The sequence below is a fragment of the Pseudomonas sp. 10(2024) genome (genome assembly GCF_045164175.1).
Lineage (GTDB): Bacteria > Pseudomonadota > Gammaproteobacteria > Pseudomonadales > Pseudomonadaceae > Aquipseudomonas > Aquipseudomonas alloputida.
The window spans coordinates 224,085-337,062 of sequence record NZ_CP174006.1; the positions used below are offsets into that span (position 1 = coordinate 224,085).

Annotated in this window: 102 protein-coding genes, 2 tRNA genes and 2 pseudogenes (2 of these 106 only partly in view); 50 read left to right on the plus strand and 56 right to left on the minus strand. The window is 60.4% G+C overall.

Annotated features, from left to right (window positions below):
* From ACI7M0_RS00930 to tcyJ, 4 genes are all read right to left on the minus strand, one after another.
* Positions 1-203 carry the 5' end (the start) of an SfnB family sulfur acquisition oxidoreductase gene (locus ACI7M0_RS00930; RefSeq protein ID WP_129932968.1) on the minus strand. Its footprint begins 1,039 nt before the window's first position, so the window shows 203 of its 1,242 coding nt (coding positions 1-203); it begins with the start codon at positions 201-203; its stop codon lies off the left edge, out of view.
* A 315-nt stretch (positions 204-518) separates the two neighbouring features.
* Positions 519-1,277, minus strand: a complete 759-nt coding sequence (tcyN, locus tag ACI7M0_RS00935) for an L-cystine ABC transporter ATP-binding protein TcyN (RefSeq protein WP_010951607.1) — start codon at positions 1,275-1,277, stop codon at positions 519-521.
* Between the two features lie 2 nt (positions 1,278-1,279).
* The gene (gene tcyL, locus ACI7M0_RS00940) at positions 1,280-1,948 is read right to left on the minus strand and encodes a cystine ABC transporter permease (RefSeq protein ID WP_003255849.1); all 669 of its coding nucleotides are present in this window, start codon (positions 1,946-1,948) and stop codon (positions 1,280-1,282) included.
* The gene (tcyJ, locus tag ACI7M0_RS00945; protein ID WP_003255847.1) at positions 1,945-2,739 is read right to left on the minus strand and encodes a cystine ABC transporter substrate-binding protein; all 795 of its coding nucleotides are present in this window, start codon (positions 2,737-2,739) and stop codon (positions 1,945-1,947) included. Before tcyJ ends, tcyL begins: the two co-directional genes overlap by 4 nt.
* 309 nt (positions 2,740-3,048) lie before the next feature.
* Here tcyJ and epsC point away from each other — a divergent pair, with 309 nt between their 5' ends.
* Entirely contained in the window at positions 3,049-3,981 is a 933-nt protein-coding gene (gene epsC / locus ACI7M0_RS00950) for a serine O-acetyltransferase EpsC (protein WP_003255846.1), read from the plus strand.
* Between the two features lie 312 nt (positions 3,982-4,293).
* On the plus strand, positions 4,294-6,255 hold the full coding sequence (gene betT / locus ACI7M0_RS00955) for a choline transporter BetT (RefSeq protein ID WP_010951610.1): 1,962 nt from the start codon (positions 4,294-4,296) through the stop codon (positions 6,253-6,255).
* Positions 6,256-6,375: 120 nt separating this feature from the next.
* Here betT and tauD read toward each other — a convergent pair whose 3' ends face one another.
* From tauD to tauA, 4 genes are read right to left on the minus strand one after another with little or no spacing between them, the layout of a single operon-like run.
* Complete coding sequence (gene tauD, locus ACI7M0_RS00960) at positions 6,376-7,209, minus strand: taurine dioxygenase (protein ID WP_020191044.1); 834 nt, start codon at positions 7,207-7,209, stop codon at positions 6,376-6,378.
* Positions 7,210-7,257: 48 nt separating this feature from the next.
* Positions 7,258-8,097 (minus strand): taurine ABC transporter permease TauC, encoded by an 840-nt coding sequence (gene tauC, locus ACI7M0_RS00965; RefSeq protein ID WP_129932969.1) that lies wholly within the window; start codon positions 8,095-8,097, stop codon positions 7,258-7,260.
* A complete protein-coding gene (tauB, locus tag ACI7M0_RS00970) occupies positions 8,094-8,882 on the minus strand; it encodes a taurine ABC transporter ATP-binding subunit (RefSeq protein WP_010951613.1) in 789 nt (262 codons plus the stop codon). The genes tauC and tauB overlap by 4 nt, the downstream gene beginning before the upstream one ends.
* A 13-nt stretch (positions 8,883-8,895) precedes the next feature.
* The gene (tauA, locus tag ACI7M0_RS00975) at positions 8,896-9,867 is read right to left on the minus strand and encodes a taurine ABC transporter substrate-binding protein (RefSeq protein WP_003255840.1); all 972 of its coding nucleotides are present in this window, start codon (positions 9,865-9,867) and stop codon (positions 8,896-8,898) included.
* 475 nt (positions 9,868-10,342) lie between these two features.
* Between tauA and ACI7M0_RS00980 the strand changes: the two genes are divergently transcribed.
* The 8 genes from ACI7M0_RS00980 (at position 10,343) to ACI7M0_RS01015 (ending at position 17,416) form a co-directional block, all read left to right on the plus strand.
* Positions 10,343-11,680, plus strand: coding sequence for an OprD family porin (locus ACI7M0_RS00980; RefSeq protein ID WP_129932970.1), 1,338 nt, complete (start codon positions 10,343-10,345; stop codon positions 11,678-11,680).
* A gap of 165 nt (positions 11,681-11,845) precedes the next feature.
* The gene (locus ACI7M0_RS00985; protein WP_003255836.1) at positions 11,846-12,484 is read left to right on the plus strand and encodes a peroxiredoxin; all 639 of its coding nucleotides are present in this window, start codon (positions 11,846-11,848) and stop codon (positions 12,482-12,484) included.
* A 219-nt stretch (positions 12,485-12,703) separates the two neighbouring features.
* The gene (gene ssuE / locus ACI7M0_RS00990) at positions 12,704-13,297 is read left to right on the plus strand and encodes an NADPH-dependent FMN reductase (protein ID WP_003255835.1); all 594 of its coding nucleotides are present in this window, start codon (positions 12,704-12,706) and stop codon (positions 13,295-13,297) included.
* An 85-nt stretch (positions 13,298-13,382) separates the two neighbouring features.
* A complete protein-coding gene (locus tag ACI7M0_RS00995; RefSeq protein WP_014589331.1) occupies positions 13,383-14,348 on the plus strand; it encodes a sulfonate ABC transporter substrate-binding protein in 966 nt (321 codons plus the stop codon).
* A 59-nt stretch (positions 14,349-14,407) separates the two neighbouring features.
* A complete protein-coding gene (gene ssuD, locus ACI7M0_RS01000; protein ID WP_129932971.1) occupies positions 14,408-15,556 on the plus strand; it encodes an FMNH2-dependent alkanesulfonate monooxygenase in 1,149 nt (382 codons plus the stop codon).
* Positions 15,557-15,566: 10 nt separating this feature from the next.
* Positions 15,567-16,364, plus strand: a complete 798-nt coding sequence (gene ssuC, locus ACI7M0_RS01005) for an aliphatic sulfonate ABC transporter permease SsuC (RefSeq protein WP_020191050.1) — start codon at positions 15,567-15,569, stop codon at positions 16,362-16,364.
* The gene (gene ssuB, locus ACI7M0_RS01010; protein WP_129932972.1) at positions 16,361-17,173 is read left to right on the plus strand and encodes an aliphatic sulfonates ABC transporter ATP-binding protein; all 813 of its coding nucleotides are present in this window, start codon (positions 16,361-16,363) and stop codon (positions 17,171-17,173) included. The genes ssuC and ssuB overlap by 4 nt, the downstream gene beginning before the upstream one ends.
* A 27-nt stretch (positions 17,174-17,200) precedes the next feature.
* Positions 17,201-17,416 (plus strand): molybdopterin-binding protein, encoded by a 216-nt coding sequence (locus tag ACI7M0_RS01015; protein WP_003255829.1) that lies wholly within the window; start codon positions 17,201-17,203, stop codon positions 17,414-17,416.
* A gap of 142 nt (positions 17,417-17,558) precedes the next feature.
* On the opposite strand, the gene ACI7M0_RS01020 is transcribed toward ACI7M0_RS01015, so the two are convergent.
* The 4 genes from ACI7M0_RS01020 to ACI7M0_RS01035 all read right to left on the minus strand — a co-directional run bounded on the left by ACI7M0_RS01020 (position 17,559) and on the right by ACI7M0_RS01035 (position 22,629).
* On the minus strand, positions 17,559-18,191 hold the full coding sequence (locus ACI7M0_RS01020; RefSeq protein WP_129932973.1) for a TetR/AcrR family transcriptional regulator: 633 nt from the start codon (positions 18,189-18,191) through the stop codon (positions 17,559-17,561).
* Positions 18,191-19,768, minus strand: a complete 1,578-nt coding sequence (gene gshA, locus ACI7M0_RS01025) for a glutamate--cysteine ligase (protein WP_371920362.1) — start codon at positions 19,766-19,768, stop codon at positions 18,191-18,193. Before gshA ends, ACI7M0_RS01020 begins: the two co-directional genes overlap by 1 nt.
* Positions 19,769-19,921: 153 nt before the next feature.
* Positions 19,922-20,305, minus strand: a complete 384-nt coding sequence (locus tag ACI7M0_RS01030) for a PaaI family thioesterase (RefSeq protein ID WP_003255824.1) — start codon at positions 20,303-20,305, stop codon at positions 19,922-19,924.
* The gene (locus tag ACI7M0_RS01035) at positions 20,305-22,629 is read right to left on the minus strand and encodes a Tex family protein (protein ID WP_020191053.1); all 2,325 of its coding nucleotides are present in this window, start codon (positions 22,627-22,629) and stop codon (positions 20,305-20,307) included. Before ACI7M0_RS01035 ends, ACI7M0_RS01030 begins: the two co-directional genes overlap by 1 nt.
* Positions 22,630-22,846: 217 nt before the next feature.
* On the opposite strand from ACI7M0_RS01035, the gene ompR reads away from it, so the two are divergent.
* Together ompR and ACI7M0_RS01045 are read left to right on the plus strand one after the other, a co-directional pair.
* Entirely contained in the window at positions 22,847-23,587 is a 741-nt protein-coding gene (gene ompR / locus ACI7M0_RS01040; protein ID WP_003255821.1) for a two-component system response regulator OmpR, read from the plus strand.
* 13 nt (positions 23,588-23,600) lie between these two features.
* Entirely contained in the window at positions 23,601-24,914 is a 1,314-nt protein-coding gene (locus tag ACI7M0_RS01045) for an ATP-binding protein (protein ID WP_104960597.1), read from the plus strand.
* A gap of 97 nt (positions 24,915-25,011) precedes the next feature.
* On the opposite strand, the gene rimK is transcribed toward ACI7M0_RS01045, so the two are convergent.
* Positions 25,012-25,917 carry a 30S ribosomal protein S6--L-glutamate ligase gene (rimK, locus tag ACI7M0_RS01050; RefSeq protein ID WP_003255817.1) on the minus strand — a complete coding sequence of 302 codons (906 nt, stop codon included), beginning with the start codon at positions 25,915-25,917 and terminating at the stop codon, positions 25,012-25,014.
* Positions 25,914-26,330 (minus strand): ATP-dependent zinc protease, encoded by a 417-nt coding sequence (locus ACI7M0_RS01055; RefSeq protein ID WP_371321092.1) that lies wholly within the window; start codon positions 26,328-26,330, stop codon positions 25,914-25,916. The genes rimK and ACI7M0_RS01055 overlap by 4 nt, the downstream gene beginning before the upstream one ends.
* Before the next feature lie 175 nt (positions 26,331-26,505).
* Here ACI7M0_RS01055 and ACI7M0_RS01060 point away from each other — a divergent pair, with 175 nt between their 5' ends.
* Positions 26,506-26,907 (plus strand): RNA-binding S4 domain-containing protein, encoded by a 402-nt coding sequence (locus ACI7M0_RS01060; protein ID WP_003255812.1) that lies wholly within the window; start codon positions 26,506-26,508, stop codon positions 26,905-26,907.
* 27 nt (positions 26,908-26,934) lie between these two features.
* Here ACI7M0_RS01060 and ACI7M0_RS01065 read toward each other — a convergent pair whose 3' ends face one another.
* A complete protein-coding gene (locus ACI7M0_RS01065) occupies positions 26,935-27,729 on the minus strand; it encodes a phosphatase PAP2 family protein (protein ID WP_104886822.1) in 795 nt (264 codons plus the stop codon).
* Between the two features lie 120 nt (positions 27,730-27,849).
* On the opposite strand from ACI7M0_RS01065, the gene hslO reads away from it, so the two are divergent.
* Together hslO and ACI7M0_RS01075 are read left to right on the plus strand one after the other, a co-directional pair.
* Positions 27,850-28,749, plus strand: coding sequence for an Hsp33 family molecular chaperone HslO (gene hslO, locus ACI7M0_RS01070; RefSeq protein WP_020191055.1), 900 nt, complete (start codon positions 27,850-27,852; stop codon positions 28,747-28,749).
* Positions 28,750-28,928: 179 nt separating this feature from the next.
* Positions 28,929-30,470, plus strand: a complete 1,542-nt coding sequence (locus ACI7M0_RS01075; protein WP_003255806.1) for a phosphoenolpyruvate carboxykinase — start codon at positions 28,929-28,931, stop codon at positions 30,468-30,470.
* Between the two features lie 70 nt (positions 30,471-30,540).
* Here the strand turns inward: ACI7M0_RS01075 and ACI7M0_RS01080 are convergent, their stop codons facing one another.
* Positions 30,541-31,851, minus strand: a complete 1,311-nt coding sequence (locus tag ACI7M0_RS01080) for an IS4 family transposase (RefSeq protein WP_104960600.1) — start codon at positions 31,849-31,851, stop codon at positions 30,541-30,543.
* 736 nt (positions 31,852-32,587) lie between these two features.
* Between ACI7M0_RS01080 and ACI7M0_RS01085 the strand changes: the two genes are divergently transcribed.
* Positions 32,588-33,028: a thioesterase family protein gene (locus tag ACI7M0_RS01085; protein ID WP_129933577.1), complete on the plus strand. Its 441-nt coding sequence runs from the start codon at positions 32,588-32,590 to the stop codon at positions 33,026-33,028.
* A 52-nt stretch (positions 33,029-33,080) separates the two neighbouring features.
* Here ACI7M0_RS01085 and ACI7M0_RS01090 read toward each other — a convergent pair whose 3' ends face one another.
* From ACI7M0_RS01090 to fdhD, 3 genes are all read right to left on the minus strand, one after another.
* Positions 33,081-33,563 (minus strand): glycine zipper domain-containing protein, encoded by a 483-nt coding sequence (locus tag ACI7M0_RS01090; RefSeq protein WP_104960602.1) that lies wholly within the window; start codon positions 33,561-33,563, stop codon positions 33,081-33,083.
* 196 nt (positions 33,564-33,759) lie between these two features.
* Positions 33,760-36,105 carry an FdhF/YdeP family oxidoreductase gene (locus ACI7M0_RS01095; protein ID WP_020190000.1) on the minus strand — a complete coding sequence of 782 codons (2,346 nt, stop codon included), beginning with the start codon at positions 36,103-36,105 and terminating at the stop codon, positions 33,760-33,762.
* 5 nt (positions 36,106-36,110) lie between these two features.
* Positions 36,111-36,941, minus strand: coding sequence for a formate dehydrogenase accessory sulfurtransferase FdhD (gene fdhD, locus ACI7M0_RS01100; RefSeq protein WP_010951628.1), 831 nt, complete (start codon positions 36,939-36,941; stop codon positions 36,111-36,113).
* A 175-nt stretch (positions 36,942-37,116) separates the two neighbouring features.
* Here fdhD and lysM point away from each other — a divergent pair, with 175 nt between their 5' ends.
* Positions 37,117-37,557, plus strand: coding sequence for a peptidoglycan-binding protein LysM (lysM, locus tag ACI7M0_RS01105; RefSeq protein ID WP_129933575.1), 441 nt, complete (start codon positions 37,117-37,119; stop codon positions 37,555-37,557).
* Positions 37,558-37,653: 96 nt separating this feature from the next.
* On the opposite strand, the gene yrfG is transcribed toward lysM, so the two are convergent.
* Entirely contained in the window at positions 37,654-38,316 is a 663-nt protein-coding gene (gene yrfG / locus ACI7M0_RS01110; RefSeq protein WP_021782608.1) for a GMP/IMP nucleotidase, read from the minus strand.
* A 64-nt stretch (positions 38,317-38,380) separates the two neighbouring features.
* On the opposite strand from yrfG, the gene nudE reads away from it, so the two are divergent.
* Both nudE and cysQ read left to right on the plus strand, forming a co-directional pair.
* Positions 38,381-38,947 (plus strand): ADP compounds hydrolase NudE, encoded by a 567-nt coding sequence (nudE, locus tag ACI7M0_RS01115; protein WP_104960604.1) that lies wholly within the window; start codon positions 38,381-38,383, stop codon positions 38,945-38,947.
* Positions 38,944-39,762 carry a 3'(2'),5'-bisphosphate nucleotidase CysQ gene (cysQ, locus tag ACI7M0_RS01120; RefSeq protein ID WP_129933573.1) on the plus strand — a complete coding sequence of 273 codons (819 nt, stop codon included), beginning with the start codon at positions 38,944-38,946 and terminating at the stop codon, positions 39,760-39,762. Before nudE ends, cysQ begins: the two co-directional genes overlap by 4 nt.
* Before the next feature lie 160 nt (positions 39,763-39,922).
* Here cysQ and ACI7M0_RS01125 read toward each other — a convergent pair whose 3' ends face one another.
* The 4 genes from ACI7M0_RS01125 to rfbC are packed head-to-tail and all read right to left on the minus strand — an operon-like array spanning position 39,923 to position 44,183.
* On the minus strand, positions 39,923-40,378 hold the full coding sequence (locus tag ACI7M0_RS01125) for a YiiD C-terminal domain-containing protein (protein WP_129933571.1): 456 nt from the start codon (positions 40,376-40,378) through the stop codon (positions 39,923-39,925).
* Positions 40,378-41,784: a sigma-54 dependent transcriptional regulator gene (locus ACI7M0_RS01130; RefSeq protein WP_010951633.1), complete on the minus strand. Its 1,407-nt coding sequence runs from the start codon at positions 41,782-41,784 to the stop codon at positions 40,378-40,380. Before ACI7M0_RS01130 ends, ACI7M0_RS01125 begins: the two co-directional genes overlap by 1 nt.
* Positions 41,781-43,595, minus strand: coding sequence for an ATP-binding protein (locus ACI7M0_RS01135; protein WP_010951634.1), 1,815 nt, complete (start codon positions 43,593-43,595; stop codon positions 41,781-41,783). Before ACI7M0_RS01135 ends, ACI7M0_RS01130 begins: the two co-directional genes overlap by 4 nt.
* A gap of 42 nt (positions 43,596-43,637) precedes the next feature.
* The gene (rfbC, locus tag ACI7M0_RS01140) at positions 43,638-44,183 is read right to left on the minus strand and encodes a dTDP-4-dehydrorhamnose 3,5-epimerase (RefSeq protein ID WP_064491780.1); all 546 of its coding nucleotides are present in this window, start codon (positions 44,181-44,183) and stop codon (positions 43,638-43,640) included.
* 277 nt (positions 44,184-44,460) lie between these two features.
* Between rfbC and aguA the strand changes: the two genes are divergently transcribed.
* Both aguA and ACI7M0_RS01150 read left to right on the plus strand, forming a co-directional pair.
* Positions 44,461-45,567: an agmatine deiminase gene (aguA, locus tag ACI7M0_RS01145; RefSeq protein WP_010951636.1), complete on the plus strand. Its 1,107-nt coding sequence runs from the start codon at positions 44,461-44,463 to the stop codon at positions 45,565-45,567.
* A gap of 192 nt (positions 45,568-45,759) precedes the next feature.
* The gene (locus ACI7M0_RS01150; RefSeq protein WP_011953221.1) at positions 45,760-45,957 is read left to right on the plus strand and encodes a hypothetical protein; all 198 of its coding nucleotides are present in this window, start codon (positions 45,760-45,762) and stop codon (positions 45,955-45,957) included.
* 67 nt (positions 45,958-46,024) lie between these two features.
* Here ACI7M0_RS01150 and ACI7M0_RS01155 read toward each other — a convergent pair whose 3' ends face one another.
* Complete coding sequence (locus tag ACI7M0_RS01155; RefSeq protein ID WP_104886814.1) at positions 46,025-48,094, minus strand: TonB-dependent siderophore receptor; 2,070 nt, start codon at positions 48,092-48,094, stop codon at positions 46,025-46,027.
* 474 nt (positions 48,095-48,568) lie between these two features.
* Here ACI7M0_RS01155 and ACI7M0_RS01160 point away from each other — a divergent pair, with 474 nt between their 5' ends.
* Positions 48,569-49,888, plus strand: coding sequence for an OprD family porin (locus ACI7M0_RS01160; RefSeq protein ID WP_003255784.1), 1,320 nt, complete (start codon positions 48,569-48,571; stop codon positions 49,886-49,888).
* A 151-nt stretch (positions 49,889-50,039) separates the two neighbouring features.
* Here the strand turns inward: ACI7M0_RS01160 and ACI7M0_RS01165 are convergent, their stop codons facing one another.
* The 3 genes from ACI7M0_RS01165 to ACI7M0_RS01175 form a co-directional block, all read right to left on the minus strand.
* Entirely contained in the window at positions 50,040-51,710 is a 1,671-nt protein-coding gene (locus tag ACI7M0_RS01165) for an FMN-binding glutamate synthase family protein (protein WP_129933569.1), read from the minus strand.
* Positions 51,711-51,859: 149 nt separating this feature from the next.
* Complete coding sequence (locus ACI7M0_RS01170; protein ID WP_129933567.1) at positions 51,860-53,227, minus strand: ATP-binding protein; 1,368 nt, start codon at positions 53,225-53,227, stop codon at positions 51,860-51,862.
* Between the two features lies 1 nt (position 53,228).
* Positions 53,229-53,948 (minus strand): response regulator, encoded by a 720-nt coding sequence (locus tag ACI7M0_RS01175; protein ID WP_060545248.1) that lies wholly within the window; start codon positions 53,946-53,948, stop codon positions 53,229-53,231.
* A 140-nt stretch (positions 53,949-54,088) separates the two neighbouring features.
* Here ACI7M0_RS01175 and ACI7M0_RS01180 point away from each other — a divergent pair, with 140 nt between their 5' ends.
* Positions 54,089-56,386: a TonB-dependent siderophore receptor gene (locus ACI7M0_RS01180; RefSeq protein ID WP_129933565.1), complete on the plus strand. Its 2,298-nt coding sequence runs from the start codon at positions 54,089-54,091 to the stop codon at positions 56,384-56,386.
* 164 nt (positions 56,387-56,550) lie between these two features.
* On the opposite strand, the gene ACI7M0_RS01185 is transcribed toward ACI7M0_RS01180, so the two are convergent.
* Positions 56,551-56,757 carry a DUF3079 domain-containing protein gene (locus tag ACI7M0_RS01185; protein WP_014860378.1) on the minus strand — a complete coding sequence of 69 codons (207 nt, stop codon included), beginning with the start codon at positions 56,755-56,757 and terminating at the stop codon, positions 56,551-56,553.
* A gap of 180 nt (positions 56,758-56,937) precedes the next feature.
* On the opposite strand from ACI7M0_RS01185, the gene ACI7M0_RS01190 reads away from it, so the two are divergent.
* The 7 genes and pseudogenes from ACI7M0_RS01190 to ACI7M0_RS01220 all read left to right on the plus strand — a co-directional run bounded on the left by ACI7M0_RS01190 (position 56,938) and on the right by ACI7M0_RS01220 (position 65,162).
* Positions 56,938-58,548: a diguanylate cyclase gene (locus ACI7M0_RS01190; protein ID WP_129933581.1), complete on the plus strand. Its 1,611-nt coding sequence runs from the start codon at positions 56,938-56,940 to the stop codon at positions 58,546-58,548.
* Positions 58,549-58,684: 136 nt separating this feature from the next.
* Complete coding sequence (locus ACI7M0_RS01195; RefSeq protein ID WP_129934057.1) at positions 58,685-58,978, plus strand: transposase; 294 nt, start codon at positions 58,685-58,687, stop codon at positions 58,976-58,978.
* The gene (locus tag ACI7M0_RS01200) at positions 58,975-59,838 is read left to right on the plus strand and encodes an IS3 family transposase (RefSeq protein WP_129934056.1); all 864 of its coding nucleotides are present in this window, start codon (positions 58,975-58,977) and stop codon (positions 59,836-59,838) included. Before ACI7M0_RS01195 ends, ACI7M0_RS01200 begins: the two co-directional genes overlap by 4 nt.
* A 73-nt stretch (positions 59,839-59,911) precedes the next feature.
* Positions 59,912-60,142: pseudogene (locus ACI7M0_RS01205) on the plus strand (DUF4160 domain-containing protein).
* Positions 60,130-60,581, plus strand: a pseudogene (locus ACI7M0_RS01210) (DUF2442 domain-containing protein). Before ACI7M0_RS01205 ends, ACI7M0_RS01210 begins: the two co-directional pseudogenes overlap by 13 nt.
* Before the next feature lie 1,264 nt (positions 60,582-61,845).
* A complete protein-coding gene (locus ACI7M0_RS01215; protein ID WP_085691978.1) occupies positions 61,846-63,639 on the plus strand; it encodes an ATP-dependent endonuclease in 1,794 nt (597 codons plus the stop codon).
* A gap of 182 nt (positions 63,640-63,821) precedes the next feature.
* Positions 63,822-65,162: an SH3 domain-containing protein gene (locus tag ACI7M0_RS01220; RefSeq protein WP_129933800.1), complete on the plus strand. Its 1,341-nt coding sequence runs from the start codon at positions 63,822-63,824 to the stop codon at positions 65,160-65,162.
* A 204-nt stretch (positions 65,163-65,366) separates the two neighbouring features.
* Here the strand turns inward: ACI7M0_RS01220 and ACI7M0_RS01225 are convergent, their stop codons facing one another.
* Positions 65,367-67,118: a hypothetical protein gene (locus tag ACI7M0_RS01225; RefSeq protein ID WP_129933801.1), complete on the minus strand. Its 1,752-nt coding sequence runs from the start codon at positions 67,116-67,118 to the stop codon at positions 65,367-65,369.
* Positions 67,119-67,255: 137 nt separating this feature from the next.
* On the opposite strand from ACI7M0_RS01225, the gene ACI7M0_RS01230 reads away from it, so the two are divergent.
* The 3 genes from ACI7M0_RS01230 to ACI7M0_RS01240 all read left to right on the plus strand — a co-directional run bounded on the left by ACI7M0_RS01230 (position 67,256) and on the right by ACI7M0_RS01240 (position 69,838).
* Entirely contained in the window at positions 67,256-67,585 is a 330-nt protein-coding gene (locus ACI7M0_RS01230; protein WP_129933803.1) for a hypothetical protein, read from the plus strand.
* A gap of 162 nt (positions 67,586-67,747) precedes the next feature.
* Positions 67,748-68,071 carry a hypothetical protein gene (locus tag ACI7M0_RS01235; RefSeq protein WP_129933805.1) on the plus strand — a complete coding sequence of 108 codons (324 nt, stop codon included), beginning with the start codon at positions 67,748-67,750 and terminating at the stop codon, positions 68,069-68,071.
* Positions 68,072-68,515: 444 nt separating this feature from the next.
* Positions 68,516-69,838 carry a hypothetical protein gene (locus ACI7M0_RS01240; RefSeq protein WP_129933807.1) on the plus strand — a complete coding sequence of 441 codons (1,323 nt, stop codon included), beginning with the start codon at positions 68,516-68,518 and terminating at the stop codon, positions 69,836-69,838.
* A gap of 159 nt (positions 69,839-69,997) precedes the next feature.
* Here ACI7M0_RS01240 and ACI7M0_RS01245 read toward each other — a convergent pair whose 3' ends face one another.
* From ACI7M0_RS01245 to ACI7M0_RS01265, 5 genes are all read right to left on the minus strand, one after another.
* The gene (locus ACI7M0_RS01245) at positions 69,998-70,273 is read right to left on the minus strand and encodes a hypothetical protein (RefSeq protein ID WP_129933808.1); all 276 of its coding nucleotides are present in this window, start codon (positions 70,271-70,273) and stop codon (positions 69,998-70,000) included.
* On the minus strand, positions 70,270-71,250 hold the full coding sequence (locus ACI7M0_RS01250; protein WP_129933809.1) for an integrase domain-containing protein: 981 nt from the start codon (positions 71,248-71,250) through the stop codon (positions 70,270-70,272). Before ACI7M0_RS01250 ends, ACI7M0_RS01245 begins: the two co-directional genes overlap by 4 nt.
* Before the next feature lie 893 nt (positions 71,251-72,143).
* Positions 72,144-73,472 carry a phage integrase central domain-containing protein gene (locus ACI7M0_RS01255; RefSeq protein WP_129933811.1) on the minus strand — a complete coding sequence of 443 codons (1,329 nt, stop codon included), beginning with the start codon at positions 73,470-73,472 and terminating at the stop codon, positions 72,144-72,146.
* Between the two features lie 163 nt (positions 73,473-73,635).
* Positions 73,636-73,711: transfer RNA gene (locus ACI7M0_RS01260), tRNA-Thr, on the minus strand.
* Between the two features lie 98 nt (positions 73,712-73,809).
* A complete protein-coding gene (locus tag ACI7M0_RS01265) occupies positions 73,810-74,058 on the minus strand; it encodes a hypothetical protein (RefSeq protein WP_011953231.1) in 249 nt (82 codons plus the stop codon).
* A 525-nt stretch (positions 74,059-74,583) separates the two neighbouring features.
* Here ACI7M0_RS01265 and ACI7M0_RS01270 point away from each other — a divergent pair.
* The gene (locus ACI7M0_RS01270) at positions 74,584-74,874 is read left to right on the plus strand and encodes a DUF3077 domain-containing protein (RefSeq protein WP_003255753.1); all 291 of its coding nucleotides are present in this window, start codon (positions 74,584-74,586) and stop codon (positions 74,872-74,874) included.
* 354 nt (positions 74,875-75,228) lie between these two features.
* Here ACI7M0_RS01270 and ACI7M0_RS01275 read toward each other — a convergent pair whose 3' ends face one another.
* On the minus strand, positions 75,229-76,434 hold the full coding sequence (locus tag ACI7M0_RS01275) for a methyltransferase (RefSeq protein WP_104960614.1): 1,206 nt from the start codon (positions 76,432-76,434) through the stop codon (positions 75,229-75,231).
* A 200-nt stretch (positions 76,435-76,634) separates the two neighbouring features.
* Between ACI7M0_RS01275 and ACI7M0_RS01280 the strand changes: the two genes are divergently transcribed.
* Complete coding sequence (locus ACI7M0_RS01280) at positions 76,635-77,693, plus strand: IS110-like element ISPpu11 family transposase (RefSeq protein WP_405314606.1); 1,059 nt, start codon at positions 76,635-76,637, stop codon at positions 77,691-77,693.
* Between the two features lie 290 nt (positions 77,694-77,983).
* On the opposite strand, the gene ACI7M0_RS01285 is transcribed toward ACI7M0_RS01280, so the two are convergent.
* The 4 genes from ACI7M0_RS01285 to ACI7M0_RS01300 are packed head-to-tail and all read right to left on the minus strand — an operon-like array spanning position 77,984 to position 80,957.
* Positions 77,984-78,673 carry an ABC transporter permease gene (locus ACI7M0_RS01285; RefSeq protein WP_014589362.1) on the minus strand — a complete coding sequence of 230 codons (690 nt, stop codon included), beginning with the start codon at positions 78,671-78,673 and terminating at the stop codon, positions 77,984-77,986.
* A complete protein-coding gene (locus tag ACI7M0_RS01290) occupies positions 78,673-79,365 on the minus strand; it encodes an ABC transporter permease (protein WP_003255749.1) in 693 nt (230 codons plus the stop codon). Before ACI7M0_RS01290 ends, ACI7M0_RS01285 begins: the two co-directional genes overlap by 1 nt.
* A gap of 54 nt (positions 79,366-79,419) precedes the next feature.
* Positions 79,420-80,172 carry an ABC transporter substrate-binding protein gene (locus ACI7M0_RS01295; RefSeq protein WP_021782626.1) on the minus strand — a complete coding sequence of 251 codons (753 nt, stop codon included), beginning with the start codon at positions 80,170-80,172 and terminating at the stop codon, positions 79,420-79,422.
* An 11-nt stretch (positions 80,173-80,183) separates the two neighbouring features.
* On the minus strand, positions 80,184-80,957 hold the full coding sequence (locus ACI7M0_RS01300; protein WP_003255746.1) for an ABC transporter ATP-binding protein: 774 nt from the start codon (positions 80,955-80,957) through the stop codon (positions 80,184-80,186).
* 630 nt (positions 80,958-81,587) lie between these two features.
* Between ACI7M0_RS01300 and gabP the strand changes: the two genes are divergently transcribed.
* Positions 81,588-82,973 carry a GABA permease gene (gene gabP / locus ACI7M0_RS01305; RefSeq protein ID WP_020190016.1) on the plus strand — a complete coding sequence of 462 codons (1,386 nt, stop codon included), beginning with the start codon at positions 81,588-81,590 and terminating at the stop codon, positions 82,971-82,973.
* A 238-nt stretch (positions 82,974-83,211) separates the two neighbouring features.
* Here gabP and ACI7M0_RS01310 read toward each other — a convergent pair whose 3' ends face one another.
* Positions 83,212-83,655 (minus strand): hypothetical protein, encoded by a 444-nt coding sequence (locus tag ACI7M0_RS01310; RefSeq protein WP_014589364.1) that lies wholly within the window; start codon positions 83,653-83,655, stop codon positions 83,212-83,214.
* Between the two features lie 239 nt (positions 83,656-83,894).
* Between ACI7M0_RS01310 and ACI7M0_RS01315 the strand changes: the two genes are divergently transcribed.
* Positions 83,895-84,122: a hypothetical protein gene (locus ACI7M0_RS01315; protein WP_019439077.1), complete on the plus strand. Its 228-nt coding sequence runs from the start codon at positions 83,895-83,897 to the stop codon at positions 84,120-84,122.
* Positions 84,123-84,309: 187 nt separating this feature from the next.
* Here the strand turns inward: ACI7M0_RS01315 and ACI7M0_RS01320 are convergent.
* From ACI7M0_RS01320 to ACI7M0_RS01335, 4 genes are all read right to left on the minus strand, one after another.
* A tRNA-Phe gene (locus tag ACI7M0_RS01320) sits at positions 84,310-84,385 on the minus strand.
* 90 nt (positions 84,386-84,475) lie between these two features.
* Positions 84,476-84,748, minus strand: coding sequence for an oxidative damage protection protein (locus tag ACI7M0_RS01325; RefSeq protein WP_003255742.1), 273 nt, complete (start codon positions 84,746-84,748; stop codon positions 84,476-84,478).
* Positions 84,745-85,812, minus strand: a complete 1,068-nt coding sequence (gene mutY / locus ACI7M0_RS01330) for an A/G-specific adenine glycosylase (RefSeq protein ID WP_010951654.1) — start codon at positions 85,810-85,812, stop codon at positions 84,745-84,747. The genes ACI7M0_RS01325 and mutY overlap by 4 nt, the downstream gene beginning before the upstream one ends.
* A complete protein-coding gene (locus tag ACI7M0_RS01335) occupies positions 85,809-88,055 on the minus strand; it encodes an AsmA family protein (RefSeq protein WP_129932071.1) in 2,247 nt (748 codons plus the stop codon). Before ACI7M0_RS01335 ends, mutY begins: the two co-directional genes overlap by 4 nt.
* Positions 88,056-88,323: 268 nt before the next feature.
* Here ACI7M0_RS01335 and ACI7M0_RS01340 point away from each other — a divergent pair, with 268 nt between their 5' ends.
* The 6 genes from ACI7M0_RS01340 to hisF all read left to right on the plus strand — a co-directional run bounded on the left by ACI7M0_RS01340 (position 88,324) and on the right by hisF (position 93,211).
* Positions 88,324-89,985, plus strand: a complete 1,662-nt coding sequence (locus ACI7M0_RS01340) for an OFA family MFS transporter (protein WP_064490891.1) — start codon at positions 88,324-88,326, stop codon at positions 89,983-89,985.
* Positions 89,986-90,171: 186 nt separating this feature from the next.
* The gene (gene hisB / locus ACI7M0_RS01345; RefSeq protein ID WP_003255736.1) at positions 90,172-90,765 is read left to right on the plus strand and encodes an imidazoleglycerol-phosphate dehydratase HisB; all 594 of its coding nucleotides are present in this window, start codon (positions 90,172-90,174) and stop codon (positions 90,763-90,765) included.
* Positions 90,766-91,404 carry an imidazole glycerol phosphate synthase subunit HisH gene (hisH, locus tag ACI7M0_RS01350; protein WP_014589369.1) on the plus strand — a complete coding sequence of 213 codons (639 nt, stop codon included), beginning with the start codon at positions 90,766-90,768 and terminating at the stop codon, positions 91,402-91,404.
* Positions 91,405-91,665 carry a DUF2164 domain-containing protein gene (locus ACI7M0_RS01355; RefSeq protein ID WP_003255734.1) on the plus strand — a complete coding sequence of 87 codons (261 nt, stop codon included), beginning with the start codon at positions 91,405-91,407 and terminating at the stop codon, positions 91,663-91,665. It abuts the gene before it with no gap.
* A 27-nt stretch (positions 91,666-91,692) separates the two neighbouring features.
* Positions 91,693-92,430 carry a 1-(5-phosphoribosyl)-5-[(5-phosphoribosylamino)methylideneamino]imidazole-4-carboxamide isomerase gene (gene hisA, locus ACI7M0_RS01360; protein ID WP_003255731.1) on the plus strand — a complete coding sequence of 246 codons (738 nt, stop codon included), beginning with the start codon at positions 91,693-91,695 and terminating at the stop codon, positions 92,428-92,430.
* A gap of 10 nt (positions 92,431-92,440) precedes the next feature.
* Positions 92,441-93,211 (plus strand): imidazole glycerol phosphate synthase subunit HisF, encoded by a 771-nt coding sequence (hisF, locus tag ACI7M0_RS01365; protein ID WP_003255729.1) that lies wholly within the window; start codon positions 92,441-92,443, stop codon positions 93,209-93,211.
* Positions 93,212-93,382: 171 nt separating this feature from the next.
* On the opposite strand, the gene choV is transcribed toward hisF, so the two are convergent.
* From choV to ACI7M0_RS01380, 3 genes are all read right to left on the minus strand, one after another.
* Entirely contained in the window at positions 93,383-94,561 is a 1,179-nt protein-coding gene (choV, locus tag ACI7M0_RS01370) for a choline ABC transporter ATP-binding protein (RefSeq protein ID WP_129932072.1), read from the minus strand.
* On the minus strand, positions 94,558-95,406 hold the full coding sequence (gene choW, locus ACI7M0_RS01375) for a choline ABC transporter permease subunit (protein ID WP_172830946.1): 849 nt from the start codon (positions 95,404-95,406) through the stop codon (positions 94,558-94,560). Before choW ends, choV begins: the two co-directional genes overlap by 4 nt.
* Positions 95,407-95,487: 81 nt before the next feature.
* Positions 95,488-96,435, minus strand: coding sequence for a choline ABC transporter substrate-binding protein (locus ACI7M0_RS01380; RefSeq protein WP_104960619.1), 948 nt, complete (start codon positions 96,433-96,435; stop codon positions 95,488-95,490).
* A 452-nt stretch (positions 96,436-96,887) separates the two neighbouring features.
* On the opposite strand from ACI7M0_RS01380, the gene ACI7M0_RS01385 reads away from it, so the two are divergent.
* Positions 96,888-98,264 (plus strand): L-serine ammonia-lyase, encoded by a 1,377-nt coding sequence (locus ACI7M0_RS01385; RefSeq protein WP_010951662.1) that lies wholly within the window; start codon positions 96,888-96,890, stop codon positions 98,262-98,264.
* Positions 98,265-98,766: 502 nt separating this feature from the next.
* Entirely contained in the window at positions 98,767-99,873 is a 1,107-nt protein-coding gene (locus tag ACI7M0_RS01390; RefSeq protein ID WP_010951663.1) for a GlxA family transcriptional regulator, read from the plus strand.
* Between the two features lie 118 nt (positions 99,874-99,991).
* Here ACI7M0_RS01390 and ACI7M0_RS01395 read toward each other — a convergent pair whose 3' ends face one another.
* From ACI7M0_RS01395 to choX, 5 genes are all read right to left on the minus strand, one after another.
* Positions 99,992-100,249 (minus strand): hypothetical protein, encoded by a 258-nt coding sequence (locus tag ACI7M0_RS01395; protein WP_003255717.1) that lies wholly within the window; start codon positions 100,247-100,249, stop codon positions 99,992-99,994.
* 796 nt (positions 100,250-101,045) lie between these two features.
* Positions 101,046-101,516, minus strand: a complete 471-nt coding sequence (locus ACI7M0_RS01400) for a thioesterase family protein (RefSeq protein ID WP_129932073.1) — start codon at positions 101,514-101,516, stop codon at positions 101,046-101,048.
* A 10-nt stretch (positions 101,517-101,526) separates the two neighbouring features.
* The gene (locus tag ACI7M0_RS01405; RefSeq protein ID WP_129932074.1) at positions 101,527-102,492 is read right to left on the minus strand and encodes an L-carnitine dehydrogenase; all 966 of its coding nucleotides are present in this window, start codon (positions 102,490-102,492) and stop codon (positions 101,527-101,529) included.
* A 166-nt stretch (positions 102,493-102,658) separates the two neighbouring features.
* Positions 102,659-103,543, minus strand: coding sequence for a 3-keto-5-aminohexanoate cleavage protein (locus ACI7M0_RS01410; RefSeq protein ID WP_010951668.1), 885 nt, complete (start codon positions 103,541-103,543; stop codon positions 102,659-102,661).
* Positions 103,544-103,666: 123 nt separating this feature from the next.
* A complete protein-coding gene (gene choX / locus ACI7M0_RS01415; RefSeq protein WP_129932075.1) occupies positions 103,667-104,611 on the minus strand; it encodes a choline ABC transporter substrate-binding protein in 945 nt (314 codons plus the stop codon).
* Positions 104,612-104,755: 144 nt separating this feature from the next.
* Here choX and ACI7M0_RS01420 point away from each other — a divergent pair, with 144 nt between their 5' ends.
* A complete protein-coding gene (locus ACI7M0_RS01420; RefSeq protein ID WP_129932076.1) occupies positions 104,756-105,703 on the plus strand; it encodes a GlxA family transcriptional regulator in 948 nt (315 codons plus the stop codon).
* Between the two features lie 3 nt (positions 105,704-105,706).
* On the opposite strand, the gene ACI7M0_RS01425 is transcribed toward ACI7M0_RS01420, so the two are convergent.
* The 3 genes from ACI7M0_RS01425 to ACI7M0_RS01435 all read right to left on the minus strand — a co-directional run bounded on the left by ACI7M0_RS01425 (position 105,707) and on the right by ACI7M0_RS01435 (position 107,645).
* Positions 105,707-106,324, minus strand: coding sequence for a hypothetical protein (locus ACI7M0_RS01425; RefSeq protein ID WP_129932077.1), 618 nt, complete (start codon positions 106,322-106,324; stop codon positions 105,707-105,709).
* Between the two features lie 73 nt (positions 106,325-106,397).
* Positions 106,398-107,090: a hypothetical protein gene (locus tag ACI7M0_RS01430; protein WP_129932078.1), complete on the minus strand. Its 693-nt coding sequence runs from the start codon at positions 107,088-107,090 to the stop codon at positions 106,398-106,400.
* 138 nt (positions 107,091-107,228) lie between these two features.
* Positions 107,229-107,645, minus strand: coding sequence for a lysozyme inhibitor LprI family protein (locus ACI7M0_RS01435; protein WP_129932079.1), 417 nt, complete (start codon positions 107,643-107,645; stop codon positions 107,229-107,231).
* A gap of 285 nt (positions 107,646-107,930) precedes the next feature.
* Here ACI7M0_RS01435 and ACI7M0_RS01440 point away from each other — a divergent pair, with 285 nt between their 5' ends.
* The 4 genes from ACI7M0_RS01440 to dgcB all read left to right on the plus strand — a co-directional run.
* Positions 107,931-108,908, plus strand: a complete 978-nt coding sequence (locus ACI7M0_RS01440) for a dipeptidase (RefSeq protein WP_003255700.1) — start codon at positions 107,931-107,933, stop codon at positions 108,906-108,908.
* A gap of 75 nt (positions 108,909-108,983) precedes the next feature.
* Positions 108,984-109,514 (plus strand): DUF5943 domain-containing protein, encoded by a 531-nt coding sequence (locus ACI7M0_RS01445; protein ID WP_003255698.1) that lies wholly within the window; start codon positions 108,984-108,986, stop codon positions 109,512-109,514.
* A 15-nt stretch (positions 109,515-109,529) separates the two neighbouring features.
* Positions 109,530-111,590, plus strand: a complete 2,061-nt coding sequence (gene dgcA, locus ACI7M0_RS01450; protein WP_003255697.1) for a dimethylglycine demethylation protein DgcA — start codon at positions 109,530-109,532, stop codon at positions 111,588-111,590.
* A 178-nt stretch (positions 111,591-111,768) separates the two neighbouring features.
* Positions 111,769-112,978 carry the 5' portion of a dimethylglycine demethylation protein DgcB gene (gene dgcB, locus ACI7M0_RS01455; RefSeq protein ID WP_129932080.1) on the plus strand. Its footprint extends 743 nt past the window's final position, so 1,210 of the gene's 1,953 nt are visible here — the first part of the coding sequence; it begins with the start codon at positions 111,769-111,771; its stop codon lies beyond the right edge, outside the window.

The following is a 112,978-nucleotide window of genomic DNA, read 5'->3' on the forward strand; positions in this document are numbered from 1 at the left end:
AGACCGCTGCGGGTAAACAGTTCGATTTCGGCCCAGGGCAGTTTGCGTTGCTGGTCGCGCCGGGCAGCTTGCTCACGGGCGACCTCGGCCAGCTCGCGGGCCGCTTGCAGGGCTTCGGCGTCGTTGCGCAGTACCTTGGCCGGCAGCAGCGGGGGCGAGCTGTCGAGATCGCTATGGAATTGGGTGTTGGCTTGGCTGGGCATCAGTGCCGCTCCTTGGCTGCACTCAATGCCCTGGCGTTACGCACTGGGGTGATTGTGATCCTGACCATTCCTGACCTCACAAAATAGTTATGTCGCTACAGCTGATCGCGACAGACGTGTGCTGGTCCGGTGGTCCGGTATATATACCCTAATGATTTATAAAAATTTTATGAACTAACTTTTTGGAATATTTATAGAAGGGGGGATTTGTTAGGGGCGTGCCGGCCTCTTCGCGGGTAAACCCGCTCCTACACACATGCCTCAAGATCTGTGCACTGTAGGAGCGGGTTTACCCGCGAAAGGGCCGGAACAGGTTTACTCGGAGGCCGCAGTCCCGAGGAACTTGCGCAAGAACTGCCGCGTACGCTCTTCCTTCGGCGCTGCAAACAGGGCCTTGGCCTCGCCCTGCTCCACGATCACGCCCTTGTCGAAGAAGATCACCCGGTTCGCCACGTCCCGGGCAAAGCTCATCTCGTGGGTGACGATGATCATGGTGCGCTTTTCCTCGGCCAGGCCGCGGATGGTCGCCAGTACTTCACCGACCAGCTCCGGGTCCAGCGCCGAGGTCGGTTCGTCGAACAGGATTACCTCCGGTTCCATGGCCAGGGCACGGGCGATGGCCACGCGTTGCTGCTGGCCGCCGGACAGGCGCCGTGGGTAGGCGTCTTCCTTGCCCGCCAGGCCGACTTTGGCCAGCAGGCGCCGGCCAAGCTCGATGGCCTGCTCGCGAGGCGTCTTCTTGACGATCACCGGCCCCTCGATCACGTTCTCCAGGGCGGTGCGGTGGGGGAACAGGTTGAAGTTCTGGAACACGAACCCGGCCTGCTGGCGCAGACGGCGAATCGCACTCTGCTGCCCGCCCAAAGGTCGGTTGGCATCGATGCTGATGGCGCCGATCTGGATCTGCCCGGCATCGGGGGTTTCCAGCAGGTTAAGGCAGCGCAGGAAGGTGGTTTTGCCCGAGCCACTGGGGCCGATGATGGCCACCACTTCACCGGGCTGCACGGTCAGGTCGATACCGTTGAGCACGGTCTGGCCCTTGAACCGCTTGGTCAGGCCTTTGACTTCAATCATGCTCAATGCTCCTGGTCATGCTGGTTGACCCGCGCTTCCATGCGGTTCTGGAAGTGCGCAAGGATGCTGCACAGCACCCAGTAGATGACCGCGACCGCCACGTACATGGTGAACACTTCGAACGTGCGCGCAGTAATCAGCTGGGCTTGGCGGAACAGCTCGGGCACCTGGATGGTCGCCGCCAGGGCGGTGTCCTTTACCAGCGAGATGAAGCTGTTGCCCAGCGGTGGCAACGCGGTGCGCAAGGCCTGCGGCAGGATCGCCCGGCGCATGGCTTGCACGCGGGTCATGCCGATGCTGGCGGCTGCTTCCCACTGGCCGCGGTCGATCGAGGAAATCGCTGCGCGCAGGATCTCGCAGATGTAGGCCGCCATGTTCAGCGACAGGCCGATCAGCGAAGCGGGGATTGGGTCGAGCTCGATGCCGATTTGCGGCATGCCGAAATAGATGACGAACAGCTGCACCAGCAGCGGCGTGCCGCGGAAGAACGACACGTAGACCCGCGCCAGCCAGTTCAGCGGCAGAATCTTCGACAGCCGCATCAGCGCCAGGGCAAAGCCCAGCACCAGACCGAAGAACATGCCGCCGACACTGAGCAGCACCGTATAACCCGCGCCCTTCAGCAGGAAGGGCGCGGAGTCGACAACGAGTTGCAGGCTTTCAGCGATCATTTGGTGACATCGGCACCGAAGTACTTCTCGGACAGCTTGGCCAGCGTGCCGTCAGCTTTTAGCTTGTCGATGGCCTTGTTGATAGCTGCCAACAGTTCCGGCTCACCTTTGCGCAGGGCCACGCCGCTTTCCAGGCGCGAGAAGGCATCGCCAGCAAGTTGGGTGTCCTTGGCTTTTTGCGCGTATTCCAGCGCGGCCAGGCGGTCGATCAGGATGGCGTCGATGCGGCCGTTGCGCAGGTCAGCGAACTTGCTTGGGTCATCTTCATAGGTGCGCACATCGGCTTGTGGCACGTCCTTTTTCACCCACTGCTCGTAGTTGGTGCCAAGGCCTACGCCGACCTTTTTGCCGGCCAGGTCCTGTGCGCCCTTGATGTTCAGCTGCTCGGCTTTCTTCTTCAGGATCAGTGCCTGGATGCCGGAGACAGTGTAGGGCTCGGAGAAGTCGTACTTTTTCTTGCGCTCTTCGGAAATGGTCACCTGATTGACCACTACATCCAGGCGTTTGGATTCCAGTGCGGCGAGGATGCCGTCCCACTTGGTCGGCTGGATCTTGGCCTTGACCCCCAGCTCCTTGGCCAGCAGCTCGGACAGCTCCACTTCGAAGCCGGTCAGTTTGCCGTTTTCGTCCTGGAAGCTGAATGGCGGGTAGGTGCCCTCGAGGCCGACGTTGATGACGCCCTTTTCCTGGATGGTCTTCAATTGCTCGCCAGCGAAAGCCTGACTGAGCAGGCCGGCACCCAGCAGGAGGGCCAGGCTGGCGTTGAGTAGCGGTTTGGCGAATTTCGACATGGCAGAGCCCCGCGCTTGTTGTCTAGGTAGTGAGGTGGCGACTATAGGGTTGGCTGATTAGGCCGGGAAATACTAAAAAATAACTTTAATATTCCCTTTTTTGATTTTTGCCAGGTGCCGGCTGCTTTGAGGGTAGGCGAGGATACCCACTCCGTCATCGCGGCTTATGCCTGACTTAGCGCAGGATGGAATAAAGCGTTGTTTTTTCCAAGCCTCGGATTTGCCGTAAAGTGGATTGCATGCACGCAGGTTCGGCCCTTTCGCGGGCCTGGCAACAAAATCAGATGGCCTATACGGCAGGAGAAAACCGTGAGCGAACAACCTTCATCCGCGCATTGGCAGTTGCAGAGCATTGTCACTGGCCTGCGCGGAGCCCGTGAGCAATGGCGCACCCGCAATGGCCGCAGTATTGGCGAGCAGGGCGGGCGCGAGCTGCCGTCGCGCGAAGCGATGCGGCAGATTCTGGAGCAACTGTGCGGGGCGCTGTTCCCCATGCGCCTGGGGCCAGTCGACCTGCGCGAAGAAAGTGAAGACTTCTACGTCGGCCATACCCTGGATGCCGCGCTGACCGCCTTGCTGGCCCAGGCTCGTCTTGAACTTCGCTACGCGGCACGGCAAAGCAAGGCTGAGCTGGCGGGCGTCGACGCCCGTGCGCTGAGCCTGATCCAGGGCTTTGCAGCTGCGCTGCCGGAACTGCGCGTTCTGCTCGACACCGATGTGCTGGCCGCCTACCACGGCGACCCAGCAGCGCGCAGCGTCGATGAAGTGCTGCTGTGCTACCCGGGCATCCTGGCGATCATCCACCACCGGCTGGCTCACCACCTTTACAAGGCCGGGCTGCCGCTGCTGGCGCGGATCAGTTCGGAGCTGGCGCATTCGGCCACCGGTATCGACATTCACCCCGGGGCGCAGATCGGCCCGAGCTTCTTCATCGATCATGGTACGGGTGTGGTGATTGGTGAAACCGCGATCATCGGCGAGCGCGTGCGCATCTACCAGGCGGTGACCCTGGGCGCCAAGCGTTTCCCCAGCGATGAGTCGGGTACGCTGCATAAAGGCCTGCCACGCCACCCGATCGTCGAGGACGATGTGGTGATCTATGCCGGGGCCACGGTGCTGGGGCGTATTACCATCGGCAAGGGTTCGACCATTGGCGGTAATGTGTGGCTGACTCGCAGTGTGCCGGCTGAAAGCAACATTACTCAGGCCAACCTGCAGCTGGATTGCCAGGACAAGAACTGATCCCGCATTGAAATTGCCTGTGCTGGCCTCTTCGCGGGCAAGCCCGCTCCTACAAAGAACATACCAATGTAGGGGAGGGCTAACCCGCGAAGAGGCCGGAACAGGACGACACCAATCAGCGCCCCAATTCGCATTGAAATCCGATCCATGTTTAACTTGAACGCTTGTTCAATGAAAAAACGCTGGTCCGCTGCCGGTGTTCAACAGGAGGATTCCTTTGCTGAACCCGTTCATTCCGAACCTCACGTCATTCGACGAGGTGCACGCCCTATGAGTGCACCGAACCCTTCCCTTGCCAATGGCAAGATCCGCATGAACCCCCCGGTGTTCTACTTTGCGGCGAGTTTCATCCTCATCTTTGGCCTGGTAGTCATCTCCAACCCGCAAGCCGCAGGTGACTGGTTGCTGGCGGCGCAGAACTGGGCGGCCAACACGGTCGGCTGGTACTACATGCTGGCGATGACGCTGTACCTGGTCTTCGTGGTGGTCACCGCCTTGTCTGGCTACGGCAAGATCAAACTCGGTGCCGACCACGACGAACCCGAGTTCAGCTACCTGTCGTGGGCCGGCATGCTGTTCGCCGCCGGCATCAGCATCACGCTGTTCTTCTTCTGTGTCTCCGAACCGCTGACCCACATGCTGCAACCGCCCCAAGGCGAAGCCGGCACGGTCGAGGCCGGGCGCCAGGCGATGCAGATCCTGTTCCTGCACTGGGGCCTGCATGGCTGGGGGGTGTTCGCCTTCGTCGGCATGGCATTGGCCTATTTCGCCTACCGGCACAACCTGCCGCTGGCCCTGCGTTCGGCGCTGTACCCGCTGATTGGCAAGCGCATCAACGGCCCGATCGGTTATGCGGTGGATGGCTTCGGCATCATCGCCACGGTGTTCGGCCTGGGCGCCGACATGGGCTTTGGGGTGCTGCATCTGAACGCCGGTCTGGACTACCTGTTCGGTATCAGCCACAGCCAGTGGGTGCAGGTGATCCTCATCACCCTGATGATGGGCGCGGCTGTGGCCGTAGCCGTGGCCGGGGTGGAGAAGGGGGTGCGGGTGATGAGCGATATCAACCTGTTCCTGGCCTGTGCGCTGCTGCTGTTCGTGCTGTTCGCCGGGCCTACCCAGCACCTGTTCAACACGCTGATCCAGAACCTGGGCGACTACCTGGGTGCGTTGCCGCGCAAGAGCTTCGACGTGTATGCCTATGGTGAAAACCGTGGCTGGCTGGGCGGCTGGACCGTGTTCTACTGGGCCTGGTGGATTGCCTGGGCGCCGTTCGTGGGCCTGTTCATCGCCCGCATCTCCCGTGGCCGTACCATCCGCGAGTTCGTCTTTGGCGTGCTGCTGATTCCGCTGGGCTTCACCCTGGCGTGGATGTCGATCTTCGGCAACAGCGCCCTGGACCAGGTGATCAACCACGGCATGACCGCACTGGGTCAGTCGGCGTTGGACAACCCGTCGATGAGCCTGTACCTGCTGCTGGAAACCTACCCCTGGAGCAAGGCAGTCATCGCCACCACGGTGTTCATCAGCTTCGTGTTCTTCGTCACCTCGGCCGACTCGGGCACCGTGGTGCTGTCGACCTTGTCGGCCAAGGGCGGTGACGCTGATGAAGATGGGCCGAACTGGCTGCGTATCTTTTGGGGGGCGATGACTGCACTGATCACCAGTGCGCTGTTGTTCGCTGGCAGCATCGATTCGCTGAAGTCGGCAGTGGTGCTGACGTCGCTGCCGTTCTCGCTCATTCTGCTGTGCATGATGTGGGGGCTGCACAAGGCGTTCTACCTGGAGTCGCAGCGGCAGATCGCGCAGATGCACTCGCTGGCCCCGTTCGCCCAGTCACGTCGCGGTCGTGGCGGCTGGCGCCAGCGCCTGAGCCAGGCGGTGCACTTCCCGTCGCGTGATGAGGTGTACCGCTTCATGGATGATGTGGTGCGCCCGGCGATTGCCGATGTGCGTGAAGTGTTCGAGCAGAAAGGCCTGGTACTGATTACCCAGGACGACCCTAGCCATGACAACGTCAGCCTGAAGATTGGCCATGGCGAGGAACAGCCGTTCATTTACCAGGTGCAGATGCGTGGCTATTTCACGCCATCGTTCGCCTTGGGGGGGCTGGGTACGCAGGAGTTGAAGAACCGCCGCTATTACCGGGCGGAGGTGCACCTGAGCGAAGGCAGCCAGAACTATGACCTGGTGGGCTACAGCAAGGAGCAGATCATCAACGACATCCTCGACCAGTACGAGCGGCACATGCAGTACCTGCACCTGGTCCGCTGAGCAAGCTCTCCTGTCCTGGCCTCTTCGCGGGCTTGCCCGCTCCCACATGCACGGCACCGGTTTCGAACCCTGTGTTGTACCTGCGGGAGCGGCCCGCGAAGAGGTCAGGACGGGCAACCGCTAGAAGGGTGCATCCCCAAGGATGGTTGCCCGGTGCATCACCCGCCGGTTCGGTCGGTAATCATCCACCGCAAAATGCTGGGTCACGCGGTTGTCCCAGAACGCCACGTCATTCTCCTGCCAACGCCAGCGAATGCTGAACTCCGGTCGCGTCGCATGGGCGAACAGCAGCCTCAGCAGCGCATCGCTTTCCAGTTCGCTCAGTTCATTGATGCGTGTAGTGAACCCTTCATTGACGAACAACGCCTTGCGCCCGCTCACCGGATGCGTGCGCACCACCGGGTGCGACAGCGGCGGGTTGTTGCGCCGGGTAGCCTCCCAGCGCGCCAGGTCTTGCGGCGTGGTGCCAAAGCGCTCCAGCGGGAACGACTTGGTGAAGTCGTGGGTAGCGGTCAGCCCGTCCAGCATTTCACGCAGCGGCGCCGACAAGGCCTCGAAGGCCGCAATGCCGCTGGCCCAAAGGGTATCGCCACCGTAAGCAGGCAATTGCTTGGCGCTGAGTACCGCGCCCAGTGCCGGGGTCGGCAAAAAGGTCACGTCGGTGTGCCACACGGCGTTGTCGCGCACATCGGTAACCGCCGTGTCGAGCACCAGCACCTGTGGGGTGTCTGGCACGTTGGGGTAAATCGGGTGGATGTGCAGGTCGCCGAAGCGTGCGGCAAAGCGCGCCTGCTGTTCCGGGTTGATCGGTTGGTCGCGGAGGAACAGCACCTGGTGCTGGAGCAGTGCCTGCTCGAGGGCATCGCGCTCTTCTGCACTGATATCGCGGCGGAGGTCCACGCCGCTGATCTGGGCGCCGAGTGCTGGGCTTAGGGGAGTGATGGTCAGGCTCATGTCGGTCTCTTCAATCGGGCGCCAGCGTGCTGGCGTGGACAATGGGGTTCAGTGAATCTGCCCATGCCAGGGCACCAGCTTGCGTTGCAGGGCACGCAGGCTCATTTCCAGAGCGAAGGCGATCAGGGCGATCAGCAGGATGCCCAGCACCACCACGTCGGTGACCAGAAACTGCGCCGCCGACTGCACCATGAAGCCCAGGCCGCTGGTGGCGGCGATCAGTTCGGCGGCCACCAGGGTCGACCAGCCGACCCCCAGGCCAATGCGGATGCCGGTTAGGATGTCAGGCAATGCACTGGGCAAAATGACGTGGCGGATCAGTTGGGCCTTGGATGCACCCAGCGACTGCGCCGCCCGCAGCTTGGCCGGGTCTACCGTGCGCACACCGGTGGCTGTGGCAATGGCGATGGGGGCGAAGATTGCCAGGTAGATCAGCAGCACTTTCGACAGCTCGCCGATACCGCACCAGATGACGATCAGTGGCAGGTAGGCCAGCGGCGGGATGGGCCGGTAGAACTCGATCAGCGGGTCGAGAATGCCGCGGGCCACGCGGTTGTAGCCGATGGCGATGCCGACTGGTATTGCGGTCAGGGTCGCAGCCACCAGCGCCAGGCCGATGCGGCCCAGGCTTGCGCTCAGGTGCTGCCACAGGCTGGCATCCATGTAGCCTTGGGTCAGCAAGGTCCATGCCTTGGCCAGGATGTCGCCGGGCGAGGGCAGGAACAGGGGCTCTACCCAACCGGCAGCCGTCACCAGCCACCAGACCAGTAGCAGGCTGGCCAGGGTCAGGGTGCTGATCCAGCGGGTGGACAGCGGGCGGCGTAGCGTGGCGGCTGGCCGGATTTGGGCGTTGTTTTTGCCGGCGACCGGCAGGTCCAGGCTGCTCATGCGCGCTCCTGCAGGCTTTGGCGTTGGGAAAACACCCGCGCCAGCACATGCTCGCGGGTTTCGATGAACGCTGGGTCGGACTTGATGGCCCGGGCCGATTCGCCAGCGGCATAGCGCTGGCCGAAGTTCAGCTGCAGGCGTTCCACTACGCGTCCTGGGTTGGGCGCCAGCAGTACCAGTTCGCTGGCGAGGAACACCGCTTCTTCGATGTCGTGGGTAATCAGGAACACCGGCTTGGCGGTGCGTTGCCAAACTTGCAATAGCAGCTCTTGCATCTGCTCACGTGTGAAGGCATCGAGGGCACCGAACGGTTCATCCATCAGCAGTACCCGAGGGTCGGCCGCCAGCGCCCGGGCAAGGCCCACACGCTGCTTCTGGCCACCGGACAATTGCCAGATGCGCCGTTCGCCGAAGCCATCGAGGTCGACCAGGGTGAGCATTTCGCGGGCCTTGGCCTCACGCTGGGCGCGGGGTACGCCGGCCAGTTCGAGGCCGAAGGCGACATTGCCCAGCACGTTCTGCCATGGCAGCAGGGCATCGTCCTGGAACACCACGCCGCGTTCTGCACCGGGGCCCTGCACCGGCACGCCATCGAGGGTGATGTGACCGCCACTGGGGGCGACGAAGCCGGCGATCAGGTTGAGCAGTGAGGTCTTGCCGCTGCCGGAAGGCCCCAGGGCCACCAGCAGTTGGCGTGGACCCAGGCTCAGGTTGATGTCGGCCAGCACCGGGGTGCTGGCGCCTGGGTACTGTGCGCTGATGCGCTCCAGTTCGAGCAAGGCCATGACGGGCTCCGGATCAGTTTGGAAGGAACTTGGCGCTGACGTACGGCGAGTAGTCCGGCAGCACTGCTTCGACTTTGCCTTGCTGTTTGAGGAAGTTGGCGGTGTCCGTCAGCGCCTGGGTGGTCGGCGCGCCCAGGGCGTTGGCCTGGTCAGCGGCCAGCGGGTAGACGTTGCCCTCCAGCAGCACCGGGATGTCGCTGGCCTTGGCACCTGACAGCTTCACCAGCTTGTCTACGTTGCCCTTGTCGGCCAGCCAGGCTTTCGGGTCCTTGCGGTAGTCGGCGTAGGCATCGAGGGTGACTTTGGCAAAGGCCTTGACCACATCAGGGTGTTTCTCGGCGAAGTCCTTGCGCACGATCCAGGCATCGAAGGTAGGCGCGCCTTTCTGCGCCAGTTCGCCGGAGGTGATCAGGACCTTGCCGTTTTCCTTGGCCACGCCCAGGGCCGGGTCCCACACGTAGGTCGCATCGATGTCGCCGCGCTTCCAGGCGGCAATGATGGCCGGCGGCGCCAGGTTGAGAATCTGTACCTTGGAAGGGTCGATATTCCAGCTTTTCAGTGCGGCAAGCAGGCTGTAATGGCCGGTGGATACGAACGGGACGGCGACCTTCTTGCCGATCAGGTCTTGCGGCGACTTGATGCTGTCACGGGCCACCAATGCTTCACCGGCGCCAATCTGGGTGGCGATGAGGAAGGTCTCAACCGGCAGCTTGCGGGTGGCGGCAGCGGCCAGCGGGCTGGAGCCCAGGTAGCCGATCTGCACGTCGCCGCTGGCCACCGCAGTGATCACGTCTGCGCCGTTATCGAACTTGCGCCAGTCGATGCTGGCCTTGCTGGCTTTTTCGTAGTCGCCATCGACCTGCGCCACTTTGGCCGGGTCGACAGTGGTCTGGTAGGCCACTGTCAGGTCGGCTGCCTGGGCCAACCAGCTGGTGCTGGCGAGGGTCAGGGCGGCGAACAGGCGCAGCGGAGCGTGCGGGATCATGGTTGAACCTCTCGTCAGGCAAGTCGTGTTGGATGACGAGAAGGCTAAATGATCTAAGAAAATTAAAATAAATAACTTTTTTGCATTAGCTTAGGAGCCAAACGCTTTAAAGCCATGACCCCGTGACGAAGCCAGAGGTGCCTGCAAGACCCTATAGAACGATTTGGCATTAGGTTATGAGCAAACGTTTGCAAATAACCAAAAGTTATTAGAAAATTCTCTGCTACAACGAATGGCAGTAAAGGTTCCTAACATATTCCTTAAAAGTCTTACAAATTCATAAAACAGTCATTTTGGATTTATAGGATTGTCATTATCCTGTAGCGCAGGTGGCGTCTTAGACCAAAGTCGCGAAACGTTTAGAAACGATTGACTTAACGGTCACGCTTTGGGACTAAATCGCCCATCCCGGTGAGCGGGGCATCAGACCCCTCCGCCAGAGATACACAAAAATTAGAACGTAGAGGAGCAAAACATGTACAAGTCCAGCCTGGCTCTGGCCGTGGCACTGGGGGTTTTCGCCCAACAAGCAGGCGCTGCCGGTTTCGTTGAGGACAGCAAGCTGTCGCTCAGCTCGCGCACCATGTACTACGACAACAACAACCGTGAAGCCCACGGTACTGTTCGTCCGGATCAGCGCGAAACTGGCCAAGGTTTCAAACTTGACTATATTTCGGGTTTCACCGAGGGGACTGTTGGCTTTGGTGTTGATGCCCAGGCATTGTGGGGTATCCACCTGGATGGTGGCCGTGGCTACCACAAAAGCGGCTTCATGCCAGACGACAGCAATGGTTCTTCTGTAAACCAGTGGGCTCGTTTCGGCGCTAACGCAAAAGCGCGCTTCTCCAAAACCGAAGTGCACTACGGTAGTGCGCTGGCGCCTAACCTGCCGATCCTGGTCGCCAACGACGGCCGTGTGCTGCCTCAAACCTTCGAGGGTGGCACCATCCAGTCGAAGGAAATCGACAATCTGACCATCAACGCCGGTCAGCTGACCCACGCCATGGGCCGTGCTTCGAGCAACCGTACCGGTCTGTCTGTTTCCGGCGCGTCTGCTGACAGCAACAAGTTCCGCTACGGTGGCTTGGACTACAAGCTCACGCCAGACCTGACGCTGCAGTACTACTATTCGAACCTGGAAGACTTCTACAAGCAGCATTTCCTGGGCGCGACTCACGTATTCAAAATCGCTGACGATCAGTCGTTCAAAACCGACCTGCGTTACTTCGACAGCAGCAGCGACGGCAAGAACGGTAGCGGCGGTGGTTACAACTTCGATAACAACAAGGGTTACGCCAAAACCAATGGCGAGGTCGACAACAAGACCTGGTCCGCAATGTTCACGTACACCTTGGGTGGTCACTCGCTGCTGTTGGGCCATCAGCAAATTAGTGACGACGGTGGTTTCGTCTGGCTGAACCAGGGCGGCGTGGTTGACGGCAACGGTCGTAACGAAGGCGCCGGTGGCTCCAGCTTCTACCTGTTCACCGACAGCATGATCAACCAGTTCGCCAAGGCCGGTGAAAACACCACCTTCGGTCAGTACGCCTACGACTTCGCTCGCCTGGGCGTGCCGGGCCTGAAAGCGTCGGTTTCCTACCTGAAAGGTGAAGATGGCAAGAATGCCAATGGCAACGGCCACTTCAGCGAATGGGAACGTGACGCCCGTGTCGACTACGTTATCCAGGAAGGCACCTTCAAGGGCTTGGGCGCCAGCCTGCGTCACGGCGTATACCGTGGCACCGGCACCAGCTCGCTGGCTGACCAGGACCAGACCCGCCTGATCTTCAACTACACTTACAACTTCCTGTAAGCCGTAGCTGAAAAAGAAGCCTCGCCTGATGCGAGGCTTTTTTGTGCCTGCAGATTTATATGTATATTGGTTATAAATAAATCGTTAATTATTCCTTTTGTTTTTAATCGATTGCAGGCACATTGAACCCATACGGTACAGAACCCAGCCCAGGAGCCGCAGCCCATGAGCCTCAAACTCGGCGATATCGCCCCCGATTTCGAACAGGATTCCAGCGAAGGCAAGATCCGCTTCCACGAGTGGCTGGGCAACAGCTGGGGGGTGTTGTTCTCCCACCCGGCCGACTTCACCCCGGTGTGCACCACCGAGTTGGGCCTGACCGCCAAGCTGAAGGACGAATTTGCCAAGCGCGGGGTCAAGGCCATCGCCCTGTCGGTGGACCCGGTCGATTCGCATCACAAGTGGATCGATGACATCAACGAAACACAGAATACCGTGGTCAACTTCCCGATCATTGCTGACGCTGACCGCAAGGTGTCCGACCTTTACGACCTGATCCACCCGAACGCCAGCGACACCCTGACCGTGCGCTCGCTGTTCATCATCGACCCGAATAAAAAGGTGCGCCTGACCATTACCTACCCGGCCAGTACCGGGCGCAACTTCAACGAAATTCTGCGGGTGATCGACTCGCTGCAGCTGACCGACAACCACAAGGTCGCCACACCCGGTAACTGGCAGGACGGCGACGAAGTGGTGATCGTGCCTTCGCTCAAGGATGAGGAGGAGATCAAGCAGCGCTTCCCCAAAGGTTACCGGGCGGTCAAACCCTATCTGCGCCTGACCCCTCAACCCAATCGTTAATGGATTCCTCGTTGCATTGCTCTTAGCCAAGCAGGGATTTTCGGGCCGTTTCGACGGCCCTTTTTTATACCTGCAAAAAACCTGTGGGAGCGGGCGCGCCCGCGAAGAGGCCCTCGTGAATAAAGACGATAATGGAATAAACAAATGAGAAAATATGATTTCTAGATATATGTAGCAGCTGTTAATGTCACCTCCAACAGAACACAAGGAAGCGCAGCAATGCTGGTCGTCTCAATCGGTGGTAGCCCAAGTCTCCGTTCACGCTCCGGCGTGCTGCTCGAGCGTTCGCGCCAGTGGCTGCAGGATCGCGGCGTTGAAGTGGTGACGTTCCAGGTGCGTGACTTCCCCGCCGAAGACCTGTTGCATGCCCGTTTCGACAGCCCGCATGTACAACACTTTCAACAGCTGGTGGCCCAGGCCGATGGCCTGATCGTCTCCACCCCGGTGTACAAGGCTTCGTTTTCCGGTGCCCTGAAAACCTTGCTTGACCTGCTGCCCGAGCGCGCCCTGGCCCACAAGATCGTGTTGCCCATCGCCACTGGCGGCAGCATCGCCCACATGCTGGCGGTGGATTACGCATTGAAGCCGGTGCTGTCGGCACTCAAGGCACAAGAGACCCTGCAAGGGATCTTTGCCGACGACAGCCAGGTGGCTTACGCAGAAGGTACAAAGCCCGCGCAGTTGGTACAGGCGCTGGAAGAACGCCTGCACGACTCGCTGGAAACCTTCCACGTCGCCCTGGCCCGTCGGCCGCGCCCTGTGGCCCCTGGCGTACTGAACGAACGTCTGATCAGCGCTCGCTGGAGCATCTGAAGGGCATTACCCGCTTCACCACCTTACTCGCCCGTTAACGAGGCAAGCAGGTGCAACCCGAACCCCATTCGCACAGGAGAGCGCCATGCGCACAGTCTTCTTGCGTCGTGGTCTGGTCGCCCTGTTTGCGGCGGCTGTGTCCTTCGGCGCCATTACCCAAGCCCAGGCCGAGAGCCTGCGTATCGGTTACCAGAAATACGGCACCTTGGTGCTGCTCAAGGCCAAGGGCACGCTGGAGAAGCGCCTGGCCGAGCAGGGTGTACAGGTGCAATGGACCGAATTCCCCGGCGGCCCGCAGTTGCTTGAAGGGCTGAACGTCGGTTCCATCGATTTTGGTGTCACCGGCGAGACCCCGCCTGTGTTCGCTCAGGCCGCCGGCGCCGACCTGCTCTACGTGGCCTACGAGCCGCCAGCGCCGCACAGCGAAGCGATCCTCGTGCCCAAGGGCTCGCCGATCCAGTCGGTGAAGGACCTCAAGGGTAAAAAGGTCGTCCTCAACAAAGGCTCCAACGTGCACTACCTGCTGGTCCGCGCCCTGGAAGACGCCGGCCTCAAGTACAGCGACATCCAGCCTGTCTACCTGCCGCCGGCCGACGCCCGCGCCGCCTTCGAGCGCGGCAGCGTGGATGCCTGGGTGATCTGGGACCCTTACCAGGCCGCCGCCGAGCAGCAGCTGCAAGCGCGCACCCTGCGTGACGGCAAGGGCCTGGTCGACAACCACCAGTTCTACCTCGCCACCCGCAACTATGCGACACAGCACCCAGCGGTGATCAACACCGTGATCGAGGAAGTGCGCGCTGTGGGTGAGTGGTCCCAGGCCAACCCGCAGGAAGTGACCGACCAGGTTGCCCCGCTGCTCGGCCTGCCTGCCGACATCACCCTGACCTCGGTCAAACGCCAAGGCTACGGCGCTGCGCCGCTGACCCCGGACGTGGTGGCCGCGCAGCAGAAGATCGCCGACACGTTCCAGGCGCTGAAGCTTATTCCCAAGCCGCTGAGCATCAAGGACGTGATCTGGACACCCCCTGCCAAAGTCGCTAGCGCGCCTTGATTGACTGCCAGTGCCGGGGCGCCGCTCCGGCTAAAGCCACCCTTGAGGAGACGACTCCAATGAGCCTTAACATTTTCTGGTTCCTCCCAACCCACGGTGACGGCAAGTACCTGGGCACTTCCGAAGGCGCACGTGCGGTCGACCACGGTTACCTGCAGCAGATCGCGCAGGCCGCCGACCGCCTTGGTTTTGGTGGGGTGCTGATCCCGACCGGGCGCTCCTGCGAGGACTCCTGGCTGGTGGCCGCGTCGCTGATCCCCGTGACCCAGCGCCTGAAGTTCCTTGTAGCCCTGCGCCCGGGCATCATTTCGCCGACCGTGGCAGCACGCCAGGCGGCCACCCTCGATCGCTTGTCCAATGGCCGTGCGCTATTCAACCTGGTGACCGGTGGTGATCCGGACGAGCTGGCGGGTGACGGCCTGCACCTGAACCACCAGGAGCGCTACGAAGCTTCGGTCGAGTTCACCCGTATCTGGCGCAAGGTGCTGGAAGGCGAAAACGTCGATTACGACGGTAAGCACATCCAGGTAAAGGGCGCCAAGCTGCTCTACCCACCGATTCAGCAACCACGCCCACCGCTGTATTTCGGCGGCTCGTCCGAGGCCGCCCAGGACCTGGCGGCCGAACAGGTCGAGCTGTACCTGACCTGGGGCGAGCCACCGGCAGCCGTTGCCGAGAAGATCGCACAGGTGCGCGAAAAAGCGGCTGCTCAAGGTCGCGAAGTACGCTTCGGTATCCGCCTGCACGTGATCGTGCGGGAAACCAACGAAGAGGCTTGGGCCGCCGCCGAGCGCCTGATCTCGCACCTGGACGATGACACCATCTCCCGCGCCCAGGCCTCGCTGGCGCGTTTCGACTCGGTGGGCCAGCAACTCATGGCCGCCCTGCATGGCGGCAACCGCGACAACCTGGAAGTCAGCCCCAACCTGTGGGCAGGTGTTGGCCTGGTACGGGGCGGCGCGGGTACCGCGCTGGTGGGCGACGGCCCTACCGTGGCAGCACGGGTCAAGGAGTATGCCGACTTGGGCATCGATACCTTCATCTTCTCGGGTTATCCACACCTGGAAGAGTCTTACCGTGTGGCGGAGCTGCTGTTCCCGCACCTGGATGTGCAGCGCCCAGAGCAGCCGAAAACCGGTGGTTATGTAAGCCCGTTCGGCGAAATGGTGGCCAACGACATCCTGCCCAAATCTGTGTCGCAGAGCTGAGGGCCTGGCCATGAGTCGTGCAACTTCTTCCAATCTGACCCAGCGCCTGGCGCCGTGGGCGCTGCCGGTGCTGCTGTTGGCCATATGGCAACTGGCCGTCAGCGCCGGCTGGCTGTCGACGCGTATTCTGCCGGCACCTAGCGCAGTGGTAAGCGCTGGCGTCGAGCTGGTGCGCAGCGGCGAAATCTGGACCCACCTGGCCATCAGCGGCTGGCGTGCAGGCCTGGGCTTTGTCATCGGCGGCAGCATCGGCCTGGTACTGGGCTTCATCACCGGCTTGTCGAACTGGGGCGAGCGCCTGCTCGACAGCTCGGTACAGATGATCCGCAACGTGCCGCACCTCGCGCTGATCCCGCTGGTGATTCTGTGGTTCGGTATCGACGAATCGGCAAAGATCTTTCTGGTCGCGCTGGGCACGTTGTTCCCGATCTACCTGAACACCTACCACGGCATCCGTAACGTTGACCCAGCGTTGGTGGAAATGGCGCGCAGTTACGGCTTGTCCGGCTTCGGCCTGTTCCGCCAGGTGATCTTGCCGGGGGCGCTGCCTTCGATCCTGGTGGGTGTGCGTTTCGCCCTTGGCTTCATGTGGCTGACGCTGATTGTTGCCGAAACCATTTCGGCCAACGCCGGCATCGGTTACCTGGCAATGAATGCTCGCGAATTTCTTCAGACCGACGTGGTAGTGCTGGCCATCGTCCTGTATGCCGTGCTCGGCAAGCTTGCCGACCTTGCGGCCCGAGGCCTGGAGCGTGTGTGGCTGCGCTGGCACCCGGCCTATCAAGTTTCCAGGAAGGAGGGCGCATGACCGTGCTCAAGGAACAGCCGCCACGCCTGCTGCGTGGCACCCCGCTGGCCTCCAAGGGCCTGCGCAAGACCTTTGGCCAGCGCGAAGTTCTGAAGGGTATCGACCTGCACATTCCGGCCGGCCAGTTCGTGGCCATTGTCGGTCGCAGCGGCTGCGGCAAGAGCACTTTGCTGCGGCTACTGGCCGGGCTGGACCAGCCCACCGCCGGGCAGCTGCTGGCCGGTGCCGCGCCGCTGGAAGAGGCCCGTGAAGAAACCCGCCTGATGTTCCAGGACGCGCGGCTGCTGCCGTGGAAGAAGGTGATCGACAACGTTGGCCTTGGGCTGTCTGGCGACTGGCGCCCGCGTGCGCTGGAGGCCTTGGATGCGGTTGGCCTGGCCGACCGCGCCAACGAATGGCCGGCAGCGCTCTCGGGAGGCCAGAAGCAGCGCGTGGCTTTGGCCCGAGCCTTGATTCACCAGCCCCGCCTGCTGCTGCTGGACGAGCCACTGGGGGCGCTGGATGCATTGACCCGTATCGAGATGCAGCAACTGATCGAACGCCTGTGGTGTCAGCACGGCTTCACTGTGCTGCTGGTCACCCACGACGTCAGCGAGGCGGTTGCCGTGGCTGACCGGGTGATCCTGATCGAGGACGGCGAGGTCGGGCTCGACCTCACTGTTGACCTGGCACGGCCCCGGGCGCGTGGTTCGCACCGTCTGGCCGCGCTGGAAAGCGAAGTGCTCAACCGTGTTCTGTCCACCCCGGGCACTGCGCCCGAGCCGGATCCTGTAGCCCCTCTGCCCACGCAACTGCGTTGGGCGCATTGAATCCCAGAAGCCAAAAGGAAACAAACCATGACTATCAAAGCCATCAACGTTCGCAACCAGTTCAAAGGTACTGTGAAAGAAATCCTCGAAGGCCCGGTACTGTCGGAAATCGACGTGCAGACGGCTTCGGGTATCGTCACTTCGGTGATTACCACCCGTTCCGTGCGGGAGCTGGAGTTGCAGGTGGGCAGTGAAGTGATTGCCTTTGTGAAGTCGACCGAAGTGTCCATCGCCAAGCTGTGATGCGGCGGTTTGATATTGGGGCTGCTTTGCAGCCCTTCGCGGGCACGCCCGCTCCCACAGGTACTTCGCAAGCTCCAGGGTGCGCGCGGGCTCTGTGGGAGCGGGCTTGCCCGCGAAGGGCCGCCAAGCGGCCCCAGATTTCTCAGCTGGAACGCTTGGCCAGAAACGGCGGCAGATACAACCCCAGATACGCTTCGAACACCCGCTTGCCTTCCTCGGCCATGCGCGGGGTGATCGCCTCGTGCAGCTGCACCGACCGTGCATACACCCGGTCGCTCAACTCCATGGCCAGGGCAAACACATCCACATCCGGTGGCATCACCGGCAGGTGAAAATGCTGGTCGAACAACTTGTGCATCAAGTCGCCCAGTTCCATGTCGTGCTGCCGGTCGGCCTGCACTACCTCGCTCAGGCCATGCTGCGCCAGGATCAACTGCCGCGCCGCGGCATCCTCGTGATAGATATCAAGCATGCGTTGTTCGATCAGCCGTGACAGTTCGTGCCAGGTGCTGAACGTGCTGCTGTCGATCGGAGCGCTCAGGGCTTCGCGAAACGCCCGGTGCACATCTGCAGTAAGTGCCTCCAGCAAGGCGGGCACGCTGGCGAAGAAGTGATACACCGACGAAGGCGGAATCTGCGCCCGCTCGGCCACGCTGTAGATAGAAAGAGCTGCCACCCCTTGTTCGGCCAACAGCTCACGCGCAGCCGCCAGGATCGCCTCGATCCTGGCCTGGCTGCTGGCGCGCGGTTTGCGCGGGGTGGTGGTGCGGTTCATCAACTGCTGATTGCCAGGATGCTGGCCTGGTAGGCGCCGACGAACAGGTCGAAGTCACCGACTTCGTCTTGCTCCAGCTCGGACTGCCTGGCGAGCGACTCGCGGGCCAGCGTCTCGAATGCTTGCTGCTTTTCGTTGCTCAGCGGTTGCTCGCGGAAAGTCTCGGCGTGCACACGGCTCTGGCGCAGCGAGAACTGGACGAAGCTCTCGTCATGCTCGGTCATGCGTGCCAGCACCTGGGCCGACGGGGTCAGCGAGGTGTCGTCGACCTTGGCCTGCTGCGCATCCAGGGCCTTGGCGTGCTCATCAGAGCCTTGCGCCTGGTCGAGCAGATTGGCCAATTGGCGGATACGCTCGATCAGCTCGCTGGCCCAGTCTTTCAGGCTGATCGGCTGGCCATTGCGGTGCAACTCCAGGCCCGGACGACGGCCTTCCTTGACCACGGTCAGGAAGTTGCTGGTGCACTGGCCGCACTCACCGTTGTCCAGTTGCGGGCTGTCTTCCAGCGCGCAGAACAGCAGGAATGCGTCGAGGAAGCGCGCCTCGGTGAGGTCGATACCGACCGGCAGGAACGGGTTGATGTCCAGGCAGCGCACTTCCACATACTGCACACCCCGCGAGGTCAGGGCCTGGATCGGCCGCTCGCCGGTGTAGGTGACACGCTTGGGGCGGATGTTCGAGTAGTACTCGTTTTCGATCTGCAGAATGTTGGTGTTCAGCTGAACCCACTCACCATCCACATGCGTGCCGATTTCAACGTAAGGCGGGTAGGGCGTGCCAACGGCCTTGCGCAGGCTGTCGGTGTAGCTGGCCAGGTTGTTGTAGCAGGGCGTAAGACCGGCCTGGGCGTTGCTCTGGTAACCCAGGTCGCTCATGCGCAGGCTGGTGGCATAAGGCAGGAACAGGGTTTCGGCATCCAGCTCTTCGAGCTGGTGCGGGCGGCCACGCAGGAAGCCTTTGTCCAGGGCCGGCGAGGCGCCGAACAGGTACATCAGCAGCCAGCTGTAGCGGCGGAAGTTACGAATCAGCGCGATGTAGGCCGACGACTGGTAGTCGCGGTCATTTTCCGTACTGCCTTCGGCTTCGCGCAGCAGTGGCCAAAGCGCTTCGGGCAGCGAGAAATTGTAATGAATACCGGCGATGCACTGCATGGTGCGGCCGTAACGCAGGGCCAGGCCCTTGCGGTAGACGTGTTTGAGCTTGCCGATGTTCGAGCTGCCGTACTCGGCGATCGGGATATCCTCCTCGGCCGGCAGCGTGCACGGCATCGACGGGCTCCACAGGTATTCGTCGCCCAGCTTGCTGTAGACGAAACGGTGGGTCTCTTCGAGGCTTTCGAGCACCTTGGCCGGGTCGGCCAGCGCTGGGGTGATGAACTCCAGCAGCGACTCGGAATAATCGGTGGTGATCTGCTCGTTGGTCAGCGCCGATCCCAGTGCTTCCGGATGCGGGGTCTGGGCCAGGCGACCTTCATCGGTCACGCGCAGGCATTCGCGCTCAATACCGTGCAGGCACTGCTTGAGCAGGGGGAGATTGGCGCCGAGCAGGCTCAGGCGGCGGTTGAGGAGTTCGCTCAAGATGTATTCCTTCACGCGTCAGTCGCCCCAATATGGGGGTAGAGATAACGGTCTACAAGGGTAGGAAGAAAGGAACTGGCGTTGTCGCCTGGTTTACGCGGTTCCAGCAGTGCCAGCGCACTGCTGAAAATACCGCAGATACTGCTTGGTGAGCTAGAGAACCGCGAAGGTTCCTTGCGCTTTGGCCACCAGCTTGTCGCCCTGAACTACGTCGGCGTCGACCACCAGGGTGCGCCGCCCGGCGTGCAGCACACGGGCGGTGCACAGCACTTCGCCGTCGCTGACGGCACGCATGTAGTTGATCTTGCACTCAATGGTGACGCTTTGCTGGTCAAAGCCATGGCTGGCCGAGCAAGCCAGGCCCATGGCGATGTCCACCAGGCTGAAGATCGCCCCGCCGTGCAGCTTCTGGCCACGGTTGCGCAACTGTGGCTCGAGCGCCAGGGCTACCTCGGCAACACCGGTGTCCAGGTGTTGCAGGCGGCAGCCCAGCAGCTGGCTGAAGGCGCTTTCGACGTATTCGCGAGGTACGTCCATTACTTCTTCTTCAGTTGCTTGGCATTGGCGAACAGGGCGGCCATGGCGTTGTTGGCCGGGGCTGCGGTGGCGGTTTCGCGCTGACGCGGTGCCTGCGGCTGGCGATTGCCGCCATTGCCACGATTACCACCGCGGTTGCCTTCGACCTTCTCGCCCGGGGTGTCGCTCATGCGCATGGACAGGCCGACGCGTTTGCGCGGGATGTCCACTTCCATGACCTTGACCTTGACCACATCGCCGGCCTTGACCGCCTCACGCGGGTCTTTGACGAACTTCTCCGACAGTGCCGAGATATGCACCAGGCCGTCCTGGTGCACGCCGATGTCGACGAAGGCACCGAAGTTGGTAACGTTGGTCACCACGCCTTCGAGGATCATGCCCGGTTCCAGGTCCTTGAGGTCTTCGACGCCTTCCTGGAAGGTGGCGGTCTTGAACTCCGGACGTGGGTCGCGGCCGGGCTTGTCCAGCTCTTGCAGGATGTCGGTGACGGTTGGCAGGCCGAAGGTTTCATCGGTGAACTTTTTCGGGTCCAGGCGCTTGAGGAAGCTGCTGTCACCAATCAGCGAGCGGATGTCGCGGTCGGTATCGGCAGCAATGCGCTGCACCAGCGGGTAGGCCTCAGGGTGTACCGCAGAGGCGTCCAGCGGGTTGTCGCCGTTCATCACGCGCAGGAAGCCGGCGGCCTGCTCGAAGGTTTTCTCACCCAGGCGGCTGACCTTTTTCAGCGCTGCACGGGTGGCAAACGGGCCATTGGCATCGCGGTGGGCGACGATGTTCTGTGCCAGTGTGGCATTGAGGCCGGAGATGCGCGTCAGCAGCGCCACCGAAGCGGTGTTCACGTCCACGCCCACGGCGTTCACACAGTCCTCGACTACCGCGTCCAGGCCACGTGCCAGTTTCAGTTGGGACACGTCGTGCTGGTACTGGCCGACACCGATGGATTTCGGATCGATCTTCACCAGTTCGGCCAGCGGATCCTGCAGGCGGCGGGCGATCGACACGGCGCCGCGGATCGACACGTCCAGGTCCGGGAACTCGCGGGCGGCCAGTTCCGATGCCGAGTACACCGACGCACCGGCTTCGGAAACCATGATCTTGGTGATTTTCAGGGCGGGATATTTCTTGACCAACTCGGTCACCAGCTTGTCGCTTTCGCGGCTGGCGGTGCCGTTGCCGATGGCGATCAGCTCCACCGAGTGTTTGGCGCACAGTGCGGCCATGATGGAAATGGTGCGGTCCCAGTCGTTCTTCGGCGCGTGCGGGTAGACCGTGGTGTGGTCCAGCAGCTTGCCGGTTGCGTCGACCACGGCGATCTTGCAGCCGGTGCGCAGGCCCGGGTCGAAGCCCAGGGTGGCGCGCGGGCCGGCCGGGGCGGCCAGCAGCAGATCGTGCAGGTTGTGGGCGAACACGTTGATCGCCTCGCCTTCGGCACTGTCGCGCAGCTCGCCGAACAGGTCGGTTTCCAGGTGGGTGTACAGCTTGACCTTCCAGGTCCAGCGCACCACTTCACCCAGCCACTTGTCGGCCGGCCGGCTGCGGTTCTCGATGCCGACGTGGTTGCCGATCATCAGCTCGCACGGGTGCAGGGTGCCGGGCAGCTCTTCGCCGACCTTCAGCGAGACGCTCAACACGCCTTCGTTGCGCCCGCGGAAGATCGCCAGGGCCCGGTGCGATGGCGCCGTGCGCAGCAGCTCGTCATGAGCGAAATAGTCGCGGAACTTGGCGCCTTCTTCTTCCTTGCCGGCCACGACGCGGGCGCTGAGCACGGCTTCCTGCTTGAGGTAGCTGCGCAGCTTGTCGAGCAGGGCGGCGTCTTCGGCAAAGCGCTCCATCAGGATGTACTTGGCGCCTTCCAGCGCGGCCTTGACGTCGGCCACGCCCTTTTCGGCGTTGACGAAGCGTGCGGCTTCGCTTTCCGGGACCAGGGTCGGGTCGTTGAACAGGCCATCGGCCAGTTCGCCAAGGCCGGCTTCCAGGGCGATCTGGCCCTTGGTGCGGCGCTTCTGCTTGTACGGCAGGTACAGGTCTTCGAGGCGGGTCTTGGTGTCGGCCAGCTTGATCTCGCGGGCCAGTTCCGGGGTCAGCTTGCCCTGTTCCTCGATGCTGGAAAGGATGCTGGCGCGGCGCTCGTCGAGTTCGCGCAAGTAGCGCAGGCGCTCTTCCAGGTGGCGCAACTGAGTGTCGTCAAGGCTACCGGTCACTTCCTTGCGATAGCGGGCGATGAAGGGCACGGTCGAGCCTTCGTCCAACAGGCTCACGGCCGCCTCGACCTGCTGCGGGCGTACGCCCAGTTCCTCGGCGATACGGCTGTTGATGCTGTCCATGTAAACCACCTGACATTTGTGAATACGGGGGTCGCCTGTGGGCTTTTTGCCCGGCGGCGCTGGATGAAAGCCGCGCATTATACCCATCGCAAACGGCTTGCGGTGATGGCGCCCGGCCAGCCAGAACTGGCGCCGGGGGAAAAATCTGCTAACAATGCTCACGCAACGTGCAGCAATGGCTACGCCATAATGCGCGGCGATATCAGAGGAGTTATTCATGACCGGCACGCCAAACACCGCTGAAGGTGACAAGATTCTCATCGTCGACGACGATCCGGGGCTTAGCAGCCTGCTGGAACGTTTCTTCACCAGCAAAGGCTACCGTGCCCGTGCGGTGCCCAACACCGAGCAGATGGATCGCCTGCTGCAGCGCGAGGTGTTCAACCTGGTGGTGCTCGACCTGATGCTGCCAGGCGAGGATGGCCTGTCCGCCTGCAAGCGCCTGCGCCAGCAGAACAACCAGATCCCGATCATCATGCTGACCGCCAAGGGCGACGAGCTCAGCCGCATCAAGGGCCTGGAGCTGGGCGCCGACGACTACCTGGGCAAGCCGTTCAACCCGGACGAACTGATGGCCCGGGTCAAGGCGGTGCTGCGTCGCCAGGCTCCGAGCGTGCCGGGAGCGCCGGGCAGCGAGGACGAGTCGGTCACCTTCGGCGACTATGAGCTGTCGCTGGCCACCCGCGAGCTCAAGCGTGGCAACGAAGTGCACATGCTCACCACCGGCGAGTTCGCTGTGCTCAAGGCTCTGGTGATGCACGCCCGCGAGCCGTTGACCCGCGACAAGCTGATGAACCTGGCGCGCGGCCGCGAATGGGATGCGCTGGAGCGCTCCATCGACGTGCAGATTTCGCGCCTGCGTCGCATGATCGAGCCGGACCCGTCCAAGCCGCGTTACATCCAGACCGTCTGGGGCGTGGGCTACGTGTTCGTACCGGACGGAAACGCCGGAAAATGATGCCTGGACGTCGATGAAAACACCGCTCTGGTTTCCGCAAAGTTTCTTCGCCCGCACCCTGTGGCTGGTGTTGATCGTCGTTCTGTTCTCCAAGGCGCTGACCCTGGTCTACCTGCTGATGAACGAGGACGTGCTGGTCGACCGTCAGTACAGCCATGGTGTGGCGCTGACCTTGCGCGCCTATTGGGCCGCCGACGAAGAAGACCGCGACAAGATCGCCGAGGCGGCAGGTCTTATCCGGGTGACCGGCTCGGGTGTGCCCGAAGGCGAGCAGCATTGGCCCTACAGTGAAATCTACCAACGGCAGATGCAGGCCGAACTGGGTGACGACACCGAAGTGCGCCTGCGCATCCATGCACCGCCCGCGTTGTGGGTCAATGCGCCAAGCCTGGGTCCGGGTTGGCTGAAAGTGCCGCTGTACCCGCATCCATTGCGTGGGCAGAAGATCTGGAACGTGCTGGGCTGGTTCCTGGCCATTGGCTTGTTGTCCACCGCCTCGGCGTGGATTTTTGTGCGTCAGCTCAACCAGCCGCTCAAACGCTTGGTGTTCGCCGCCCGCCAGCTTGGCCAGGGGCGCAGTGTGCGCCTGCCGATCAGCGATACCCCCAGCGAGATGACCGAGGTGTACAAGGCGTTCAACCAGATGGCCGAGGATGTCGAGCAGGCCGGGCGCGAGCGTGAGTTGATGCTGGCCGGGGTTTCCCACGACTTGCGCACGCCACTGACGCGTCTGCGTCTGTCGCTGTCCTTGCTGAACAGCGACAACGAGCTGAGCGATGACATGGTTCGCGATATCGAGGACATGGACGCGATTCTCGATCAGTTCCTGGCCTTCATCCGCGATGGCCGTGACGAGCCGGTGGAAGAGGTCGACCTTGCTGACCTGGTGCGTGAGGTGGTGGCTCCGTACAACCAGCCGGTAGAGCGTGTGCGCCTGTGTCTGGAGCCGATTCCACCGTTCCCGCTGCGCCGGGTTTCGCTCAAGCGCATGCTGGGTAACCTGATCGGCAACGCCCTGCACCATGCTGGCAAGGGGGTCGAGGTGGCTGCCTATGTGTCAGGTGACGAGAGTGCGCCGTATGTGGTGCTCAGTGTGCTGGACCGGGGCACCGGTATTGACGAGTCGGAGCTGGAAACCATCTTCAACCCGTTCATTCGCGGTGACCGGGCACGGGGCGGCAAGGGCACCGGGCTGGGGCTGGCGATCGTCAAGCGGATTGCTGCGCAACATGGCGGGAACGTGGAGTTGCGTAACCGGTCTGGCGGCGGGATCGAGGCGCGGGTCAGGTTACCGCTGGGGCTGCTGCTGCCGCGTAATGCTGTGTGAGACTCACTGGCCTCTTCACGGCTAAAGCCGCACCTACAGGGATTGCGCAGTACCTGTGGCAGCGGCTTGGCCGCGAAGCGGCGGGTACAGGCTTGAATTAGCCTTTGCCCTTGGTCCGGGTCTGATTGGGCCCGCCATTCTTCTCCAGATGCTCGATGATCATCCCGGCGACGTTCTTGCCGGTGGTGACTTCGATGCCCTCCAGCCCTGGCGACGAGTTTACCTCCATCACCAACGGCCCGTGGTTGGAGCGCAGGATATCCACACCCGCCACGCTCAACCCCATCACCTTGGCCGCCCGAATGGCGGTGATGCGCTCTTCAGGGGTGATTTTTATCAGGCTGGCGACGCCACCCCGGTGCAGGTTGGAGCGGAACTCGCCTGGTTTGGCCTGACGCTTCATCGAAGCAATCACTTTGTCGCCTACCACGAAGCACCGGATATCTGCGCCACCGGCCTCCTTGATGTACTCCTGCACCATGATGTTCTGCTTGAGGCCCATGAACGCTTCGATCACCGACTCGGCCGCCTGGGGCGTTTCGCACAGCACCACGCCAATGCCCTGGGTGCCTTCCAGTACCTTGATCACCAGCGGGGCACCGTTGACCATCTGGATCAGGTCGGGGATATCGTCCGGCGAGTGGGCGAAACCGGTGATCGGCAGGCCTATGCCGCGCCGCGACAACAGTTGCAACGAGCGCAGCTTGTCGCGCGAGCGGGCAATGGCTACCGACTCGTTGAGCGGGTATACGCCCATCATTTCGAATTGGCGCAGCACCGCGCAGCCATAGAACGTAACCGAAGCACCTATGCGCGGGATCACTGCATCGAAGCCTTCCAGCGGCTTGCCGCGGTAGTGGATCTGCGGCTTGTGGCTGGCAATGTTCATGTAGGCCCGCAGGGTATCGATCACCACCATTTCGTGGCCACGCTGGGTACCGGCTTCGACCAGGCGGCGGGTGGAATACAGACGCGGATTGCGCGACAGCACAGCGATCTTCATGCAGCACCTGTGACAGGGGAAAGGGTGGCCGGGAAGGCCGGTTTGTCTTGTACGTATTTCAGGCCTGGGTTCACTACCAGCTGGCCGTGTATCAGGGCCTTGGAGCCAAGCAACAGGCGGTAGCGCATGTTCTTGCGGCAGGCCAGGGTGAACTCCACCTCCCACACACCATCACCCAGCGCCAGTGACGTGCGGATGACGTAGCGGGTCTGGGCGTGGCCGTTGGAGCTCTTGATGGTTTTCATCGTCACCAACGGTGCCTCGCAGCGGCGGTGGCGCAACTGCACCACCGAGCCCAGGTGCGCAGTGAAGCGAACCCAGGGCTGGCCGTCGCGCTCGAAGGGTTCCACTTCGGTGGCATGCAGGCTCGACGTGCTGGCACCGGTGTCGATCTTGGCGCGCAGCCCGGCCACGCCGAGGTCAGGCAGGGCGACCCACTCGCGCAGGCCGATCACAGTCAAATGGTCAAATGTCTTCACGAAGCGCACCCTGCGAATGAGGTGGTGAACTTTAAGCACGGCGGGGACTTTTTGCATCCGTATGTGAAGGTAGTACAGTTCGATGAAAGACAGAATCCGAGGTAACGGGATGGCACAAAAAGCCGAAGACGACGACAAGGTTCGCCTGGACAAATGGCTGTGGGCGGCGCGCTTCTACAAGACGCGAGCGCTGGCCAAGGCGGCGATCGAGAGTGGCAAGGTGCATTGCCGGGGCGAGCGTTGCAAGCCGGGCAAGGAGCCGCGGGTGGGCGACGAGTTCGTGCTGCGTACCGGCTTCGATGAGCGCACGGTGGTGGTGAAGGCGCTGTCGGTGGTGCGTCGTGGTGCCCCAGAGGCGCAGGCGTTGTACGAGGAAACCGAAGAAAGTGTGCGTCGCCGTGAACAGGCGGCTGAGATGCGTAAGGCCGGGGCCATGGGCGTGACCACCGATGGCCGGCCGACCAAGAAGCAGCGGCGGCAGATTCATCAGCTGCATGGAAGTTACGATTGAATGGGGCTGCTGCGCAGCCCCAAAAATCTAGCGCAACACCGCCATTCGTCCGACCAACGGTAACGTGGACAGCAGCTTGAACAACGGCGCTGTCCAGCGCATCAACGCCTCGCTGCCTTTGGCCGCCAGCGGCGTGTAGTAGCTCCAGCCCAGCGCCAGTACGGCCATCAGCAAGCCGCCGATGTAGTCGTCCTGCCCCCAGTGGGCACCGGCCACCAGGCGCGGCAGCATGAACAGCGCTGCGAGCCCCCAGACCACCAGGTATTGCGCAAGGCCGCGGCTGAACACGCTCATGAACAGCGCCCAGATCAACAGCACCGAGGCGTGATCACCCGGAAAACTCTTGCTGGAGCGGTCCTTGAGTTCCCAGGCAGCCTCCAGGTTCGGGTAATAGTCACTCAGGTGCACGACGTCGTCGAAGATCATCGATGGACTCTTGTGTTGCCACCCGGCTGCATCCACCCACTTGGAAAACAGCGCGCGAATCACCACTAAGAGGAGTAGCGTGACCAGAAAGCCGAAAAATGCCTGGCGAACCTGAGCAGCCTTGAACACCCAGTCACCACGAATGAGCACTGCCAGCAGGATCAGGCCGACGACGATGTCGAACGGGCGTAGGCTGCCGATGGTCCAGATGTAGCGCCAGGTGGTGCTATCGGCCAGCGGCGCGTTCAGGCTGCGGAACAGCCACTCGTCGAAAGTCAGGCACAGGATCTGGCCAAAAGGCCATAACCAGAAACACAGTAGAGCGATGGGAAGCAGCGTACAGGCTGCCAATGGCCCCCAGGACCACCTTGCTTGGAACAGTGGTCGATTGTCCATAAAATACCTCTATTGCAAACAGGAATCGGAGCGCCTTGTAAGCGCTCTGTCACGGGTTCTCGCCGGTTTTCGACAACCCTTGTAACCATTTTGTCATCATTTTTTAGATAGCCGAAACCTATGAGCGATTTGCCTGATACCGATTTCACCCAACGTTTCATCTTCGACGAGCGCGATGTGCGCGGCGAGTGGGTGTCTCTCGATGACAGCTACGCTGCGGTGTTGGCGCGTCATGAGTACCCCCAGCCGGTCAAGGTGCTGCTCGGCGAGTTGATGGCCGCCACCGCCTTGCTGGTGGGTGCGATGAAGTTCGATGGCCTGCTGATTCTGCAGGCGCGTTCGGCCGGGCCGATTCCGCTGCTGATGGTGGAATGTTCCAGTGAGCGCGAGATTCGTGGCATGGCCCGCTACGAAGCGGACCAGATTCCGGCTGGTGCCACCCTGTCGCAGCTGATGCCCGACGGCCACCTGACCCTGACCATCGACCCGGTCAAGGGCCAGCGCTACCAGGGGACCGTCGACCTCGATGGCGCCAACCTGTCTGAATGTTTCACCAACTACTTCGTCCAGTCGCAGCAGCTCAATACCCGTTTCTGGCTCAATGCCGAAGGCGGCAAGGCCCGTGGGCTATTGCTGCAGCAACTGCCACGTGATCGCCAGCCGGATGATGAAGAGCGCGAAGACAGCTGGCAGCATGTGGTCGCCCTGGCCAAGACGCTCAAGCCTGAAGAGTGGACAGAGGGCAACGAAACCCTGCTGCACCGCCTGTATCACGAAGACGCCGTGCGCCTGTTCGATATCCAGCCACTGCGCTTCAATTGCAGCTGTTCGCGGGAACGCTCCGGCAATGCGCTGGTCAGTCTGGGCGAGCACGACGCCAAGGCGCTGGTGGACGAATGTGGCGGGACGGTAGAGATCGATTGCCAGTTCTGCAACGAGCGCTACTTCTTCGATGCCAGCGATGTGGCGCAATTGTTTGCGGGTGGCGGTACTGACGTGGCCTCAGAAACTCGTCACTGAAACGTTAAATCACAGGATAATCTCCTGTCGAATTGCGCAAAAGCGCAGTTCTGACAGGAGGGGCCTACTTTTTTTGGGCGTTTCTGGCATAATCCGGCCACTTTTTTCGCTGTAGTAGTTTTTTCAAGACAACTACAAAACGTTTGGAGCACTCGGCCTCGGGCCGGATGGGGTATCTCATGACGCAAGCCAACAACACCGTGTACACCGACCTGAGCGTCGATGAGCTGGTAAAAGAAGCGCTGCAACGCGGTGAAGGCGTACTAGCCGATACTGGCGCACTGGTCGTGGAGACTGGTCACCGTACCGGCCGTTCGCCGGCTGACCGTTTCATCGTCGAAGAACCTTCCACCCAGGACGCCATTTCCTGGGGCCCGATCAACCGCAAGTTCCCGGCCGACAAGTTCGATGCCCTGTGGGCTCGCGTCGAGGCGTTCAACAACGCCCAGGATCACTTCGTTTCCTATGTTCACGTAGGGGCCGCAGCCGAGCACTACCTGCCGGTGAAGATGACCACCCAGACTGCCTGGCAGAACCTGTTCGGTCGTTGCCTGTTCATCAACCCGGAGCAGTTCAACCCGGCTGGCCGCGACCAGTGGCAGATCCTCAACGTCGCCAACTTCGTGTGCGAGCCTGAGCGTGACGGCACCAACTCCGACGGTTGCGTGATCATCAACTTCGCCCAGAAGAAAGTGCTGATCGCTGGCATGCGCTACGCCGGCGAAATGAAGAAAGCCATGTTCTCGGTGCAGAACTTCCTGCTGCCGGCTGCCGACGTACTGCCTATGCACTGCGCGGCCAACATCGGCGAAGAAGGCGATGTGACCTTGTTCTTCGGCCTGTCCGGCACTGGCAAGACTACCCTTTCGGCTGACGAAAGCCGTTACCTGATCGGTGACGACGAGCACGGTTGGGGCGAAGGCGTTGTCTTCAACATGGAAGGCGGCTGCTACGCCAAGTGCATCGACCTGTCCGAGAAGAACGAGCCGGTCATCTGGAAAGCCATCAAGCACGGCGCAGTACTGGAAAACGTCGTTCTCGACGCCAACAAGCACGCCGACTACACCGATGTCAGCCTGACTCAGAACAGCCGTGCGGCCTATCCGTTGGAGCACGTTGCCAAGCGTTCGGAAGCGAACCTGGGCGGCGAGCCTAACGCAGTGATCTTCCTCACCTGCGACCTGACAGGTGTTCTGCCTCCGGTTTCGATCCTGAACAACGAGCAGGCGGCCTACCACTTCCTGTCCGGTTACACCGCGCTGGTCGGTTCCACTGAAATGGGTTCGGGCGGCGGCATCAAGTCGACCTTCTCCACCTGCTTCGGCGCACCGTTCTTCCCGCGTCCGGCTGGCGAGTACGCCGAGCTGCTGATCAAGCGTATCAACGGCTTCAACTCCAAGGTCTACCTGGTCAACACCGGCTGGACCGGTGGTGGCTACGGCGTTGGCAAGCGCTTCAGCATCCCCACCACCCGTGCCGTGATCGCTGCAATCCAGAGCGGCGCACTGGTCGGTGCCGAAACCGAGCACCTGGACATCATCAACCTGGACGTGCCGAAGGCCGTTCCGGGCGTTGAAACCGAACTGCTCAACCCGCGCACCAACTGGGCTGACAAAGCGGCCTACGACGAGGCTGCCAAAGGTCTGGCCAAGCTGTTCATCGAAAACTTCAAGAAGTTCGAAGTTTCCGACGCCATCAAGGCCGCTGGCCCGCAGCTGTAAGCCGAGCTCAGCCGCAACGAGAAAGCCGCCCCCAGGGGTAATGCCAGTCAGTTAAGCTGACTGGCATTTTTCATTTTCGGGTGGGGTACTTCGCTGGACGTTGCTTCACCGTTCGCGGAAACCATCGGTCAGGCCGTCGATGTGGCAAGACATATTGTGCCGCCGAAGCCTGCAGATCCGACAAAAATCCCGGCAAATTTCCGGGGTGGTTCAAGGATGTGCCATGCAGCAAGCCCAGTATTGCCCAGCTACAGGCAGTAAAACTCATCTCGCATGGGTACACACCAGGGCACTGTCGAGACATTTGCACCATCTGATAACGCAACAGGTTGTAGCCCAGCAGTACGCCCCATAGCTCTTGCGCAATCATCTCCGGCGTCTTGCTTCTCAGCGTATATTCACCACCTAAAAGCCCTTGCTTGATCTCTCGATATCCCAGTTCGATTTCCCAACGCTGACTGTAAAGGTCGACGATCTCATCACCCGGGAAACGCAGCGGATCGACCATTGAGGTCAGTACGCTCACCACCTTGCCTTTAATCGTCTTGCTTAACAGCCGTGCTCGAGTCTCCAGCGGCAGGCCGGGCCATTGCTTACGGGCTTGTGGCGAGGTGCGCAGAATGACTACGGCATCGTTGCGCCCAAGCTTGTGCTCGACTTCGTACTGGCTACCCTTCTTCAAAGGAATAAGCCAATGACGCTGCTCGCCTTGTGATTGCCAGTGATGCAGCAAACCCAACGAGTAGAAACCTTTATCGAACAGGGTCAGCGAGTGATCAGGCGTGGTAGCGATCAACTGTTCGGCCAGCTTCATTTCGCTACTGTGATAGCTCTCGAAAGTACTGCTTATCAGCAGATGGCTAGTCAGTTCCATCTGGCAGACCATTCGGACTTGAGGGTAACTGCCATCGCCATGCTGATTGGTCGCGCCGCCGTAGCACGCCCGATTTTCTGCGGTGTCGGGGGTATTCCAGACGACGCCATCCACACCCAAAAGTGTTAACCCCAACCATTGAGGGTGTTGGACTTCTGCATGCCATCGCTGCTGGGTGAGCGAAAACACCTCGCGAACCGCTTCGCTACCCAGCCGTTGCCGTCCCTGAACAACAGCGCTGGGCGCCACCAGCGGTCGCTTGCCCGGCAGCATGATGTCCATGTGATTCACGACATCCCAAGCCGACATCCGGCGGAACAACGCCATGCCGATGATGCACCAGACCAGGCTTTCCAACGGCAACCGGCGCTTGCGTATAGTCGAGACACCTGCCGTTTCGAAGGCCTGTTTCACAATGTCTGGATCAAGCAAGGCTCCAAGCCCTTCGAGGGCATGTGGCCGCGATGCCATTTCATGAGTGAGGGACAGGGCTTTTGACAGGCGCATAAAAAATCCGATGCTCGTTTCCAAGCATCGGATTTTGCGGCCTATGGGCTAAAGGTCAATGCGTCAGTCTTAACTGACTGGCATTACCCCTAGGGGCGGCTTTTTTGTGGGTTCGGGTTTTCCCGCGAAAGGGCCGGACCTGCTGACCAATTTCCACCCGTGGTTCACCGTCGCAGCCGCCATCGTATTCGCGGGTAAACCCGCTCCTACACACTGATCGGTGGTAGGCGCAGGCCGTCGTGTAGGAGCGGGTTTACCCGCGAAAGGGCCGGACCTGCTGGCCAATTTCCACCCGTGGTTCACCGTCGCAGCCGCCATCGTATTCGCGGGTAAACCCGCTCCTACACTCGGTGGTGGGCGCAGGCTGTTGTAGGAGCGGGTTTACCCGCGAAAGGGCCGGACCTGCTGACCAATTTCCACCCGTGGTTCACTGTCGCAGCCGCCATCGTATTCGCGGGTAAACCCGTTCCTACACACTGATCGGTGGTGGGCGCAGGCCGTCGTGTAGGAGCGGGTTTACCCGCGAAAGGGCCGGACCTGCTGACCAATTTCCACCCGTGCTTCACCGTCGCAGCCGCCATCGTATTCGCGGGTAAACCCGCGCCTACACACCATCGGTGGTGGGCGCAGGCCGTTGCAGGAGCTGGCTTGCCCGCGAAGGGGCCCGCATAGGCAGCGAAATTCTGGTTTTTCTGTTTCACTGTCAGCATCCATTGCGTAGACAAGAGCCAGCCAGATGACCGAAGCCCCTCAGCGCACTGCCTTCTCCCACTTCCACCCGATCCTTACCCGCCCCCAGGATAACGACCTGAACGGCCACATTGCCGGTGCAACGGTGCACGGTTTCTTCGAAACCGCGATACAGGCGTTTCTCGTCGAGCAGGCGGAACTGGACCTGCGGCACGGTGAACTGGCCGCCTTCGTGGTCAGTTCAGCTTCGGATTTCTACGCGCTACCGGGCTTCCCGGATTTGTTGGAAGTGGGGTTGGGAGTGACGCGTCTGGCGGGCAGCACGGTAGAGTACCGGCTGGCGCTGTACCGTCCGGGCGAGCCGGACGCGTGCGCGGCAGGTACGGTGGTGCAGGTGTTCATCGAGCGCGCCAGTGGCCGGCCTGTAGCGTTGCCAGAGGCGCTGCAGGTGATCCTGTCCGGCCTTGTGCTGGAGCGACAGGCATAAAAAACCCCGCTGGCAGGGGCGGGGTTTTGTTGCCGGGGCAGGGCCCCAGGCGTTAGTCGCGCCAGTGGCGCTTGTGCTTGCGGTGGCCGTAGTGGCGGCCACGGTCCCAGTGACGACGGTCGTCGTCGTAACCGCGACGATAGCGGCGGCCATCGCGGTAATCGTCTTTGTCGGCCTCTTTGCCCAGGTAGTTACCCAGCGCACCACCGGCACCACCGCCGGCTGCCGCGCCAATGTAGCTACCCGTGGTGCCGCCCACGGAGCGACCGACCACGTTACCACCTGCGGCGCCCAGCGCGCCGCCGATAGCGGCTTCACCACGCTGGCGTTTGTCTGCGCCCAGAGCGCCACCTGCCGCACCGCCCAGACCGGCACCAATGGCGCCGCCGGTGCTGCCACCGATGGAGTTGCCCACCACTGAGCCCAGTACCCCACCCAATGCGCCGCCAATGCCGGCTTCGGTGGTGCCGCCTGCCATGGCAACGCCGCTGAGCAAGCTGAAAGACAACAACAGAATCGAGGAGTACTTCTTCATCAAGAGAGCCTCATAGGGATGACGAGGCGAATTTGAGGCTAAGAGGCGTGGCTGGCAACGGAAATCCGACGAGTAACACGAGTTGTACACAATTCTCTAACTTGCTGTATTTACTATGAAACTTTATCGTTTTCAGGCTGTCTGAGACCTTTATGACAAAGCCCTGAGCCGCCACGGAACAGGGCTTTTTTCATTTTTACAGAATGCGCCCGTCGTCGCGCGCGCGCTCCAGCTTGATAGCAATGAACTTCGATGTTGGCGTATGGCTACCAACGCCAATGCTCTCCAGTGGCACCAGCGGGTTCACCTCCGGGTAATACGCCGCTGCCTGCCCGGCAGGGATGTCGAAGGCCAGCAGGGTAAAGCCTTGCACCCGGCGCACATGTTCATCCCCCCACAGCGAAACGATGTCGACCTTCTGCCCCGGCTGGAAGCCCAGGCGGATGATGTCGGCCTCGTTGGCGAACAGCACCTCGCGCTGGCCGCGCACGCCGCGGTAGCGGTCGTCCAGGCCATAGATAGTGGTGTTGTACTGATCGTGCGAGCGCATCGATTGCATGATCAAGTCTGGCAACTGGCCGCTGGCGCGTACGCGTTCGTCAAGCAGCGTGTCGGGCAGCAGGTTGGCCTTGAAGTTGGCGCGGCCGGTGCTGGTCGCCCATTCGCGGCTGGCCGCGCTGTTGCCTAGATAGAAGCCACCCGGATTACGCAGGCGCTGGTTGAAGCCGCTGAAACCGGCAATGGTGTCGCCGATCAGGTCGCGGATGCGGTCGTAGTCGGCCACCAGCCAGTGCCAGTCCACCGGTTGTTTGCCCAGCGTGGCGGCGGCGATGCCGGCGATCACCGCAGGCTCCGAGCGCATTTGCGTCGACAGCGGCTTAAGCTGGCCGTTGGAGGCGTGGACCATGCTGAACGAGTCTTCAACCGTGACTGCCTGCGGCCCTTCGGCCTGCAGGTCGATGTCGGTGCGGCCCAGGCACGGCAGGATCAGTGCCTGCTTGCCATGGACCAGGTGGCTACGGTTGAGCTTGGTGCTGATGTGCACGGTCAGCTCGCAGTTGCGCAGCGCCTGGGCGGTACGCTCGGTGTCGGGTGTGGCCTGGGCGAAGTTGCCGCCCAAGCCGATGAAAACCTTGGCCCGGCCATCGAGCATCGCGTGAATGGCTTCGACGGTGTTATGGCCATTGCGCCGCGGCACAGGGAAGCCAAAGCGCTTTTCGATGGCATCCAGCAGCGCCTCTGGCGGGCGCTCGTTGATGCCCATGGTGCGGTCACCCTGCACGTTGCTGTGGCCACGCACCGGGCACAGGCCGGCACCGGGCACGCCGATGTTGCCACGCAGCATCTGCAGGTTGACGATTTCCTGAATGGTCGGCACCGAATGACGGTGTTGGGTGATGCCCATCGCCCAGCACATGATCACCCGCTTGCCACGGCAGTACATACGCGCGGCCAGTTCGATATCGGCCAAGGTGAGGCCGGACTGTGCCTGGATGTGCGACCACGGCGTGGCGTCCACCACGGCCAGGTACTCATCGACGCCATGGCCATGTTCGGCGATGAAGGCGTGGTCGAATACGGCCGGTTCGCCGTTGGCCTGGGCTTCGCGTTCCCATTGCAGGACGAACTTGGCCATGCCGCGCAGCATCGCCATGTCGCCACCCAGGGCCGGGCGGAAGAAGGCGGTGTTGGTCGGGCGGTCACTGTTGGTCAGCATTTCCAGTGGGTTCTGGGGGTGCTGGAAGCGCTCCAGACCACGCTCCTTGAGCGGGTTGATGCACACCACCTGGGCGCCACGCTTTACCGCATCACGCAGTGGGTCGAGCATGCGCGGGTGATTGGTGCCGGGGTTCTGGCCCCAGACAAAAATGGCGTCGGCGTGCTCGAAGTCGTCGAAGGTGACTGTACCTTTGCCGACCCCGACGCTTTGCCCCAACGCCACGCCGCTGGCCTCATGGCACATGTTCGAGCAGTCAGGGAAGTTGTTGGTGCCGTAGGCGCGCACGAACAGTTGGTACAGGTACGCCGCTTCGTTGCTGGCACGTCCCGAGGTATAGAATTCGGCCTGGTCAGGGTTGGTCAGCTTGTTCAGTTCGCGGGCGATCAGGGCGAAGGCGGCATCCCAGCTGATCGGCAGGTAACGGTCGCTGGGAGCGTCATAGACCATCGGTTCGGTCAGACGCCCTTGGTACTCCAGCCAGTAGTCGCTTTGTTGCAGCAGCGAGGTGACGCTGTAACGGGCGAAGAAGGCAGCATCGACACGGCGCTTGGTAGCTTCCCAGTTCACCGCCTTGGCGCCGTTCTCGCAGAACTTGACCATGCCGCTTTCCGGCGAGTCCCCCCAGGCGCAGCCGGGGCAGTCGAAACCGCCGTTCTGGTTGGTCTTGAGCAGGGCGCGAATGTTCTTCAGCGCGTTATCGCTGCCGACCCAGGCCTTGGCCACGCTACGCAGTGCGCCCCAACCACCGGCGGGGCCGTGGTAGGGCTTGTAGCGAGGGGGGGAGGTTGGGGTGTTGTCCGGAAGTTGTTGGTACGAGGTCACGACTGTTACGACTCCGCCGCTGGGCTGTAGACCCGCGGTGCGCTGTGCTTGGGCAAGTGGATAAGGTTGAGGTTGTGCTTGCGCGCCCATTGCAGGGCAAGGCCGGTGGGCGCCGACAGGCTGACCAGGGTCTGGATGCCGGCACGCAGTACTTTCTGGATCAGCTCCAGGCTGCAGCGGCTGGTGACGATGGCCAGGCCACCCTGGGTGTCGATGCGTTGTCGCAGCAGCGCGCCGATCAGTTTGTCGAGGGCGTTGTGCCGGCCGATGTCTTCGCGGCCAAGCAGCAGTTCACCTTGGCGGTCCATGAACAATGCTGCATGCACGGCACCGCAATGCTGGCCCAGTGGCTGGAAGGCGTCGATGCGCTCGCGCAGGCCGACCAGCCACTGGGCCGGGGGCAGGGGCGCACCCGGCAACACGGCCAGATCCGGTAGTGCCTGCTCCAGGGCCTCGACCCCACACAGGCCGCAACCACTGGTGCCGGCCAGTTGGCGGCGCTGGTTTTTCAGGTTCCAGAACGCCCGGCTGGAGATTTCCAGGTCGGCGTACAGTGCCGAGCCGCTGCCGGAGAGCTTGAGGTCGTAGATTTCTGCGGTGCCTTCGACAATGCCGCTGCCGACGCTGAAACCGACGGCGAAGTCTTCCAGATCGGTAGGGCTGACCAGCATCACTGCCTGGTTGAGGCCGTTATAGACAATGGCCAGGGCCACTTCCTCGGCCAGCGGGGTGCTGTCGCGTTTGGCGTCGCTGAGCTGGACGTAATCGTAGGTGTTGCTGGCGGCGGGCATGGACAAGGGCGATGAGGCCGCGCAGACCGGAGGCTTGCTGTTCATCGGGGCGCTGAATACCGGCGGCTTTCTGATAGCACAAGCCTAGGCGCGTGGGCCGGCGGCGTCTAATCGCTAGGGTCTATGCCTTGATAGACCGCGTCGATTGGTAGCGCAGGGCGGAAGTGGTAAAGCTGACCTAGACTCCTGTGTCCAAGGTTTCGTCAACAAGGAGAGCGCAATGAGCCTGTTCAGTTTCGTGAAGGAAGCCGGCGAGAAGTTGATCGACCTGCTGACCCCTGGCAACGCCAATGCCGAGGAGCAGCTTAAGAAACACGTGGAAGCTGTTGGCCTGGGCAACCCTAACATCACCGCCACTGTAGAAGGAGACAAGATCATCCTCAAGGGTGAAGTGGCCAGCCAGGAAGAGAAGGAGAAGATTATCCTGACGGCGGGCAACATCAGCGGCGTGGCCAGTGTCGAGGACCAGATCACCGTGACCGGGCCGGTAGTCCAGGCGGCAAGGTTCGTCACAGTGAAATCGGGCGACACACTTTCAGCCATTGCCATGGTCGTGTATGGCAATGCCAATCAGTACAACAAGATTTTCGAGGCCAACAAGCCGATGCTCAAGCACCCGGACAAGATCTATCCGGGGCAGGTGCTGCGTATTCCTGACTGATCGCTGAAGTCTGTACCGGCCTCTTCGCGGGCGCGCCCGCTCCCACAGGTACAGCGCCAGCACTGAGTGGGAGCGGGCATGCCCGCGAATGGGGCCTTACAGGCCTTCCAGTAACGCCCGGTAATCCTCGACCGCTGCAAACTCTTCGGTATCGCGTGGTTGTGCCTGGCTATCCGGCTGGCGCACCGCCAGCAAGTGCCCCACACCAAACCGCCGTGCACTGCGCAGAATCGCCAGCGTGTCATCGATGAACAGGCTGCGTTCCGGTTCGAAGCCGATATCCGCCTGCAGGGCATCCCAGAACTGCGGGCTTTCCTTCGGGTAGCCATAGTCGTGCGAGCTGATCAGCCGCTCGAAGTACGGTGCCAGCTCCACCCGTTCCAGCTTCAGCGACAGCGAGTCACGGTGGGCATTGGTGATCATCACGACACGCTTGCCGGCCTGGCGAATCGCCGCCAGGAAGGTATCGGCATCCGGGCGCAGGGCAATCAGGTCGGCAATTTCCCGCTTCAGCTCGCGAATGGGCAGGCGTAGCTCGCGGCTCCAGAAGTCCAGGCAGTACCAGTTCAATGTGCCGGCATTGCGTTCGAACAGCGGTTGCAGCTCCATTTCCGCCATGGCCCGGCTTACACCGTGCAGCTCGGCATAGCGCTGGGGCAGGTGGTCCAGCCAGAAGCGGTTGTCGTAATGCAGGTCGAGCAGGGTGCCATCCATGTCCAGCAGGACGGTATCGATGGCAGACCAGGGAAGAACAGGCATGGGAAACTCTCGATCAGTCGGCAAGCCACGGTATAGTAACCCGTTCACGCCAAGGAGCCGCCCCATGCGCCAGAAACCCACCGTACTCAGCCGCGAAATTGTCGCCAGTAGCCGCCTGTTCCGCGTCGAAGCCGTACAGCTGCGCTTCAGCAATGGCGCCGAGCGCACCTATGAGCGTCTGGTGGGCCGGGGTAATGGCTACGGCGCGGTGATGATCGTGGCCATGCTCGATGCCGAGCACGCCGTGCTGGTGGAGGAGTACTGCGGTGGCACCGATGAATACGAGCTGTCGTTGCCCAAGGGCTTGATCGAGCCGGGCGAAGACGTGCTGGCGGCAGCCGACCGGGAGCTCAAGGAAGAAGCCGGTTTTGGCGCACACCAGCTGGAGCACCTGACGGAACTGTCGCTGTCGCCGGGCTACATGAGTCAGAAGATTCAGGTGGTGCTGGCCAGCGACCTGTACGAAGAGCGCCTGGAAGGCGACGAGCCCGAGCCGATGCGGGTCGACAAGGTCAACCTGCGTGAGTTGTCGGCCTTGGCCATGCATCCGCAGTTCACCGAGGGCCGCGCCCTGGCGGCGCTGTACCTGGCCCGTGACCTGCTGATTCAGCGGGGGTTGCTGGAGCTATGAACGACCTGCAACTGATGCACGAAGTGGTCAAGCTGGCACTGACGGCAGGCGAGGCAATCCTGCCATTCTGGCGCGCCGATATCGCGGTGACCAACAAGGCCGACGATTCGCCGGTTACCGCCGCCGACCTGGCGGCGCACCGGGTAATTGCCGATGGCCTGCTGGCGCTGGCGCCGCAGATTCCGGTGCTGTCCGAAGAGGACTGCAATATTTCGCTGGCCGAGCGGCAAAGCTGGAGCCGCTGGTGGCTGGTCGATCCGCTGGATGGCACCAAGGAGTTCATTGCCGGCAGTGAAGAGTTCACGGTCAACATCGCCCTGATCGAGAACGGCGACGTGGTGTTTGGTGTGGTGTCGATGCCGACCAATGGACGCTGCTACTTCGGTGGGCGCGGGATGGGGGCCTGGCGTGCAGATGCCGGCGAGGCAGCCCAGCTGATCCAAGTACGCAACGAACCCGCGCAGGGCGAGCGTTTTACCGTGGTGGCCAGCCGTCGGCATTCCAGCCCGGAGCAGGAAGCGCTGTTGGCCGGCCTTGGGGCTGCGGTGGGTGAGCTGGAGCTGGCCAATATCGGCAGTTCGTTGAAGTTCTGCCTGCTGGCTGAGGGCAGCGCAGACTGCTATCCGCGCCTGGCGCCGACTTCGCAGTGGGACACTGCTGCGGCGCAGGGTGTGGTGGAGGGGGCCGGTGGCGAAGTGATCGGGCTGGATGGCTTGCCGTTCCGGTATCCGCCGCGCGAGTCGCTGCTCAATCCGCATTTCCTGGCATTGCCTGCCAATGCTGCATGGCGCCAGGCCTTCCTGAACCTGATTTGACGGAGTCTCACCCTACCCTGTGGGAGCGGGCGAGCCCGCGAAGCAGGCACCGCGGTGCGGGGCACCGGCTTCGCCGGTGTTCGCGGGCCTGCCCGCTCCCACAGGTTTTGCGCCAGCCTTTGGGTTTTGTGCAGCGCAGTTGCTTTCAGCGGCTGCTGGGCTAGCGGTGCAAGACGTACTGGCCGCTGAACCTCACCGCCGGCTCGTCACTGCCGTCATTGCTCACGGTGGTTTCCAACGTCAACCGCGCCCGCCCACGGCGCTGGTACATGGCCAGGAATCGCTCCCAGGTCTTTTCGTCGGGCGCTGCACAACGCGCCACCGCCGTGCCGGTCACTGGCAACGGATAACTGATCTGCCCTTCCTGGATGACGATATGCCCGTCATCGATCCCCAGTTCACGCAGGCGCAGGTGCAGCCAGCCCCAACCCACCAGCACTGCTGCGCAGTACAGGCTGCCGCCGAACATGGTGCTTTTGTGGTTGACGTTGGCCGCCAGCGGCAGTTGCAGGCGCAGGGTGTGCTGCTGCCAATCGATCACTTCCAGGCCCATTTCGCGGGTCAGGGGGATGTCGGTGTGCAGTACGGACTGCAGGTACTGGCTATCGGTGCTCATTAACGGTTGTCCTCTTGATCGTCATGCCCGCCGCTGCCGCCGTCGAAGTTCAAGCCATGCTTGCGCAGCTTGTCGTGCAAGGTTTTGCGGGGGATACCCAGTGCTTCGGCCAGGCTCCGCATGGAGCCGTGTGGCTGGGCCAGTTCGGCGGCGATCAGCGAACGTTCGAATTGCTCGACCTGTTCGCTGAGGTTGCCGCTGAGCATGGGCGCTGCCGGCGCTGCTGCCGAGGGTGCCTGGCCATCCAGTGCCAGTTCCAGGCCAAGGGCGAAACGCTCGGCGGCGTTCTGTAGCTCGCGGACGTTGCCTGGCCAGTCATGACGCAGCAGCAGGGCGCGTTGCGCGGGTTGCAGCGCATGCGGCGACAGGCCATGACGTTGGCTGGCAGCATCGGCGAAATGCTGGAACAACACCAATATGTCGTCGCCGCGTTCACGCAGTGGCGGAATACGCAGCGGCGCCACGTTCAGGCGATAATACAGGTCTGCGCGGAAACGCCCTTGGTCGGCAGACTGACGCAGGTCTTCCTTGGTCGCGGCTATGATGCGGATGTCCAGCGGGATCAACTGGTTGCCGCCCAGGCGTTCGACCACTCGCTCCTGCAGCATGCGCAGCAACTTCACCTGTACATCCAGGCTCATGCTCTCGATTTCGTCGAGGAACAGCGTGCCGCCGTTGGCAAATTCGAACTTGCCGATACGGCGTTTCTGCGCGCCGGTGAACGCACCGGGCTCGTGCCCGAACAGTTCGCTTTCGACCACCGATTCGGCCAGCGCGCCGGCGTTGATCGCCACGAACGGCCCTTCGCTGCGGCTGGACAGGTCGTGCAGCGCGCGGGCCACCACCTCTTTGCCAGCGCCGGTTTCGCCCAGAATCAACACGTCGGCGCGGGTGCCGGCCAAGGCGCCGATCTGCTCGCGCAGGCGCAGCATGGCCGGTGAATGGCCGACCAGGCGGGTTGCCAGCTGCTGGCGGTCGCTCAGTGCCAGACGCAGGCTACGGTTGTCCAGCACCAGCCGGCGCAAAGCCAGGGCGCGGCGCACGCTGTCGAGCAGGGCATCTGTGGCAAAGGGTTTTTCCAGGAAGTCATAAGCCCCGGCGCGCATCGCCTGCACCGCCAGCGGCACATCGCCATGGCCGGTAATCAGCAGCACCGGCAGTTCGCTGTCGCGGCCGTGCAGTTGTTCCAGCAACTGCAGGCCATCGATGCCCGGCATGCGGATGTCGCTGACCACCACGCCGGGCCAGTCGGCCTCGATACGCTCGGCCAGGCCTTGGGCTTCGGCCAGGGCGACTACCTTGAGCCCGGCCAGGTCCAGGGTCTGGCTCAAGGCTTGGCGCAGGTGGGGGTCATCGTCCACCAGGATGACCTGGGCTCGGCTGTCGATCAGTGTCTCGGTGGTCATGCCGAGGGGTCCTCCGAATTGGGCAAAGTAGCGCCAGATGCGGCCACCCGCAGCTGGAGAGTCAGCATTGCGCCACCTTCCGGGTGGTTGGCCAGCAGCAGTTCACCGCCCAGGGCGCGCATCAGGCTTTCACAGATGGCCAGGCCCAGGCCCAGGCCCTGGGTGCGGGTCTTGGTGGTGAAGAACGGCTCCTTGGCATGCTCCAGGGCCTGGCGGCTGAAGCCGGGGCCGTTGTCACGGATGTACAGGTAGACGCAGTCATCACGTTGCTCGGCACTTAACCACAGGCGGCGCGGGTTGGCCTTTTCTGTCAGAGCGTCGAGGGCATTGGCCAGCAGGTTGCCTAGCACTTGGCGCAGGCGGGTTTCGCCGGCCTGTACCCACAAGGTGGCTTCCGGCAGGTCGCGGATCAGCTCTACGGCCATCGCCCGGCGGCGCTTGGCCAGCAGCGCCAGGGCATCGTCCAGAGCCGGCTGCAGGGCCACGCTCTCCGGGGCATGACGGTCACGACGGGCGAAGGCACGCAGGTGGGCAATGATCGAGGCCATGCGCCCGGTCAGCTCGCCGATCAGCTTGAGGTTGCCGCGGGCGTCTTCGGTACGTTGGTGGTCGAGCAGGATCTCGGCGTTTTCTGCGTAGCTGCGGATGGCGGCCAGGGGCTGGTTCAACTCATGGCTGATACTGGCCGACATGGTGCCGAGCACCGACAGCTTGCCGGCCTGCACCAGTTCGTCCTGTGCGCGCACTGCCTCCTGCTGAGCGTTTTCGCGCTCCAGCACGGCATTTTTCAGGCGGGTGTTCAGGCCTTCAAGGTCGGCGGTACGTTCGGCCACGCGCTTTTCCAGTTCCTGGCGGCCACGGGCTTCGAAGTCGATGCGGTCGATGTAATGGCGCCGCCGTTGCATCACCAGGCCTGCCAGCAACATCAGTACCAGCAGCGTACCGGCACCGATGGCCATTACCGTCTGCACCGAGCGATCAACCAGCGTGCGCGGGGCGAGGATGCTGACTTGCCAACCAGTTTCCTTGATGTCGCGGGTCTGGGTGATCCAGGCTTGCGGGTTGAGAACCAGCGGCTGTGGGGCCTGGGTCGGATAGGGCTGGATGGCGATGATGGCCTGGCGCTCGGCGTCGGTCAGCGTGCGGGTAGCACGGAAGCGCCAGTCGGGGCGCGAAGTCAGGATGACCACGCCATTGTGATCGGTCAGCAACAGCTGCTCGGGCGTACGGCCCCACAGGGTTTCGGTGTGGTCGAGATCGACTTTGACCACCAGCACGCCGACGATTCGCTCGCGGTCGCGCACGGCCGCGGCAAAGAAGTAGCCGCGCTTGGCCGAGGTGGTGCCCTGGCCGAAGAAGCGGCCAAGGTGGCCGGCCATGGCTTCGTTGAAGTAAGGGCGGAAGGCGAAGTTTCGGCCGACGAAGCTGTCGTGCTTGTCCCAGTTCGAGGCGGCCAAGGTGTTGCCGCTGACGTCCATCAGGTACATCACCTCGGCACCGGTCTTCTGCACGATATCCTTGAGCAGGCGGTTGGCGTTGGTCACCGCTTCCAGGCGGAAAGGGTCGGCCAGCACGCCACGCAGCGCCGGCAAGTCGCCGAGAATTTGCGGCAAGGTCTCGTAACGGTGCAGGGTGCCGAGCAGGTTGGCGACATACAGGTCGAGGGTCTGGCGGTTCTGCGAGGCCAGTTCTTCCTGGTAATAGCGTTCGGCCAAGTGATGCAGTGGCCATAGTAATGGGGCCAAGATCAGCGCCAGCAGGGCCAGGCTGCGCCAGCGGGGACGGCGTGGGGGCGTGGGCTTTGCAATCATCAGGTAAATGCGCCAGAAAAGTCTGACGCAATTATGCGCTAGTTAAGGCAGCACTTCCGCCTCTGCCAATGGCAGGCCCACCTTGTCCTTGTCCGATAACAGCGGTGGCTGCTGCAGCCCCCAGTCGATGGCCAGTTCCGGGTCGTCCCAGCGGATGCAGCGGTCGGCGCCAGGGTTGTAGTAGTCGGTGGTCTTGTAGAGGAACTCGGCCGATTCACTCATCACCGCAAAACCGTGGGCGAAGCCAGGCGGAATCCACAGCTGGCGATGGTTGTCGGCTGACAGGTGCACCGCGACCCATTTACCGAATGTTGGCGAGCTTTTGCGCACGTCCACGGCGATATCGCGGATCTCCCCGTGCACCACGCGCACCAGCTTGCCCTGGGTGTTTGCCACCTGGTAGTGCAGCCCACGCAGCACGCCCTTGATGGAGCGCGAGTGGTTGTCCTGGACGAACGCCACGTTCACGCCGGTTTGCTCTGAGAACTCACGGGCGTTGAATGCCTCGAAGAAAAAACCACGGCTGTCAGCGAACACCTTCGGCTCGATGATCAGTACTTCAGGGATTGCTGTAGGGATGATGTTCATAGCGGCTCGCTGGCCCGTCGTTCAAGTATTGACCCTAGTCGGCCTTGCCGGAAATTTCCGCGCGTAGCTGTAACAGGATGCATAAGGTGTGGCTATGGTAGACAGCAGGCCGTTCCTTTCACCAGACCAGCGCTGGTGAGTGTCGATTGTTATCGATTTAAATTCGCCGAATGGTGCGGCATTCTTCGATTTTCAGGCTTCAAATATCGATATATATCGGTTATAAATTGACAAACGCCCCAGCATACCCGGCTCAGGGCCATCACAGAGGTCACCCATGAAAACCCTCAACTCCACGCCCCGTGCCGATGGTTTCCACATGCCCGCCGAGTGGGCCCCACAAACTCAGGTATGGATGGTCTGGCCGGAGCGCCCGGACAACTGGCGTCTGGGCGGCAAGCCGGCGCAGGCTGCCCACGTAACCCTGGCCAAGGCCATTGCCCGTTTCGAACCTGTAACCGTCGCGGTCTCCGCCGGCCAGTACGAGAACGCCCGGCGCCAGCTCGACCAGCCGAACATTCGTGTGGTTGAAATCAGCAACGACGATGCCTGGGTGCGTGACACCGGCCCTACCTTCGTCATCAACGACCATGGCGAAGTGCGCGGTGTAGATTGGGGCTTCAATGCCTGGGGTGGCTTCGATGGCGGCCTGTACGCACCCTGGAACCGCGACGAGGAACTGGCCGCCAAGGTGCTGGAAATGGAGCGCTGCCAGCGCTACCAGACCGAAGGCTTTGTGCTGGAAGGTGGTTCGATCCACGTAGACGGTGAAGGCACCGTGATCACCACTGAAGAATGCCTGCTCAACCGCAACCGCAACCCGCACCTGAGCCGCGAGCAGATCGAAGCGGTGCTGCGTGATCACTTGGCGGTCGACACCGTGGTATGGCTGCCCGATGGCCTGTACAACGACGAAACTGACGGTCACGTCGACAACTTCTGCTGTTACGTGCGCCCGGGTGAAGTGTTACTGGCCTGGACCGATGATTCCAACGACCCCAACTATGCGCGCTGCCACGCGGCCATGGATGTGCTGAAGAACACCCGCGACGCCAAGGGCCGCGAGTTCATCGTGCACAAGATGCCGATCCCGGGCCCGCTGTTCGCCACTGCCGAAGAGTGCGCCGGTGTCGACCAGGTCGCCGGCAGCCAGGAGCGTGACCCGTCGGTGCGCCTGGCGGGTTCGTACGTGAACTTCCTGATCGTCAACGGTGGCATCATTGCCCCAAGCTTCGACGACCCGGCAGATGCTGAAGCCAGAGCGATCCTGGCAAGGATCTTCCCCGACCATGAGGTGGTGATGATCCCGGGCCGCGAGCTGCTCTTGGGTGGCGGCAACATTCACTGCCTGACCCAACAGCAGCCGGCGCCGGTCAAGCGCTGAGCCCGTAATGAATGAGAGGCCCGTCATGTGACGGGCCTCTTTTTTGCGCGGGCGACGCCCGGAGGCCGAGCTGGCATACGTTTTGTATTGTTTTTCAAGCAGATAGCGAGATGGCACGGTCAGGCCGCGCCTCTGATCTGTAACAATACCTACGTAAATTAGCCGCTCACGGGCCAGGGAGTACGTGTGGACATGAACGCAGCAAGTGAGTCGGCTTTGCGCCCATCGGCAGTTGATCGCCAATCGCTCAGGCTTTTGGCGAAGCGGTTGAAACACCATGGAAGCATCAGGGTCAGGACGACCGACCCACGACGTCTGCTTGCCGGGCGATACCCCCAAGGGTTGATCAGCGAAGCAGAGATGCAGGCGCTGATGGCGGTGTGGCACTGATCGATTGCACCTTTACCTGCCTCTTCGCGGGCATGCTCGCGAAGAGGCAGGTAAAGGCAACTTAAAATCAGAAACTGTAGCTACCCGTCACCACAAGGCTACGCGGATCGCCCACCTGGATCTGCGCCGCACTGGTCGCCGAACTGTAGTAGGTCTTGTCAGCAATGTTGCTCAATGCCGCCCGCACATCCCAGTCATGGGTCCGATACCCCGCCAGTGCATCCCAACGGCCATACCCTGGTAATACCGTGGTGTTCTGGTTGTCCGCATAACGCTCGCCCACCAGTGTCAGCCCGGTTTCGGCGTACCACCCCAATTCTGGCTTCCAGGTCACGAACAGGCTGCCATTGCGCTTGGCCACGTCATTGATGCGGTTGCCTTCCTGGCCGTTATTGTCCTTGACGATGATCGCATCCTGCAGGCCAATGCCGCCGCGTACATACCAGTTGCCGACGATGTTGCCGGTGGCCGTCAGTTCGATGCCGCGCGAACGCTGCATGCCGCTGAGCAAGATGATGTTCAGGTCGTTCGGGTCGCGGGTGCGGCGGTTGTAAAGTTCCAGCTCGTAGATGGCCAGGGTGGTGGTCAGGCGCTGGTCCAACCAGTCGCTCTTTACGCCTATTTCTTTCTGCCGGGTCTCTTCCGGGTCGGTTTTATTGGTGTTGCCCTGTGCCCCTGGGGTGATGCCGATCAAGCCGCCACCCACCGGTGAGAAAGTCTTGCTCCACGAGGCGTAGAACGAATGGTCGCGCCATGGCGTGTAGACCACGCCCAGGCGTGGGCTGGTGCTGTTGCTGTCCTGCGGTTCGCGCAAGCCATCCTTGTTGGTGGTTTCCACTTCGAACTGGTCAAAGCGCACGCCGGCGAGAACCTGCCACTGATCGTTCAGGCGAATCTGGTCCTGCAGATAAACCCCGCGGCTGTCGACCACGGTGTGGTTGTTGCTCGATACCGCCAACGTACCATTGTGCGGCTGGCTGGGTTTGCCCAGGCCTGGCAGGCTCTGGCTGCCGGCGCTGTATAGCAGCGGATCGCGCCGCTGGTTGCCGAACTCCAGGCCCAGCAGCAGCTTGTGTTCAAGGCCCAAGGTGTCGAAGTCGCCCTCGGCCTCCAGGTTGTTGAACAGGTTGCGGGTGTTCAGGTCCTGCTGCCAGCGTTGGCGGGTCAAGGTATTGGTGCCGGCGTTGTAGCCCGTGACATAGGTGTTGTCGAACTCGCTGTCGAGTTTGAACAGGCCCAGGGTGTGGCGCAGCTGCCAGGTTTCGTTCAGCTGGTAGTTCAGGCGCGAGCGCAGCGACTGGGCGCGGTCGTCAATGTAGTCACGATGGTCGCCGTAGGTGGCGCTGCGGCTGACGTCTGCCGGGCGGCCGTTGACACTCGGGATGCCGCGGTCTGGTGTGCGGTTGTAGCGGCTGTATTCATACTGCACCAGCCAGTTCAGGTCGGGGGTGATCTGCCAGCTGATCGACGGGGCGAACAGTTGGCGGCTGCCGTCGATACCATCGCGAAAGCTGTTGTTGTCCTGGTTGCCCATGTTCAGGCGCAGGCTGACCGTGTCGCTGGGGTCGGCGCTCAGGTCGGCATACAGGCTGCGCAGGTCTTCGCTGCCGGCCTGCGCTTCGATGGTCGAGCGGCGACCCGGCTCCGGTGCCTTGCTGACCCTGTTGACGATGCCGCCCTGGCTGCCACGGCCATACAGTACCGCAGCAGGCCCCTTCAGCACTTCGACCCGCTCGATGTTGTGCAGGTCGCGGATGTACTGGCTGTCGTCGCGGATACCGTCCAGGTAGAAGTCGTTGCTGGCCTCGAAGCCGCGGATGCGTACGCTGTCAAAACGGGTGTCGGCGCCGCTGCTGACGTTGGGGATACCCTCCAGCGCCTTGCCCAGCGTGTTGCTGCCGTAATCCAGCACATTGGCGGTTTTCACCGTATCGATGGCCTGCGGCACATAACGCACGGGCGTCGAGGTGCGGGTTGCGGTGCTCACCTCCTTGACCCGCGGGTTGTCCTTCTCGCGTTCGCTATCGGCGGTAACCGACGACTCCGGCAGTGTGGTGGTGGCGGCACTGGCCAGGCTGGCGCTGAAAAGCAGCGACAGGCCAAGCGTCAGGGGTGAAAGACGGCAGGGTACAAGCATGGGCACATTCAAACCGGACAGTTGAAAATTAGGTGCGAATGGTAATGCTTGCTATTTACTCTTGCTTGGGTATTTGTAAAGGCTTGTCTTTACATATGTGTCCGTTTGTAACGGCCTCTGCGGCCACGCTCTGCCTGCTCCCAGGAAATTGTCCGTTCGATCAAATGGCAAATTCCTACACAAGATAATTTGTCCGCTGATAGCGCAAACCTGCATGTAAATGCACCGGACAGGCCGTTAATTTCGGTTATATCAACCTGCATTTCACGACTTTTTGACATTTGTAATCGCACACGGCTAGGATTCGGCCAACGCCTGCTGGCCATGGTATTGGCCAAGCTGCTGCCAAGGGCCGCCGTGAAATTACCGGTCGGCCCACCCGGCTGGATCCGCATAGCGTCGAACCTACGAAGGGGCGTTGGTTCCTGGCGTCATATTGCAGCGCGTTTTTGATTAAGAAATAAGGAAAACAACATGTTGAAAACCAGGATCAGCCTGGTCGCCCTGGCGATGATCGCCGCGACCCAGGCTCAGGCCAATGACCAGGCTGACAGCAAGGGCTTCATCGAGGACAGTCACGCCAACGTCCTTCTGCGCAACGCCTACATCAACCGTGACAAGAAGCATGGCACCGACGACCAGATCGAATGGGGCCAGGCGTTCATCGCCAACTTCTCCTCCGGTTTCACCCAAGGCACCGTTGGCGTCGGTGTTGACGCATTCGGCCTGTACGCCGTGCGCCTGGATGGCGGCAAAGGCCACAACGGTGGTGGCGGCGTCGACTTCTTCAAACCGCACGAAACCACCAATGCCGAAGGCAACGCCAGCTCGCCGCACAACCTGGCGCGTGGTGGTGCTGCTGTGAAATTCCGCATTTCCAACACCGTGCTGAAGTACGGTGACCAGATGCCAGCACTGCCAGTGCTGCAGTACGACGATGCACGTCTGCTGCCAGAAAGCTTCACCGGCACCCTGATCACCTCCAAAGAGATCCAGGGCCTGGAACTGAACGCCGGCCGCTTCACCCAGGAAGCGCGCAAGAGCGCCGAGCGCCGTGATGGTGGTGGCCTGAAGTCGATCAACGTCTTAGGTGGCAGCTACAAGTTCACCGACAACTTCACCGCTTCGCTGTACACCGCCGACAACGAAGATGTGATGAAGAAGCACTACCTGGGCTTGAACTACGTCTTCCCGATCGCCAGCGACCAGTCCCTGACCCTGGACTTCAACGGCTACAAGTCGGACATCAACAACAAGTACGTAAAAGCCGCAGGCCTGAACGGCGACTCCAACACCATCTGGAGCCTTGCAGCCACCTACGCGTACGGTGCGCACTCGTTCACCCTCGCTCACCAGCGCAGCACCGGCAGCACGGGCTACAACTACGGCTTCTACCAGAACGCCGGCGGCGTGGGTGACGGTGGTTCCACCATCTACCTGGCCAACTCGTACTGGTCCGACTTCAACGCCGAAGACGAGCGCTCCTGGCAGCTGGGCTACGGCCTGGACTTCGGTGCCTACGGCATTCCGGGCCTGACCTACAAGCTGGCTTACGTGGTGGGTGACAACATCAACACCCGCAACGTCGCCAACCCGCAAGGCTTCGGCGAAGGTAAAGAGCGCGAGATCTTCAACCAGATCCGTTACGTGGTGCAGGACGGCCCGGCCAAGGACCTGTCGATCAAGCTGCGTAGCTCGTTCTTGCGTACCAACAACGCCGTGCAGCAGAACGGTTACAACGACGACGGCAACGAAGTCCGCGTATTCGTCGAGTACCCGATCAGCATCTTCTGATCCGCAGTTCTTTGCATGAAAGCTGGGGCCGCGCTGCGGCCCTTCGCGGGCTTGCCCGCTCCCACAGGTAAAGCGCCGCCTTCGATGGCGCTGCAAATTGTGGGAGCGGGCACGCCCGCGAAGGGCTGCAGGGCAGCCCCAGTCATGTTTGTCATGCAGGTTCAGTCTCTTCGTGGCGCAGTCTTGACGCCACAGTTCGTGTTTCAGTATGCCCCGTCTCCGGTGCAAAGCTGTCGCTACGCGCCATCCGCCACATCCGCGCATAAAACTCGCTTTCGATCGAGCCACTGAGTAATTCGCCCGGCTTGAGGAATGTGTGCAAGTCCGAAAACAACCCGATTTCGCTGGGGCTGATGCGCCGCGCCAGGTGCTTGGGCTTGAGCTCCGAAGGGTGCTCCAGGCCTGCGGCAGCCAGCATCTCGGCCAGTGCGTGCAGTGTGTTGCGGTGGAAGCTGGCTACCCGCTCGGCCTTGTCTGGCACCACCAGCGCGCGCTGGCGCAGAGGGTCTTGGGTCGCCACGCCGGTCGGGCACTTGTTGGTGTGGCAGCTCTGCGACTGAATACAGCCAATGGCAAACATGAAACCGCGTGCCGAATTGACCCAGTCAGCGCCGATGGCCAATACGCTGACAATGTCGAAGGCGCTGACGATCTTGCCCGCCGCACCAATGCGGATGCTGGAGCGCAGGTTCAGGCCGACCAACGTGTTGTGCACGAACATCAGGCCTTCGCGCATCGGCACGCCCATGTTGTCGCTGAACTCGCGAGGTGCCGCGCCGGTGCCGCCTTCCTTGCCATCGACAACGATGAAGTCAGGGGTGATGCCGGTGGCGAGCATGGCCTTGGCAATGCCCATGAATTCCCAAGGGTGGCCCAGGCAGAACTTGAAGCCCACGGGTTTGCCGCCCGAAAGCTCGCGCAGGCCGGCTACGAACTGCAGCAGCTCGACCGGTGTGCGGAAGGCGCTGTGCGCCGCTGGCGAGATGCAGTCCTCGCCTACACGTACGCCACGGGTCTCGGCAATCTCGGGGCTGACCTTGTGCCCCGGTAAAATGCCGCCGTGGCCAGGCTTGGCGCCCTGGCTGAGCTTGATCTCGATCATCTTCACCTGTGCCGAGCGGGCTTGTTCGGCGAAGCGCTGTGGGTCGAAACGACCGTCCTCGGTGCGGCAGCCGAAGTAGCCGCTGCCAATTTCCCAGATCAGGTCGCCGCCGTGTTCACGGTGGTACGGGCTGATACTGCCTTCGCCAGTGTCATGGGCAAACCGGCCCATGCGCGCGCCGCGATTGAGCGCGGCGATGGCGTTGGCGCTGAGGGCGCCGAAACTCATCGCCGAGATGTTGAAGATCGAGGCCGAGTAGGGCATTCGGCATTGCGGCCCGCCGATGGCAATGCGGAACGACGCAGGGTCTGGCGTGGCCACCGGTAGCATGGAATGGCTGATGAATTCGAAACCAGGTTTGTAGGCGTCGTTGAGCGTGCCGAACGCTTTCTCGGCGCTTTCGTTCTTGGCGCGGGCGTAGACCAGCGAGCGTTGCGAGCGGGAGAACGGCAGCTTGTCGTCGTCACCTTCGATCAGGTACTGGCGGATTTCCGGGCGGATGGTTTCGATCAGGTAACGGATATTGCCCAGGATCGGGTAGTTGCGTCGCACCGCATGGTGGCTTTGGCGCAGGTCATTCAGACCGACCAGGCTGAGCAGCGCGGTGATCAGCGTTACCGGCCACAGCCAGGCATGTTGGGCCAGCAGGGGCAGGCTGGCGAAAGTGAAGACAAGGCAGAGTACGAGGCAGGCGTAGCGGCTGGGAAGAGAGTGTTTCATGGGTCCATCGCAGGCAGGATGACCGGGCCTAGGATAGGCAAACGCAGGGGACGGAAAACCTGGGTAATCGGTAAAAGACTGTTACCTGATTGCGAATTCCCAGGTCTGCGCAGTCCTATGGTGTGGGGCTGCTCCCACAGACGATCGCGTTAGCCAGGCAGCAGTATGCTGACCCGCAATCCACCGTTCTCACGGTTCGACAATATCAGCTCACCCCCATGGCTGGCGGCGATCCGCTGGGCAATGCTCAGCCCCAGCCCATATCCGCCGGATGCCTGGTTACGCGATCCCTCACCGCGCACGAACGGGTCGGTGATGGTCGGCAGCAGCGCTGGCGAAATGCCTGGTCCATGGTCGTCGATGTGGATGAACACTCCTGTGGTGGTCCGCTCCAGCGTGACAGAAACATCCTTGGCATAACGCAACGCATTGACCAACAAGTTCTGCAGGCAGCGCTGCAGCAGCAGGGCATCCCCCCGCAGGCTGTTCACCCGGCCGTGCACCGGCAGTGGTTCCTGGTCAGTCGCCAGGTCCGCACACTGGCGCGCAACCAATCGGTCCAGGTCCACCTGCTGCAAATTCTGCTGCTCTCCGGCACGCAGGTAATCCAGAACCTGACCGATCATATTGTCCATCTGCGTGATGTTCTGCTGCAGGCGCTGGCGGTGTTCGTCATCGGGTAAGCGCTCCAGTCGCAGGCGCATGCGGGTCAGTGGGGTGCGCAGGTCATGAGACACGGCGGCCAGGAAGTAGGCCTTGTCGTTGACCATGGCAATCAGCCGCTGCTGCATCGCGTTGAACGCCTGCGCCGCCTGGCGCACTTCCTCCGGGCCATCCAGCGCCAGGGGAGGCTGCTCGAGGTTGCTGCCCAGGCCGCGTGCGGCATCGGCCAGGCGCCGCAACGGGCGCAGGCACAGGCGCACGGCAACCAGGCATACCAGCAACACCGCGACGATGCGCAGCGCATACACCCGCAGCAGGTAATCGCTGATCAGCACCCAGGCCGACTCGCCGCTCCAGCCCTGCAGTTCCTGGCCCGCAACGGTCAGCCAGTGGCCATCGGCCAGCGGCACCGCGAACTGGATATGCGCCTGGGCCGTGCGCAGGCCGAACAGGCTGCGCCAGACGATCGGCTGGCCCAGTTCGTCGGTGAGTTGCACGTTCATCAGGCGCACGTCCTGGGCATGCCCCAGCTCGTACTTCAGGGCCTGCTGCAACAACAGCTCGACCCGCCTGTGCCCGCGGCGCTCGTCATGCTCTTGCGCAGGCGGGCTTTCGACGCAGTGAAGCTGGTAGTGGGCTGGCGCCTGCAGCGTACCGCCGTGGCAGTCGGCCTGGGTAATCAGGGGTGCGCTGCGTGCAGCAACCAGTCGCACGGGCACCTCTAGCGCCTGGGCGAAACGCACATCGAACCAGATGCTGCTCGACATCAACTGAATCACCAGCGTGCCACTGACCATGATCAGCAGCAGCTGACCAAACAAGGTGCGAGGCCATAGCCGGTGAAACCAGCGCATGTCAGGCACCGGCCGCGAGGGGGGCGAGACTCAGCAGGTAGCCTTCGTTGCGGATGGTCAGGATTTGCGCGGTGCCCGCCGGCGCCCGGCGCAGCTGCTGGCGCAGGCGGCTGACACACATGTCCACCGAGCGGTCGTCGGGCAGGTGATCGCGGCCGAACGCGCTGCGGGTCAGTTGGTCACGGGAGACCACTCGGTTGTTGGCTTCCAGCAGTTCGCGCAGCACGCGGTAGTCGGAGCGCGGCAGGGTCAGGGTCTCGCCATCCGGGCGGGTGAGCAGGCGCTTGACGTGTTCCAGGCGAAAGCCTGCGAACAGCTGGGCGTCCACCACGGGTTCTTCGGCAGAGGTGCCCAGGCGTTGCGGACGACGCAGTACGGCTTTGATCCGGGCGATCAGTTCGCGTGGTTCGAAGGGCTTGGCCAGATAGTCGTCGGCGCCTACTTCCAGGCCGATGATGCGGTCCAGTGTGCTGCCCTTGGCTGACAGCATGATCACTGCCAACCCTGGTGTGGCCTGCAACTGCCTGCACAGGCTAAGGCCGTCCTCGCCCGGCAGCATCAGGTCGAGCACCACCAGCTCCACTTTGTGCCGGGCCAGCTGGTCGCGCATCTGTTGACCGTCGGCTGCCGCCAGTACGTTGTAGCCGGCATCGGTCAGGTAATCACAAAGAAGTTCGCGGATCTCGTCGTCATCATCGACAACCAGCAGGGTCGTGCTCATGCAGAAAAACACCTGTTCGGTGAGGGCCGGTGGCGCTCGTTACGTTCAATTACATCCCCGTACATGTCGGGTCTGGAGCCCGGAGGGCTGATCCCTAGAATCCTAACAAAAAATCATCTGCAAATACGAAGCCTTCCCAAATGAATCCCCAAAGCATCACGCCAGTGTTCACCCCCTTCAGTCAAAGCGGCAATTGCCTCAAGCCGCTGGCCTTCTGCGTCGCCGTCGCCATCAGCGGTGGTGCAGTGGCTGCCGACGGCAAACCCCTTGAACTCGACGCCACACAGATCGAAGACAGCGCAGTACTGCCTGCCGACGAGGCCGGCCAGTTGGGCTACACGGTCGAGAGCACCCGCAGCTCCACTGGCCTGGCACTGACGCCACGGCAGACACCGCAATCGGTTACCACCATCACGCGCCAGCAGATGGATGACCGCGACATCCATACCATCGAGCAGGCATTGGAAACCGCCCCAGGCGTAACGGCCAACAAGTCCGAGGTGGGTGGGCGCACCGACTACCGCGCGCGTGGTTACTCGATCAGCAACTGGAAGGTTGATGGCCTGCAGACCCAGGGCGGCTCCGATTTCAGTGGCAGCGGCAATGCGCTGAACATGGACCTGTACGAACGCATCGACATCGTACGCGGCGCCAACGGCCTGCTGGGCGGCACCGGCGACCCCTCGGCCACCGTCAACCTGATCCGCAAGGCACCGACCAAAACCTTCGGCGGCAGTGCCTATGCCACTTACGGCAGCTGGGACAAGCGTCGTCTGGGTGCTGACTTGAACCTGCCTCTGTCCGAAGATGGCCGCCTGCGTTCGCGCTTCGTGATGACCCAGCAGGATGCCAACTCGTTCCGCGATAACCAGTCCGAGCGCTCCCGCGCCGCGTTGGCCAATTTCGAGTTCGACCTGGACGACGCCACCACCCTCGGCGCCGGTTACCAGTATGAATACAACAAGGTCGTGGGCGGCGGCTGGGGCGCGAACATCCCGATCTGGTACCGCAACGGCAGCAAGACCGACTTGCCGCGCAGCACCAACGTGGTGCCCAGCTGGAGCTTTGGCGAGTACACCACCCGCACTGCGTTCGGTTCGCTCGAGCACCGCTTCGACAACGACTGGACCCTGGACCTGAAAGCCGCCCAAGCCACCACCGAAGCCCTGAACCATCGCGGCCTTGCCAAGGTGAACTCAGCTGGGCGCGGCAGCTACGGTGGCTATTGGGACCAGGACGGCAGCGGCGCCGTGCTGAACGGTTTGCACAGCTCCAGCGACACCACCCAGCAGTCGGCGCAAATCGACCTGTCCGGCCCGTTCCAGCTGTTTGGCCGCACCCACCAGGCCATGGTCGGCTACAACGACAGCCGCACCGTCGGCTGGTCGCCTCAGTACACCTGCACCATGGTCGGCGACGGCATGACCAGCGCGCCTGCACTGGGTTGCCAGTTCCGCGCCAACAACGGCTTCCCGGTGACCGACTGGCACAATGGCGTGGATGACGACTACGACCTCATCGCCTCGCGCACCGGCCTTCACAGCAAGACCACCACCCGTCTGCAGGGCATGTACGCCGCCACCCGCCTGAGCATCACCGACCCGCTATCGGTAATCGTGGGCGTGCGCACCAGCAACTATTCCTCGGTCACCCGCAGCGTGGCCGGCGAGCGCAGCAGCCAGGAAGAAAACGGCATCGTCACCCCCTACCTGGGCGCGGTGTATGACCTCAATGACAACTACTCGGTATACGCCAGCTACACCGATATCTTCACGCCGCAAACGTCTGAAACCAGCAGCGGCAGCAAGGTCGAGCCGATTCGTGGGCAAAGCTACGAGACAGGTGTCAAGGGTGAGTGGTTCGATGGCCGCCTGAACGCCTCGGCGGCGTACTTCCGCACCAAGCAGGAAAACAAGGCCGTGCTGGATGGCGACCGGACCACCCCGACCGGCGGCAGTGCCTACAAGGCCGGCTCCGGGCAGGAAACCGACGGTATCGACCTGGAAGTCGCAGGCGCCCTGACCCCCAACTGGAACGTCTACGCCGGTTACACCTACCTGCACTTCCGCCGCGTCGACAGCGACGGCCGCAGCGACCCGTCGCACCTGTTCAAGGCCTCCACCACCTACCGCCTGAGCGGCCCGCTCGACCGCCTGACCCTGGGCGCCGGCGTGACTGCGCAGACCAACATCCGCGCCATCTCCAGCCCGGCTGGCCAGCCCACGAACGGTGTGAGCAATGGTGCCACTGACGTGAACTGGTCCGGTTATGCCATCTGGAATGCCATGGCCAAGTACCAGCTGACCGACGACACCAGCGTCAGCCTCAACGCCAACAACCTGTTCGACAAGCACTACTACACCCAATACGGGTTCTATGCCGGGGCGATTTATGGTGACCCGCGTAACCTGTCGTTGACGGTAAGCACCGCGTTCTGATCAGCCCTTCCACAAGGCCTGGCGCTGTACCTGTAGGAGCGGGTTCACCCGCGAACACCGGCGCAGCCGGTGCCTGCAACCGCATCGCCAGCGTCGCGGGCACGCCCGCACACGGAACCAGCGCTGGGTTCAAGGCCTGCGCTGGGCCGCCAAGCGGCCCTTTCTTACCTGGGCTCTACCGCTTGCCCTGGATCAACCGGCTTCTCCAGCTGGCCCTCGAAGCTATCCCAATCCTCGCCAAACAGCTCCACCGGATGCATGGTCCGGTCTGCGCCATTACCACAGGCTAGCGCCTTGGCAGGGCAGTACAGGTCGCAACCCCAGCAGATACGCTCGGGGTGGCGAGGGTTTGTGGGGAATCTCTTGGCCATGCTCATCCTCCCTCAGGGCTGCCTGTTCTGAACGTAAACTCCTCGCCCAGCCCGTCGTTTGACCGCCATCAATCCATTGGCGATCCACTGAGGTGAATGTCTTACAATCTAGCGAGCCTCGCCTTGGCGGGGTATCGCAGGGTCGATGATGCACATTGCTGTATCGCAAAAGGAGTTGCTCTGGTGCACCATTCAACCGGCAAGCGCGGCGTGAGTTACGATCCGTCGCAACGGCGGCAACGCAGGGACATTCCATCCATCGTGCGCCGGGTGACGCTAGGCGTTGTGGTCGTCTGGTTGGCACTTGTGGCAAGCCTGAGCGGGTGGGTAGCGCAGCGCCTTACGGCAGAAGAACTCGACAACCTGGCGGCAGGCGCCGAATACGAAGCCCAGATCACGGGGCGAGTCGTAGACCGCCTGTTCACCGAGATGGCCAGCGTGGCCAACATGGTGGCCCGTCAAAGCGAGGTGATCCAACTCGCTGCCCGATATCGCCATGATCCGCCTGGCTTCGCGGCACTCACGCGTGAGGAGCGCGCTTCGAAATTCACCCGTGACCCGCTGGTGCGAAGCGTGGGTGATTTCATGGATAGATTGGCCAGTGATCTTCACTATGCCCGCATCTACATGAACAACCTCTCAGACGATACGGTGACGGCCAGCAACTGGGCGGAGTCATTCAGCATCGTTGGCCAGATCTATACGGGCAGGGCCTACCTCCTTGACGCATTGCGCACCGGCAGTGGTGAAATGTTCGGCATTGCCCGCCTGAACAAAACCCCCTCCTATTTCGTTGCTAGCCGCATCGACGATGCTGATGGCAAGCCACTCGGCTCTGTCACGGTCAAGTTCGATGCCCCGGACATCGCCCTTTACCTGACAGGGCGTCACATTGCCTTGATTGTGAACCGGCAGGGGCGCGTGACCACCGCGTCCAGCGAACCCTTCATGCTGCGTAACGTGGCGGCACTGCTCCCGCCCGATATTCGCAGGCCTCTGGATGGCGACGAAGAGCCGGGCGAGCCCATGGATATCCGCGCAGTGGCAGCCGCGGCTCAGGCCGATCAATGGCTGATTGGCGGGCACCCTTATCTGGTGCATCGCCAGCCCCTGAACGACGCGCAATATCAGCTGCTGACGCTGGCAAAGCTTGATCACCTGCAGCCGATGCGTCAGCAGTACTACTGGACCGGAGCCTCTGTGGCAGCGCTCGGGTTGATCTTGATTTTGCTCTCCAGCCGTGTGGCCGGGCAGATGCTTTTGCGCCGCCAGGAAGAACGCTATGCAGCCAACTATGACGCGCTGACCGGGTTGAAGAACCGGCGTGCGATCCTGGCTGCCTTGCATCGGCATTTCGCGTTGGCGAAGCGAACGGGGCAGGGGGTGCTGGTGGCATTTATCGACCTCGACGAATTCAAGGCGATCAACGACACCTACGGGCACGAGGTGGGGGACAAGTTCCTGATCGAAGGCAGCCGGCGCTTGCAGGGAGGGTTGCGGGCAACGGATGAACTTGGGCGCTGGGGTGGTGACGAGTTCGTTGTGATCGGCTTGACCGCTTCGATCAACCCGGACGAAATGGCCAAAACTGCCGCAGCGATGCGCAGACGGCTGGTGCCGCTGCTGATTGGTAGCTACGAGTTTGACGACTTCCGGTTCGATTACGCGGGTGCGAGTTTTGGTATTACGAGTGTTGATCCCGCTGCGACTTCGCTGCAGGCCGCGCTTAAAGCGGCGGATCAGTTGATGTATGCCGATAAAGAGGTGCGGCGGGGGTTGCGGAGGGTTTGAGAGGGGTGAGGGCGGGCATAACGGCACCCACCTTTCGGTGAGAGTTCTCTGGGTAACTTCACAGCCGGTCGGTGGGCTTGCCCCGTGACAACGGACGCCAAGAGGCGATACTTGAATCGTTCTCTTGGAGGTTGTCATGTCCACTCGAACCTACCGTAACTACACCGATGAGTTCAAAATCCAAGCCGTTGCCTTGGCGCAAACGGTAGGAAGAACCGAAGCCGCCCGGCAACTCGAGATTCCCGTAAAGACGCTGGATAACTGGGTTGATGCGTCTCGCAAAGGACACGCGTTAAGCTCCCCCGACCGACGCCCTGTCAGTAAAGACGACAGCGAACTGGCGCGGCTCAGGGCCGAGAATGCTGAACTCAAGCTGGAGCGCGAAATCCTAAAAAAGGCGGCGGTATTCTTTGCCAAAGAGTCCAGGTGAGATACGCCTTCGTCGCTAGTGAACGGGCTCAATTCCCGGTGCGATTGCTGTGCCGGGTGATGGGTGTCTCAGTTTCGGGATTTTACGACTATCAGCATCGCCAGGGCCGTCCAGATCGAGACGCTCAGATTCGCGTTGATTTGCACAAGGCCTACGCGGCCAGCCGGAATACATATGGCCGACCACGGTTGGTCGAAGCTTTGCGCCGGCAGGCACATGCAGTGGGTCATAAGCGGATAGGTCGGCTGATGCACGAGGAACATATTCAAGGCAAATGCAAAGGCGGTTTCAAACCCTGTACGACTGATAGCCACCACTACCTACCCGTAGCGGACAATGTGCTGGCCCGACAGTTTTCCGTGAGCAGCGCCACGCCCACCTGGGTCAGCGATATCACCTACATCGCCACCAAAGAGGGATGGTTGTATCTGGCAGTGGTATTGAGCATTCAGACGCGCCAAGTGCTGGGTTACAGCTTGGCGGATCGGATGCCGGACGACTTGGTTGAGCGAGCCTTCATCAACGCTTGGAACGCGTGCCTTGGCCTCTACGGTGTTGTTTTCCACTCCGATCAGGGGCGTCAGTATGCAAGCAGCAAATTTCGCTTCGCTCTGGCCAAGAAAGGCTTCACGCAGAGCATGAGCCGGAAGGGAAATTGTTGGGATAACGCCGTGGCTGAGAGCTTCTTTGCCACGTTGAAGCGAGAAGAGGCCTGCCGGGTTTACCCCAGCAAGCAGCAGGCGCACCTGGCGATCGCAAACTACATCCACGGGTTTTACAACAGCAGTCGACTGCACTCAGCACTGGGCTATCGTTCACCGAACGAATATGCAAAAGGCTTGAGAAAGGCGGCTCAATAGCCAGCCTCTTGGCGTCCGTTGTCACGGGACAGGCCCAGTTACCGTATCGCCAAATTGGCGATACGGTCATGCCATGTCTACCAAATACCGATTTCGCGACAAGTACCGCATCGAGCCAAGGGAAAGGGATCATCTACCACCCCACGTTCACCTTACGGGCGGTGGGGTGGATGTGGTGATCAGTCTGGAATCTGTGACTGTTAGCCAAGGCAGGGCGCCTGCGAAAGTGGTGCAATAAGCCCTGGCCTGGGTCGCGGCCCATCAGGCCGATTTGTTGAAGGAGTGGATGAAATGGCATCGATGAAACGTCCCCGTCTGAAGGGTGTACAGCCCCGATCGGGCGCTAGCCTTGAGCTTACCTTTACCAATGGTCAGCATTTCACCCTGGATATGAGTGATGCGCTCAAGACGTATCCTGGATTGGCGCCACTGTCCAAGCGAAAAGCGTTTGAAGGCGTCGTATTGGGTGACGGAGGATGGTCGGTGGAGTGGCCAGCGCTGGATATTCAGATTGGTGCGGATACCCTGCTACTGGACGCGCTTGCCCAGAACGCACCTGATGAAAACACCCGAGTTTTCATTCGCTGGCGCTTGCGGCACCGGATGACGCTCGACCAGGCTGCCGAAGCGCTGGGAGTCGCGCCCGCAGCATCAGCCGCTACAGCAGTGGTCGTGAAGCGGTACCACGCACATTGGCGCTGGCTTGCCTGGGTTGGGAGAGTTTGGAGCGGAAAGCCGCCTGACAGGGCTTTTTGAGTCCTGTCGGAGGGCTTGAGCTTTCGCTATTCTGGCCTGAGATTGCCGGGGCCGCTTTGCGGCCATCGCGACACAAGGCCGCTCCTACACAAGACGCGGCGTGCTTGTGAACGTTTTACTCTGCGCGACGGTGCAGCCTGGAAGAGCCACGGGGTGTCGCTTTGGGATTGATGAGGCCGCCCTACTGCCGAGTCGTCACGACGGTTGTCTCGTAGCGTTAGCAAGCTCATTTCCGACGTTTTGAACTGCGCCCGTGCGTTATGTGCCAAGGTTCTATAGTCGTCGATGATGTCTTGCCTGCAATCATCCCCGTAGTCTTCGTGAAAATCTCTTTGGAATGGCGTCGTGTGAGTCACCGTGTATCTCTCATGCCACCCCCGGGTTGGGTGATGAGCGTGTGAGGGAGGACTGCATCGAATTGGTCAGCGGTGATATCCAGATTGTGCCCTTCGAGCCTCAGCTAGATGTGCCGTTGCTCCGTATCTACCTTCAACTCACCCGTTACCACGTCGATGGCACTGCCCTCGTGCTTCTCACACAGAAACCACGCCAGCAGTAAACTTGCGAATTCGCAGCAGTTAGTGGGGAACATGGAAAAAAGGCCGAACGCAAACCGCTGCGGAGGGTTTCGCCGGAACGCCTTTGAGAGCGCCGTAGCTGAATGCGCAACGTCTTGCGCAAGGCTGGGGGGTCCGCCATTTGAGTCATACATCTTAGCCGAAAACAAAAAAGGCCCACCTTTCGGTGAGCCTTTCTTGATACTGCGTATGGTGCGGCACCAGACGAACGGTTGTTGGCTGTGAGGCCCCGATTTTGGCGGGACTGGAATTTGGTGGATTTTTTGACGTACCTCAAAGGGTATCTATAAAAAAATCAGCTAGTTATGGCTTTCTGTGGAATCGAATCGGGGAATTTGGGGGCCTTCTCGATTGCTGCTAGCGAGAGGACGTCTGCTGCTGAAGACAGGAAGGGGCACGAACTGCCTCGAAGCAGACTTTTCCAGACGACCGCTATCGGCCCATAGCGGTCATTGGCGGAAGGCAGCTACCGGCCAAATGCGATCGTTCCCCTCTTGATTCTAGAAATCTCCAGAAATACTCAGAGTCTAGTCGCTTCACCTCCAGTTCTCGACACCCCTAAAACTCTGGTCTATGGTTGCCATCGTTTGGCCATCTCGGTGAAAAAACTTAACGCGCCATACATATTGAGAAGCATTACGACCAGCTCATAAATCGGTCAAGGAAGAGAATTATGCGTCTTCATAGGCTTTCGATTAAAGGTTTCAAACGCTTGCACACTGCTGAAATAGAGTTTGGTAATGCGACCTTTCTGATTGGCGCTAACAATGCGGGGAAGAGCTCAGTGCTCAAAGCCATTGGATGGCTGCTGTCTAACAGCAAGCGTATGGATACCGAATGTTTCTGCTCTGAGCTAGATGAAGAAACAGGCGAGACGAAAATCACTTGCGACACTGTCGTCCTAGAGGCGGAGTTCAGAAATGTCCCTGACACCGCTTCCACGTGGCGTGGCTTCAAGGGTCGCATTTTCTCGTATGATCCGCAAGACACCGGAGAGACTGGGAAGAGCATTTTCTATCGAAAAACGTACAAGGTACTCGAAGATGTCAAGATCGAGTTGAAGACGCTTAAACGAACGATGAAACCAGAGTTTGCAGATCTACAGAAGCCTGCCGACTTTATCGCCGCCGGGGCCCCTCCAGAACTGATCGCCGAGACCTTCTCCGTATTAGACAAGAAAATTTCCGCTAGCGACCGAGATAAACTCGAACTCATCGACGAATTGTGGGAAACCAATGAAGAAGAGGAGTGGGCACTTAATCCAGGCGGCATTGGTAGCGTCGTTCTCTCTAAACTCCCTTCCATCCTCATTATCCCTGCGGATGCAGCATCCCACGAAATTGATCAGAAAAGTGGTGTGCTGCAGAAGATTCTGCACGAGCTGTTCAAGGATGTGCGTGAAAGCTCCGCCAATTACAAAGATGCCCAAGCATGCCTAAGCCTGCTTGCCAAAGAGCTTGACCCAAGCGATGCTGGCTCAGAGTTTGGCAAGATGATGGGGGAGTTGAACACTGTCCTTGGCGGAGTCTTCCCAGAGTCTCGTATTTACGCAGCAGCTGATCTCTCAAGCCCAGATGCACTCGTCCCTACGTTCGCAATTGAAATGTCCAGCAACATACGCACAAGTGTCGCCAACCAGGGTACTGGCATGGTTCGCGCTGCGGTGTTCGGGCTGCTGCGGTTTAGGCAGCAATGGCTGAAACGACGCGAAGGTAACGATGAGCGCGGACTCATTATCGGCTTTGAAGAACCAGAGATTTACCTGCATCCGAGTGCTGCTAACCAGATGCGGGATCTTATTTATGACTTGTCCGATCAGAACTCTCAGATAGTTGCCACCACTCACTCTCCCTACCTGATCGACCTTTCCCGCAAACCCAAGCAGGTCCTCAATCGCTTTCAATACGAAAAAGGGCACACCAGCGTCCTTCCATTTTCGGTATCCGAGGAGTTCGTCAAGCTGCAAAGTAATGATAAGGATCAGGTCAAAATGCTTATCAAGCTTGACGATCACGTGTCGCGGATCTTCTTCACCCGTCTGGTACTGGTTGTCGAAGGTGATACAGAAGAGGTCGTCATCAAAGAGGCCATTCGCAGAATGCCCCCGGAAACGAAATCACTAGTCCTTTCGGGAAGCGAAATAGTCAAGGCTAGAGGTAAAGCCTCAATTATTGGATTGGTTAAGTACCTGAGCGCACTCAATGTGGACTTCTTTGTCATTCATGACCGCGACAAAGGTACCGAAGGGGCGGAGAAATTTAACGAGCCGATCAGGCTTGCAGTGGGTAATGACGAAAAGCTGATCCTTCTAGAGGAGTGCATCGAAGACTTCCTGGGTTACGCCGCGCCAAGTTCTGAAAAACCTTTCAATGCCTACAAGCGTACTCTTGACTGGGGAGAAGGCTGGGACGGTGTTCCAGAACAGCTCAAAAAACTGTTAACCAATGTCTACGCTCCATTGATTTGAGGGGCTTGGACGAACGTCTGCTCCTGGCCAATTGCTGCCTTTGTCCACCGGCAGCTAAGGGTCGATAGCGGTCATTCACGACCAGCCGCTTCTGACCCATAGCGGACACTTTATATCCGTCTACGAAAAATGAATGATCTGCGATACCGTAGGCTCTTACGACTCCCAACGAGCGACTTGGCATGAACGAAATGGTCGATGAGCGTACATCTCCCTCAGGCTCAAATGGTGACCCCATTAGCGGTGATCAGATGAGGCAGCTCGCTAAACAGGCCAAGGTTTTCGGTGACAGCTCTCAACTGAAGCAGCTCGCTGAACAGGTCAATGCTTTCGGTGACAGCGCTCAACTGAAGCAGTTCGCTGAACAGGCCAGGGCTTTCGATGGCAGCGCTCAATTGAAACAGATCGCTGAACAGGCCAAGGCTTTCGGCAGCAGCGCCCAACTGAAACAGATCGCTGAACAGGCCAGGGCTTTCGATGGCAGCGTTCAACTGAAACAGATCGCTGAACAGGCCAGGGCTTTCGATGGCAGCGCTCAACTGAAACAGATCGCTGAACAGGCCAGGGCTTTCGTTGGCAGCGCTCAACTGAAACAGATCGCTGAACAGGCCAGGGCTTTCGTTGGCAGCGCTCAACTGAGGCAGATCGCCGAGCAGGCTAAGGCTTTCGGTGACAGTGCTCAACTGAAGGAGATCGCTGAACAGGCCGGGGCTTTCGGTGGCAGCGCTCAACTGAAGCAGATCGCCGAACAGGCTAAGGCTTTCGGTGACAGTGCTCAACTGAAGCAGATCGCTGAACAGGCCAGGGCTTTCGGTGGCAGCGCTCAGCTGAAGCAGATCGCCGAACAGGCTAAGGCTTTCGGTGACAGTGCACAACTGAAGCAAATCGCTGAACAGGCCAAAGCTTGGAGTAACAACATTCATTTGAGCCGGTTCGCTCAACAGACGCTACCTGCAAGTCTGACTTTCGACGTTCTGGTAGGCGAGCTTGTCGCTCGCTCTAATAAGAACGAAGATGTACACGGATCAGCGGGCAGGCCGGGCACAGTTGTTGCTGGCACTGAAAATACGGTATCGACGGCAGAATTGTTTACCGTAGAAATATATCCCGACACTAGTACGGGGCGAAAATTTTCTGAGATACCTACTTGGCTATTGTATTTATGGCTGATTTGCATCGCGCCGATGTTGACTGTGCTGGCTAATTGGGAGGCCATACAAACGGGCTTGGTAGATATAAATGCACGCATGCCGCAAACGCATTCTTTCGCCAACCTAAGGCGTTTCATAAGCTCCAACCTCGCTGGCAAGCCGGGAGATGTTCGTCTTGTCACGGGTTCTAGCGTTCGGCTGAGAGTAGCACCCGGGATGAAATCGGATGTGATTTTAACCCTGCCCAAATATGCTCCTGTAGTTGTCTTGGGGAAGGAAGACCGTACTTGGCTCTACGTCAGATATGAGCATGAAGGATTTCTAATAGACGGGTATGTATCTACTAAGTTTCTAAAAAAAATCAGGAAGTAGATCCAGCTTCAAGAGAAGTAAGTGGATGCTTTTGGCCGATATCTGTACTTGGTGAAGGGCAGCTATGGGGCGATATCGGTCACCCGGGCCGTCAGCTATCGACCCATAGCCGCCCTTCGCGACAGGCAACTAATGGCCAGAAGTGTCCATTCGAAAGCGCCTACGGAATAAGAAACGATTCAGATCCTTCGAAGTAAAGCATGACTACTCGCTCATTTTTTTATTGAGCTCGCGAGCAATAAGGGAAGGATAGTGGCATCCCCTACTAAATAAACGACACACGTTAGGGATTATTTCGAGGGACTCAGGAGTCGGAAAAAAAACAAACGCTCCGGCTGGTGAATCGGAGTTTAGCCAGTCGATAAGACTATTTTCAGATATCAGATAGGGGCGCACACGCTGTATGTCCCGTTTGTTAGCGACTTCCCGAGTTGCCTCAACAATATTAGTGTCCTCATCGCCCAATCCCTTTTCGTCGATCCAGCCAAATATTTTCTTAAAGAATTTTTCAATATTCTCTAAAGGATTGAAGATAAATTCCTGGTCAAGCTCTAGCTTGAGACAGTACTGATTGTATTCGGTAAGCGCCCTCTTAAGATTATAATCAACAATATCATTCGTAAAGTTGGCTAGCTGAATGGTATACAGCTGAGGCATACTTTCCAAATAGATGGCCAGAAGCGGATTTACTTTTGCTACTGATCGTCCCGGATCATCCGACATGGCTAGACCAATACAAAAAAGCGCCGCCTGGTTTTCTAGAACGCCGAGGGGCCAACGACGTGCGGCAGTTAAGCAATTTTGAAAGCTCGACTGAGCGCGCTCCCTATCCTCATCATATAAAGCCAATATCCCATCTAAGAAATTAGATGCCCCCTCAAAAAATGGGCTTCGCTTAAGATTAAGCAGGGTGAGCTGCAATCTTTTAAAGTGTTCGCGGCTATCCGAAATTAGAGCTCCTTTCTCTAGGAGTTTAACTAGACCACTGATTCCGCTAGGTGGTGAGAAAGCTCTACTCAGGCTGAGTATATTAATGTAAGGGCTGCACGTTTCGGGAGTAAAATTCAGACATTTGCTAGGATCTTCAGCACCATAGAGCTCACCGAGTAGCTGATCATTGAAAATTGCTATCACGTTGTCACTGTCTATTTTGCTATATATCGACATAAACTCAGACATTTCGGCAACAAACTCTGAAAAAGCATCCGGCGACCAGCCGTCCATTATTTTTTTTAGCCGATTCAGTGCCATCGTTGCTGAGTAAAATCCTGCCAAAGTGTCGACTAGCTTCTTTCGCTCCTCAGAGTCTAAGATTTGTACAAGCTCTCGATCCAGTGTTATAAGTTCGGAAGTTTGCGTGGCGGGGAATTTTGAGGTTTTAAAATCAAGAGAGTTAAGGCTCTTTCTAATGCTAAGGTCTGGTGCTTTTTTGTCTTTTAGTGCACGGCCTAGCAAATCTCGAAATGCTATCTGGCAGGCTCGAATAGGTTCGTTGTTCGCATGAGCAATTAAGCTAAGACAATCACCTACATGTTTTAATGGGCTAAAATCTTTTAGCATGGGCTCAATTTGGCTCAGCAGCATTGCTAGTTGAGGAACTGCAAACGCATTCGTTAGCTGTTGGTTAACTTCTCCTTGGGTCTCGCTCTCATATACAGGACTTGAGCGAATCCAAGATACCAATTGTTGCATGTGGCCGAAATGGCGCTCGAGAATGCTTTTTAATTCAACGTTTTCTTCGGTCTCGTAAATCGAGCGTCCAATCATAGCGTCAAGAAGCGAATTGCGTCCCTTGATCAGCTCTTGATAGCGATCCTGCTTGGTGGAGTAGCTGCGAGCGAGAGATAGCTTTTCCGACTGGGTGCGTCCTACGCAGAAGATGTCGCCGATCCTCTCGACGAATCCATCCACTGAGGGGAGGGTGATGGTGGGGAATGCTGTATGCGATCGGTCCATGACAGAGGCTCCTTAAAAATCCGGCGAGACGACCTACCTAGGTGGCGGCATCATACCTCAGCTCGCGGTCACCAGCGCTTGGCCGCACCGGTAACGCGTGAGCACAACAAGCCATTGAACCTCGCGGAGAGTGAAAAGTGAAAAACTTGAAAGGTGCGTTTCTTGATAGCGCGCTCAAAAAAATTGCCCTGGATATGATAGCCGTCCAAGAAACCGGCCTCGCCATAGACGTTACCGACACGTTGCGAAACCTAAACAATAAGCACAAATTAGTCCCAACTGAGGAGTTCGAGAGCCTAAAGAATGATGTACATCTAAGCATCGCATATGAGCGCGGGCGTAAACTGAAATCTATGAGTACCGCCGGCTACTGCAGGTACCGAGCTGAACCTCATGTTGAGGCGGCTATGGAAACCATGAATCGCCTTGGTACGTTGTTTAACGCCCCGGAAGAGAAAACTAGCTGAGAAAGACGCTGCCGCTACGTAACGGTACTTTAAACGGTAGCTTTGCGGCAGCGCCGAACCCACTCAATCCGGTCGGCGTTAATGGCATTCGGTAATCCGAGTGTAGAAACTATTCGGCCAATAAGTGTTTTAGATTTTGAATCTATAAAGGGATAATGCGAAATGAGCGTGAAGCGTAATTTTCTGATGACATATACCGTGACCGCGTATTTAGATGAAGATAGAGTGATAGCTGATCGCGGCCGTCGAAAAATTGCCGAAATGGATGTCCTCGGATGGGTAAAAGCCGAAGGGATTGAAACTGCATTTAGCGGAACGCTGACCCTGCCTAAAGGTGACATCGACGCGCAACGACACGAAGCCAGCGAGCAGGTATACAACACAATTAAAGAGCAAATGAAGCAAGCTGACGCATACACCGCATGTCAGGTGTCAATTATATTTTTAGTTGATGGACTTGGCCCGCACTTTATGCTCACAGTCTGAAATCAGCCGGTGATGATCAGAGTGGCACACTTCAGTGTGCCAACCAATACCTAACACCCCAATATGGCTAATGCATAGAAGTTTCTGCAATGGGGGCATGGAGATTTAATGGTGGATGCATTTGACTGCGTGTCCACCGGAGTCTGTCGACGGAGGCGGTATTTTGAATCTGAACCACTGTCGCCACTATGTACTATTGATCAGCGTGGAGACACCTTTCCCAGAGGGCAGCATTGGGTCGACTCCTACCCTTCGTGAAGGGCAGCTTAGGGTCGATAGCAGTCATTCGCGAACGGCTGCAATCGACCCAAAGCAGCCCTTCAGGATGAGCTCCTAACGGCCGCTAGCTGCCATTTTCCTTTATCAGATGTGCTCTGCCACATTGGAATTGAGGGATAGGCCATTTAACATCCGCTCACCCAGCATTTCACCAAGGTCAGCTATATGGATATTTTAAACAACAGGGAAATCGCAATCGCGCTGTGGCTGATTCTCGCTGCAGCGTATATTTGCTCTGCCAAAAGGATGAGAGAGGTCCGATTAGCCTTCAAAAATCTAGCATTTGTATTTCAATCACGCCCCCTGATGATAGTCTTCTCGTTGGCATCTGTGTATACCGCCGCTATGGTATATCTCTTGTTGGGTTGGGATCTATGGAATGTTGATCAGTTGAAGAATACGGTATTTTGGTTTTTCTCCGTGGGGTTGATGTCGATTTACAATTTGGAAAAAATAAAAAATGATCCGCACTTTTTCAAAAACTCTGTAATCGGCAATTTGAGGGTGCTTGCCATCTTGCAGTTCGTGGTCGGGATCTACAGTTTGCCACTTCTGGCTGAATTGTTCTTAGTCCCATTTATGGTTGTGGTAGGTATGATGATCCCTATCTCAGAGTCAGATATTAAGTATCTGCAAGTCAAAAAGCTTCTCAACGGCATTGTCATCTTCTTCGGGCTTTTTACACTGGCCTACACAGCTTACATGCTCGCTACTGATTTCAAAGAGCTTGGCCAGGAAAAGACATTTTATGACTTTATTGTTCCTGCTCTGCTGACAGTAATGTATTTGCCTTTCGTGTTTGCAATGATGACATATTCGACCTATGAGACGGTTTTCGTGCGACTTAAATTCACCGTGCAAGACAGAAGGCTACGTCGTCTTGCGAAGTTGTATGCGGTAGTGCTATTTAATTTCAGGCTCGAGGCTATCCGGCGTTGGGCAGATCACATCGCCAGGGTTGAGGTGGTTTCGCACAAGCAACTGTTAAGTACCTTTGCCCATTTGCGCAAGCTAAAAAATTTGGAAAAGATGAAGTCGGAAGTTTTCGGCTCACAAGGATGGTCGCCATACCTTGCAAAGGACTTTCTTTTGAGTGAGGGGGTTTCGACAGGATATTATAATCTCATCTTTGCGGATCAATGGTGTGCTTCCTCAAAAATGTACGATATCGGAGATGACCTACTTTGCGATAATTTCGCATATTACGTAGAGGGTGTGGAAGGTGTTGCGAAGGTATTAAAAATCAAGCTAAACGTGAACGACAATAGCCGCGCGTGCCAAGCAAATGAGAGGCTCCTCGTATTGTCGGGAGTTTTAGTCCGAAAAAGCCTCGGAATTGATATTTCTGACTCCACTAAATATGCGCTGCGATTTGGTGCACCATACTGCGAGTCCCATGGTGATAAACAAATAATCGTTAAGAAGACAAGCTGGGGAGGCCATAAGCTCGGTGGCTATGACCTTAAAATCGAGGTCGTCGCCACGTGATACATCGACCAAGCAATGGGCTGGCTGATTCAGTTGTTGCAGAATCCTCGCTGAAGTCTTGCACGGCCACCGTGATGACCGACTATGGTCGTTAGCGGCCCTTGGCCGACAGCAGCTTTGGGTTGGTCGCGGTCGGTCTATCGCTAAAGTCAGGCCTTCTTAGCACTTGAAGACCCATGCTCTTTCTAAACGGCGAGCCAGTAGCCGCACGGTAAGCAGGTAGTAATATCGAGTCGCCTTGCATCGCCTCGCTAGTCGGTGGTCGAGAAACCAAGCAACATGTTTTTTCTTCCAACCCCAAGGTGTTTCTAGCTGCCAGCGCTCAGATATCTCCGCTTGGATGAGTTTTGCTTGCCGTAAATGGCGCTGCCGCGTTGCGTACGATCCCGTCAGCACCGCAGCCAAGAACAGTTCCATATCGAATGGCTTACTCATATGCGTCCTCCAATGTAGGCCGCGACCACATCGATCCGACCGTGCCCCAACTCATAGCTGATTTGCCTTCGGGCCTCACGATCTAGGTTCCTATCTGCCTGGCAACATTGGCCACCGTTGATAGGCGCGCGGTGTTGAGTGATTTGTTCATAGCGCTCACATGCGTACGCCGCTCGTAGCTCATGGAGGCCTTTGAGGTCGTGGGCATGCAGGATGTCCCGCGCGGGGCGGATAATTTTTTGCAGAAAAATTAGGTAGCTTTCGTGTGGCGCAATCAGGTTACGACTACCCGCAGGCGACACCTGCCATGCAAACCTCAGAGCCTCGCGAACTTGGTCATTCACTCCAATCCAACGTGGCGCCGAGGCGCCAGCGCGGCCGCCTTTGGTGCCATCCTGAATGTTAATTTTGCCTAGGTCGTTAGCCTCGCGGCTCAGCCGTGGCAGATCAGCCAAGATAGCCTCACGCAAGCGCATGCCGGTGGCTCGCGTTAGCAGAACGATCGCAGCGGCTCGTAGCTGATGACGACTGCAAAGTGCGTCGACGATCTGCTTAACCTGCTCGCGGTCTTGGCCTTCCGGCACCGACTGCCGAACCCCGGTGCGCTTCATACCCAACGCCTTACTCGGACTTGGCAATTTCACACACTGATCACCGCGAAGCGCTGCCATGGTTCTGTTAACACTGGACAGCCGGTTTTGTGCGGTGCTGACGGCGAGATCACCGCGCTCAACCAGGTCACGCAGATGGGCCGCATAGTCGGCCAACACCTTTCGATCAATGTGCCGCGCATCATTGATACCGGGCCCTTGTTCGGAGCGGCACCATCTGACGAATGCCTGCCACCGATCACAGTGTGCCTTCACCGTGCCGTAGTGGCCGCCGCCGAACATGTCTTTGAGCGCCTGCGGCCCTGCATAGCTCAGTTGCCTGCCGTAGCCGAAATTACGGCCATCGCGTCTACCCACCAATGCCATGTCGAATCACCTCATCGCCTGGTCTCCGATCCTCGCCCCACGTCATCCCGCCAAGAATGTTGAGTGTTATCAGGGATCAAGGCCCCTGCGACCTGTGGGGATGTCCTCTAGCGCGGGACTGGCGGCTCCTTACGTCCGGGAGCGAGGGCATCTCATGATCTGGCCTCCTCAACACCGTTACCGGTGGGCGGGTGGAGGCTGCATTGGCTGACGAGACCAGTGCCGCGAGATCCTGAGCCATGTGCAAGCAGCAATGCGATGACCGGGGCATGCCTGACTGTCAGTCAGGTGCAGTCCATTCCTTGGTCTGCGGCACCATCATCTACAGCGCTGTTGCTGGTGACATCGGCGTTTGTCACGCCGATTGTCACGAGGGGGAATGCCGCAAATCCTTGTGCGATGAGGGCTGCAGCAGTGGTAGAAGTGCCCGTCTCTTTCCACAGAAAGAGACGGGCACAGGTTGGCGCAATATTTTGGCCAAGCGGATAGGTTGCTGCAGGGCAGCGAGGTACGGGGTATTGGCGCACGAGGGCCATATGTGTAAGAGCATCCATCACCGGGGAGGTGACCGGGCGAGCTGCCGGATGCGAATCGCCTTTGGGGAGAACCACCGCGAGAGCGGCGTGACCTTGAAGGTTCGGGTCACCTGGGTTGCTGCCTAAGGCAGCGGTTGCACGGTCAGTTCTACGCCTGTGGATAATTTTGGTCAACGCCCCATTCCTCGTGGCCTCTGGGGCTGTGCATGAAATTATCCACCGGTGGAAATCAGTGGTATCCAAAGGATTTGTTTCGGCTTTTAGCTTTGCAAAGCGAGGTCCATCCAAACAGGGCGGCTTTGCAGCCCTGTTTGGATGGACCCGAATTAAAGAGCGGCCAACGGTGCTCTGGAGGGTTCACCGACGATTGAATGCGCCACGCCCACTTGGCAAGGGAGTGATGTTGTCGCCAGATGGATGGGCGAACTCATGTGGAGTGACATGCCCCGATCTGTTGGCATCGATGTAATTACTCCACCACGCCATGATCAACCGACGCTGCTCCAGAAATTCGGCCTTGTGGATATAGGCGGCGCGCACGCGATTGCGTTCCTTGTGGCTCATCTGCCGCTCAATAGCCGCATCTGTCCACAGCCCTGACTCCAGCAAGGCGCTACAGGCCATGGTCCTGAATCCATGCCCGCATACCTCCTTGGATGTGTCGTAGCCAACGTTGCGCAGCACCTGGTTAACCGTGTTCTCGGACATTGGCTTCCAGTACTTGTGATCACCGGGCAACACCAGCTCGGAGAATCGACTCAAGCCGCGTAATCGTTCCAGGATCGCGATGACTTGGGGAGAGAGCGGCACCATCTGTATGTCACCGCTCATCTTGGTGCCACGGGTGGAATTGCGCACGCCGTCGATTGGCTTACGGGTGTCCGGGATTTCCCACATCGCCCTTTGCAGGTCGAACTCATCCCAGCGCGCAAACCGCAGTTCGCTGGAGCGCACGAACACGTGCAGCGTCAGCAGTACAGCCAGCTTGGTTAGCTCACGGCCGTTGTAGTTGTCGATCCGGCTGAGGAGTTCGGGGAGGCGGTTGAGTGAGAGGGCAGGGCGGTGCACGGTACGCGGGGCATGAATCGACCCTGCCAGATCGAGCGCAGGATTCTGGCTGATCTGCCTTGCCCGCTTCGCGCCCCGCATGATCGTGGAGAGATAATTCTGCACGCGCAGAGCAACGTCCATGGTGCCGCGCTCTTTGATACGCAGCGTGACCTCAAGCAGATCATGGGTATCAAGCTCAGCGATAGGGCGTTGGCCTATCAAGGGGAAGACGTGGGTGCGCAACCGGCTCATGACGGTCTTGGCGTGTCCCTCCGTCCAGCGCCGGGACATCTCGGCGTGCCACTCCAGGGCGACGGTTTGGAAAAGCAGGGAGGCTCGTTGGGCAGCAAGCTTTGCTTTCTTCTTCTCTTCCATCGGGTCGAGGTTATCGAGCAATAGGGCTTTGGCTTCATCGCGCTTGGTCCTCGCGACGGCCAGCGAGATGATGGGGTAGTTGCCGATGATCAGCGTGCCTTCCTTGCCGCTGGGCTTGAAGTAGCGCAATCGCCACGTTTTCACGCCGTTGGGTTTCACGAAGAGGTACATGCCGCCACCGTCGAATAGCTTGTAGGCACGTTCGCGAGGTTTTGCCGTACGGCATTTGAGGTCGCTGAGAGGAACGGCTAGGCGTGGCATAAGGGTACGTTCTCCATGCAGGCAAGACGCTGTACCCTAAAAATACCCCCGGGGATGGGGTATTTTGTTGGATCCCGACGGAGGGTCCTGGAACGAAAAAACCCGCCAAAGGGCGGGTTTAAAGGCTTCCAAGGCATTCGGTGGAATGCGATGGAGCTGGATATGGTGCCGGCACCAGGAATCGAACCCGGGACCTACTGATTACAAGTCAGTTGCTCTACCATCTGAGCTATACCGGCAATGGGGCGTCATTATAGCGATCGTTTGGCGCCTGTAAACCACTTCCTTGCGAATGTTCGCAAAAGACCTAAGTCACCGGCCCAAAAGAAGAATTTTCCTACCAGCCGCGGTGCATGGTGGTGACGCTAGGCTCGCTTTTACCCGGGTTGAAAAACAGCTTGTCATTGTCGCAGCCGCGCTTGCGGCACGGGGCTTCTGTGCGCAGGGGCAGGCCGTTGTCACCGCCCAGCTGCATGCCGGGGTGGTTCCAGCCCAGGTTGCTGTTGGGGTGGGGCGAGGTGCCGCCGGCGCAGCCGGTGAGGGCCAGGGCGAAGGTCAACAGGGCGAGGGGGTTGGCTCGGGTCACGATGCTCAGGTCCGGTGGTCCATTGTCGGTTCTGGCGCAACGCCAGAAGGTCGCGGGGCTGGCGGGCAGCGCGCGACGTCACTTTTTAATGATTTGGGGGGCGGATGATACACCGTTGCGGCGGTGGAGCATTAGCCTTGTGTTGTCTGGTATGGCCTCTTCGCGGGTGAACCCGCTCCTACACGGGGGCGGGTAAGCCGGGTTATCTGTGTAAGGGAATTCTGAACCATGGGGTCAAAAGCTTCAGGGTTTGGATGCTTCGGAAGTATCCTACGCGCGCCGTCGAAGTAACGCTGTTGTTGGGGAAATGGCTCACAGATACCGTTTGCGGGTCGCTCTGGCGACCGGGTGTGAGAACCCGACTTTGAACGTATCGGCTGCGTAATGGCGACTGTGCGCGGGCAGACCTTGGTCTGGCCGAGCTTCCTACGTTCACTCGGTTTCTCACCTCGTGCACGGTTGCCGCCTTTGTTCCGTGAGAAAGAATGAACACGGCAACTCCTTTTGAACTAGGGAGTTTGAAAAGTGAAAACGATCGATTCTGATCCCAACAGCCCCAAACCAATCACAACCGCAGGCGTGGAAACCTTCCTCGCAGCCGGTAACCCATCCCTCAATCTGCTACGCGTAGAGCCCGGCGTCCCCGTCGACGCGGCCTACGAGCATGTCTCGATCCTGATGGGCTACATCAAGCACCTAGTGCGCGAGGGGGATATGGAGGACGACCATAAATTCCTGGGTGCAGCCGATTACCTTTGCGACATGGCCAAGGCGCTGATGAACGATATCGAGATTGCCAAGGGCAAGGCGCATTAGGCATTGACGCGGTCATTTGTGGGAGCGGCCTTGCGTCGCGAATGGGCTGCAAAGCAGCCCCGGCGATTTCAGAGATTGTGCCGAAAACGGGGGCCGCTTTGCGGCCCTTTCGCGACGCAAGGCCGCTCCCACAACAGCCGCTTGCGCTAACCACAAGAAATGTTTATGCACAAGTGGCATCGGCGACCTGAGCGAAAGGCATGCCGGATCGCTACGCCGCTGGTCTTTGCGCAAACGCCTGTTTTTACTGGGCTGCAGCCGCAAGCAGGAATAAGCCAAGCGCTTGAAATAGCGCTTGGATCCAACAGGTAATCACAAGCTTGTTCACAGACTTATCCACAGGTTGTGCTGCGGCTAACCGTCGCGTTCCGCGAGAATGAGCAGGTTGCGCGGGGTCAGTGGGTAATCGCAAAACAGGCCCAGGCGCACGTCATAGCCTTGTTCTTCGAGGAACAGGGCGCGATCGAGTACCAGCCACAGCTCCAGTGGCCGACGGAACAGGTTGCGTACGCGCTCCAGGTTGCGGACCTCGGCCAGGCGTTGCCAGCCCGCAGCTTCCAACATTGCCCAGTCCGGGTCGCCGCTCACTGGCAATTGCTTCAGTTCAGCCAAGTCACGGCAGTATTGTTCGAAGGGCTTCTCCAGCCAGGCCACCGGCAGGGAAGGTGTCGGCAGGTATTCATCGCTCTGGCGCTGCTGGCGTTGCAGCAGGTCGAAGCCCAGGCGCCGGGCCATCGAGGTGTCGCGCTGGCGCCGCACGCGGGCGCCGGCAGTGACGGTTTCGCTCAAGGGCAGGCCCAGGTCGTCCAGCGACAGCTGCAGGCTCGACGCCTGCGCGGCTGTGGATAACGCCTGGTATTGCTGCGCGGCGATGCGGTTGTAGCAGCAGGGGGCTATGGCCAGTTGCCGGCAACCTTGCTGGCTGGCCAGTTGCAGCAGGCGTACATGCAGATCGCCACAGGCATGCAGGGCAACCACGCTTTTATCGTCAGCCAGGTGGCGAGCGCTGTCGCTGGCCATCACATCCTGATGTACGTGCTGTGCTTGCAAGTGGTGGTGTGCACTCAGGGCCTGACCGGCAGCGACCAGGTCGGCGTCGTACTCCAGGCAGGTCAGGTGTTGCCCGGGTTGCAGCAGGCGACGGCCGAGGTGGCCTTTGCCAGAACACCAGTCCAGCCAGTGCCGGGGCTGCTCGCGGAAGGCCAGGTGGCTGGCGAAGGCTTCGATCTGCTGCCATTTGCGGCCGGGGACAGCGACGTCCAGGCGGTGGGCGGCAGGCGGTAGATTGGTTTGCGCAAGGCTGCCGAGCGTGGCGAGCTGTCGGGCTTGTTCGGCCAGTTGCGGGAATGGGGCAGGCAAGCGGTCAGGGGCGCTGTCGGCTTCGGCGTCTGCCAGGGAACATTGGCGCAGGTGGCCGGCAAGCTCTGGGTGGGTGGTTTCCCAAGGCAGTTGCAGGGTGGTGAAGGGGCGGGGTTTCCACAGCTGTTGGTGCTCGATCAGGAACTGGTCGAGGGCCTGGAAGCGGGTGCTTAGGTGGTGGCTGTGGAGGGGGCTGGGCATGGGGATGTGTGTTGGGGTTGAGGGCCTATTCGCGGGTAAACCCGCTCCTACGAAGGTTCAGCATAGGCCTGTTGTAATCGATGGACTCGCCCCCGCCGAGGCATCACAGTGCCACGGTGGTGTTCGAAGAAGCCAACGGCAGCGAGGGCGAGACCATGAAAAAGCATAGTTCGAAACACGATTCCCTGTCTTCCACTGATGTGGAGCTTTGCACAACCATCTGCGTAGACCTGGCCAAACAGGTCTTCCAATTAGCAGGCGAGGACGCTACTGGGCGGGTGATCTACGAAGATCGCATCAAATCCCGCCAAGCGTTCCATGATTTCCTGCTCAGGCTGCCAACGACCGTGGCCGTCTTGATGGAGTGCGGTCCAGGTGCGCAAGCCTGGGCCAGGCTGCTGCAGGCCAAAGGTAATCCGGTTCGCATCCTGCCGGCGCAACGTGTCGCCGAACATCGCAGCGGTGCAAAGAACGATCGTAACGACTGCTATGCCATTTTGCGTGCCGGTCGCGATACGAGCATCGCTTCGATACCGATCAAGAGCACCACAGCACTGGCTATTCAAGCGCTGCACCGTATCCGGCGCGGTAACATCAAGCGACATACCGCGCTGGGCAATCAGATCCGTGGTTTGCTACTTGAGCATGGCGTATCCATGCCCCAGGGCGATGCCGCGATCAATAAGCATGTGCCTCAGGCGCTTGAGGATGCTTCCTTGCCTCTACCCGACCTGTTGCGCGAGTTGCTCGATGAGTTGCTGATGGACTGGTTGTCTCTAGGTGAACGCATAGCGGCGCTGAGCCGCCGGCTCGAAGCGACTGCCCAAGAGGATAAAGTCGCTCAGCGACTGATCACCATTCGCGGCGTCGGCCCTATCATTGCCACGGCGATCGTGGCGAAACAGACCGACCCCAGCCGCTTCGCCAGTGGCCGAATGTATTCCGCCTTCTTCGGTATCGTGCCCGATCAGCACAGCAGCGGAAACAAAATCAGATTGGGCAAGATGAGCAAGCGCGGTGACGGCTACATACGCAGCCTGATGATCCAGGGCGCGCATTCCGTCTTGAGCCAGCTAAGGCCTGATTCCGATCAGCCAGATGATCGCCGCCTCTTGCGTTGGCTATCCCGCCTTGGGCGCAAGGAGGCGGCGATCAGGCTGGCTAATCGAAATCTGCGGATTATCTGGGCCCTGTTACAGAGCGATCAGGTTTACCAACGCAAACCGAACGAAAAACCGGAGGCGGCTATGAGCCTCTGACCCACCGGGTAATGCCACCGGGGCGCTAGGCGCTCCAACCCCTGCTAGTGAACATTGACCCTAGGTAAGACCGTCGCAGACCGATGCCTCCGCTCCTACAGGCCTGATAGTGGCCTCAATGTAAACGGCACACTGCGAGCTCACCACGATGTTGGCCAGAAGCAAAAAGCTTCCTCGAACAGGCCTGATACATAGATGCAACCGGGTTCCTATGTTCAAAAAAGCAGCTAGACAGTGTGGGCGAGTCCATACATAGGAGCGGGCGTGCCCGCGAAGAAGGCTAGGAGATGTCAGCGGCCTTGGCAGGCATCCACGCGCAACCAGCGCTCCAGCAGCTTGAAGCCTTGCACCAGCATGAACGAGATCACCAGGTAGAACACGCCTGCGGCGAAGAAGATTTCCACCGGCAGGTAGGTGCGGGCGATGATGGTACGGGCCATGCCGGTCAGCTCCAGCAGGGTCACGGTACTGGCCAGGGCACTGGCCTTGAGCATCAGGATCACTTCGTTGCTGTACGCCGGCAGGCCGATGCGCGCAGCGCGTGGCAGCATGATGTAGAACAGCGCCTTGCCCCGCGACATGCCCAGCGCCCGGGCCGCTTCGATCTCACCTTTGGGGATCGACTGCAGTGCGCCGCGTAGAATCTCGGCAATGTACGCGGCGGTGTGCAGGGTCATGGTCAGCACCGTGCACCAGAACGGATCGCGCAGGTACGGCCACAGCGAACTGGAGCGCACCGCATCGAACTGCGCCAGGCCGTAATAGACCAGGAACAACTGCACCAGCAGCGGCGTGCCACGGAAGAAGAAGATGTAGCTGAACGGCACTGCGCGCACGTACCAGTGGCGCGAGGAACGTGCAATGCCCAGCGGGATGGCCAGGATCAACCCGGCAACCACGGCAATGGCCACCAGCTCCAGGGTCAGGACCGCACCCTCGGCCAGGCGTGGCAGCCATTTGAAGATGACTTCCCAATTCATTATTCAGCCCTCGCAAAGCCGCGAGCGGCGCGTTTTTCCATGAAATGCATACCGGTCATGGCAAGCACGGTCAGGCCCAGGTAGATGCAGGCCGCGACCATGTAGAAGGTGAACGGCTCTTTGGTCACGGTCACGCCGATCTGCGAATGACGCATGATTTCTTCAAGGCCGATTACCGATACCAGGGCGGTGTCCTTCATCAGGATCATGAACAGGTTGCCAAGGCCGGGCAGGGCGATGCGCCACATCTGCGGCAGGATGATCCGCGAGAGGATGCGGCCCTTGGACAGGCCCAGCGCCAGGCCGGCTTCGCGGTGGCCCTTGGGGATTGCGAGGATGGCGCCACGGAACACTTCGGTGGCGTAGGCGCCAAAGCACAGGCCCAGGGCGATCACGCCCGCGGCGAAGGCGCTTAGCTCAAGGCCGGGCATGTTCAGGGCTTCGCCGAGGCTGTTCATGAGCCCGACGGTGCCGAAATAGATAAGCAGCACCCACAGCAGTTCGGGCACGCCGCGAACCAGGGTCGAGTAGAAGCCGCCAAGCCATTGCAGCGGCTTGAGCGGGGAGGTCTTGGCCAGGGCGCCGAGCAGGCCCAGGACCAGCCCCAGCAGCAAGGCGCAAAGCGCCAGTTTTACGGTCATCAGGGTGCCGGCCATCATGGCCGGACCGAATCCGTGCAGGTCGATATTCATGGGCAGGTCATATTAGGGACTGGCGCGCCGCAAGGGCGCGCCGGTCAGGGCGGATCATTCGATGCTGAACGGGAAGTACTTGTCGTTGATTTTCTTGTACGTACCGTCGGCTTTGATTTCTGCCAGGGCTTTGTTCAGGTCGTCGCGCAGCTTGGTGTCACCTTTGCGCACGGCAATGCCGATCTTGTCGCTGTCCATCACCGGCTCGCCCTTGAACTCGAAGTTCGAGCCGTCTTTGCTTTTCAGCCACTCGTACTGCACGTACTTGTCGGCCAGGATGCCGTCGATACGACCGGAAACCAGGTCAAGGTAGGCGTTTTCCTGGGTGTCGTAGAGTTTGATATCGACATCCGGGTAGTTGTCTTCAAGGTAGGTGCCGGCCAGGGTGGCGCGCTGGGTGCCGATGACCTTGCCCTTGAGCGACGCTTTGTCGGTCTTGAAGTCGACGTTTTTCGGCGCGATGAACTGCAGCTTGTTGGAGTAGTACGGATCGGTGAAGTCCACAGCCTGCTTGCGTTCGTCGGTGATCGACAGCGACGACACCAGGAAGTCGAACTTCTTGGCGTTCAGGGCCGGGATGATGCCGTCCCAGTCGGAGGTAACGACCGAGCACTCGACTTTCATCTTGGCGCACAGGGCGTCGCCAATGTCTTTGTCGAAGCCAACCACGTTACCGCTGGCATCCTTGTTGTTGAACGGTGGGTAGGCGGCTTCGATGCCCATGCGCAGTTTTTCTGCGGCCATGGCGTTTGCCGACATCACCAGCGTGGCAGCAGCTGCCAGGAGAAACTTCTTGTAGGTGTGCATGTATTGCTCCGTTAGCGGTGGCTGGACATGAATTGCTTGCAACGCGCCGAGGTCGGGTTTTCGAAGACCTGCTGCGGCGATCCCTGCTCTTCGACCAGGCCCTGGTGCAGGAAGACGACTTCACTGGACACATGGCGGGCAAAGCTCATCTCGTGCGTCACCAGCAGCATGGTACGGCCTTCTTCGGCCAATGCGCGGATAACGTTAAGCACTTCCTGGACCATTTCCGGATCGAGGGCCGAAGTGGGCTCGTCGAACAGGATGACCTTGGGCTTCATGGCCAGGGTACGGGCAATGGCGGCGCGCTGTTGCTGGCCACCGGAAAGCTGGGCGGGGTAGCTGTGGCGTTTGTCGTAGATGCCGACCTTGTTCAGCAGCGCTTCGGCGGCTTCGATGGCCTCGGCCTTGCTTTGGCCGAGCACGCGGCGTGGCGCCTCGATGATGTTGTCGAGGATCGACATGTGCGGCCACAGGTTGAAATTCTGGAAGACAAAGCCGATTTCGCTGCGCAGGCGATTGATCTGGCGGTTGTCGGCTGCGATCAGGTCGCCATTCTTGGCGGCCTTGAGCTTGAGGGCTTCGCCGGCGACCAGGATTTCGCCCTGGTGGGGGTTCTCGAGCAGGTTGATGCAGCGCAGCAGGGTGGACTTGCCGGAGCCGGACGACCCCAGGATGGAGATCACGTCACCGTCGCGAGCGGTCAGCGAAATGCCCTTTAGAATTTCCTGCTCGCCGTAGCGTTTGTGCAAATTGCGGATTTCCAGCGCGGGCGTGGCCTGAGCCATGTGCGGTCCTCATGTGTTCGGGTGCGTTCCCAGCTGTTGGCGGCCTTCCTGGCGTGCGCCAAGCTAGCATAGCGGCATTATGACGGCCAACAGGGTCGCCGGGGACTGGGGGCGCTGGTGGGGCAGTTTGTCGCATCGCTACAGCGTAACGTCGCGCAGATGTCCGCGAAGGTGTCGCCCAGCACCAGAGCCTTGATGAAAAAAGGCGCGATGGTGCCAGCTTTGGCCGGCTCATGGAAGCTGTTTTGACCCATTGGAGGGGTAAACCCGACCTTTTGCCAGTGCAAACGGGTTCACCCACGAATGCTATGTTGATGTCACAAGGTTGTACCCATGGGTTGCACTTTTTGGCATTGCAGTGGTGCACAGGTGTTACCGAGGAGCACCTTTGGTGCATTTGTAAGTGGGTATTTCAGTAATCCGCTGATTTGAGGTCCTTTCGGTCATGCAATGGCCGAAAGCCCTCCAGGCCGCATCCTAAAAGGCCTGCAGAATTTTCTGACGAGTGTATTCGTCATATGGCGCGCTTATTGCCAGTTGGAAACCGCCGATTGCAGCGACGCCTAGGTCAACCCTGGCGCGCTCTGTACCCGCAGTCGGCGTGGTCCACTCCTTACAAAGGTAGTTTCAATGAGCGGTAACAATTCCAATGACCTCGCTCAGGGGCTCAAACAACGGCATGTGACCATGCTGTCCATCGCTGGCGTCATCGGTGCCGGCCTGTTCGTAGGCTCCGGCCACGCCATCGCAGCTGCCGGCCCTGCCGTGCTGCTGGCTTACGCTGCCGCCGGTACGCTGGTCGTGCTGGTGATGCGTATGTTGGGTGAAATGGCAGTCGCCTCGCCTGACACCGGTTCGTTCTCTACGTATGCCGACCGCGCCATCGGGCGCTGGGCCGGTTTCACCATTGGCTGGCTGTACTGGTGGTTCTGGGTGCTGGTGATTCCGCTGGAGGCCAACGCCGCCGCAGCCATTCTGCATGCCTGGTTCCCGGCGGTTGACCTGTGGGCGTTCTCCCTCGTCATTACCTTGGCACTGACACTTACCAACCTGTGCAGTGTGAAGAACTACGGTGAGTTCGAGTTCTGGTTTGCCCTGCTCAAAGTGCTGGCGATCATCGGCTTCATCGCCGTGGGCTGTGCTGCTTTGTTCGGCTTTGTACCGAGCAGCCAGGTGAGCGGTGCCAGCCACCTGTTCGATACCCAGGGCTTCATGCCCAACGGCCTGGGCGCAGTGCTGGCAGCCATGCTGACCACCATGTTCTCGTTCATGGGTACCGAAATCGTCACCATCGCCGCTGCCGAGTCGAAGGACCCGGGCAAGCAGATCAGCCGTGCCACCAACTCGGTAATCTGGCGTATCTGCCTGTTCTACCTGGTGTCGATCTTCCTGGTCGTGGCCCTCGTGCCGTGGAACGACCCGGCCCTGGCCGAGACGGGCTCCTACCAGACCGTGCTGAGCCGTATCGGTGTGCCGAATGCCAAGCTGATCGTCGACATTGTCGTGCTGATTGCCGTGACCAGCTGCCTGAACTCGGCGCTGTACACTTCTTCGCGCATGTTGTTCTCGCTGAGCAAGCGTGGTGATGCTCCGGCCATCGCTCAGCGCACCACCAAGGCGGCGACCCCGCACGTGGCGGTACTGCTGTCCACCGCAGCGGCATTCCTTTGCGTGTTCGCCAACTTCGTGGCACCGGCCCAGGTGTTTGAGTTCCTGCTGGCCAGCTCTGGCGCCATCGCGCTGCTGGTGTACCTGGTGATTGCCGTTTCGCAGCTGCGCATGCGCGCCCAGCGTGAAGCCCGCGGCGAGAAGATCACCTTCAAGATGTGGCTGTTCCCGGGCCTGACCTGGGCGACCATTGCCTTCATCGTTGCCATTCTGGTGGTCATGGCGCTGCGTGAGGATCACCGTGCGGAGATCATTGCGACTGCGTTGCTGAGTATTGGTGTGGTGGCGGCTGGCTTGCTGGTGCACCGCAAGCGCGAGGCTGCCGGGCGGGCGGCGCTGGACAGCTGATCGGCGCTGGCTGAAATGAAAAGGCCGCACCTTGTGAAAGGTGCGGCCTTTTTTTGTGGCCTGTGATGGCCCTTTTGCGGGCAAGCCCGCAGGTTCACCACAGGCCCGTAGGCGCGGGTTTACCCGCGAAAGGGCCGGGGCTGCAGGCCAATTTCCTTGGCTAATCACCGTTGCAGCCGCCATCGTATTCGCGGGTAAACCCGCTCCTACAGGGGGCGCAACAGGTTATATGGCCCTGTCAGCCGAACTGCTTCTGCTGTTGCTGCTGCTTGGCCACCAGTTCGGAAGCGGCGATATAGGCGTCCTGGAACTCATCACTCTCCAGCCAGGCCATGGTGGTCTCTTCGTCAGCGCCGTCCAGCCATTTGCGGTAGGCGTTGAACACCAGCACGATGTAGTCGGTGGCGTGTTCTTCCTTGTGCCCCTTGAGCACCAGGGCGAGCAGCGGGTCCACCAGGAACACCGAGATCATTGGCACCAGGCCGCCTTCCTGGGCTTCCTTCATCTTGTTGAACATCGCGTCGTAGCTGCCCGACTCCATGGCCTTGTTGTACACCTGCTCGACGCTGGCGCTGTCGCCGGCACTGGCCTTGACCGCTTGGCCGCTGCGTACCATGCGGTTCTGCTTGGCCTTGCTGGCGGCGCGCTTGGCGCGTTTCTGTTGCTTGGTAGGGGTGGCCATGGGGAAATCCTTGGGTGAGTCTGAAAGTGCGCGTATTGAAGCGCAATTGCCCGATAAACCCAAGCAGCGCGCCTGGGCGCTGCAGCTTGAGATGTCTGTGGGATACATATCCAGATTATGCGGACCGTGGGCCCTGCGTAGCTTCTCTCCTGCTGCCAGCCATGCTGGCTGGCAGCCTGTCACTGCGCCAATTCGGCGTCTGTGAGTGATGCGCACGTTTGCGCTACAAAGGAGGAGTCATGAAGCACTTTTATCTGGTCACCCTGTACGGCTACACGGACGATGGCAGGGTTTACTATCCAACCGGTTTCGCCGGTTGCGACGAGCAAAGGATTACAAAGGCTGACATCGCCGCCATTATCGAAAAAGGCAAGCAACACGGCCACCTTCAGTTGCACAGCATCTCCTACATGGGGCACATGACCGAGGACGCATTCAATCATCTTCGTTCCATGTCGGACGAGTAAGGGTTGGCCCGCAGTCTGCTTAGGCTGCGGGTTTCTCGATTGCATGGCGAGCCTTCAGGTTGCGTTGTGAAATCTGGTGTTCTTCGAAGCCGCCTGAAGTTAAAAATCACAGACAACAAAAAACCCGCACTAGGCGGGTTTCTTGTTGTCGCTTCGGGTAACTTTGCAACCACCAGAAGCTTGAAGGTGGTGCCCAGAGACGGAGTCGAACCGCCGACACGAGGATTTTCAATCCTCTGCTCTACCGACTGAGCTATCTGGGCGACGAGGTGAATTAAATAGATTTCCGGACCGCTCGTCAACGACTTTTTGAAAAAATTTTAAATTAATTCCGTCGCTTACGATTTTTGGGGTCATTCGGCCGGTGGAACGTAGCCTTCGGCCTGGGCGTATTCTTCGCCGGCGAAAAACTTGTCCATCTCAGCCTGGAGGAATTTGCGGTCCTCGGCGTTCATCATGTTCAGGCGCTTCTCGTTGATCAGCATGGTCTGGTGCTTCTGCCAGTCGGCCCAGGCTTTCTGCGAGATGTGTTCGAAGATGTCCTGGCCCTTGGCTCCGGGATAGGGCGGGCGTTCCAGGCCTGGCAGTTCTTCTTGGTATTTGCGGCACATCACGGTGCGGGTCATCGGGCGTCTCCTGCGATCAGTTCGTCGGCCGCGCGTTCAAGCAGCTTTTTCACCGGGGCGGCGAGGCCCAGGCGCGGCGGGGTGGCGAGGTTATACCAGAGCCAGTCGGCCTCGGCCACGTGCTCGCCGACCGGGTCGACGTGCACGAGCCAGGGCTCGATCGCCAGCTGGAAGTGGCTGAAGGTATGGGTCAGGCCGTCCATGGCGTGGCGGCCAGCCAGGCGCAGGCCGTGCTGGTAGGCCAGGTCGTCGAGCTGGGCGATGTCGTCCAGTTCCGGCAGGCTCCACAAGCCCCCCCAAAGGCCGCTGGAAGGGCGGCGGTAAAGCAGGATGGCACCTTCGTGGTTGGCCAGCAGTGGCATCAGTGTGCGCCGTTGCGGCAGCGCCTTGCGCGGTTTGGGCTCGGGGTAGCGGGTTTCTTCGCCGTGCAGGTGCGCTTCGCAGCCGCGCTGCAACGGGCAGATCAGGCAACTGGGCTTGCTGCGCGTACACAGCGTGGCGCCCATGTCCATCATCGCCTGGGTGTAGTGGTTGGCGCGTTGTTGCGGGGTAAAGCGCTCGGCGGTGGCCCATAGCTGGTTGGCAACCTTGGGTTCGCCAGGGTAGCCGGCCTGGGCGGTGTAGCGTGCCAGCACGCGCTTGACGTTGCCGTCGAGGATCGGCGCGCGGATGCCCATGCTGATGCTGGCGATGGCGCCGGCAGTGGAGCGGCCAATGCCGGGCAGCTCGGTAAGCTGCTCGACACTGCGCGGGAATTCGCCGCCATGTTGCTCGACGACGACCTTGGCGGCCTTTTGCAGGTTGCGTGCGCGGGTGTAGTAGCCCAGGCCCGTCCACAGGTGCAGCACTTCGTCCTCCGGTGCTTCGGCCAGGGCTTGCACGGTTGGCAGGGCCTGCATGAAGCGGTCGAAGTAGTTGAGCACGGTGCTGACCTGGGTCTGTTGCAACATGATTTCCGACACCCACACCCGGTACGGCGTGATGCCCTGTTGCCAGGGCAGGTCGTGCCGGCCGTGCTCGTCATACCAGTCCAGCACTGCGCTGGAGAACTGCTCGGGGCTCATCGGTTGAACAGCCCCTTGAGCGCGTCTTTCAGTTCCGGGCTCACTTTGTCTCCAAGTTTTTCGTCAAGTTTTTCATCGATCTTGTCTTTCAGGCGGTTGCCGGCCAGCTTGGCGGCAACCTTGCCCAGGCCGTTCTGGTCGAGGCGGCAGGCCTTTGCGCCAAGTTCCAGCGGACCACGGCAGCGCAGGGGGACTTCAACACCCACATAACGTTCGTTGACCTGGCAGGCCGGGTCCGGCATGGCACGCTGGTCGCCTTCGACGACTATGCCGATGTTGTAGTCCATGCCCAGCACGCGCAGGTCAAGGTCACCATGGCCATTGACGGTCAGGCCCGGGATACGCGCCTTGAGGTCCGGGTTGCTGGCGACGCCATTGCGTACCACCAGGCTGCCGCGCAGCTCCTGGAACGGGGTGTCCTTGCCGCGTGGTTCGCTGCTCAGCGTCTTGCGATTGAGCGTGGCGATGGCTTGGCACAACTGCTGTTCCAGGTTGGCATTGACCAGCACGCCATCGTTGATGGCGAAGTTTGCGCTGCCGTTCAGGGTGTCGACCAGTGCTTTCTGGCTGTTACCAGTGGCTGTCAGATCGCTGGTCAGGGTCAGCAGGCCCTTGACCGGCGGCGTCTGTTCCTTGCCTTCGGTCTTGATGAAGTGTTCCACCGGCACCCGCTGGATATTGGTGTTCACACCCAGCTGTGGCACGGCAGGGCGCACGTCGACCGTGCCCTTGGCTTCGAAGGTGCCGTTGTACAGCTCTCCGCGCAGGGTTTGCAGGGTCAGCAGGCCGCCTTGGCCAACGGCCTTGAGCTGGGCGCTCTCGATCGGCAGCTTGTCCAGGGTCAACGAGCCGAAGGCCAGGTCGGCCTGCAGGTCGAGGGCGCGCAGACGGTCGACCGGCAGCAGCTTGTCGTCGCTCCATGCCACTTGTGTTGGGGCGTTGGGCAGTGGTGTGGTGCCGGCACCGGCTACGGCGCTGGCCTCTTGTTGCTTGACCTCGGCCTGGCGCGCAGCGGTGGCGCCCTTGGCTTCTTCGCTCTTGGCCGGCAGGTAGCGGTCGGCGTCGAAGGTGTCGCCCTTAAGCTGCAGGCGCAGGGCTTGTTTGGCGAAATCTTCGACGGCCACGCGGCCGCTGAAGGTGCTGTCGTCCAGCTTCACTGCCAGGTCTTCCAGGGCCAGGCTGCTGGGCGTGCCCTGCAGGCGAGTCACCAGCTCCAGCTTGGCGAAGGCGGCCGGGTCGTTGGTGGCCGGCAGCGGGTGGCCAATGCTTTCAAGGAAGGCGCGCAGGTTGAACTGGGCGATGGACAGGCCGCCGCTCAGCTGGGGTGCTTTGTCCAGATCACGCACGTTCAGCTCACCGAGGGCGCGCAGTTGGTTGGCCGAGACTTTCAGGCCGTTCCATGAGGCGACATTGGCGGCCAGGTCGACCAGCAGTTGGCCTTGGGCGGCGAAGGTCACGGTCTTGCCGCCGGTAGGCTCACCCGAGGTCTCGCCCGACAGGCGCATGTCTTCGAAGTTGTAGCGCTTGAGCTTGCGGTCGAAGCGCAATTCGCCGGCCAGCTCGGTACGGGCCTTGATGCTCGGTTGGCTGGCGCTGATGAAGGCGCTGGCCTTGAGCGCAATGTTTGCGCCTTCATGGATCGGGCCGGTGCTCAGCTGGATGCTTTCGGCGCTGTAGCTGTGGCCGGTCTTGGCATCGGTGTACTGCACGCGGGCGTTGTTCACGGTCAGGCTGTCGATGTCCAGCTTGATGGCGCGGTCGTTGCTGTTGGTGGTCGCAGGCGTCTGCTCGGCAGGTGCCTGTGCGGATGCATCGGTGCTTGCGCCATTCTGCGCGGGCAGCGGCTTGCCGATGTCCTCCCAGTTGCCATGGCCCTGTTCGTCACGCGCCAGGGTCAGGTTCAGGCCCTCGACACGTACGTCGCTCATTTGCACTTCGCGGCGCAGCAGCGGCAGCACACGGACCGAAAGGCCAAGCATCTGCAGGTCAGCGAACGGTTCCTTGGATTTGTTCAAGGTGGCGATGCTGGCTTCGTGCAGCTCCAGGCCCAGCCACGGGAACAGGCTCCAGCCGATGTCACCGTTGAGGGTCAGTTCGACGTGCGCCTTGTCGCGTGCCAGCTGGCGAATCTCGTCTTTGTAGTCGTTGGGATCAAAGAGGTGGGTCAGGGCGAAGCCCAGCGCCACGATGATCAGCAGTAACCCGAGAAGCCCCAGTCCCAGGATTTTGCCGAACGCTTTCATGGGCGAGTCCTTTTAGTCCGTTAGTGAGTTCAGGCGGCAGAGTATAACGCTGTCGCGGTTACCCCCGCTTGTACGACTAGAGATGTAGGAAATTCCTACGCCTGTATCAGAGAGTATGGCTTTCGACAGCCTAATATTGAGCTTTTGCCGGGAACATGACCGTTTCAGTCAGGCAAAAATGAACGATGGCAGATTGCTTTCATGCTGCTTGATGCTGCTACCCTTGCGCCGCTTTGCGAGCACCCTCCCTATAACAAGGATCAGATTCATGACCAGTACCGTCGCGACGGGAAGCTCGGCCAGTGAGCCAGGCTTCCTGTCGAAGGAACGCATAATCGCCCGCCCGGGCTTCAACCGCTGGCTGGTCCCGCCAGCTGCCCTGGCCATTCACCTGTGCATCGGTATGGCCTACGGCTTCTCGGTATTCTGGCTGCCTTTGTCGCAAGCCCTGGGGATCACCGCCCCCGTCGCCTGTGCGGCAGACATGGGCTTCATGGCCCGGATGTTCAGCGCCGAATGCGACTGGCCAATCTCGATGCTGAGCTGGATCTATACCCTGTTCTTCGTCTTCCTCGGCTGCTCGGCGGCGGTGCTGGGCGGCTGGCTGGAGCACGCCGGCCCGCGCAAGGCTGGCCTGGTGTCGGCCTTGTGCTGGTGCGGTGGCATGCTGCTTTCGGCGATAGGTGTGAAAACCCATCAGCTGTGGCTGATGTGGCTTGGCTCGGGCGTGATTGGCGGTATCGGTCTGGGCCTGGGCTACATCTCACCCGTGTCGACCTTGATCAAGTGGTTCCCGGACAAACGCGGCATGGCCACCGGTATGGCGATCATGGGCTTCGGCGGCGGGGCCATGGTCGGGGCGCCGCTGGCCACCGCGCTTATGGGGCATTTTGGCAATGAGCACGAGGTTGGCGTATGGCAGAGTTTTGTCGCCATGGCGGCAATCTACTTTGTGTTCATGACCGCTGGCGCCCTGGCGTATCGCGTACCACCGACCGGCTGGAAGCCTGAGGGCTGGGCTGCGCCGTTGAAGAATGCCGGTAACGCCATGGTCACCGACCGTCATGTGCACGTCAGTGTGGCCTGGAAGACCCCGCAGTTCGCGCTGATCTGGCTGGTGCTGTGCCTGAACGTGTCGGCGGGCATCGGCATTTTGGGCATGGCGTCACCGCTGCTGCAGGAAGTGTTCGCCGGTAAATTACTGGGCAACGAACTGACCTTCAGCCAGCTGAGCACTGCGCAGCTGGCGCAGATTGCCGCGATCGCCGCCGGCTTTACCGGCCTGCTGAGCCTGTTCAACATTGGTGGCCGGTTCTTCTGGGCATCGTTCTCCGATTACATCGGCCGCAAGAACACCTACTTTGCCTTCTTCGCCTTGGGCGTGGGCTTGTACAGCCTGGTGCCTAACATGGGTCACCTGGGCAACGTGGCGCTTTTCGTGGCAGCGTTCTGCATCATCCTGTCGATGTATGGCGGTGGTTTTGCAACCGTGCCGGCCTACCTGGCCGACCTGTTCGGCACGCAGATGGTGGGTGCCATCCATGGCCGCCTGCTGACCGCCTGGGCGGCAGCGGGGGTGCTGGGGCCGGTGCTGATCACCTACCTGCGCGAGTATCAACTGGCAGCGGGCGTGGAGCGGGCGGCGGCTTATGACATGACCTTGTACATCCTCGCGGGTCTGCTGGTGCTGGGCTTTATCTGCAACATGCTGGTGCGCCCGGTGGCCGACAAGCACTTCATGAGTGATGCCGAACTGGCGGCCGAGCGGGCGTTGAGCCATGACAAGGGCGCCGATGGGGCGCGGTCGCTGGAGTGGAAAGCGGCGCCAGGCAGCCTGCCACTGGTGCTGCTGGCCTGGGCGGTGGTGGTCGTGCCGTTGGCCTGGGGTGTCTGGGTGACCTTGCAGAAGACTGCTGTGCTGTTCCATTGATCAGCAGGGGGGGCGCGCTGCGCCCCTTTCGCAGATGCAGGAGCGGGTCGTTGTGGTTGTATAGACCTGTAGCGGCATCCAGCCCGCGTAAAACCTGGCTTTGCCATATGTCATCCGCGTTTCAAGCTGGCGCGTTCTGGGCCTATAATGAAACCCTTTTCGCCCAATGATTTTGCGGAGCTGGTGATGGTTGAACGTAAGGCTTCCGTCGAGCGCAATACCCTGGAAACCCAGGTCAAGTGCTCGATCAACCTCGATGGCAGTGGCAAGGCCCGATTCGATATCGGTGTGCCCTTCCTTGAACACATGCTGGACCAGATCGCCCGCCATGGGTTGATCGATCTGGATATCGAGTGCAAGGGTGACACGCATATCGACGATCACCATACCGTCGAAGACGTCGGCATCACCCTGGGCATGGCATTCGCCCAAGCTATCGGTGACAAGAAAGGTATCTTCCGCTACGGCCACGCCTACGTGCCGCTGGACGAAGCGCTGTCACGCGTGGTCATCGACTTCTCTGGCCGCCCAGGCCTGCAGATGCACGTGCCGTATACCCGTGCAAGCGTTGGCGGCTTCGATGTCGACCTGTTCCAGGAGTTTTTCCAGGGCTTCGTCAACCACGCCCTGGTAACCCTGCATATCGACAACCTGCGTGGCCACAACACCCACCACCAGATCGAAACCGTATTCAAGGCTTTCGGCCGCGCACTGCGCATGGCCATCACCCTCGACGAGCGTATGGCCGGGCAGATGCCTTCCACCAAAGGGTGCCTGTAAATGCAAACGGTAGCCGTAATCGACTATGGCATGGGTAACCTGCACTCGGTGGCCAAGGCGCTTGAGCACGTAGGTGCCGGTAAAGTGCTGGTTACCAGCGATGCCTCAGTGATCCGCGAGGCCGACCGTGTGGTGTTCCCGGGCGTGGGCGCGATTCGCGACTGCATGGCCGAGATCCGCCGCCTGGGCTTCGACAGCCTGGTGCGCGAAGTCAGCCAGGACCGCCCGTTCCTCGGCATCTGCGTCGGTATGCAGGCGCTGCTCGAGCACAGTGAGGAAAACACCGGCGTCGACTGCATTGGCCTGTTCCCTGGCCAGGTGCGCTTTTTCGGCAAAGACCTGCAAGAAGAGGGCGAGCACCTGAAGGTGCCGCACATGGGCTGGAACGAAGTCAGCCAGACCATCGACCACCCGCTGTGGCACGACATCCCTGACCGCGCACGTTTCTACTTCGTGCACAGCTACTACATCAATGCCGGCAAGCCGGGCCAGGTGGTGGGTCGCGGTCACTATGGCGTCGACTTTGCCGCAGCGCTGGCCGACGGTTCGCGTTTTGCCGTGCAGTTCCACCCGGAGAAGAGCCATACCCATGGCCTGCAGCTGCTGCAGAACTTCATCGCCTGGGACGGGCGCTGGTAAATGAGCAGGTCGAAGACCAAGGCCCCGACCATCACCCTGGCCCCCGAGCAGGAGCGCGAAGCGCTCGACACCTTGAAGCGCTTCCTCGAAGACCGCTTCGAGCTGCAGCTGGGGTCGTTCGAGGTGGCCGAGGTCCTCGAGCTGTTCAGCAAAGAGATTGCACCCCATTACTACAACAGGGCGATTGCCGATGTTCAGCTGCACCTCAAGGAGCGGTTCGAGAGCATCGAAAGCGACCTGTGGGCACTCGAGAAGCCCTGAAACCCAACAAATAGACAGGTTCCCAAGATGCTGATTATCCCCGCTATCGATCTGAAGGACGGTGCTTGCGTGCGCCTGCGCCAGGGCCGCATGGAAGACTCTACGGTATTTTCCGACGACCCCGTGAGCATGGCCGCCAAGTGGGTCGAAGGTGGCTGCCGCCGCCTGCACCTGGTCGACCTCAACGGCGCCTTCGAAGGCCAGCCGGTCAATGGTGAAGTGGTTACCGCCATCGCCAAGCGCTACCCGAACCTGCCGATCCAGATCGGCGGCGGTATCCGTTCGCTGGAAACCATCGAACACTACGTCAAGGCTGGCGTCAGCTACGTGATCATCGGCACCAAGGCCGTCAAGCAGCCCGAGTTCGTCGCTGAAGCGTGCAAAGCCTTCCCGGGCAAGGTCATCGTCGGCCTGGACGCCAAGGACGGTTTCGTCGCCACCGACGGTTGGGCCGAAGTGAGCTCGGTGCAGGTCATCGACCTGGCCAAGCGTTTCGAGGCCGATGGCGTCTCGGCGATCGTCTACACCGACATCGCCAAGGACGGCATGATGCAGGGCTGCAACGTGCCCTTCACCAAGGCACTGGCTGAAGCCACCCGTATCCCGGTGATCGCCTCGGGCGGCATTCACAACCTGGGTGACATCAAGGCCCTGCTGGACGCCAAGGCCCCGGGCATCATCGGCGCCATCACCGGCCGTGCCATCTACGAAGGCACCCTGGATGTCGCTGAGGCCCAGGCCTTCTGTGACAACTACCAAGGCTGAGGACTGAACCATGGCACTGGCCAAGCGCATTATCCCTTGCCTGGACGTGGACAACGGCCGGGTGGTCAAGGGCGTCAAGTTCGAGAACATCCGTGATGCCGGCGACCCGGTGGAAATCGCCCGTCGCTACGACGAGCAAGGTGCCGACGAAATCACCTTTCTCGACATCACCGCCAGCGTCGATGGGCGCGACACCACGCTGCATACCGTCGAGCGCATGGCCAGTCAGGTGTTCATCCCGCTGACGGTAGGGGGTGGCGTGCGGACCGTGCAGGACATCCGCAACCTGCTCAACGCCGGTGCCGACAAGGTCTCGATCAACACCGCCGCGGTGTTCAACCCAGAGTTTGTCGGTGAGGCGGCGGACCGTTTCGGTTCGCAGTGCATCGTTGTCGCCATCGATGCCAAGAAGGTGTCCGGGCCAGGTGAAGCGCCGCGCTGGGAGATTTTCACTCACGGCGGGCGCAAGCCGACCGGGCTGGATGCAGTCGAGTGGGCGAAGAAGATGGAAGGCCTGGGCGCTGGCGAGATCCTGCTGACCAGCATGGACCAGGACGGCATGAAGAACGGCTTCGACCTGGGCGTTACCCGCGCTATCAGTGATGCGCTGGGGATTCCGGTGATTGCCTCGGGGGGTGTGGGTAACCTGCAGCACCTGGCAGACGGCATTCTGGAAGGGCATGCCAGCGCGGTGCTGGCGGCCAGCATCTTCCACTTTGGCGAGTACACAGTGCCGGAGGCCAAGGCCTACATGGCTTCGCGCGGGATTGTCGTTCGCTGATCCATTGATCGGGGCTGCTTTGCAGCCCTTCGCGGGCACGCCCGCTCCCACAGAGATCTCAGCAACCTGGACTGCCCCCAAGAGTTGGATTGGTGTCCAACTTCTTGGGGGCAGTCCAAACCTGTGGGAGCGGGCGTGCCCGCGAAGGGCCGCGAAGCGGCCCCAATTGCTTCAACCGTGGTTCTTGCCGAGCAGCGCGTGATAAAGCTCGGTATCCCCGAGTATCCCCACCACCCTGTCGTTATCCTGCAGCACCAGCTTGTTGCCGGTTTGATAACGAATCTGCAGTGCCTCACGCATGCCGATGTCGGCGTGCACCACGGTCGGCCTGCGTTCCAGCAGCTCCACATCTTGCCCCGGTGCCCATTTCTGCATGTCCAGCCCGTTCTGGCCTCGGCGTGCACGCTTGAGCGCGCCGCCTTCGCCAAGGTCCAGCCACGAATCGATACCTGGGTCCAGGCACACCGAGCCATTGACCCGCTTGCAGTTGTCCAGGCTGCGCATGAGGCTGCGCCCGCACAGCACGTTCAGCGGGTTGGTATGGGCGACGAAGGTGCGCACGTATTCGTCGGCCGGGTTCAGCACGATCTCCTCCGGCTTGCTGTACTGGATGATCCGACCGTCCTTCATGATCGCGATTCGGGTACCCAGTTTCAGCGCCTCGTCCAGGTCGTGGCTGACGAACACGATGGTTTTGCTCAGCTTGGCCTGCAGGCCAAGCAGCTCATCTTGCAAGCCCTGGCGGATCAGTGGATCCAGGGCCGAGAACGGTTCGTCCATCAGCAAGATGTCGGCATCCATCGCCAGCGCCCGGGCCAGGCCCACGCGCTGCTGCATGCCGCCAGACAGCTCATCCGGCTTCTTGTTGCGCCACTGGGTCAGGCCCACCAGCTCAAGCTTCTCGTCGACCAGCTTGCGCCGTTCCTTTTCCGGGCGACCCTGCATTTCCAGGCCGAAGCTGATGTTCTCGCGCACCGTCAGCCAAGGCATCAGGGCAAACTTCTGGAACACCATGGCAATGCGCTTGGTGCGCATCATCTTCAGCTCGGCCGCGGAGCAGTTGGCAATGTCGATGTGCTTGCCTTCGTGCTCGACGAACAACTTGCCACGGCTGACCGTGTTGAGGCCGTTGATGCAGCGCAGCAGGCTCGACTTGCCCGAGCCGGACAAGCCCATCAGCACGCAGATCTCGCCTTTGTTGATATCGAGGTTGGCCTTTTCGACACCCACCACCAGGCCGGTCTGCTTGAGGATCTGCTCGCGGGTCTGGCCTTGGTCCAGCAGCGCCAGTGCCTCGCGCGGCTTGTTGGAGAAGATGACGTCGACGTCTTCGAAACGAATGATGCTCATGCCTCACCCCTTACCGGCAGTTCCGGTTGCTTGCAGATACGGTCGAGCATGATTGCCAGCAACACGATCGCCAGGCCCGCTTCGAAGCCCAGGGAGATATCGGCGGTGTTCAGTGCGTTGACCACAGGTTTGCCCAGGCCATCAGCGCCAACCAGGGCGGCAATGACCACCATCGACAGCGACAGCATGATGCATTGAGTGACACCGGCGGCGATGCTTGGCATCGCGTGCGGCAGTTCGATACGGGTAAGCAGCTGACGACGCGAGCAGCCAAAGGCCTTGCCGGCGTCCATCAATTCTTGCGGCACGTCGCAGATGCCCAGGTAGGTCAGGCGAATGGGCGCGGCAATGGCGAACACCACGGTGGAGATCAGTCCCGGCACCACGCCCAGGCCGAACAGGGTCAGGGTAGGGATCAGGTAGACGAAGGTGGGCACCGTCTGCATCAGGTCGAGCACCGGGCGCATGGCGGTATAGAACATCGGCTTGTGCGCGGCGAGGATGCCCAGTGGCACGCCGATCACCACACATACCACCGTGGCGAAAGTGACCTGCGCCAGGGTCTCCATGGTTTCCTGCCAGTAACCAAGGTTAAGGATCAGCAGGAACGACAGGGCGACAAATGCGGTCAGTGCCCACTTGCGCTGGATGAAATGCGCCAGGGCGGCGAACAGGGCGATAAGCACGAACGGGTTGAAGAAAGTCAGGGCGCTGGTGACGCCATGGATCATGAACTCCAGGCCTTGCGCGATGGCGTCGAAGTAATTCGCGCCGTTCTGGGTCAGCCATTCGACGAACGACGCGATGTACTGGCCCAGGGGTATTTTCTGATCGATAAGCATGATAGCGAGCTTCCACCTGCATAGATTGAAATCAACCCGGGGCAGGCACGGTCCTGCCCCGAGGTAGCGCTACTGCGTAGTTCGTTATTGCGTAAGCTTGGCCTTGACCGCCTCCAGGCCAGGTTTGCCATCCACGGTGGTAACGCCGGCCAGCCAGGCATCCAGCTTGCCTGGGTTGTCCTTGATCCATTTCTTGGCGGCGGCTTCGGGTTTCATCTTGTCGTCCAGGACATAGCCCATCATGGTGCTTTCATCCTTGAGCTCGAACGACAGGTTCTTAAGCAGTTGGCCAACGTTGCTGCATTCCTGCGTATATCCCTTGCGGGTGTTTGTCAGCACGGTCGCCTTGCCGAAGTCGGGGCCGAAGAATTCGTCCCCGCCGGTCAGGTACTGCATCTTGAAGCGGGTGTTCATCGGGTGTGGCTCCCAGCCCAGGAACACCAAGGCCTCGCCGCGTTTCTGCGCGCGATCAACCTGCGACAGCATGCCCGCCTCGCTGGACTGCACGATCTTGAAACCGGCGTCCTTCAAGCCAAAGGCGTTCTTGTCGATCATGCTCTGGATGGTGCGGTTGCCGTCGTTACCCGGCTCGATGCCGTAGATCTTGCCGTTCAGTTCCTTCTTGAACTTGGCAATGTCGCTGAAATCCTTCAGGCCCTTGTCGTACAGCGCCTGGGGGACTGCCAGGGTGTACTTGGCGTTTTCCAGGTTGGCGCGCACGGTTTCTACCGTGCCGGCATCGCGGTACTGCTTGATGTCGTTCTCCATGGTCGGCATCCAGTTGCCGAGAAACACGTCCAGGTCCTTGCCGGTGGCCAGCGACTTGTAGGTCACCGGTACCGAGATCATGGTGGTGTGGGTTTTGTAACCCAGGGCTTCGAGCACAACGCTGGTGGTCGCGGTCGTGACTGTGATGTCGGTCCAGCCGACATCGGAGAAGCGTACAGTCTGACATTGCTCGGGTTCGGCTGCTTGGGCCAGCAATGGCGCGGACAGCAACGCAACCAGCAACAGCGAGGGTGAACCTTTCATGGATGGACTCCTGAGATATTGTCTTCGGGTTCGCGTGGGTCGCCGGGCTTTCTGAGGGTCCGGTCGACCAGGCCTGCAGAGGGCAGGATGCGTGGCCGTGCTTTACGAGTCGCTTTCGATAATCCTCCAGCGCCGGGCAATCGCCTACTGGTGGGGTCGTATCCAGTACGGAACGGGTCGTATCCAGTATGGGCGATGTCGCTTATGGATTTTTCCACCCCCTCGCGCGCATTTTTGCGTCACCAGGCCGCTGGAAAACGGCGCGGTGGGCGCAGTTCCTGGTTGAAAACAGCGCGGCGCTGCTGGACAAAAGTACGTCGGTTGCAGACGGCGAGGTGGGCGGTAAAAGCCCGATGATGCTGGCATTCAAGGCGGCCCGCTGTTTGAGACTAGCAGCTACCCCGCCCTGCGCATGGCGCGCAGAGACAAGCCCAGCAAGAGGTGATTCGACAATGGCCATCAGCGTGTTCGACCTGTTCAAGATCGGTGTCGGGCCCTCCAGCTCCCACACCGTCGGCCCCATGCGTGCTGGCGCCCTGTTCGTTCAGGGCCTGCGAGAACGCGGTGAGCTGGAGCGTGTAAAACGGATCGAAGTGCGCCTGTATGGCTCGCTGTCGGCCACCGGTATCGGCCATGGCACCGACAACGCCACCATCATGGGCCTGATGGGCGAGTGGCCTGACGCCATTGACCCGACCCAGATCGTGCCGCGTATCGCCGACCTGCGCGAAACCAACACCCTGCAGCTGGATAGCCGCTTGCCCATCGAGTTTGTCTGGGCCCGCGACATGCTGCTGCTGGACGAGAACCTGCCCTATCACCCCAACGCCATGACCCTGATTGCCGAAGGCGAGCAGGGCGAGTTGCACCGCGACACCTATTACTCGGTGGGCGGCGGTTTTGTGGTCGATGCAGCCCAAGCCGCCAGCGGTGTGCTGGATGCTGACCAGACAGTGTTGCCGTACGACTTCAACAGCGCCGCCGAACTGTTGCGCTTGTGCAAGCAAAACGACCTCAGCGTGTCGCAATTGATGATGGCCAACGAGAAGGTCTGGCGCAGCGAGGAAGACATCCGCGCTGGCCTGCACAAGCTCTGGGAAGCCATGCAGGAATGCGTCAACAACGGCCTCAAGTACGAGGGCACGCTACCCGGCGGGCTGAACGTGCGCCGTCGCGCCGCCAAGCTGCACCGCAGCCTGCAGGAAATCGGCAAGCCCAACGTGATCGGCTCGACCATGAGTGCCATGGAATGGGTCAACCTGTTCGCCTTGGCGGTCAATGAAGAAAACGCCGCCGGTGGGCGCATGGTGACCGCGCCTACCAACGGCGCGGCGGGCATCATCCCGGCAGTGCTGCATTACTACATGCGATTCAGCGATGCGGTGGATGAGTCCAGCGTTGTCGATTACTTCCTGGCTGCCGCCGCTGTGGGCATCCTGTGCAAGAAGAACGCTTCGATCTCTGGTGCCGAAGTGGGCTGCCAGGGGGAAGTCGGCTCGGCCTGCGCGATGGCCGCAGCGGGGCTTGCCGAAGTGCTCGGCGCCACCCCGCCACAGGTTGAGAACGCCGCTGAAATTGCCCTGGAACACAACCTTGGCCTGACCTGCGACCCGGTGGGCGGGTTGGTGCAAGTGCCCTGCATCGAGCGCAACGCGATTGCTGCGGTGAAGGCCATCAACGCGGTGCAGATGGCGTTGCGCGGCGATGGTGAGCACTTCATTTCCCTCGACCAGGTCATCCGCACCATGCGCGATACCGGCGCCGATATGCACGACAAGTACAAAGAGACCTCGCGCGGCGGCCTGGCGGTCAGCGCTATCGAGTGCTGATTTCCTGAACTGACCTTCTGGGCCTCTTCACGGGCAAGCCCGCTCCTACAGGAACTGTGCAAATCCCTGTAGGAGCGGGCTTGCCCGCGAAGAGGCCCTTGAGGCTGATGCAGGTGCAACACAACCGCCTATGCCTCTTTATGGTGCGGTGATGGGCGGCCCGCCTACCGATCGTCGGATGTCGCGATCAGTGTAGGCGTTGTCGGTGACACTTAAGGGTGTCGCTTCTGGGAAACCCACGCGGCGCGTGTCACTAAACTGCTCAACCGTTACAGGCACCGCGCTAGCTCGCCTGTTCTGGACGACTGGCCAACACGATGCAAGCACTTGAAATGCCCAATAAAGGCGTCGTTTTCAGGTTTTTTTGGATAGCCGTTCAATTTTAGGCACGACGTTTGCGTTGAGATTGGCAAGCCTACCCCCGGAAAATGACCGAGGGGTCATAACAAGAAGTAAGTGCCCGCCTGAGGCACACCCTGCATTTGTGTGAGGAGAAATCGCGATGACGTCGTACACCTCCGGGAATCCAACCCAGAACCGCACAACACCCCAGTCCATCGGGTTTCTTCTATTGGACAATTTCACCCTGATTTCCCTGGCATCGGCGGTCGAGCCGCTGCGCATGGCCAACCAGCTGTCTGGCCGTGAGCTGTATCGCTGGCACACGCTGACGATCGATGGCGGCCAGGTGTGGGCCAGCGATGGCCTGCAAATCACACCGGATGCCGCAATCAGCAATGCTCCGCCCATCGACACCGTGATTGTCTGTGGTGGTGTTGGCATCCAGCGCTCCGTCACCCGTGAACATGTCACCTGGCTGCAAGCCCAGGCCCGTCAGTCACGCAGGCTGGGCGCCGTGTGCACCGGCAGTTGGGCACTGGCCTGCGCCGGCCTGCTCGACGGCTTCGATTGCAGCGTGCACTGGGAATGCCTGGCCGCAATGCAGGAAGCTTTCCCGCGGGTGAACATGAGCACCCGCCTGTTCACCCTTGACCGCAACCGCTTCACCAGCTCCGGTGGCACCGCGCCGCTGGACATGATGCTGCACCTGATCAGCCGTGATCACGGCCGCGAGCTGTCGGCGGCGATCTCCGAGATGTTCGTCTACGAGCGTATTCGCAACGAGCAGGACCACCAGCGTGTGCCGCTCAAGCACATGCTTGGCACCAACCAGCCGAAGTTGCAGGAAATCGTCGCGCTGATGGAGGCCAATCTTGAGGAACCGATCGACCTGGACGAACTGGCGGTGTATGTGTCGGTTTCGCGACGCCAGCTGGAGCGCCTGTTCCAGAAGTACCTGCACTGCTCTCCGTCGCGCTACTACCTGAAGTTGCGCCTGATCCGTGCGCGGCAGCTGCTGAAGCAGACGCCGATGTCGATCATCGAAGTGGCATCGGTATGCGGCTTCGTGTCGACCCCGCACTTCTCCAAGTGCTATCGCGAGTACTTCGGTATTCCGCCGCGTGACGAGCGTGTGGGTTCCAACACCGCGCAGCAGGTGGCCATGATGCCGATTCCGCAGGCCATGACCCTGTCGCCGCACAGCGGGCCGATGGCGGCCCTCAGCCAGGCGCGCAACGAGTCGACATTTGCCAGTGTAAGGCTCTGATACCGCGCCGGCCTCTTCGCGGGCACGCCCGCTCCCACAGGTCACCCGCTGAACTGAGCCAGCGGTGATCTGTGGGGGCGGGCTTGTTCCGCGAAGGGGCCGGGCCTGGGTAAAAGAATTACGCGCGTTTGTTGAACTGCGCCAACGCTGGCAACAGTTGCTTGTCGATGGCCTGGCGCACCGCAGGCAGGATCGTCGCACTACCGGTGTACATCTGCTCCACCATCCCCTTCAGCGCCCGCGCATTGGGCTCGGTCAGCCCACGAACCACCGCTTCACACGCCTGTTCGGCACTGGCCCCGGCAGGAATATCGAAACCGCGCGCGCGCAGGTGGCCGGCGAGGTCGTCCTGATCAATCAAATCCGCATGCATCATGGCTGTTGTCCCTTTTATCGCTAAGAGAGTGCTGCTGTGATTTACGACCGATTCTGTGACGTGCGCGACAGCCTCGCAAGGACAGAATGTCGCCATGGCTGCTTTGGCTAAGAACAGGTCGTTTACGACTAAATCCCCTGCCAGGCAAGCACGCACACTGAAGCCATTCACGGTACAGAGGGTTTGGTCACCCTCGCTCACACGCAGTGGATGTTGCTCGCTCTTGGCCCCGGTAGCTCACGGCTTTCCGGGGTTATTTTTTTGCAACCGTTATTTATGTAAGTTGTTGAGAGTCGATGCATATAGACTGGAAAAATCAAAGTTTGGCTTATTGGATGCAGTGTTTATTTTTGTGAGGTGCACAGCCTCGGAGCATACAGACTGTTGGGGATATTCGTGTCGATGCCACTAGGGGCTAAGGTTCCTTTCGACCGTCAGAAGGTGCGCGAGCCAACCTGGTAACAATGCTTTCGACGTTTAGCATTTACTGTGGTATCGCGAAAACGCCAGCGTCCATGGAGACGGCTTTCTCGGCCATTAGTTGCTTTGGTGCGTTAACCCTCGAAATAGGGCATAACATGGGGGCCTCGCATAACGATGAGGATCCAGGCATATAGCGCCAAATTTCCATACGCAGATGCGGACGTCGCAGTGCGCCATACCCTATCACTCAACCCGCAGCTGCAGAATCAAGGGGTTCCGATAGGTTCGGCGGATAAGAATGATGTGGCGCGAACTTTCAAGGCGCCATGGCGCTTCCTAGATATGGAAACCCTGGCGCCCGCTCTCGGATCACTCAAGAGGGAAGTTTTATGGTACGCCCCATGTATTGCGGCGCCAGTGCCCCCTCCTGTTGCTCTACCAAATGATTCAATTGGCAAACAGTCGTGTGCCCAAAAGGCGCTGACTGCGGCCCCGCCAGGTCCACGTGCAGTAACATCTGCTCGCTCGCCGCCAGGACCTCGTCGAACCCTGCCCGGTGCAGGCTGTGATACACGTGAAGACGCTTACGATCAAAGCCGATGATCTGCGTCTGCACCCACACCTCGGTGCCCAGCTTCACCTCGTGCAAATAATTGATATGCGCTTCCAGCGTGAACAGTGAATTACCGCTTTGCCCGCGGCTGTCGGCGTCCAGGCCAATGCGCTCCATCAGGGCATCGGTCGCGTAGCTGAAGATCAGCAGGTAGAAGGCATCCCGCAGGTGGCCGTTGTAATCGACCCAGTCCTCCTGGACCGTGGTGCGGTAAGTGATCAGAGCGGGCATCTTGGTCTCCTTAATCGCTGAATGACATGCCGTGGCTGGCCTTGCTGGTTTTCACCGCTTCGAGCACCGCCAGCAGGGTGTCGTCACGGTAGCGCTCCAGTGCAGCGATGCTGCGCTCGCCCTGTTGCTCCGAGGTGCCGCTCACCACATCGTCGATCAGCTTGTCGGTCAGTTCCGGTGCTGGCAGGTACGTCCAGGGCAGCTTCAGGGCAGGGCCGAACTGTGACATGAAGTGGCGCATGCCGGCATCGCCACCGGCCAGGGTATAGGTCAGAAACGTGCCCATGAACGACCAGCGCAAGCCTGCGCCGAAGCGAATCGCGTCGTCGATTTCGCCCGTGGTGGCAACGCCGTCGTTGACCAGGTGCAAGGCCTCGCGCCAGAGCGCTTCGAGCAGGCGGTCGGCGATGAAGCCTGGCACTTCCTTGCGCACATGCAGCGGGCGCATGCCGAGTGCGGTGTAGATGGTTTTGGCAGCTTCAATGGCCTCGGGTGAGGTGCGGCTACCGCCGACGATCTCGACCAGCGGCAGCAGGTACACCGGGTTGAACGGGTGGCCGACAACGCAGCGTTCAGGGTGAGTCGACGACTCGTAGAACTCGCTGGGCAACAGGCCCGAAGTGCTTGAGCCGATGATTGCATCAGGCTTGGCTGCGGCGCTGATTTTTGCGTGCAGGTCGAGCTTGAGGTCCAGGCGCTCTGGTGCGCTTTCCTGGATGAAATCGGCGTTGCGCACGCATTCCTCGATGGTTGCCACGAACTTCAGGCGGCCTTGCGATGCGCCAGGGGCCAGGCCTTGTTTTTCCAGTGCCGGCCAGGCGTTGGCGACACGTTTGCGCAGTGCCTGTTCGGCGCCGGGCGCCGGGTCCCAGGCCACCACATCCAGGCCATGGGCCAGGGCGCGGGCGACCCAGCCGCTGCCGATCACGCCGCTACCCAGGGCGGCGAAGGTTTTGATTTCAGTGATAAAGGGCATAGCTAGTCCTCAGGGTAAAACACAGTCATCAGGGTTCATGGCTAACCCTGTGGGAGCGGGCATGCCCGCGAACACCGGCGCGGCCGGTGCCATCCATCGCGTTGCCTGCTTCGCGGGCACGCCCGCTCCCACAGGGTCTTCGGCGCATTTGCGATCGTTGAAAGGATCAGCGGCGCTTGAGGTTCATTTTTTCCCGGCCTTCTGCCGGGCTGAGCACGCGGCCACCCATGCGGGTGATGATCTCGCTTGCGCGTTCCACCAGTTGGCCATTGCTGGCCAGCACGCCACGGTCCAGATACAAGTTGTCTTCCAGGCCCACCCGCACATTGCCGCCGAGCAACACGGCCTGCGCGGCCATGGGCATCTGCATGCGGCCGATGCCGAAGCCGGCCCAGGTGACGTTGGCAGGCAGGTTGTCGACCATGGCCTTCATGGTGGTGGTGTCAGCCGGTGCGCCCCACGGGATGCCCAGGCACAGCTGGAACAACGGGTCTTCGAGCAGGCCTTCCTTCATCATTTGCTTGGCGAACCACAGGTGGCCGGTGTCGAAGATTTCCAGTTCGGCCTTCACCCCCAGTTCGGTAATGCGCTTGGCGCCGGCGCGCAGTTGGGCCGGGGTGGACACGTAGATCGAGTTGCCATCGCCGAAGTTGAGGGTGCCGCAGTCGAGGGTGCAGATTTCCGGCAACAGTGCTTCGACATGGGCCAGGCGCTCCAGCGGGCCGATCAGGTCGGTGCCCGGGCCGAACGCCAGCGGCGTTTCACCCGGGCCGATTTCCAGGTCGCCGCCCATGCCGGCGGTGAGGTTGACGATGATGTCCACGTCGGCTTCGCGGATACGCTCCATGACTTCGCGGTACAGCGCCACATCGCGGCTGAAACGGCCGGTCTGCGGGTCGCGGACGTGGCAGTGGACCACGGTGGCGCCGGCCTTGGCGGCCTCTACGGCGGATTCGGCGATCTGTTTGGGGGTGACCGGGACCAGGTGGCTTTTCGAGGCGGTGTCGCCGGCGCCGGTGAGGGCGCAGGTGATGATGACGTCGTGGTTCATGGTGCAGTTCCTTGTGATGTCGGTGTTGGCTTTTTCGCGGGCATGCCCGCTCCCACAGGATCAATGTGATCCCGAGTGTGGCGCTGTACCTGTGGGAGCGGGCGTGCCCGCGAAAGGGCCCTGTCAGTTGGCGGTAAGCTTGAGGTTGTCCGCAGCCGGCTTGCCATCGAAGGTGGTCACACCCTCAAGCCAGCGGGCTTTGTCCTCGGGGTGGTCCTTGAGCCACTGGCGGGCCGATTCCAGCGCATCCTTGTGGTCGAGCAGCGGCTGCATCATGCGGCTCTCGTCCTCGGCGCTGAACTTCAGGTTGGCCAGCAGGCGGTGGGCATTGGGGCAGCGTTCGGCATAGTCCGGCGCCGTCACCGTCCACACCGTCGCACGGCCTTCGTCAGGCCCAAGCGCATCCTGGCTGTCACCCAGGTAGGCCATGTCGATGTTCACGTTCATCGGGTGTGGCGCCCAGCCGAAGAACACCACGGCCTCCTTGCGCCGCACTGCGCGGTCGACGGCGGCGAGCATGCCGGCCTCGCTGGACTCGACCAGCTGGAACTTGCCCAGGTCGAACTGGTTCTTGGTGATCATTGCCTTGATCTGGGTGTTGGCGCCGGAACCCGGTTCGATGCCATAGATCTTGCCGCCCAGCTCCTTCTCGAACTTGTGGATGTCGGCGAAGGTCTTCAGGCCCTTGTCGTAGAGGTATTTCGGCACGGCCAAGGTGGCGCGCGCGTCCTCCAGGCTTGGCTTGTCCAGCACTTTGACCTGGTTGGCTTCGACGAACGGGGTGATGGTCTGGGTCATGATCGGGTTCCAGTAACCCAGGAACATGTCCAGGCGTTTGTCGCGTATGCCGGCGAAGATGATCTGTTGCGAGGCACTGGTCTGTTTGGTCTGGTACCCCAGGCCGTCGAGCAGTACCTGGGCCATGGCGCTGGTGGCAATGACGTCGGTCCAGTTGACCACGCCAAGGCGCACGTTTTTGCAGGCGGCGGGCTCGGCGGCGAAAAGCGGGGTGGCGACGATGCTGCTCAGGGCAAGGGGCAACAGGCTGCGGCGGATCAAGCTGTGCATGGTGGCTCTCCATCGGCAGTGCATATTGTTATTGAGGGCGGCCTCTGCGGACCGTGTGAATACGCTACGCTGGCGCTACCTTGCCCAAGCGCACGCTAGCGACAGGAATTAGCACCGGGGCGACCAGTTTCTGTGGAGGAGGGGATGATGGAGACGATTGCCTTTCTGTTGGTGCCCGGCTTTTCTGCCATGGGGTTCATTTCGGCAGTGGAGCCACTGCGGGTGGCCAATCGTTTTGGTGGGCAGTTGTACCGGTGGCAGGTGCTTAGCCTGGACGGTGAGGCGGTGCTGGCGAGCAATGGCATGTCGATCAATGCCGATGCCGCCTTGGGGGAGGGCGAGCCGGCCAACATCCTGCTGGTGGTCGCGGGCTTCGAACCACTGGCCAATGTCGCACCCAAACTGCTGCATGCGTTGCGCCGGCTCAACCACGGAGCTGTCATGCTCGGTGGCATCGACACGGGCGCGATGGTGCTGGCCGAGGCAGGGCTGCTCGAGGGCTACCGGGCGACATTGCATTGGGAGGCGCTGGAGGCATTCAAGGAACGCTATCCAGGCCTTCAAGCCACCCAGGAGCTGTTCGAGATCGACCGCAGCCGCATCACCTGTGCCGGCGGAACGGCCTCGATCGATTTGATGCTGCACCTGATTGCCCAGTCTCACGGCAGCGAACTGGCGGTCAAGGTGTCCGAGCAGTTCGTGCTGGGTCGTATCCGTCAGCGCCAGGACCACCAGCGCATGCAGATCGGTGCACGTTATGGCATCAGTAACAAGAAGCTGGTCCATGCCATTGGCGAAATGGAAAAACACATCGAGCCACCGCTGAGTACGCTGGAACTGGCTGCCGCGATCAAGGTGACAAGGCGTCAACTGGAGCGTTTGTTTCGCATGCACCTGGATGCAACACCGAGCGGTTTCTATCTCGGGTTACGGCTGGACAAGGCGCGCCAGCTGTTGGCCCAGACCGACATGTCGGTGACTGAAGTCAGCCTTGCGTGCGGGTTTGAACTGCCATCCTATTTCACGCGGCGCTACAAGCTGAGGTTTGGACGGTGCCCGCGGGAGGAGCGACGGCCCAGCGGTACAAAGTGAGCTTCAATCCAGTTCACGCTCGAGAATGGCCCTTAGCTTTTCGCGATTCCTTGCTTGCAGATCCTTGCGAAGCGGGGCGAAACCCGCTGCATTGAAGCGTGCACCCAGGTGGTCGAATATCAGGTTCAACTTTCTGGTGGGCTCGACCGGGTCGGTAATGCAGTAGGCATAGAACAGGATCGCAACCGGGACCTGGTCCCCTTCATGGTCCATTTCGATACTGAGATGTGAAGAGGCGTTCATGACGGTGAAGGTACGCGTACCTGCCGACTGCAGAGCGGCTTGAACATTTTCGTCGAGGCTCTTGAACCAAGGCCCTTTTTCGCGCGGTGGGGGTAGAAAGCCACTGTACACATCGCTTAATGCAAGCAAGTGCGGCTCATACACAATGGTTTTATGTGTATGTTCGAGCAGGGTGAATTTCAATGATTGCAAGGTGGCGATAGCGACAGTGAACCATTGCTGAGGCTGGGTTTCCATCGAGTATTTTTCATTGGCTACTGCTTGCGAATAACGCAGGCATAGCTGCAAATCTTCCCATGTGTCGAGTGTCAGCCAGGGCGCAGGCTTGATGCTTAGCCGCTCCTCGAATATTCGGGTGTCCAGGCTCGTATCGTCCATGTGGCATTGCTCCTCGATGGATGCAGATGACCAGAACCGGGTACCAGCGCGCTCTGGTACCCGGCCTCGCTAATCAGATAGCGAGAAACGCGCCGAGGTCGCCTTTGATCTTCTCATTCACAAGGTCACGCGCAGCGTCGAAGTGACGAACGCTGAACGTGCCTTGTTGCGAAGCGCGATAGACGCGGGTAGAGGTTTTGTCCACCTTGCGGGTCAGGGCGCCTTCACGCTCGACTCTCGAGTCGTAGCTGGCCTGGAAGCTGGTCATGTGCATCGCAGGCAGGCCTTGTGGCGTCATTTCGCACTGGGCGACCACGAAGTTGCTCGATTTGCCGGTTTCGCTATGGCTGTGCTTTTCCAGGTGCGCCTTGACTTCCGGTTTCTGCACGACAATTTGCAGAACACGCCTGGCGCAGGCGGCGCGACGAGGGTCCGCGGAGACGCTGATGGTGACGGACTTGGTAATCAGCTCTGCCAGGGTCAGGTTGTCCTCATCAATGGCATCTTCGGCATGTGCTGCGCCCGTCATGGTCCAGCCAAACTTGATCAGGCCATCGTTGTAGAAGTTGTACCACTCGCGCTGCTGGGTCTCCTTGTCGAACTTCTTGTTGGCCAGTTCGGTCATCAAGCGCATGCCGGCCAGGATGTCTTCTGCAATGTTGGCAGGCACATTGTCAGCGAAGATGCAGATGGTCTGGCCGGTAGCGGCTACGCGCTCTTGACCCTCTTTGCGGATTTTTTCCATTTCAACTTTGATGTCAGCCACTTTGTAATTCCTTGATAGTTGTGAGTTCCAAGACACACATGGTGAGCACGTGGTCTGAGGGCACTATCGAGTAATTACGCAGGGGGCATCAGCGGCATGTTGTTCCTCTGGAGTTGATCCTTCACTCGCGCGTGCTGATCAATCTTCGGGTGCCGGCTCGTCACTGTTTTGCGAGCCCAGGCTGCGCAAATACTCCGCCCGCTCATCGCTGCGCTGTGCAATGCAGCTGTTCCAGGCGATCTGGTAGGCGTTGCTGCCGGGTTGTTCAGCATGGGTTTCGACCTTGCAGTCTGCATCGCGCAGTTGGCTCCAGACTTTCTCGGCTGCCTCTATTCGCGACATCAGGCCTGCCTCGTCGCCAAACTGATCACGCATGCGCTCGATCAGGTCGTCATAGGCCGACTGCAGCTCACGCTCGGCGACCTGCTTGTTGAATGCTGCACAGGCGAAGGTTTGCTGGTCGGTCTCCACATTGTCGCAAGGTGTGCTTTCGTCCTCACTGGCCTGGGCCCCGCTCACGATGGCCAGCAGCACCAGCCATGCCATTGATTTCATCCGTTTTCTCCTCAACAGGCTGTCGAATCGCAGGGATTCTCGCTCAGCCAGAGGCCAGGTGGTAGCTCCCTGACCAAATGTTCATGTACCGGCTGCGAATGTCGTTATCGAGACTGTCTCTCATCCCCGGAACACGCGCCAGACGCGCTCTTGTCGCGCATTGACGCTTTCGGCAAACCCCCTGTCGTTTTTGCACCGGGGCGCCTCGGGGCACAGGCATATGCTGGCCTCAAAGCGCCGGCAGAAGGTTTGGCGCGACCCAACTCTATAAAAGGGGACAGCCTGATGAGCCCAGCCGAACTACACGCCGACAGCATCGTCATCGATGGCCTGATCATCGCCAAATGGAACCGCGAGCTGTTCGAAGACATGCGCAAAGGCGGCCTCACTGCGGCCAACTGCACGGTGTCGGTCTGGGAAGGGTTCAAGGCTACCGTCGACAACATCGCGTCCAGCCAGAAGCTGATCCGCGACAACAGCGACCTGGTGATGCCGGTGCGCACCACCGCCGACATCCGCAAGGCCAAGGAGCTGGGCAAGACCGGCATCCTCTTCGGCTTCCAGAACGCCCATGCGTTCGAGGACCAGATCGCTTATGTGGACGTGTTCAAGCAGCTGGGCGTGGGCATCGTGCAGATGTGCTACAACACCCAGAACCTGGTTGGCACCGGCTGCTACGAGCGTGACGGCGGGCTGTCCGGCTTCGGTCGCGAGATCGTTGCCGAGATGAACCGTGTCGGCATCATGTGCGACCTGTCCCACGTCGGCTCCAAGACTTCCGAAGAAGTCATCCTCGAATCGAAAAAGCCGGTGTGCTACTCGCACTGCCTGCCCTCGGGCCTGAAAGAGCACCCGCGCAACAAGTCGGACGAAGAGCTGAAGTTCATCGCCGATCACGGCGGTTTCGTCGGCGTCACCATGTTCGCGCCGTTCCTGGCCAAAGGCATTGACTCGACCATCGATGACTACGCCGAGGCCATCGAGTACACCATGAATATCGTCGGTGAAGACGCCATCGGTATCGGTACCGACTTCACCCAGGGTCACGGCCAGGACTTCTTCGAATACCTGACCCATGACAAGGGCTACGCCCGCCGCCTGACCAACTTCGGCAAGATCATCAACCCGCTGGGCATTCGCACCGTCGGCGAATTCCCCAACCTCACCGAGACCTTGCTCAAACGCGGCCATTCCGAGCGCGTGGTGCGCAAGATCATGGGCGAGAACTGGGTAAACGTCCTCAAGGATGTCTGGGGCGAGTAAGCCGCTCTCCAAGCCTGATAGCCCCTGCCAGCAACGCCGGGGCACCCACAAAAAATTTTATGGAGTTGAGTTTCCATGGCCAAGATCGCCCCGCAATTGCCAATCGAAGTCGACAGCGAGACCGGTGTCTGGACCAGCGACGCCTTGCCGATGCTGTATGTGCCTCGGCATTTCTTCGTCAATAACCATATGGGCATCGAGGAAGTGCTGGGCGCCGACGCCTATGCCGAGATCCTCTACAAGGCTGGCTACAAGTCTGCCTGGCACTGGTGTGAAAAAGAGGCCGAGTGCCATGGCCTGGAAGGCGTGGCGGTGTTCGAGCACTACATGAAGCGCCTGAGCCAGCGTGGCTGGGGCCTGTTCGAGATCCAGGATATCGACCTGGATAAAGGTACCTGCAGCGTCAAGCTCAAGCACTCTGCGTTCGTGTACGTCTATGGCAAGTGCGGCCGCAAGGTCGACTACATGTTCACCGGCTGGTTCGCTGGCGCGATGGACCAGATTCTCGCTGCCCGCGGCAGCAAGATCCGCACCGTGGCCGAGCAGGTCTATGGCGGGTCGGAAGAAGGCCACGAAGATGGCCTGTTCGTTACAAAGCCGTTGTAAGCCGGAGATAGCGTCATGGCATTCGAAGCAATGTTCCAGCCGATCCAGATCGGCAAACTGACCATCCGCAACCGTGTGCTCAGCACCGCGCATGCCGAGGTCTACGCCACTGACGGCGGCATGACGACCGACCGCTATGTGAAGTACTACGAAGAGAAGGCCAAGGGCGGCATCGGCCTGGCCATCTGTGGCGGCTCGTCGGTGGTGGCCATCGACAGCCCGCAGGAATGGTGGGCATCGGTCAACCTGTCGACCGACCGCATCATCCCGCACTTCCAGAACCTTGCCGACGCCATGCACAAGCATGGCGCCAAGATCATGATCCAGATTACCCACATGGGCCGTCGCTCGCGCTGGGACGGCTTCAACTGGCCGACGCTGATGTCGCCATCGGGCATTCGCGAACCTGTGCACCGCGCCACCTGCAAAACCATCGAGGTGGAAGAGATCTGGCGGGTAATCGGCAACTACGCGCAGGCTGCGCGTCGCGCCAAAGAGGGCGGCCTGGACGGCGTGGAATTGTCGGCAGTGCACCAGCACATGATCGACCAGTTCTGGAGCCCACGGGTCAACAAGCGTACCGACGAATGGGGCGGCACCTTTGAAGGCCGCATGAAATTCGGCCTGGAAGTATTGAAAGCCGTACGCGCCGAAGTGGGTGACGACTTCTGCGTGGGCATGCGTATCTGTGGTGACGAGTTCCACCCTGATGGCCTCAGCCACGAGGACATGAAGCAGATCGCTGCCTACTACGACGCCACCGGCATGCTCGACTTCATCGGCGTGGTCGGCTCGGGTTGCGATACCCACAACACCCTGGCCAACGTCATCCCCAACATGAGCTACCCGCCGGAGCCGTTCCTGCACCTGGCGGCCGGTATCAAGGAAGTGGTCAAGGTCCCGGTGCTGCACGCGCAGAACATCAAAGACCCGAACCAGGCCACGCGCATTCTTGAAGGCGGCTACGTGGACATGGTCGGCATGACCCGTGCGCACATGGCCGACCCGCACCTGATCGCCAAGATCAAGATGGGCCAGATCGACCAGATCAAGCAGTGCGTCGGTGCCAACTACTGCATCGACCGCCAGTACCAGGGCCTGGATGTGCTGTGCATCCAGAACGCCGCGACCTCCCGTGAGTACATGGGTGTGCCGCACATCATCGAGAAGACCACCGGCGTCAAGCGCAAGGTGGTGGTGGTTGGCGCAGGCCCTGCCGGCATGGAAGCGGCCCGCGTGGCTGCTGAACGCGGCCACGACGTGACCCTGTTCGAGAAGAGGGACCAGATTGGCGGGCAGATCACCATTGCCGCCAAGGCCCCGCAGCGTGACCAGATTGCCGGTATCACACGCTGGTACCAGCTTGAGCTGGCTCGCCTGAAAGTCGACTTGCGCCTGGGCACTGCCGCTGATGTGGCCGCCATCCAGGACCTGCGCCCGGACGTCATCGTGCTGGCCGTAGGTGGGCACTCGTTCCTGGAACAGAACGAGCACTGGGGCGCCGCTGAAGGGCTGGTGGTCAGCAGCTGGGATGTGCTCGATGGCAAGGTAGCGCCGGGCAAGAACGTGCTGGTGTACGACACCATCTGCGAATTCACCGGTATGTCGGTCGCCGACTTCATCGCCGACAAGGGTAGCCAGGTCGAGATCGTCACCGACGACATCAAGCCAGGTGTGGCCATGGGTGGTACCACCTTCCCCACCTACTACCGCAGCATGTACCCCAAAGAAGTGATCATGACCGGCGACATGATGCTGGAAAAGGTCTACCGCGAAGGCGACAAGCTGGTGGCGGTACTGGAGAACGAATACACCGGCGCCAAGGAAGAGCGCGTGGTCGATCAAGTCGTGGTTGAAAACGGCGTGCGTCCTGACGAAGAGCTGTACTACGCGCTCAAGGAAGGTTCGCGCAACAAGGGCCAGATCGACGTGGAGGCGCTGTTCGCCATCAAGCCACAGCCGATCCTCAGCCAGCCGGGCGAAGGCTACCTGCTGTACCGCATCGGCGACTGCGTGGCCCAGCGCAACGTGCATGCGGCGATCTACGACGCCTTGCGCCTGTGCAAGGACTTCTGATCGTTAACAGTCGCCGCCATCGGGCGCGATCCCTGTAGGAGCGGGTTTACCCGCGAATGCGTCAGCACTGACAACACTGTTGCCTGACCGGACGCATTCGCGGGTGAACCTGCTCTTACATGGGGCCAGTCTCGCCCTCTGGTCGGCGCAAGAATCCAGCTGTTTGTGGGAGTCTCCCATGTTGAACACCCTTCTACCCATCCTGCTGTTCGCTGCCCTTGGCCTGGCAGTGCTCGGTGCCTTGCGCCGGGTGCGCATGTGGCGCCGTGGCCGGCCGTCCAAGGTCAACCTGATCGGCGGCCTGCTGGCCATGCCGCGCCGCTACTTGGTGGACCTGCACCACGTGGTTGAGCGCGACAAATACATGTCCAAGACCCACGTGGCCACTGCGGGCGGCTTTGTGCTGTCTGCTGTCCTGGCCATTCTGGTGCATGGTTTTGGCCTGCAGAGCAAGATCCTCGGCTACGCACTGCTGATCGCCACGGTGATCATGTTCACCGGTGCCATCTTTGTCTTCAAACGCCGCCTCAACCCGCCCTCTCGCCTGTCCAAGGGCCCGTGGATGCGCCTGCCGAAGAGTTTGCTGGCGTTCGCCGTGAGCTTCTTCATTGCCACCCTGCCGGTCGCCGGAATCCTGCCGGCCAACACCGGTGGTTGGGTGATGGTCGCGATTCTGGGCCTGGGCGTGCTGTGGGGTGTGTCGGAGCTGTTCTTTGGCATGACCTGGGGCGGCCCGATGAAGCACGCCTTCGCCGGTGCCTTGCACCTGGCCTGGCACCGCCGTGCCGAACGCTTCGGCGGCGGCCGCTCCACCGGCCTCAAGCCGCTGGACCTGGAAGACCCCAACGCGCCCCTTGGCGTGGAAAAGCCGGTGGACTTCACCTGGAACCAGCTGCTGGGCTTCGATGCCTGCGTGCAGTGCGGTAAATGTGAAGCCATGTGCCCGGCCTTTGCCGCTGGCCAGCCGCTGAACCCGAAAAAACTCATCCAGGACATGGTCATCGGCCTTGCCGGTGGCACTGACGCGCAATTCGCCGGTAGCCCATACCCTGGCAAACCAATCGGCGAACACGGTGGCAATCCACACCAGCCGATCGTCAATGGCCTGGTCGACGCCGAGACGCTGTGGTCCTGCACCACCTGCCGTGCCTGCGTCGAGGAGTGCCCGATGATGATCGAGCACGTCGATGCCATCGTCGACATGCGCCGCCACCTCACCCTGGAAAAGGGCGCCACCCCGAACAAGGGCGCCGAGGTGCTGGACAACCTGATCGCCACCGACAACCCCGGCGGCTTCGCCCCCGGCGGGCGCATGAACTGGGCTGCCGACCTTAACCTGCAGCTGCTGTCTGAAGTGAAAGCGACCGAAGTGTTGTTCTGGGTCGGTG

Coding starts and splice junctions, on each gene's coding strand:
- tcyN (WP_010951607.1), bottom strand. CDS start 1,277: ATGATTGAAGTCAAAGGCCTGACCAAGCGGTTCAAGGGCCAGACCGTG.
- tcyL (WP_003255849.1), bottom strand. CDS start 1,948: ATGATCGCTGAAAGCCTGCAACTCGTTGTCGACTCCGCGCCCTTCCTG.
- tcyJ (WP_003255847.1), bottom strand. CDS start 2,739: ATGTCGAAATTCGCCAAACCGCTACTCAACGCCAGCCTGGCCCTCCTG.
- betT (WP_010951610.1), top strand. CDS start 4,294: ATGAACCCCCCGGTGTTCTACTTTGCGGCGAGTTTCATCCTCATCTTT.
- tauD (WP_020191044.1), bottom strand. CDS start 7,209: ATGAGCCTGACCATCACTCCCCTAAGCCCAGCACTCGGCGCCCAGATC.
- tauC (WP_129932969.1), bottom strand. CDS start 8,097: ATGAGCAGCCTGGACCTGCCGGTCGCCGGCAAAAACAACGCCCAAATC.
- tauB (WP_010951613.1), bottom strand. CDS start 8,882: ATGGCCTTGCTCGAACTGGAGCGCATCAGCGCACAGTACCCAGGCGCC.
- tauA (WP_003255840.1), bottom strand. CDS start 9,867: ATGATCCCGCACGCTCCGCTGCGCCTGTTCGCCGCCCTGACCCTCGCC.
- ACI7M0_RS00980 (WP_129932970.1), top strand. CDS start 10,343: ATGTACAAGTCCAGCCTGGCTCTGGCCGTGGCACTGGGGGTTTTCGCC.
- ACI7M0_RS00985 (WP_003255836.1), top strand. CDS start 11,846: ATGAGCCTCAAACTCGGCGATATCGCCCCCGATTTCGAACAGGATTCC.
- ssuE (WP_003255835.1), top strand. CDS start 12,704: ATGCTGGTCGTCTCAATCGGTGGTAGCCCAAGTCTCCGTTCACGCTCC.
- ACI7M0_RS00995 (WP_014589331.1), top strand. CDS start 13,383: ATGCGCACAGTCTTCTTGCGTCGTGGTCTGGTCGCCCTGTTTGCGGCG.
- ssuD (WP_129932971.1), top strand. CDS start 14,408: ATGAGCCTTAACATTTTCTGGTTCCTCCCAACCCACGGTGACGGCAAG.
- ssuC (WP_020191050.1), top strand. CDS start 15,567: ATGAGTCGTGCAACTTCTTCCAATCTGACCCAGCGCCTGGCGCCGTGG.
- ssuB (WP_129932972.1), top strand. CDS start 16,361: ATGACCGTGCTCAAGGAACAGCCGCCACGCCTGCTGCGTGGCACCCCG.
- ACI7M0_RS01015 (WP_003255829.1), top strand. CDS start 17,201: ATGACTATCAAAGCCATCAACGTTCGCAACCAGTTCAAAGGTACTGTG.
- ACI7M0_RS01020 (WP_129932973.1), bottom strand. CDS start 18,191: ATGAACCGCACCACCACCCCGCGCAAACCGCGCGCCAGCAGCCAGGCC.
- ACI7M0_RS01030 (WP_003255824.1), bottom strand. CDS start 20,305: ATGGACGTACCTCGCGAATACGTCGAAAGCGCCTTCAGCCAGCTGCTG.
- ACI7M0_RS01035 (WP_020191053.1), bottom strand. CDS start 22,629: ATGGACAGCATCAACAGCCGTATCGCCGAGGAACTGGGCGTACGCCCG.
- ompR (WP_003255821.1), top strand. CDS start 22,847: ATGACCGGCACGCCAAACACCGCTGAAGGTGACAAGATTCTCATCGTC.
- ACI7M0_RS01045 (WP_104960597.1), top strand. CDS start 23,601: ATGAAAACACCGCTCTGGTTTCCGCAAAGTTTCTTCGCCCGCACCCTG.
- rimK (WP_003255817.1), bottom strand. CDS start 25,917: ATGAAGATCGCTGTGCTGTCGCGCAATCCGCGTCTGTATTCCACCCGC.
- ACI7M0_RS01060 (WP_003255812.1), top strand. CDS start 26,506: ATGGCACAAAAAGCCGAAGACGACGACAAGGTTCGCCTGGACAAATGG.
- ACI7M0_RS01065 (WP_104886822.1), bottom strand. CDS start 27,729: ATGGACAATCGACCACTGTTCCAAGCAAGGTGGTCCTGGGGGCCATTG.
- hslO (WP_020191055.1), top strand. CDS start 27,850: ATGAGCGATTTGCCTGATACCGATTTCACCCAACGTTTCATCTTCGAC.
- ACI7M0_RS01075 (WP_003255806.1), top strand. CDS start 28,929: ATGACGCAAGCCAACAACACCGTGTACACCGACCTGAGCGTCGATGAG.
- ACI7M0_RS01080 (WP_104960600.1), bottom strand. CDS start 31,851: ATGCGCCTGTCAAAAGCCCTGTCCCTCACTCATGAAATGGCATCGCGG.
- ACI7M0_RS01085 (WP_129933577.1), top strand. CDS start 32,588: ATGACCGAAGCCCCTCAGCGCACTGCCTTCTCCCACTTCCACCCGATC.
- ACI7M0_RS01090 (WP_104960602.1), bottom strand. CDS start 33,563: ATGAAGAAGTACTCCTCGATTCTGTTGTTGTCTTTCAGCTTGCTCAGC.
- fdhD (WP_010951628.1), bottom strand. CDS start 36,941: ATGAACAGCAAGCCTCCGGTCTGCGCGGCCTCATCGCCCTTGTCCATG.
- lysM (WP_129933575.1), top strand. CDS start 37,117: ATGAGCCTGTTCAGTTTCGTGAAGGAAGCCGGCGAGAAGTTGATCGAC.
- yrfG (WP_021782608.1), bottom strand. CDS start 38,316: ATGCCTGTTCTTCCCTGGTCTGCCATCGATACCGTCCTGCTGGACATG.
- nudE (WP_104960604.1), top strand. CDS start 38,381: ATGCGCCAGAAACCCACCGTACTCAGCCGCGAAATTGTCGCCAGTAGC.
- cysQ (WP_129933573.1), top strand. CDS start 38,944: ATGAACGACCTGCAACTGATGCACGAAGTGGTCAAGCTGGCACTGACG.
- ACI7M0_RS01125 (WP_129933571.1), bottom strand. CDS start 40,378: ATGAGCACCGATAGCCAGTACCTGCAGTCCGTACTGCACACCGACATC.
- ACI7M0_RS01130 (WP_010951633.1), bottom strand. CDS start 41,784: ATGACCACCGAGACACTGATCGACAGCCGAGCCCAGGTCATCCTGGTG.
- ACI7M0_RS01135 (WP_010951634.1), bottom strand. CDS start 43,595: ATGATTGCAAAGCCCACGCCCCCACGCCGTCCCCGCTGGCGCAGCCTG.
- rfbC (WP_064491780.1), bottom strand. CDS start 44,183: ATGAACATCATCCCTACAGCAATCCCTGAAGTACTGATCATCGAGCCG.
- aguA (WP_010951636.1), top strand. CDS start 44,461: ATGAAAACCCTCAACTCCACGCCCCGTGCCGATGGTTTCCACATGCCC.
- ACI7M0_RS01150 (WP_011953221.1), top strand. CDS start 45,760: ATGAACGCAGCAAGTGAGTCGGCTTTGCGCCCATCGGCAGTTGATCGC.
- ACI7M0_RS01155 (WP_104886814.1), bottom strand. CDS start 48,094: ATGCTTGTACCCTGCCGTCTTTCACCCCTGACGCTTGGCCTGTCGCTG.
- ACI7M0_RS01160 (WP_003255784.1), top strand. CDS start 48,569: ATGTTGAAAACCAGGATCAGCCTGGTCGCCCTGGCGATGATCGCCGCG.
- ACI7M0_RS01165 (WP_129933569.1), bottom strand. CDS start 51,710: ATGAAACACTCTCTTCCCAGCCGCTACGCCTGCCTCGTACTCTGCCTT.
- ACI7M0_RS01170 (WP_129933567.1), bottom strand. CDS start 53,227: ATGCGCTGGTTTCACCGGCTATGGCCTCGCACCTTGTTTGGTCAGCTG.
- ACI7M0_RS01175 (WP_060545248.1), bottom strand. CDS start 53,948: ATGAGCACGACCCTGCTGGTTGTCGATGATGACGACGAGATCCGCGAA.
- ACI7M0_RS01180 (WP_129933565.1), top strand. CDS start 54,089: ATGAATCCCCAAAGCATCACGCCAGTGTTCACCCCCTTCAGTCAAAGC.
- ACI7M0_RS01185 (WP_014860378.1), bottom strand. CDS start 56,757: ATGGCCAAGAGATTCCCCACAAACCCTCGCCACCCCGAGCGTATCTGC.
- ACI7M0_RS01195 (WP_129934057.1), top strand. CDS start 58,685: ATGTCCACTCGAACCTACCGTAACTACACCGATGAGTTCAAAATCCAA.
- ACI7M0_RS01215 (WP_085691978.1), top strand. CDS start 61,846: ATGCGTCTTCATAGGCTTTCGATTAAAGGTTTCAAACGCTTGCACACT.
- ACI7M0_RS01220 (WP_129933800.1), top strand. CDS start 63,822: ATGAACGAAATGGTCGATGAGCGTACATCTCCCTCAGGCTCAAATGGT.
- ACI7M0_RS01225 (WP_129933801.1), bottom strand. CDS start 67,118: ATGGACCGATCGCATACAGCATTCCCCACCATCACCCTCCCCTCAGTG.
- ACI7M0_RS01235 (WP_129933805.1), top strand. CDS start 67,748: ATGAGCGTGAAGCGTAATTTTCTGATGACATATACCGTGACCGCGTAT.
- ACI7M0_RS01240 (WP_129933807.1), top strand. CDS start 68,516: ATGGATATTTTAAACAACAGGGAAATCGCAATCGCGCTGTGGCTGATT.
- ACI7M0_RS01245 (WP_129933808.1), bottom strand. CDS start 70,273: ATGAGTAAGCCATTCGATATGGAACTGTTCTTGGCTGCGGTGCTGACG.
- ACI7M0_RS01250 (WP_129933809.1), bottom strand. CDS start 71,250: ATGGCATTGGTGGGTAGACGCGATGGCCGTAATTTCGGCTACGGCAGG.
- ACI7M0_RS01255 (WP_129933811.1), bottom strand. CDS start 73,472: ATGCCACGCCTAGCCGTTCCTCTCAGCGACCTCAAATGCCGTACGGCA.
- ACI7M0_RS01275 (WP_104960614.1), bottom strand. CDS start 76,434: ATGCCCAGCCCCCTCCACAGCCACCACCTAAGCACCCGCTTCCAGGCC.
- ACI7M0_RS01285 (WP_014589362.1), bottom strand. CDS start 78,673: ATGAATTGGGAAGTCATCTTCAAATGGCTGCCACGCCTGGCCGAGGGT.
- ACI7M0_RS01290 (WP_003255749.1), bottom strand. CDS start 79,365: ATGAATATCGACCTGCACGGATTCGGTCCGGCCATGATGGCCGGCACC.
- ACI7M0_RS01295 (WP_021782626.1), bottom strand. CDS start 80,172: ATGCACACCTACAAGAAGTTTCTCCTGGCAGCTGCTGCCACGCTGGTG.
- ACI7M0_RS01300 (WP_003255746.1), bottom strand. CDS start 80,957: ATGGCTCAGGCCACGCCCGCGCTGGAAATCCGCAATTTGCACAAACGC.
- gabP (WP_020190016.1), top strand. CDS start 81,588: ATGAGCGGTAACAATTCCAATGACCTCGCTCAGGGGCTCAAACAACGG.
- ACI7M0_RS01310 (WP_014589364.1), bottom strand. CDS start 83,655: ATGGCCACCCCTACCAAGCAACAGAAACGCGCCAAGCGCGCCGCCAGC.
- ACI7M0_RS01315 (WP_019439077.1), top strand. CDS start 83,895: ATGAAGCACTTTTATCTGGTCACCCTGTACGGCTACACGGACGATGGC.
- ACI7M0_RS01325 (WP_003255742.1), bottom strand. CDS start 84,748: ATGACCCGCACCGTGATGTGCCGCAAATACCAAGAAGAACTGCCAGGC.
- mutY (WP_010951654.1), bottom strand. CDS start 85,812: ATGAGCCCCGAGCAGTTCTCCAGCGCAGTGCTGGACTGGTATGACGAG.
- ACI7M0_RS01335 (WP_129932071.1), bottom strand. CDS start 88,055: ATGAAAGCGTTCGGCAAAATCCTGGGACTGGGGCTTCTCGGGTTACTG.
- ACI7M0_RS01340 (WP_064490891.1), top strand. CDS start 88,324: ATGACCAGTACCGTCGCGACGGGAAGCTCGGCCAGTGAGCCAGGCTTC.
- hisB (WP_003255736.1), top strand. CDS start 90,172: ATGGTTGAACGTAAGGCTTCCGTCGAGCGCAATACCCTGGAAACCCAG.
- hisH (WP_014589369.1), top strand. CDS start 90,766: ATGCAAACGGTAGCCGTAATCGACTATGGCATGGGTAACCTGCACTCG.
- ACI7M0_RS01355 (WP_003255734.1), top strand. CDS start 91,405: ATGAGCAGGTCGAAGACCAAGGCCCCGACCATCACCCTGGCCCCCGAG.
- hisA (WP_003255731.1), top strand. CDS start 91,693: ATGCTGATTATCCCCGCTATCGATCTGAAGGACGGTGCTTGCGTGCGC.
- hisF (WP_003255729.1), top strand. CDS start 92,441: ATGGCACTGGCCAAGCGCATTATCCCTTGCCTGGACGTGGACAACGGC.
- choV (WP_129932072.1), bottom strand. CDS start 94,561: ATGAGCATCATTCGTTTCGAAGACGTCGACGTCATCTTCTCCAACAAG.
- ACI7M0_RS01380 (WP_104960619.1), bottom strand. CDS start 96,435: ATGAAAGGTTCACCCTCGCTGTTGCTGGTTGCGTTGCTGTCCGCGCCA.
- ACI7M0_RS01385 (WP_010951662.1), top strand. CDS start 96,888: ATGGCCATCAGCGTGTTCGACCTGTTCAAGATCGGTGTCGGGCCCTCC.
- ACI7M0_RS01390 (WP_010951663.1), top strand. CDS start 98,767: ATGACGTCGTACACCTCCGGGAATCCAACCCAGAACCGCACAACACCC.
- ACI7M0_RS01395 (WP_003255717.1), bottom strand. CDS start 100,249: ATGATGCATGCGGATTTGATTGATCAGGACGACCTCGCCGGCCACCTG.
- ACI7M0_RS01400 (WP_129932073.1), bottom strand. CDS start 101,516: ATGCCCGCTCTGATCACTTACCGCACCACGGTCCAGGAGGACTGGGTC.
- ACI7M0_RS01405 (WP_129932074.1), bottom strand. CDS start 102,492: ATGCCCTTTATCACTGAAATCAAAACCTTCGCCGCCCTGGGTAGCGGC.
- ACI7M0_RS01410 (WP_010951668.1), bottom strand. CDS start 103,543: ATGAACCACGACGTCATCATCACCTGCGCCCTCACCGGCGCCGGCGAC.
- choX (WP_129932075.1), bottom strand. CDS start 104,611: ATGCACAGCTTGATCCGCCGCAGCCTGTTGCCCCTTGCCCTGAGCAGC.
- ACI7M0_RS01420 (WP_129932076.1), top strand. CDS start 104,756: ATGATGGAGACGATTGCCTTTCTGTTGGTGCCCGGCTTTTCTGCCATG.
- ACI7M0_RS01425 (WP_129932077.1), bottom strand. CDS start 106,324: ATGGACGATACGAGCCTGGACACCCGAATATTCGAGGAGCGGCTAAGC.
- ACI7M0_RS01435 (WP_129932079.1), bottom strand. CDS start 107,645: ATGAAATCAATGGCATGGCTGGTGCTGCTGGCCATCGTGAGCGGGGCC.
- ACI7M0_RS01440 (WP_003255700.1), top strand. CDS start 107,931: ATGAGCCCAGCCGAACTACACGCCGACAGCATCGTCATCGATGGCCTG.
- ACI7M0_RS01445 (WP_003255698.1), top strand. CDS start 108,984: ATGGCCAAGATCGCCCCGCAATTGCCAATCGAAGTCGACAGCGAGACC.
- dgcA (WP_003255697.1), top strand. CDS start 109,530: ATGGCATTCGAAGCAATGTTCCAGCCGATCCAGATCGGCAAACTGACC.